The organism is Cupriavidus plantarum, from assembly GCF_905397285.1.
GTDB classification, from domain to species: Bacteria; Pseudomonadota; Gammaproteobacteria; order Burkholderiales; family Burkholderiaceae; genus Cupriavidus; species Cupriavidus plantarum.
This window is the reverse complement of the sequence record NZ_CAJPUX010000001.1, coordinates 1,602,285-1,717,627: the sequence shown is the minus strand read 5'-3', so window position 1 is coordinate 1,717,627 and position 115,343 is coordinate 1,602,285. Positions and strand designations below refer to the sequence as shown.

The window sequence follows — 115,343 nt, the reverse complement described above, 5'->3', positions numbered from 1 at the left end:
CGGCGTACATGCCGTTTCTGGCGCGCGGCGGCATCTTCGTGCCGTCGAACCGGCCGTTCCGTCTCGGCGAGCAGGTGTTCCTCGTGTTGTCGCTGCTGGATCGCCAGAAATTCCAGGTCGCGGGCGAGGTCGCGTGGATCACGCCGGCCGGCACGCCGCTGAAGACGCCCGGTGTCGGCGTGCATCTGCCGGACGACGACAATGGCCGCAACCTCAAGCGCGCGGTCGAGGAGATCCTCGGCAAGGCCATCGAGTCGGGGCGGCCGACGCAGACGCTGTAGCGCGTGTGTCGGTATGTAAGACGTCACATCAAGTTCGAACGATAAGTTTCGATTTTATATGAGTATTTCAGGATTTACGCTGCGCCTTGCACAGCGCGACGATCTGCCCGGCATCGTGGCGATCTACAACAGCACGGTGCCGTCGCGCATGGTGACCGCGGATACCGAGCCGGTGTCGGTGGCCTCCCGCGAAGCGTGGTTCGACGCCCATCTGCCGGAACGTCGCCCGCTATGGGTGTGCGAAGATGCCGAGGGCCGCATGGCCGGATGGATCAGCTTTTCCGATTTCTATGGCCGCCCCGCCTATGGCGCCACCGCCGAGGTATCGATCTACCTTGACGCGTCCCGCCGCGGGCAGGGGCTGGGCCGTTATCTGCTGGAACAGTCCATCGCCCATGCGCCCAGGCTGGGGGTCAGCACGCTGCTGGGCTTCATCTTCGGCCATAACGAGCCGAGCCTGCGCCTGTTTGCCCGCTATGGCTTCGAGCGCTGGGGTTCGCTGCCGAACGTGGCCGTGCTCGACGGTGTCGAGCGTGACCTGATTATCGTGGGCCGCCGGCTTGCGAACAACGCCTGACCGCTCGCACCATGTTCGTCGATTCCCACTGCCATATCGATTTCCCCGACTTCGCCGAGCGCGTGCCGCAGTTGCTCGACAACATGCGCGACAACCAGGTCACGCATGCGCTCTGCATCTCGGTGACGCTCGAGGATTTTCCGCGCGTGCTGGCGCTGGCCGAGCGCTATCCCAACCTGTATGCGTCGGTGGGCGTGCACCCAGATCACGAGGAGGGCGAGGATCCGACGCTCGAGCGGCTGGTCACGCTGTCCAACCATCCGCGGGTGGTCGGCACCGGGGAGACCGGGCTGGACTACTACCGCCTCAACGGCCGCAGCATCGACGACATGGAGTGGCAGCGCGAACGGTTCCGCACGCATATCCGCGCCGCGCGCCACACCCGCAAGCCGCTGATCATCCATACGCGTTCGTCGGCCGACGACACGCTGCGGGTGATGCGCGACGAGGATGCGGGAGAGGTCGGCGGCGTGATGCACTGCTTCACCGAGACCTGGGACGTCGCCCGCCAGTCGCTGGACGAGGGGTTTCATATCTCGTTTTCTGGCATCGTCACCTTCAAGAGCGCCGCGGACCTGCAGGAGACCGCGCGCAAGGTCCCGCTGGATCGCATGCTCATCGAGACCGATTCGCCTTATCTGGCCCCCGTGCCGTACCGTGGCAAGACCAACGAGCCGGCATGGGTCCGCCATGTCGGCGAATTCATCGCCAAACTGCGCGGCATACCGGTCGAGCAGTTGGCCGAGCAGACGACAGAAAATTTCTTCAATCTATTCAAGCATATAGACAGGAATGCTCATGTTTGAAGTGAAGTTCATTCGCCATGGACTGGCGATCGCCGCGCTGACGCTCGCCGCGGGATGTGCGGTAGCCACGCCGGCCTCCGACATGCGCAAGGCGGTGGAATTCGACGACGCGAACACAGTCACCAAGCTCCTGTCGCGCGGGGTGGATCCGAACCTCGTGGACGATCGCGGCAATCCGATGCTCGTGGTGGCGCTGCGCGAGAAGTCGAAGAAAGCGGCCGCGGCGCTGATCAAGGCGAAGAACATCGACTTCGACAAGACCAACCCGGCGGGCGAGAACGCGCTGATGATGGCCGCGCTGCAGGGCGACCTCGACTCGATCAAGCTGATGGTGGATGGGCAGGATGCCGAGATCAACAAGAAGGGCTGGGCGCCGCTGCACTACGCGGCGACCACGGGCCAGAACGAGGTAGTCAAATACCTCGTCGACCATGCGGCCTATATCGACGCGGAAAGCCCGAATGGCACCACGCCGCTGATGATGGCCGCGCGCGGCGGTCATATCGAAACCGTCAAGCTATTGCTGGACGAGGGCGCGGACATGCGCCTGAAGAACCAGCAGGGCATGAACGTGATCGACTTCGCGCTGCTGTACAACCAGAAAGAGATCGCCGACGGTCTGCGCTCGCGGTGGGTCAAGCTCTACAGCAGCGAGCCGCCGGCTCCGGTCAAGCCAGCGGCGCCCAAGCAGTAAGCGGCTAATACGCGGTTTATACGTCGTCGGCCAGGCGGACGCCGGTGAATTGCCAGCGTTGGTGTGGATAGAAGAAGTTGCGGTAGGTCGCGCGGATATGGGACTCGGGCGTGACGCACGACCCGCCGCGCAGCACCATCTGGCTGCTCATGAATTTGCCGTTGTACTCGCCGACCGCGCCCGCGCTCGGGCGGAAGCCCGGGTACGGCAGGTAGGCGCTCGCCGTCCATTCCCATACGTCGCCAAACATCTGGCGCAGCACGCCCGACGTACTCTGGCGGTCCGGCAGCGGCCGCAGCGCGTGGCCCTCGATGAAGTTGCCCGTGGGCGGCAGATTGCGCGCCGCGTGTTCCCACTCGGCTTCCGTCGGCAGCCGGCGTTCCGCCCAGCGCGCGAACGCGTCGGCCTCGAAAAAGCTCACATGCGTGACGGGGCTGTCCGGATCCACGGGCTGCATGCCGTGCAGCGTCATCTGCCACCACGTGCCTTCCCGTTCTTCCCAGTATTCCGGCGCCTGGATGCGTTGGTCGCAGACCCAGCGCCAGCCATCGGACAGCCATAGCCCCGCGCTCTGGTAGCCGCCGTCTTCGATGAACTCGAACCACTGGCGGTTGCTGACCGGATGCGAACTCAACTGGTACGGCTGCAGCAGCACGTTGTGGCGCGGGCCTTCGCAATCGAAGGCGAAGCCTTCGCCGCCGTGGCCGATCGCGACCACGCCGCCGGTGAAGCGTATCCACTCGGGCGCCGGGCGCGGATCGGCGATGACCTGCGCCGGTACGGGCGGCGCGTACGCGGGCCGCAGCGGGTTTTGCGCGAACAGGTGGAGGATGTCCGTCAGCAGCAGTTCCTGATGCTGCTGCTCGTGATGGAGGCCCAGCGTGATGAGCGCGGCCTCCTCGTCGGTCTGGGCATTCGCGAGCAGGGCGAGCATGCCCTCATCGACGGCCTCGCGGTAGGCGAGGATCTCGTCGAGCGATGGCCGCGTCAGCAGCCCGCGCTTCGGGCGCGGATGCCGCGCGCCGACGGCCTCGTAATACGAATTGAACAGAAAGCGGTACTGCGGATCCACGGGCTCGTAGTCCGGGATGCGCGCGGCCAGCACGAATTCCTCGAAGAACCAGGTCGTATGGGCCAGATGCCATTTGGCGGGGCTCGCATCGTCCATGGACTGCACGGTCGCGTCGGCATCCGAGAGATCGGCCACGAGCGCCTCGGTGGCCGCGCGCACATGCCGGTACTGCGCGGGCAGTGCGGGTTCCTGGGGAGGGTGGTGGGGATTGCGGTGAGCGGTGGGGTGAGCAGAAACGGCCGCGGCAGGCAGCAGGGCTGAGGTCATGCAGGCTCCCGGGTTTCGGACTGGATTCCGAACCATCATAGTCTCGAACCCGCGCGGCGGCGAGCGCCCGGGGACCGGCTATCGGTGTAGGAGGATGCTGACGAGGTGCGCCCGGCATGAAGCCGGGCGCGATGCGCGGCGCCTCGGGAGGGAGAACGCCGCGCGCGGGGAGCGGCGCGCCGGAGACGAACAGACAGCGGCGCGGAGGACTCGGGGGAACGATCAGGCGGCGGCGCGGGTAGCGTCGTTCAGCGCGGCGATGGCCGTGCGGGCGGCGCTCAGGCCGGCTTCGCGAGCCTCATTGCCCATGGCCAGGCCGTGTGCGCGGACGACGGTGACTTCCGGCACGCCGAGGAATCGCAGCACGGCATCCAGCGTGATTTCGTGCAGGTCGAGCGCGTTCGGGTCCTGACGGACGCCGCCGCGCGACGACACGACGATCGCCCGCTTGGCCTTGGCCAGGCCCACGGGACCCGTTTCGGTGTAGCGGAACGTGCGGCCAGCCTGCGCCACGCGGTCGATCCAGGCCTTGAGCTGGCTCGGGATGCCGAAGTTGTATTGCGGAGCGCCGATCACGATCACGTCGGCAGCCAGAAACTCCGCGAGCCACGTTTCGGTGCGCTCGAGTTCGGCTTGCTGCGCGGCGGTCAGGCCATCCTTCGGGCCGCCGAGCACCGGCAGCAGATCGTGCGTCAGGTGGGCGGGCGCGTCCTGGTCCAGGTCGCGCACTGTCACGGTCGCGCCGGGGTTCTTGGCAACGAGGTCGGCCACCACGCTGGCGGTCAGGCCGCGGGATACGGAGTTGTCGCCCAGTACGCTCGAATCGATTTGGAGGATGTTCATGTCGTCACTCACATCAAAAGGTTGGATGACCGAAAGATAGCCATTGCCCATTGGTAGCGGTAGTGAGGCAAAATGGAAATTATCGTTCTACCAGCGCAACAACGCCCCCCATGCAAGATCTCAACGACCTGTACCTGTTTGCCCAGGTGGTGCAGCACGGTAGTTTTTCCGGTGCCAGCCGCGCGACGGGCGTGCCTAAATCGCGCCTGAGCCGCCGTATCGCGCAACTCGAGAAAGACCTCGGCGTGCAGCTGTTGCGCCGGACGACGCGTCAGGTGCGCGTCACGCCACTTGGTGAGGCATTCTTCGAGCGCTGCCGCGCGATGCTGGCGGAGGCGGAAGCCGCCCGGGAGATCGTCGCGATGGCACGCGAGCAGCCCTGCGGCCGCCTGCATGTGACCTGTCCCGTGGTCATCGCGCAGGTGATCCTCGCCCCGGCGATCGGCGGATTCATGAAGGCGAATCCGGGTATCACGCTGGAAATCGAGGCGACCAACCGCCGCGTCGATGTCATTGGCGAGAACATCGATCTGGCGCTGCGCGTGCGGGACGTGCTCGAGGACTCGAGCCTTGCCGTACGCACGTTCGGCAAGAGCCAGCTGATGCTCGTGGCATCGCCCGCGCTGCTCGACAGCATCGGGCGGCCCCGGACGCCGCAGGCGTTGGAAGGCATGCCCGGCGTGGGGCAGAAGCCGCATGAAGGGAAGCATGAGTGGGCGCTGTTCGGCAAGGGCGGCCAGTCGGTGCATGTGGCGTACGAGCCCAGGCTGATCAGCGACGAATTTGCGCTGCTGCGGGAGGCTTGCCTGGCCGGCATGGGCGTGGCAATGCTGCCGCGCATGTACTGCCGGGACGAGATCGCGCGCGGGGATCTCGAGGTGCTGCTGCCGGAATGGGACCTGCCGATGGGGGTGCTGCACGCGGTGTTCCCTTCCCGCAAGGGGGTGACGCACGCGCTGCGGCTGTTCCTCGATTTCCTCGGCGAGATCCTGCCCGAGAATGCCGAGCGCTTCGGCATGTTCAGCGTGCCGCCGCCGCCGGGGATGCATCGCGCCGTGTTGCCCGCGGAGATGCCTCGAGAGGTGCCGGCCGAATGGAACGCGCCGCCGGAATGACGCGCGGGGCGTCCATCCATTGTGCGGTCGTTCGGTCGGCGGTGCGCTGCAATCGTTCGTTGTCGCAATCTTTCGTGGCGGCATCGTGCGTGCGCCCCGGCGCCGCGCGTTAGGATGGTGCGCCTGAGCCTTTACCTTCACGCCACCGCGCACTAAGGTACTTGTGCGAACCGCCCAAGTGGGCGATGACGCACGGCAGTCTTCTTTCACGCGGCACTTGTCTGCTCACGCTAAAGAGGGGGAATGACGATGGCTCGAACGCAAGGTAGTCAGGATCTGGGCAAGGCGCTGCTGCGCATCGTGCTGGGGGTTCTGATCCTGCTGCACGGGATCTCCAAGCTGATGGCAGGACCGGGGTTCGTGATCAAGGTGGTCACGCAGGCGGGTTTGCCGGAGTTCGTGGCCTACCTGGTCTACATTGGCGAGGTACTCGCGCCGTTGCTGCTGATCGTCGGGTTGTGGACGCGGCTGGCGGCGCTCATCGTCGCGGTGAACATGCTGGCGGCGTTGGCGCTCGTGCATGCGCAGCAGCTTGGCCAGATGGCCGATACGGGCGGATGGGCGCTGGAGCTGCAGGGCATGTACCTGGCAGCCGCGCTCGCGGTGGCGTTGCTCGGTGCCGGACGCTTCAGCATGGGTGGCATCGACGGTAAATGGAACTAAAGGATTCTCAACCACCGCTCTGACTGGAGTGCCCATCATGCTTGCGCGACTGCCTGCCCGTCCGTTTGCCCGTCCGTTTGCTTATCCTTTTGCCTGCCTGACCGCCTCCCTCCTGCTCGCGGGCTGCGCCACCGGCCCCGACATCCGCACGGACTTCAATCCGGCCACCAACTTCTCGGCATATCGCACGTTCGGATTCGTCGCGCGGCCGGGGACCGACCGGCAGGGCTACGAGAGCCTGACCACCCAGTATCTGAAGGCCGCCGTGCAGCGGCAGATGACGGAGCGCGGATACCAGTACACGCAGCAGTCGCCCGATTTGCTCGTGAATTTCAATGCGCGGCTGCGCCAGCGCATCGTCAGCGATCCGGCGCCGCTGCCGCCGCCGGGGTATATCGGGTATTACGGATACCGGGGCGGGCTGTATGGGCCGTGGCCGGGGTATGGCTTCTATAGCGATACCTACACGTATACCGAGGGCACGCTGAACATCGACCTCGTCGATGCGCGGAAGAACCAGCTCGTATGGGAAGGCATCGCGCGCGGCGCGGCGGACGAGGCCGATCCGCAGGCGAATCCGCAGGGGATCGACAAGGTCGTGGCGCAGATCTTCGCCAGGTATCCATTCCGCGCGGGGCAGTAACCTGAGCCGCTGGGTTTCCGCTTTCGGCTACGCGAGCGCGCGCGCCAGAAACGCGTCGCGCGCGAGCGGGCGCGACCATAGATAGCCCTGGCCGAGATGGCAGCCCAGCGCCAGCAGCGCGGCGCGCTGCGCTTCCGTCTCGATGCCCTCGGCGATGCATTCGAGGCCGAGGTCCAGCGCGAGCCGGATGATATTGCGGCAGATCACGGCACGCTGGCTGTTCCCATTCACACTGGAGACGAACGAGCGGTCGAGCTTGATCTGCGTGAAGGGCAGGTCGGCCAGCAGCTTGAGCGTGGCGATGCCCACGCCGAAGTCGTCGATGGCCACGCCGTAGCCCATCACGCGCAGGCGGTTCAGCGCGACGGATAGCGCGACGGTATCCGCCACCGGGAACCCCTCCGTCAGTTCCACCGTCAGCAGTCTTCGCGGCAGGCCCGCCGTGGCGACCATGTGCTCGAAGCGGTCGAGCACGCCCGGGCGGCATAGCGTCTGGGCGGATGCGTTGATGCCTAACGGGATGTCGACCCCGGCGGCCGTCAGCTGCTGTTGCACGGACAGGCAGCGTTCGGTGGCGAGGAAGAGGATGGGATCGGCGGCGTCCAGCGCTTCGAGCCGCGGGATGAACACGTCCGGGGGAACGCGGCCGAGCGTGGGATGGTGCCATCGGCATAGCGCTTCGGCGCCGGCGATGCGGCCGGTGGCGATGTCGAACTGCGGTTGCCATTCGATGTCGAAATGGCCGGCGCCGGTGTCGGCGGCCTCCGTGACGCTGTCCGCAACGCGCATGGCCAGCACCGCGGCGAGGATGGCGGCGTCGTCCGGTGCGGCGGGTTTGGGTGTGCTGTCGTGCCGCGGCGGGTCTTTGTGACGGACGATGGCGTCGTCGATGACGGGCACGAGGGCGTCCCGTTCCAGCGGTTTGTGCAGGGCGTGCACGCGCGGGAAGCCGAGCGCGAGCACGAGGTCGCGGTGCGAGTCGAGGATGTCGTCGGGCAGGGCGGTGAGCCATCCCCATACGGGTGGCGGACCGGCGAGCGCGTTGATGCCGCGGCGGCCGAGTTCGGCCACCAGTTCGGGGCCGTTCGCGACGGGCATCTCGATATCGCACAGCACGGCGTCGAAGGCGGTGGCCGCGAGACGGTCGGCGGCTTCGAGGCCATTGGCCGCGAAGTCGATTTGCGCGATGCCGAGCGCGCGCAGCTGATCGGCGGCGACCGTTCGCTGGAACGGATCGTCATCGACCACGAGGATGCGCAGTTCGGCGGCGACGGGAGGCATGGGCGGCAGGGGAGGGGAGCTGCATTCGATAGTACTCCATGGTTTTACGCCCATCGGTCAGAGGCGGCGATTGACGTCTCGGTGGATTTTGGTTGCAAACTCGTCGCAATCAACGCGGGCTTGCGCGGCACTTAACCGCTACAATCGCTGCCCGTAGTTTTAACGTGAATGGCGAACATGGGTTTGGGCTGGTTCGGATTGTCGACCTTGTGGATCGCGCCGCTCGTGTGGCGACTGGCGCTGCGCGTGCTTGCGCGCGAGCGTCCTTTTTTTCGTCCGCCGTTTGGCCGCGGCACGCTGCGTGTGTGGCTCGGTACCGCGATCGTGCTTTGTGCGAGCAGCGCGCTGGAGGCGCTGACCGGCGGCGATAGCGAAGGCGCGCTCGCGGGTGGCGGCGTGGGTCATGCGCTGGGTGGGATGGCGACGAACCTGCTTGGGTGGACGGCATCGCTGCTGATGATGCTGGCGGTGCTGGTGCTTGCGGCACCGATGGTGTTTGGCGAGACGTGGACCAGCCTGTTGCTGCTGCGCAAGCCCCGGGTGGCGGACGACGATGGCGATGCGGGGGGCGAGCGGAACGATATGTACCGCAGCGCGCGGCATGAGGCGCGGGAGAAGGCAGGCCGGCGCGTTCGCGGGGAGGCACGGGTTGCTGGCGGGGTTGGCGCCGGGGTTGGCGCCGGGGTTGGCGCAGGTACCACCGCGCAAGCGGTAGCGGCTTCCGTGGCGGGGTCCATGGCGGGGTCTTCCTCGGCGCGCGCGGCCGATTTCGCTGGCTCGACGGTGTCGTCGGGCTGGACGCCCGAGGTGGGTGGAGCGACGCGCCACAAGGGAATCGAAGCGGTCTCCGCGCGCAAGCAACCGGCCTGGCAGCCGCCGCCGCGGACGCGGCAGTCGCCGCCGCAGCCGGGGGAGATCTGGATTCAGCATGCGGGGCCGGCGGAGGCCGTCAAGACCAGGCCGTCTTCCGCCAGCGCGCCGGCGATGGCTTCGGCGGCGATGGCCTCGGCGCGGGCATCTGCCGCGACTTCGCTCGCGGGTCGCCCTTCTGCGTCGCCTGCTTCGCCTGCAGCGCCGGCTGCGCGCACGCCCACGGCTACCGCCGTGCCGGCGGCCCGCGGTTCGGCGATCACTGCGGCGGCCACTGCGGCGGCCACGACTGCGCCGGCACGCGCTGCGGCGGCCACTACCGGGCTGGCGGCCACTACCGGGCTTGCGGCAGGCGCTTCGGCGGCGACGACGGCACGCGTGTCGGCGATGGCGGCGCCTGCCGTAGCAGGGCGGGTTGCTGCGAGTGCCGCGACGTCCGCTGTTACGACCGGCGCGACTAGTGCGACCACTGCGACCACTGCGACCACTGCGACCACTGCGACCACTGCGGCCGCTGCTGCCGCATCCCGCGGCACGGTAATCAGCACTCCGTTCCGCAACCCGCAACTCGGCCTGCCGGCACGGATCACGACGCTACCGGGCGCACAACCGCGGGCGGCGGCCCCGGCGAGCCCTGGGCAACCCGCGACAACCACGGCGCCTGAAGCGGCGAGGCAGGCCGCGACAACGGCCGCGCCCGAAGCCGCGCGGCAGTATGCGACAACCGTCGCGCCCCAAGACGCGACGCAGGCCGCTCCCGCAGCGAGGCAGGCCGCGACAACGGCCGCGCCCGAAGCCGCGCGGCAGTATGCGACAACCGTCGCGCCCCAAGGCGCGACGCAGGCCGCTCCCGCAGCGGGGCAGGCCGCGACAACCGCCGCGTCCCAAGACGCGACGCAGGTCGCGACGCAGGTCGCGACAACGGGCGCGCCCGCGGCCTCGGCGCAGGCTAAGGCAGGCGCGGGGCTGGAGGCGGCGATGAACGCTGCGGCAACCGTTGTGCCCGAACTCGCGACGCAGGCCGCGCCGGGCGCTGTGCCCGCATCCGCGCAGGTCGCGGGGAGCGCCGCGCTGGCGGATGCGACTCCGGCGGCGGCCGTAGGGTCGGATGGCGGCACGCAGGGGATCGTAGCGGCGGCACCTGCGGCCGAGGTGCCAGCGCACGCGATGCATGACGCACCGACGCAGGCGGTTGCGACCGGGAAGCCCGAGGCTTCGGGGATCGCAACGGCTGGGGCTTCGACCGCCGTGCCCGACACCGGTGGTGCGGCGTCGCGAGCGGCAACCGCCATGGCGACGTTGGACCACGCTGCGCGCGCGGCGGAAGTCGCGCCACTGTCCGCCGCCGAGGCCGTGCTGCCGCCCATCGATGCGTCCGCAGTGCGAGACGCAATTCCGGACGCAACGGATGCCGCCGGGGACACCATTGCCTTCGACGCCCTGCGTCAGGAGGCCCTCGACCTCCTGACCGAACTCCGCGCCCTCGCCGCGCGAACCGGCGCGCGGCAGGTCGTGTGCGCTGACCCGGGCGTCGCGGGGGCGACCGAAGCCACAGTGGCCGAGCCAGCGGTGACAGTCGAGGCTTCCGCTGCGCCGGGCGTGGCCGAGCCCGCTGCGACGGCGGTCGCGCGCGCGCAGCCTCCGGTGGCACAGGGTGCGCCGGGCGACGCTGGCCCGGCCACGGTGGCCGAGGCTTCCGCTGCGCCGGGCGTGGTCGAGCCCGCTGCGACGGCGGTCGCGCTTGCGGAGCCGCCGGTGGCACCGGCTGCGCCGAGTGATGTGGCGCTGGCCACGGTAGCGGAGGCTTCCGCTGCGCCAGGCGACGCTGCGCTGGCCATGGTGGCCGAGGCTACCGAGCCGAGCGTGGTCGAGGCCAACGTCGCCGTGACCCGCTTCCCCGAGGCGGGCGGAGCGGCGCGCATGGCAGGTGGTGGCGAGGCGGCGGCGGCCGCGGTGCAGGATGCGGTGACGCAGCTCGCCGCTAGCGAAGCCGCGTTCGACCGCACCGCGTCGCCGGAAGCCGACGACGCCGCAGCGGTCGATGCCAACACCCTCGTGGAAGCTGCCCGGGTCGACGCCAACGCCCTCACGGAGGCCGCCCGGGTCGACGCCAACGCCCTGACGGAGGCCGCCCGGGTCGATGCCAACGCCCTCGACGAAGCCGCCCCGGTCGATGCCAACTCGTTGACGGAAGCCCCTCCGGTCGATGCGAATGCGCTCGTGCTATCCGCCCCGGCCGATGCCAACGCCCTCGTGGAAGCCGCCGCGGCCGCAGCGAAGCCGAGGATCGTGGTGCCGGCGGTCGTGGGCAATACCGTCTCGCTCGCGCCGCCGCCAGCTCCCCGTCCCCCGGTGGACTATCGCCTCCCGGGCGACACCCTGCTGGAACCGCAGGACGAACACATGCATCAGGTCTCCGAAGCCGACCTGCAGCAAACCAGCGAACTCATCGCCCAACGGCTCGCGGAGTTCAAGGTGCCGGTGTCGGTTGTCGGCGCCAGCGCCGGCCCCGTCATCACGCGATTCGAAGTGGACCCTGCCGTCGGCGTCCGAGGCGCGCAGGTGGTCGGGCTGATGAAGGATCTCGCCCGCGCCCTCGGCGTGACGTCGATTCGCGTGGTCGAGACCATCCCCGGCAAGACCTGCATGGGTCTGGAGTTGCCGAACGCCCGGCGCCAGATGATCCGGATCTCGGAGATCGTCAACGGCGAAGCGTTCCAGCAGCACGCCTCGCGGCTCGTCCTCGCAATGGGGAAGGACATCACCGGCAACCCGGTGGTCACCGACCTCGCCCGCGCACCGCACCTGCTGGTCGCCGGCACCACGGGCTCGGGCAAGTCGGTGGCAGTGAACGCCATGATCCTATCGATGCTGTACAAGGCCACGCCAGAAGACGTGCGCATGATCATGATCGACCCGAAGATGCTGGAACTGTCCGTGTACGAGGGCATCCCGCATCTGCTCGCGCCCGTCGTGACGGACATGAAGCAGGCCGCCCACGCGTTGAACTGGTGCGTCGGCGAAATGGAAAAGCGCTATCGCCTGATGTCCGCGCTCGGTGTGCGCAACCTCGCCGGCTACAACCAGAAGATCCGCACCGCGCAGGCCGCCGGCCGCAAAGTCCCGAACCCGTTCTCGCTGACCCCGGACGAGCCGGAACCGCTGTCCACGCTGCCCCTGATCGTGGTGGTGATCGACGAGCTCGCCGACCTGATGATGGTCGCCGGCAAGAAGATCGAAGAACTCATCGCGCGGCTGGCGCAAAAGGCCCGTGCCGCCGGCATCCACCTGATCCTCGCGACGCAGCGCCCTTCGGTCGACGTGATCACCGGCCTGATCAAGGCCAACATCCCCACCCGCGTGGCCTTCCAGGTTTCGTCGAAGATCGACTCGCGCACGATTCTCGACCAGATGGGCGCGGAGAGCCTGCTGGGGCAGGGCGACATGCTGTTCCTGCCCCCGGGCACCGGCTATCCGCAACGCGTGCATGGCGCGTTCGTCGCGGATGAAGAAGTGCATCGCGTGGTCGAACACTGGAAGCAGTTCGGTGAGCCCGACTACGACGAAGCCATTCTCGCGGGCGATACGCCCGAGGGCGGCGCCTCCGACCTGTTCGGCGACGGCGGCGGCGACGCCGAGTCCGACCCGCTCTACGACGAAGCCGTATCGTTCGTGGTGACGTCGCGCAGAGCATCGATCTCCGCGGTGCAGCGCCAGTTGCGCATCGGGTACAACCGCTCCGCGCGCCTGCTCGAACAGATGGAGGTCGCGGGACTGGTCTCGCCAATGGGCCGCAACGGGGCGCGAGAAGTCATCGCACCCGGCGGCGGAGACTAGCCGCGATGCGACGCCTGGCGCTGCTGCTCGTGGCGGCCCTGATCGGCCTGAGCATGCATGGCGCCATGGCGCAATCGGCCGACAGCGGTACGCTGCGCATCGGATCGAAACGCTTCACCGAGTCGTACATCCTTGGCGAGGTGCTCGTGCAGACCGCGCGCACGCAGGGCGACGCGCGGCACCTGCCGGGGCTCGGCAACACCGCGATCGTGTTCGAGGCGCTCAAGGCCGGAAGCATCGACCTCTATCCGGACTACACGGGCACGCTGGCCAACGAGCTGTTGCGCTTACCGCCCGGATTGCCTGCCGGCGGCGAACTCGATGCGATCAACGCCGCGCTGGCCCCGATGGGTCTCGGCGCGGCCATTCTCTTCGGTTTCCAGAACACGTACGCGATCGCCGTTTCCGACAAGACGGACACCGCGGGCACGGCAATACGCTCGTTGTCCGACCTTGCCGGTCAACCGCGCCTGCGGCTTGGCCTCTCGCACGAATTCCTCGGCCGCGCCGATGGCTGGCCCGGCCTCGCGCAGCGCTACCGCCTGCCGCAACAGCCAATCGGCCTCGATCATGGCGTCGCCTACGAGGCGCTGGCGCAAGGCCAGGTCGATGCGATCGACATCTACTCGACAGACGCCAAGATCCACAAGTACAAGCTGCGCGTGCTGACGGACCCGCTGCATTATTTCCCGCCTTACGACGCGCTGGTGGTGTACCGCCTTGACGTGCCGCGCCGCTACCCGGCGATGTGGCGCGCGCTCGAAGGTCTGGCGGGCAGGATCCACGCGGACCAGATGATCGACATGAACGCCGCCGCGGAAATCGATGGCGAGTCGTTTGCCGCGGTGGCGCGGGATTTTCTGGCTGGGCGCATCGGCCGCATCGACAAGACGTCCGGCGCGCCGGGCGAGTCGGCGCCGCCCGCGGGCGAACTGCCGCGCGTGGGCGAATTGCGTGGGGACCTCGCGCGCACGCTGTTTAGCGCCGACACGTGGCGCCTCACGCAGCGCCATCTGGCGTTGGTATTCGGCGCCGTCGGCGCGGCCATCGCTATCGGCGTGCCGCTGGGCATTGTCGCCGACCGCAGGCGGCGTCTGGGCCAGGGCGTGCTGGCGCTCGTCAGCGTCCTGCAAACGATTCCCTCGCTCGCGCTGCTCGCGATCCTGATCCCGTTACTGGGACGCATCGGCGTATGGCCCGCGATGGTCGCGCTGTTTCTCTACGCATTGCTGCCCATCGTACGCAATACGCACACGGGCCTCGGGCAGGTGTCCCCCGGCATGCGCGCCGCGGCGAGCGCGCTGGGGTTCCGTGCGCTGCAGGTGCTGCGGTACGTCGAACTGCCATTGGCGATGCCCGTGATCCTCGCGGGAGTGAAGACCGCCGCGGTGATCAGCGTGGGCACGGCGACGATCGCCGCGTTCGTCGGAGCGGGCGGGTATGGCGAGCGCATCGCCACGGGACTCGCGCTCAATGACCATGTGCAACTGCTGGCCGGCGCGGTGCCGGCCGCGGTCATGGCGCTCGTCATCGAGTGGGGCTTCGGCGCCTTCGAGGCACGCCGGCAACGACGCACGGCGAGGCAATAACCCGCGCTGACGTCGTGCATGGGTAGCGCTTTGCCGCGCTTCGGGATAAGCTCGCGTTCGTAGCTCATTAGAAGAAATACCGAGACGTTGAATGCGCGATCGCTACAGTCCCCTCCATACATGATCCATACATCGACCATGGGCGCCACGGCCCCGTGTGGCCTCGACCGAGGGCGGTTCTCGACGGCGCCCGGCCTTCCGATCGCGCTGCGGATAGCGCTCCTGATTGCGCTCCCGATTGCGCTCCTGATAGCACTGGCCTTTACGAGTGTGGCGCGCGCGGCGGCGCCCGCAGACCAGATCGAACGCGGCCGGTATCTCGCGCGGATCGCCAACTGCGCGGCGTGCCATACCAACACGGGCGGCGCGCCAATGGCCGGCGGCCTGCCGTTGCGCACGGGCGCTGGCACCGTCTACTCGACGAACATCACGCCGGACCCGGACACCGGTATCGGCAACTACTCGCTCCAGGACTTCGATCGTGCCGTGCGGCATGGGGTGGCGCGCGGCGGCAAGCGGCTGTATCCGGCCATGCCCTATACGTCGTACGCGCGCATGACGCAGGACGACGTCGCGGCGCTGTACGCGTACCTGCGCGCGGAGGTCAAGCCGGTGCGGCAGGCGGACACCCCCGCCGCGATGCGATGGCCGTATAGCCAGCGTTGGTTGCTCACGGTGTGGAACTGGCTGTATCTCGACGACAAGCCCGTGCGCGAGGATGCCGCGAAAGGCGTCGCGTGGAATCGGGGCGCGTATCTCGTGCGGGCGGTCGCGCATTGCAGCGCGTGCCATACGCCGCGAGGCATGCTCTACGGGGAAAGAGGCGATGACGAGCGCAGCCGGCATTTTCTTTCCGGGGCCATCGTGGAAGGGTGGTCGGCGACGAACCTGACGGGCGACCAGCTCACGGGTCTGGGCGCATGGTCGAAGGCCGAGCTTGCCGAATATCTGCGCACGGGGCGCAATGCGCATGCGACATCGTTCGGACCGATGTCGACGGTCATCTCCACGTCGACGCAGTACATGGCCGATGCCGATCTCGATGCGGTAGCCACTTACCTGAAGGCGCTGCCTGGCGCGCGAGGCGAGAACACGCCGTTCCGCTATGACGGCGCGGTGTCCGCCGAGCTCGAGCGGGGGCGGTTCGATCGCGTCGGGGCGCGGCAGTATGCGCAGTTCTGCATGCCCTGCCATGGGGCCGGAGGCAAGGGCTTCGCGCGGGTGTTTCCGCCGCTCGCGGGCAATCCGACGGTGGCCGATCCCGACCCGTCTTCGCTGATCAATCTGCTGCTCGATGGCGCGGTGACGGCGCGCGTGAGCACGGCGCCGACCGACTATCACATGCCGGGGTATGGCTGGACCATGGACGACCAGGAGCTCGCCAACGTGCTGACGTTCATCCGCGGGAGCTGGGGCAATCGCGCGGCACCGGTGACGGAGTCGGCGGTGTCCGCGCGGCGTTCGGCGATGGGGATGCGGGCGGCTACGGCCGCGCACGCACGATAGCCACAGGACAAGGCCACAAGAGAAGAGGCAGACGGCGTCATGACCATTACGCGCAGGGATTTTCTGAACGGAACCGCGCTCACGATCGCGGCGGGGCTCGGGCCGGCGGCGCTGTTACGGGCGGCCGATGCGGATGCGGCAACCGCGGCGTATCCGCCGGCGCTGACGGGACTGCGTGGCAACCATGCGGGGACCTTTACGCTCGCGCACAGCCTTGCCCGCGAAGGCGCGGCCTATCCGACGGTGCTGGCTCAGGAGGCGTATGACCTCGTTGTCGTGGGCGGCGGCCTGAGCGGTCTGGCCGCGGCCTGGTTCTATCGCCGCAAGTTCGGCCCGAAGGCGCGCATCCTGATTCTCGACAATCACGACGATTTCGGCGGGCATGCCAAGCGCAACGAGTTCACGGTACGGGGACGCAAGCTCGTGACGTATGGCGGGAGCGCGGACATGCCCGCCAGCGCGGCGGGCAATGCAGCGGTGCGGACGTTGCTCGGCGGGCTGGGGCTGGACGCCACGCGCGCGCCGGCGCTGGCGCAGACGCCATTCGCCGCGCTTGGCATGGGGCGCGCGGTGTTTTTCGATGCGGACCATTTCGGGCAGGACCGCTTCGTCCCGGGCGACCCGTTCGCGGCGCTGATCGACGCGCGTGTTGGCACGCCGCCCGGTGGCGGCACCGCCCGCCCCGCGCTCGACACGATCCGCGCGCATCTGGACGCCGCCCCGCTCGGTGCGGCGGATCGCGCGGCGTTGCTGCGGCTGGCGGGGGCGGATGGCGGCATCGCCGGCGCTGCCACGCGCACCGCGGACGCGGCAGGCGCGGCAAGCCCCGGGCTCGCGAGCGGGGCGGTTGACTATCTCGCCGGTATGGCCCCGGCCGACCGCGCGGCGTACCTCGCGCGTACGCGCTACGCGACCTTCCTTCGCGAGCGGGCCGGGGTAGGACTCGGCGGCCTGCGGTTCCTGCGTAGCCGCAGCAACGACGCCTATGCCCTGGATGCCGACGGCATCTCGGTCGCCGAGGCGATCTCCATCGGGTTGCCGGCCGGTGCCGGCATGCCCGCGCCCGCGCTCGACCAACGCTTGGGCAAGTCCCCCGCCTCACGCCTGTGGTTCCCCGATGGCAACGCCTCGCTCGCGCGGCTGCTGGTCCGCGACCTCGTGCCCGGTGTGGCCTCGTCGGCGGGCAAGCCCGAAGACATTGGGCGCGCGGCGTTCGACGCTTCTTTTGACTATGGCCGGCTCGACCGCGAGGGCAACGCGGTGCGCATACGGCTCGAGGCCACCGCGATCGCCGTGGAGCCCGATACGCGCATCACGCGCGTCACGTATGGCTGGCGCGGCAACCTGCATCGCGTGGAAGCCCAGCACGTGGTGCTCGCGGGCTACAACATGATGATCCCGTTTATCTTCCCCTCGCTGCCAGCGCCGCAGAAGGAAGCCCTGCGCGCCGAGGTCAAGGCGCCGATGATCTACACCAAGGTCGCGCTGGACCACTGGCGCGCGTTCGCCGCGCTCAAGGCGTGGCGCATCCACGCGCCGGCGATGGCCTACACCGACCTGTGGCTGGAGCGGCCCGTGGCGGGCAGCCTATCGGCGGCCGCCACGCCCGACGACCCGGCCGTGCTGCATATGCTCTATGTCCCGACGGTACCCGACAGCGGCATGAGCGTACGGGAACGGTTTCGTGCCGGCCGCGCGCTGTTGCTCGGCACGCCCTACGACGACCTCGAACGCGGCATCCGCGCGCAACTGGATCGAATGCTAGGCCCGGCCGGCTTCGCCTCGCGCGACGTGGTGCGCGGGATCACGGTCAATCGATGGGCACATGGCTATAGTTATATGTCGGGCACGCTATCGCCGGACGACGCCGCGTTGCAGACGGCGCTGGCCCAGGCAGGAAAGGGCCTCGGTAACGTGCGCATCGCGAATAGCGACAGCGCGGGCAGCCCATCGCTGACCGCGGCCGTGGAGCAAGCCTGGCGCGCCGTGGACGGCCTGGCCGCCATCGGCTGAGGGGAAAGCAGGGAAAGAAGGCGCCGCGCCGTTGCGAGGGGGCGGAGGGGGCGGGAAAAACGCGCAGCGCCGGAATGTCGGCGTTACTGATGCCGGGTCGCGAACTTCTGGAGGAGGCGTCCGAATTCCGCGAACTCGTTTTCGGAAAAGCTCTTCAGCCGTTCATTGAGTACCTCTGGCGCGATCTCGGGAATCTGCTCCGCCACGGATTTTCCTTTTTCGGTCAATACGAGGTTGACCACGCGCCGGTCGTCGATGCTGCGGCTGCGCGCGAGGAGACCTTTCTCTTCGAGCTTGTCCAGCATGCGCGTCATCAGGCCGCTGTCGATGCCCAGCATCTTGCTGATTTCGAATGGCGTGGAGGCGGACCCCCGCATCAGCGTCATGAGAATGCCCATTTGCTGGCCATTGATGTCAAGTGGGCGCAATGCGCAGTCCATTTCCATCAGGAGGCAATTACGGGCCTTGTTTAAGTGAAAGCCAATGCTCTGAGTGAGCAGAAAATTATCCCTGTTGTAGTGCTTCACGGCGTCATCCCCTATAGTCAAAGGCGGATTTTTCTCTGATCGACCTCGTATAAAGGGGTGGGTCGCTATATCAGGTTGTGACGGATCGGTTCGCGCGGCTGACCGCTAAACCTTGTCCCGCTTGACGAGTGCATCCGCGAGGGCATCGTCACGACTATTTTGATCGTGACTCTAAGAAAAGTGAATTAAATTTTATTATCATACGTATTAAAAATCACTCAAGTGCATATTTGTGACTGTTTTCCAATTCCCCCGATCGGGTGAATAATCAGCATAACTTGTTTGGACATAAGAGTATTAGTTTATGGGAGCATGTCCATCGATGCGATAATGAGTGATGAGTATTAAGGGAAAACCCGCGTGCCTGATATTCCGAACTGCGAAATATCCGATCACGCGGGCCAGCGCGGGGCGGGTCAGATGGCCGGCGCGGGGGGGAAGTCCAGCGTCGTGTCGTTCACGCGGTTGATCATGTTCGTGAACAGGATAGCGCTGATGGCCTGGATGGCTTCCACGATCTGGCGGTCGTCATAGCCGGCCGCCTTCACGCGTTCCACCGCCGCCGCCGGCAAGGTGCCACGCGTCGTCACGATCTCCAGCGCGAAGCGGACCAGCGCATCGATCTTCGCATCGTCGGGGAAGCTGCCCCGGCGCAATTGCTGCGTCTGCTCGACCGTGTAACCGGACATCTTGCCGGTCAGCGTGTGCGCGGCCAGGCAATAGTCACAGCCGCTGGCTTCGCTGACGGACAGGTTGATGGCCTCCTGCTCGCGGGCGGACAGCTTGCCTTGCTTGAGCAGCTGCCCCGTGGCCAGCGCATTGGCCAGCACGGCGGGAGCATTGGCGCCGATCGCGTTATAGGCATTCGGTACCTTGCCGACGGCCTTCTTGATGGCGCCGAACAGTTCAGCGGTCTGGCCGGTAGCGTCGTTGACGGCAATCGAATTGAGGCGGGACATGATGAATTCTCCTGGTTTCGTTACGGTAGTTGCGTCGGTTGCGCGTTGGTTTGTGTGCCGCGCTTCCATGACTTCATCTTACGTACGCAGCTGATGGGCATGAGTTAGAATCGGCGCAACTTTTTGCTCGATCGTCTCACCGCGTCTTTTCTCGCATGGATACCCTCAGCGATTTCGTTCGTTTGCTCGACCCGTCCGGCACCGTCGACCTGCAGTGCCGCGTGGCGGGCGCCTGGTCCGCGCATAACGAGCAGGCGGCGCCCGGGCACGTGCCCTATCACGTGATCCTCGATGGCAAGGCCGAGCTCACCGTGGGCAAGGAACGCGTGCGGCTGGTGGCTGGCGACGTGCTGCTGTTCCCGCATGGCGCCGCCCATACGATGCGGGCGATGCATCGCGGCGCGCGGCGTGCGCCAACGCTCAATTTCAACGGGGTCGTGACGGAGGTGCGCGTCGAGGGCGCGGCCGAGCCGCTCAACATCCTGTGTGGCACGTTCATACTCAGTCCGTCGTCCACGCTGCTGCTGCGCACGCTGCCCGAGTACCTGCACGTGCCGACCGCGTCGGCGGCGGAACGCGAGCATGCCGGCAATGGCGAGGCTGGCTGGCTGCGCGGGCTGATCGGCATGATGCATGCGGAGGCCGACACGCCGCGCCCCGGCAGCGCGGCGATCGTGGCCGACCTGTCCACCGCGCTGTTCACGGTGCTGATGCGTACGATCATGTCGCGCGGCGGCGTGGCGCACAGTCTGTTCGCGCTGATGGGCGACGCGCGCCTGGCGCCGGCCATCGAGGCGATCGTGCGCGCGCCCGAGCTGGCCTGGACGCTGGAGGACATCGCGGCCGCGTGCAATATGTCCCGCGCCACGCTCGCGAGGCATTTCTCGCAGGTGGGCGGTATCACGCCGCTTGAACTGGTGACGACGTTGCGCATGGAGCGGGCGGCGCGGCTGTTGCGCGAAGGCAACCTTTCGGCGGCCGCGGTGGCCGAACAATGCGGCTATGCCTCGCAGGCGGCTTTCGGCAGGCTTTTCGCGCAGCATTTCGGCGTGGCGCCGGGCGCGTTCCGGCGCGCCGAGCGCGACCGCCGCGCGGCGGCGGCGGGCGCCGTCTGAGCGGCAAGCGGCGCGGTCGCCACTCCGCGTGTCAGCGGGCGTCTGCTGGCAGCGCCCGATCGGGCGGTATAACCTTCAGGGACGTGTTGTTTCGTGGTCTTTCGTCATCGGAGGGAGATACCCATGGCGGCCCGTTCCATCGCATCGCTGTCGATCAGTTTCGGCCTGGTTTCGATTCCGGTGAAGGTCTATTCGGCCACCGAAAGCAAATCGGCCGTCGGCTTCAACCTGCTGCACAAGGGCTGTGGCTCGCGGCTGAGGCAGCAATACATCTGCCTCAAGGAAGGCGTGGTCGTCGATCGCGCGGACATGGTCAAGGGCTACGAGTTCGAGAAAGACCGCTATGTCACGTTCACCCCCGAAGAGCTCGACGCCCTCGAGGAGGCGGCGCAGCAGACGATCGACATCATCGCGTTCATGCCCATCGGGGCGATCGATCCGATCTACTACGACAAGGCGTACTACCTGGGTCCCGACAAGCGCGGCGGCAAGCCTTACAACCTGCTGGCCGAGGCCATGCGCGAGAGCGGGACATGCGCGCTGGCCAAGTGGTCGTGGAAGGGCAAGCAGTACATGGTGCAGATTCGCGTGGGCGAGGACGGGCTGATCCTCCAGCAGCTGCTCTATGCGGACGAGGTGCGGTCGATGGCGGACCTGCACGTCGAACGCGCCGACGTGCAGCCGGCCGAGCTGGCCCTTGCGCAGCAGTTGATCGAGCAGAACTCGGTCGAGGGCTACGATGCGGCGGCCTACGTCGATGAGGAGAAGCAGCGCATCCTTGAACAGATCGACAAGAAGATCGCGGGCAAGAAGATTACCGTCGCGGCCGAGACGCCGGCCCCGGCGGGCGGTGAGGTCATCGACCTGATGGAGGCGTTGCGCAAGAGTATCGGCGCCAACAAGCGTCAGCCCGCGGCCAGGTCGACGGGGAAGGCCGCCAAAGCCGGGCCAGCCGGGCCAGCCGAGCCAGCGGAGGCGTCGGAGAAGGCTGCCGCGCCGCGCAAGACCGCGAAGCGCGCCGTGGCCCCGGCACCGGCCGCCGCGCCAAAACGTGCCGCACGCCGATAGCGCGCGCGACGGCGACCGCTCATGACAAGGGAGAACTGACCCGGCAATGGATGCCTACTCGATGCGCGACGTCCAGGCGCTGCTCGGCATTTCGCGCACGGTCGTCACGGCGTTGATCGCGGCCGGCGTGGTGGCGCCGCGCCGTGGGCCGCGTCGCGAGTATCGCTTTACATTCCAGGACGTGGTGCTGTTGCGTACCGCGCAATCGCTGCGCGCATCGCATGTGCCCACGCGCCATATCACGCGCTCGCTGCGCCGATTGCAGGAACTCGGCCAGCAGGGGCGTCCGCCGACCGGCCTGCGCGTAGCCGCGGCGGGGCGCGACGTCACCGTGCGCGACCGGCAGGGACAGTGGCAGGTCGACACCGGCCAGTTCGTGCTGGACTTCGACGCGAGGCAGGAACGATCGCAGGCGGGCGAAGGCAAGGTGCTCGTGCTGGAACGATCGGGCGCGCGCGACGAAGGCGTTGCGTATGGCCCGGCGGGACGGTCGCCGGGGGCGCCGCACGGCTTGCCACGCGGTTTGCCGCGAGGCGCGGGGCACGATCCGGCATCGGGGAGTTGCGCGCCGCCTGATATCGCCGAGCTCGCCGGCGCCGACAGGCTCGACCCCGCGAGCGAATTCGCGCGAGGCGTCGAACTGGAGGAACACGCGCCCGACGAGGCGCGTGTGGCCTATGCGCGCGCCATCGCCTCCGACCCTGCCTTTCCCGATGCCTATCTGAACCTCGGCTGCCTGCTTTGCGACGGCGGCTGCTTCGAGGAAGCGATCCTGCTTTATCGCGCGGCGCTGCAGCGGCTGCCCGATCATCCCGTGCTGCATTTCAATCTCGGTGTGGCGCTCGAAGACGCCGGCGCGCCGCGCGACGCACTCGCGAGTTATCACGCGTGCATCGACCTCGCGCCCGATTTCGCCGATGCGCACTACAACGCCGCGCGCCTGCACGAGGCGCTCGGCGATCCCCACCGCGCGATCCGCCATTACAACCAGTACCGCAAGCTCGAACCGGCCATATAGCCGCGCGTTTCTCGCATTGTTGGCAAAAATGTTGCGTTGTAGGACGCAAGCGGACATCCGCGCCGCGCGGGCATGCCCAGAATCGGCCAAGGGAGACTGACTGGGGCAAGACTGCTGCGGAGGGCGCGATTGTTCAGGACATGGCGGGATGTTCTCGGGGGCGGATGGACGCCGTCCCCCGCCACACTGCTGCTATGGCTCGCGGTTTGCACGGTGTCGACATCGGCGGCGCTTTGGGCAGGCGCGCGCGTCACGGACGACGTGATCGCGAAGCGCGAGCGGGCGATCGCCTCCGATGTCGTGGTCGCCATTACGCGCATGATAGGCGTCGTGGAGACACACGGCAGGCGCAGGATGGATGGGCTGATCGGCCAGTCATGCGCCGCCATCGGGGACGCCCTCACCGAACGCCAGAGTTACATCCCCTATTTGCGCGCGGCCGCCACGGTCGCCGATGGCGTGGCGTACTGCTCGTCCACGCGCGGCAGCATTCGCGTGCCGCTCAGCTGGTATTTCGGCAAGAGCTTCGAGAAGGGCGGCACCGCGGCGGGCGGGCGCCGCATCGCGCTCGTGGGACGCACGCCGTTCCGCGATGCCGCGCCGACGCTCGTGCTGTTCGAGCCCACCGACCCCTCCGATGCGAGCCGCGGCATCCTGTACCTGATCGAAGGCGTCTACGTCGTCGATGCATTGGCGCACGGCCAGGGGTTCGGCGCGGGCGTGGTGGCGCTGACGGTTGGCAACGCGTCCATCTACCAGGATGGAACATTTCAGGACGGCCCGTTTCGCGAAGGACCGGCCCCGCCGGGCTACGGCACGCGCGCGACGTCCGCGCGATTTCCCATCACGGTGGCCGCCGTGGCGGACCCCGGGTTCGTGGCGGCCACGTCGCGCAAGTATGGGCTGATGTTCGGTGCCATCGGCCTGCTGGCCGGGCTGTTGCTCCTGACGATATTCCTGATCGTGGCGGCGCCGCGCCGCCTGCTGCTGCAAGCCGTCAGGCAGGGCCTGAAGCGCGACCAGTTCTTCGTCGTCTACCAGCCGATCGTCTCCGTCCGCACTCGGCAGCGCGTCGGAGTGGAAGCGCTGTTGCGCTGGCGGCATCCGCGCTGGGGCATGATCCCGCCGGGGTCGTATATCGAGACCGTGGAGTCGACGCCGCTGATCGCCGATATCACGCGCTTCGTGATGCGGCGTGTGGTCGAGGATGTGGAACGCTACCGGCCAGCGATGCCCATGCACATCGCCGTCAACGTGCCGCCGCTGAACCTGCGGCGCCGTGGCTTCGAGGCGGAGGCCGCCGCATTGCAGGGGCGCATGCCGGACGGCGCGGCGCTGGTGCTCGAGATCACGGAGCGGCATCTGCTCGCCGATCGCGGACAGGCGATGGAAGCGTTCGACCGCCTGCGGCGCGCGGGCATCCGGCTATCGGTCGACGACTTCGGCACGCGCAACAGCAATCTCGACCTGATTCGGAGCTTTCCGTTCGACTACCTGAAGATCGACAGCCAGTTCACACAGTCCGTGGATGACGATGCCAAGGCGCTGCTCGCGAGCATCGTCGCGATGGCGCATCATTTCCGGCTGGTGGTGGTCGCGGAGGGTATCGAGACAGAGGCCCAGCATGCGTTGCTGGCGGAGATCGGCGTCGATTGCGCGCAGGGCTATCTGTATCAGCGGCCCGCCAGCGCCGAGGCGGTGCTCGGTGCCGGCGGCGCGGCGCACGCGGAGCAGGACGCCGAGCCCGCGCTCACGGTGCATTAGTGCATGCGGGCACCGAGCGCGCCTCAGCCCATTGCGCTTTGCGCGAGCAGCACCACGTTCAGCAGCACGATGGCACCGGCGGCCGACCATGCGGCCACCAACGCACCACCGCGCACGCGCCATTCGCCCATCAACTCGCGGCTGGCACCGAATGTCACGAGCGGAATCACCGCGAGCGGCAGGGACAGGCTCAGCACCACCTGGCTGGCCACGAGCAGTTCGGCCGATCCGTGCTCGCCGAACACGCCCACGGCAGCCAGTGCGGGCACGATGGCCACGGCCCGCGTGAGCACCGCACGGCGGAGGCGCGACATGCGGAGGTTCAGAAAGCCTTCCATCACGGCCTGTCCGGCCAGCGTTCCCGTCACCGTCGAATTGAGACCGCAGGCAAGCAGCGCCACGGCGAACAACAGGCTCGCGAGATCCGAGTGGAGCAGCGGATCGAGCAGGCGGTGCGCATCGGCGAGGTCGCTGACTTCCGTCAGCCCGTTGGCGTGGAACACCGCCGCGGCAACGATGAGCAACGCCGCGTTGATCAGGAATGCGAAGCCGAGCGAGCCGAACGTATCGAGGTTCACGCCGCGCAGGACTTCGCGCATCTCGGTCTTGCGGGCGGCGCTCAGCTGGGCGCGCATCTCGGTCGTGACGTCGGGCGCGGAGTCGGCGGGCTCGGCAACCGGCGCATACCGGCGGACAAGCGCCGAATGCAGGTAGAGGTTGTGCGGCATCACGGTGGCGCCGACGATGCCCGCGGCAAGCCACAGCATCCCGGCATTGCGCACGATTTCCGGCGAAGGCTTGAGGCCGCCGAGGACATCGCGCCATTCCGGCTGCGCGAGCGCAAGCTGGGCGACGAAGCAGAGCGCGACGATCAGGATCAGCGCCGCCACGAGGCCCTCGAGCGTGCGGCGGCCTTCGCGCTGGAAGGCCATGATGGCCACGGTGGCCACGGCCGCCATGAGCACGCCGACCCAGAGGTTCACGCCGAGCAGCAACTGCAACGCGACGGCGCTGCCGACGATCTCGGCAACATCGCACGCGATGATCGCGATCTCGCTCGCGATCCAGAGCACGATGCTGGTCTTGCGCGAGAACCGTTCGCGGCTCAGTTGGGCGAGGTCACGGCCGGTGACCACGCCGATGCGCGCGGCAATCCACTGGAGCAGCATCGCGACGATGCTCGATGCCGCAATCACGAACAGGAGCTGGTACCCATAACTCGCGCCGCCGGCAATGGCCGTGGCCCAGTTGCCCGGATCCATGTAGCCGACGGCCACCAGCGCGCCCGCGCCCAGAAAGGCGAGCCGCGAGCGCGGTTGCGCGCGGGGCGGCAGGGCGGCGGTATCGAGGGTCGGCGGCATGATCGGGTTTCCGTTGTGCGGGTGAGCGGTCGGTGACGGTGTCACCCATGCAATACATTTTGTACACCCGCTGGCCGAAAGGCCAATTGGTAATCCCTAATCGCGCAATTGAGAATCGTTATTATTTAGCTATCGATGTGATGCACTTGCAACTTCAGGCGCTTTCGCCCGGAGGCGAAGGCGCTTCACGCCGCGTAACGATGAGACTACGGCTCAGACTACGCCTGCCGCTTCATTGCGGCGAGCATTTTTTCCGGAAGGAACGGCACGGACCGCAGCCTTGCCCCCGTGGCGGCGAACACCGCGTTGGAGATGGCGGCGGGAATGGTGGCGGGCGCCATTTCTCCCGCGCCCCAGGGCGGGGCTTCGGGTCGGTCGATGAGGCTGATGTGAATGTCCGGCACGTCCGGGAAACGCAGGATCGGATAGGTGTTCCAATCGACCGACGTGATCTTGCGCGTATCGAACTTGAGCTCCTCCATCAGCACGCGGCTGATGGTCTGGATGATGCCGCCCTCGATCTGGTTGCGCGTGCCGTCCGGATTGATGAGCTGCCCGCAGTCGTGGCTGCACCAGACGTCGGTCACCCGGATGGCACCAGTTTTGCGATTAACCGCCAACTCCAGCACGGTGGCCACATAGGTGCGGTCGTTGTCGTATCGAACGAATGCCATCCCGCGTCCACGTACGACGTCACGGGGGTCCCCCTTCCTGCGAATGGCCCTGGCGGTGTGCGCGTTCCACTTCGACAGTCGCGCCACGTCCTCCAGCACGGCGCGGGCGCGCGGGTCGGGGAGGTAGTCGAGCCGCCATTGCAGCGGATCGGCCCCGGCCGCCATGGCGAGTTCGTCGAAGAAGGCCTCGTTGGCGAACGCGTTCTGCAGCCGCCCGGGCGAGCGCAGATGCGCGGTCCGGAACGCGCTGTCCGTCATGCGATTCACCTTCGTGCTGACGTTGGGCAGCGTGTACAGGATGTCCGCGTTCTTCGAGATATTGCCGGTGACATAGGCGGGGCGATTGATGCCAGACGTGATCGTGGCCAGGAGCGGAAATTCGGCGATCGATCCCTTCTGCGCGGCGGCATAGAACTCGGACTGCCAGGCGACGGGGCGCTGCCGCGCGTCGAGGCCACCCTTGAGGTCGATCACGGTCGGCGGGCTCTTGGGATCCCAGCCGTGCTCGTCCGCGCGCATCCATTGCACGCGCACGGGCGCGCCCGCGAGTTGCGAGACCAGCGCCGCGTCGGCCGAACAATCCTCGTGCCCGTTGCGGCCATAGCAACCCGCACCGTCGAGGTAGATCAGCCGGACCTTCGCCTTCTCCACGCCGAGCGTCAGCGCGATCTCGCCTTGCAGCGAATGCGTCGACTGGGCCGCCGACCAGATCGTGCACTGGCCGTCGCGGAACTCGGCGACCGCGCAGGCCGGCCCGATAGAGCCGTGCGTGTTCGGCGGAAACTCGTAGGTGGCCTCGACGCGTTTGCTGGCGCTGGCGAGCGCGCCCGCGGCATCGCCCTTGCTGGCGGGCGTCTCGACGCTCGCGACGGGCAGGGCGCGCCAGTAGCGATAGAGTTCTGCCTGTTCGGGGAAGTGCGCCGGGTCGTCCCATTGGACCTTGAGCGCGCGGGCGGCCTTGATCGCGCCCCACTCGGTGGGACTCAGCACCGCAAGGAAGTCCTGTTTCCGGACGACGCGCACACCGGGCATGCCGGCGACCGACGACTCGTCGACGCTCACCAGTTTCGCGCCGGGACCGGCGGGACGGATCACGCGCGCATGGAGCATTTGGGGCAGGCGGAAGTCCTGCATGTACGTAAACGTGCCAGTGACCTTGCCGGGAATATCGACGCGCGCCACGCTCTTGCCGACGATGCCATGTCTGGCCGGGTCCTTGAGTGGCACCTTGGGGTCGAGCGCGACCTCGATCGGCTTGCCCGCAAGCAGTTCGCCATAGCTCACGCGATGGGCATTGTCCGCGGTGGCGATGATGCCGTCCCGCACGCTCAGGGCGGCGGGTTCCACCTCCCACTGCGTGGCGGCGCGCGAGACGAGCGCACGACGGGCGCTGGCGGCCGCGCGCCGCAGCGTGCCGCCGCCGTCCTGGATCGTGAGGCTGCCCGCGGTCTGGCCCTGATCGAGCGTCAGCAGCGTATCGCCCATGACGAGGTCCACCTGCGTGAAGGCGACGTCGAGTTCTTCGGCCACCATCTGCGCGAGCGCTGTGCGCGCGCCGGTGCCGAGGTCGACCTTGCCGCTGAACACGGTGACGCGGCCGTTGGGCGCGATAGCGAGCCACGCGTCAACGTCGCCCTTCGCCGCGGAGGCGCGCGTGACGGTTTGACCGGCGGCATCGACCGCGGTCACGGACTGGGCGAGCGCCGGATTGGCGGTAACGAGCAGGGAGGCCGGCAGCGAGAACGAGACCAGCAGGCCGCCGCTCTGCTTGAGGAAGGCGCGACGATCCATGTCAGGCCTCCTTCGACGGGTTACCCGACGCGCGCTTGACGGCGCGGATGATGCGCGCGTGCGTGCCGCAGCGGCACAGGTTGCCCGCCAGCGCATCGCGGATCTGCGCCTCCGACGGCTTCGGGTTCTGCTGCAGCAGCCCCACCGACGTCATCACCATGCCGTTGATACAGTAGCCGCACTGTACGGCCTGTTCATCGATAAAGGCCTTCTGCACCGGATGCGGCTGCTCGGGCGTGCCGAGGCCTTCCAGCGTCGTGATGCGCGCGTTGCCGACCGAGGCGATGGGCAGCACGCAGGACCGTGTCGCGGTGCCGTTGAACAGCACGGTGCACGCGCCGCATTGGCCGAGCCCGCAGCCGAATTTGGGGCCATGCAGGCCGAGGTTGTCGCGGAGCGCATAGAGCAGGGGCGTATCGCTATCGACGTCAACGGTCTGCATCTTGCCGTTGACCTGCAACTGGTACGTGGGCATGGGGTCTCTCATCTTGTCGTTATGGCGCGGGAGGGCGCAGAGTCGAATCTAGGCCAATGCGCGCGCGCCGAATAGTTTCAATTCCGTATATTGGAAATCTCTTCCGCCGGACCGGTTTTTTCTTCCTACACTGTGCGCACCCGACAACAGCGGTGCCTGCCAACCACATGCGTATTGCTATTCCCGACGATTACCAGGACTGCGTCCGCGGCCTCGACTGCTACGCGCGGCTGGCCGATCATGAGGTCACCGTCTTCCACGACAACGTCAGGGACGTAGACGCGCTGGCGGCGCGCTTCGCCGATGCAGATGCCATCGTGCTGACGCGCGAGCGTACGGTCATCACGGCCGCGTTGCTGGACCGCCTGCCGCGGCTGCGGCTGATTAGCCAGACGGGCAAGGTTGCTGGCCATGTCGACCTGCGCGCATGCACCGAGCGGGGCATCGCGGTCGCGGAAGGCAGCGGCTCGGGCGCGGCCACGGCCGAGCTGACGTGGGCATTGATGCTGGCCAGCCGGCGTTACCTCGTCAACGAGGTCAATCGCCTCCGCGGCGGACAGTGGCAGGGCCACCTGGGTCAGCAGCTGCGGGGCCAGCGTCTCGGCGTCTGGAGCTATGGCCGCATTGGCAAACAGGTGGCGGGCTTCGGCAAGGCCTTCGGCATGAAGGTATGGGTATGGGGTCGCGAGGGCTCGCTTGCCGATGCGCGCAACGATGGCTTCGAAGCGGCGCCGTCGCGGGACGCGTTCTTTGCCGAGAGCGACATCGTGAGCCTGCATATCCGGCTCAATCGTGAGACCGAGGGCATCGTCGGCGCGGGGGATCTCGCGCGCATGAAACCGAGCGCGTTGCTCGTGAATACGAGTCGTGCCGAACTGGTTGCGCCGGGTGCGCTGGTAACGGCGCTGCGGGCGGGGCGGCCGGGATTTGCGGCGGTCGATGCGTTCGAGCGCGAGCCCATACTCGGCGCGGACGATCCGTTGCTCAGGCTCGACAACGCCTTGTGCACCCCGCATATCGGCTTTGTCGAGCGCGACAACTACGAGGCATATTTCGGCGGGGCCTTCGACAATATCAACAGTTTCTTTGCCGGGATGCCGGCGAACCTCGCCAATCCGGAGGTGCTATCGCGGCTCCGACGCTGAACCCTTTTTTGCGACTGCGACGCTGAACCCTTTTTTCGGCTGCGACGCTGAGCCGTTTTTTCTCCCCGAACACTCCTTGGGACGTCCGCGCGCAACCCGCGCGGCCGTCCTATTTTTTTGTCCGCATCGTACCGATTGATTCCATCAAACGGAATTAATGGGGTGTCCCGAAAGCACGATTTGCTTACCCTGATCGCATAACGACAGGAGACACCTCAATGCATGCCTACACCGCCCGCGCGGCCTCCGCCGCGCTCGCCACCTGCCTGATGCTGGCCGCGTCGTTCGCGCCTGCGGCCACCGGCACCTTCCCCGACAAACCGCTGCGGCTCGTCGTGCCGTTCTCGCCCGGCGGCGGCACGGACCTCGTGGCGCGCGCGGTGAGCCTTGGCATGGCGCAGGTGCTCGGCCAGCCAGTGGTCGTCGATAACAAGCCCGGCGGCGGCACGATCATCGGCACCGACAACGTGGCCAAGAGCGCGCCCGATGGCTACACGCTCGTCATCGCCACGTTCGCGCATGCGGTCAACCCAAGCCTGCAGCCGAAGCTCCCGTACGACACCGACAAGGCATTCGCGCCGGTGGTCATGCTGGGCCGTTCCCCGAACGTGCTCGTCGTGCGGGCGGAGAGCCCGTACAAGACCGTGCAGGACGTGGTTCAGGCCGCGAAGAAGCAGCCGGGCAAGTTGTCCTTTGCTTCGCAAGGGCCGGGCACGTCGGCACATCTTGCGGGGGAACTGTTCAAGAGCCTCGCGAAGGTCGACCTCACGCATATCCCGTACAAGGGCGCGGGCCCCGCGATCACCGATCTGCTCGGCGGTCAGGTGGACCTGATGTTCGCCACCGCGTCGGCGGTCGGCAATCTGCTGGAGGGCGGCAAGCTGCGCGCGCTCGGTGTGACGACCGCGGCCCGGTCGACGAGCGCGGATCTGGCGAAGGTGCCGACGATTGCCGAGAGCGGGGTGCCGGGCTATGTCGCCGAGAGCTGGTACGGGCTGTTCGTGCCGGCGGGGACGCCCGCACCGGTCATTGCGAAGCTCAACGCGGCGGCGACCAAGGCAGCCAATTCCGAGGCGTTTCGCAAGCGCGCGGAGGCCGAGGGGCTGACGATCGCTACCGGTACGCCCGAGGACTTTGCGCGCTATGTGCGTGGCGAAGAGGCGCGCTGGGGCAAGGTCGTCAAGGACGCACACATTTCGCTGAATTGACCTCACCCCCTGACACCAGAATATTTCCGAGACAAGCTCACGTACCGCTATGAACGAATACACCCTGATCCAGCTCGCCGTACACGACGGCATCGCCATCCTCACCCTGAATCGCCCCGAAAAACGCAACGCCATCAGCGACGACATGCGCACCGAGCTGATCCATGCGCTCGAGCGCATCACGGCGGATCGCAAGATTCGTGCGCTGGTGCTGACGGGCAGCGGCAAGGGCTTCTGCGCGGGTGGCGACGTCGCCGGCATGCAGAAGCGCATGGACGCGCCGCCGGGCGAGGTCGGTTTCAACGGCTGGACGCGGCAGCAGCGCGTGCATCATTCCGTCGGGCTGCTGCATGACATGCCCAAGCCCGTGATCGCGGCGGTGAATGGCGGGGCCAACGGGCTTGGCGCCGATATGGCGATGGCCTGCGACTTCGTGATCGCCTCGGAGGCGGCCAGCTTCACGTGGTCCTATATCCATCGCGGCCTGATTCCCGATGGCGGCGGCATGTATTTCCTGCCGCGGCGAACGGGGCTGTCGAAAGCCAAGGAACTGATCTTCAGCGGGCGCAAGGTCGATGCCGCGGAAGCGTTGCAACTCGGTATCGCGGACCGTTTGAGCGCATCGGCCGACACGCTGCTGAAGGAAGCCGTCGCGTGGGCCGCCGAGTTGTCGCAGGGTTCCGCCACCGCGCTCGCGCTCGGCAAGACGATCCTCAACCAGTCGTTCGAACTCACCGCCGATCAGGTGTTCGGGCAGGGGAGTCAGGCGCAGGGCATCTGCTACACGAGTGCCGAGCACCGGGCTTCGGTCGAGGCGTTTCTGTTGAAGGCCGCTGCCGCGGCCGCGGCGAAGGGGTAAGGCAATGGTCTCGCAAGCAATGACCTCGAACGTCATCTCGCGCCTCGTCCGCCCGCGCAGCGTGGCCGTGATCGGCGCCTCCGCCGACCCGGCCAAGACGGCCGGCCGGCCCGTCTCGTACCTTACCCGCCATGGCTTCGATGGCGCGATCTATCCGGTGAACCCAAAGGTGGAAACCATCGACGGCCTCCGCTGCTACGCGGATATCGCCTCGCTGCCCGAAGTCCCCGACGTCGGCATCGTACTGCTGGGGGCCGAGCGCGCGCACCTGGCCGTGCGCGAGCTGGCGCAGCGGGGCACCGGGGCCGCCATCGTACTGGCCAGCGGGTACACCGAGACCGGCGAGACCGGCGCCCGGAGACAGGCCGAACTGCTCGAAGCGGCAGGGAACATGCGCCTGCTGGGGCCAAACACGATCGGCCTCGTCAACGTGACCGACGGCATTCCGCTCTCCGCGAGCGGCGCGCTCGAAATGGAAGGCTTCCCCGCGGGGAACATCGGCGTCGTCTCGCAAAGCGGGGGCATCCTCGGCGCGCTGCTGTCGCGCGCGGCCGCACGCGGTATCGGTCTGTCCAAGCTCGTGTCGACGAGCAACGAGGTAGATCTCGACCTCGCGGACTTCGTCGACTACCTCGCCGACGATCCCGCCACGCACGTCATCGCGCTATACGTGGAAAGTGTCCGCCATCCGGCGAAGTTCCGCGCCGCCGCGCTCAAGGCGGCCGCCGCGGGCAAGCCCGTGGTTGCATTCAAGATCGGCCGCTCGGAAGCGGGCGCGCGGGCCGCGGTATCGCATACGGGCGCCATGGCCGGGGCCGATCGCATGTACGACGCGCTGTTCAGACAGGTTGGCGTGATCCGCGCGCAGACGTTCGCCGACCTCATCGATATCCCCGCCGCGCTCGCCACCGCGCGTACCCTGCGCGGCAATCGCGTTGCGGTGCTGACGTCCACCGGCGGCGCTGGCACGCTGGTCTCCGATGCCCTCGGCGTCTCGGGCTTCGAAACGCCAGCGCCCGATGCGGACACCGCGGCACGCCTGCGCGCGCTGCAGAAAGGCGACCATGCCGCGCTCGACCGCAACCCGATCGACGTGACGCTGGCAGGGTTGCAGCCCGACCTGCTGCGCGGCGCCATCCGCGCGCTGCTCGCGAGCCCGAGCTACGACGCGGTGACGATCATCGTCGGCTCGTCGGCGCTGGCGATGCCGGAACTCATGGCCGATGCGATCCACGACTGCCTGCCCGAGAGCGACAAGCCCGTGCTGGCCTACGTGAGCCCGCATGCGCCGCATGTCGCCGCGGTGCTCAACCAGCGCGGCGTGCCCGCGTTCAGCGCCCCGGAGAGCTGCGCGGTGGCGTTCGAAGCGATGCTCGCGGCGAGTCGCCTGAGCGCGGTACACGAGACACCCGCTTCGGCATTGCCCGCGGTGGAGACCGGTGACGTGCCCGCGGGCTCGCTCGACGAGGCGGCGGCCAAGCAGTTGTTCTCGCGCTTCGGCGTCCCCGTCGTACGCGAAGCGGTGGCGACGACGGCGGAGGAAGCCGTCGCGGCGGCCAGGTCGTTCGGCGATCGCGTCGTCCTCAAGATCCTGTCCTCCGCCATCACCCACAAGAGCGACGTGGGCGGCGTCGCGGTCGGCGTCGCGCCGGAAGCCTTGCCCGAACGCATGACGCGCATGCGGGAGGACGTACGCAGGCACACGGGCAGCGCGCCCGAGCGCTTCCTGGTGCAGGAGATGGTGCAGGCCGGCGTCGAGCTCATCCTCGGCACGCACCGCGACGCGCTGGGCACCGCGATCCTGCTTGGCATGGGCGGCGTGACCGCCGAATTGTTCCAGGACACGACGATCCGGTTACTGCCCGAAAATGGCGGCTTGTCACGCGAGACCGCCGCGGCGATGATTCGCGAGTTGAAGACGTGGCCGCTGCTGGATGGCTATCGCGGCCGGCCAAAAGCCGACATCGAAGCGCTGGCGGATGCTATTGTCGCGTTCTCGAACATGGCGGCGTCGTTGGGCGCGCGCCTCGTCGAAGCAGAAATCAATCCGGTCTTCGTGCTGCCCGCCGGCCAGGGCGTGCGCGCGGCAGACGGTGTCGTGGTCATGGTTGCATAGCGGAGCAGACGAATGGGAGTGTCCTCGGAGGAGGCAGCAAAGCGGGCGGAAGCGCAGGCGGACAGGAGTTCGACGGTACGCGCGAACATCGCGGAGGAAGGCCGTGCGATCGACGGCGGCGCCGAAGCCGCGGCGGTGGTGGATCGGCTCGCGTCGCAGTCCCGCTATTTCCTCACCGATGCCGACGGCACGCAGATGGTATGGCGGCGGTTCGGCGAAGGCCCGGCCGTGCTGCTCGTGCATGGCGGCCATGGCAACTGGCTGCACTGGGTGCGCAATATCGAGGCACTGGCCGCGCACCATACGGTCTGGGTGCCCGACATGCCTGGCTACGGCGAGTCGGGCGACCCGACGGGGCCGGAACTTTCGCAACTCGTCGCGGCCATCGCGGCCGGGTACGCGCAGTTGCCAGACCCGGGTCCGATCGACGTGGTCGGCTTCTCGTTCGGCGGCCTGACGTCCGCGCACCTGGCGAGCGTATTACCGCGTGTGCGCCGCCTCGCGCTGCTCGGCCCCGGCGGCCATGCGGGGCCGCGCCGGCAGCAGCGCGCGCTTGTCGACTGGCGCGCGGCGCCCGATGCCGGGGCGCTGGCCGCGGCCATGCGCCACAACGTCGAGGCCTTCATGATCTCCAACCCGGAAGCCATCGACGCGCTGGCGTTGCTCGCCTACACCGATGCCTGCCGCCATACGCGCTTCCGCAGCAAGCATATCTCGCGCGCGGGCGGGCTCGCCGAGGCGCTGGACCGGTTCCGCGGCCCCTCGCTGCTGATATGGGGAGAGGATGACGTCACGGCCGATCCCGACAGCGCGCTGGCGCGCCTCGTCGATGGGCGTCCGCGCCGCGAAGGGGTGATCGTGCCCGAGGCCGGCCATTGGGTCCAGTACGAATCCTTCGCATCGATCAATGCCATACTGCTGGACTGGTTCGAGCATTGACGGAGGTCGCACGTGGATTCGCAGGAAGCGCGCATCCGTGCCCGGGGGCGCCCCGCGAGCACGCAGGCCAACCGCTCGCTCGAGCGGGGCATCGAAATCCTGCGCGCGTTTCGTCCCGGGTCCGAGATCCTTGGCAACGGCGAGCTCGCTGAACGCACGGGCCTCGCGCGCTCGACGGTCAGCCGGCTGACCCAGAGCCTCGTCGATACGGGCTTCCTGCAATACGACGCCACGCTTCGCGCGTACCGGCTTGGCGCGCCCGTGCTCAGCCTCGCGCATGCGATGCGCACGGGTTCCACGCTGCTGCAGGTGGCCGCGCCGCTGATGCGCGATCTGGCGCAGGCCGAGCACCTCAACGTCGGCCTCGCGCTCGCCGATCGCGACGAGATGGTCTATCTGGAGTCGATCCGTTATGGCCGCCGCACCTCGCTGCGCAACGTCGCGGCGGGGCAGCGCGTGCCGATGGCCCTGACGTCGCTGGGCCGTGCGTGGCTCGCCGCGGCGCCGGACGACGAACGGGAAGGGTTGATGCGGCAATTCGCGCGCCGCTTTGCCACGCACTGGGCGTCGCTACACGCGGAGATCGATGCGTCGATCGCGCAGGTGCGCGCGCATGGCTGGTGTATCGCAAGCTGGCAGCCCGAGGTGATGGCAATCTCGACGCCGATGCGCGTCGGGCATTATCCGGTGCACGTGCTCAACGTCAGTCTCTCGACGAAGGCGTCTATCGACGAGGCGGCGAAAGAGCTGGCGCCGCATCTGATGCGACTGGCGGGCGATATCGACGCCGCCTTTGCCAACCTGCAGGCATGACGAGCCCGGGGGCCTGACCCCGCGGCGCACCTTCCTGGGGGCGAACCGCGGGGCAGGGCCGGGGTACCACATACGACCTGCGACCCCTCCTACTTCTCTCTCCTGCTCCTCCCTCCTTGTTCGCTCAATGGCTGATCATCCACGGCCGGCCGGCCGCGTTGCCCTTGACCGCATCGGCGCGCGTGCCGGCTCCCGCATCCGCGCGCCCGGCAAGCTTCACCGACGAACAGCAGCCACAGCCCGCGCCATGATGCCGTGACTCGCGCGGCGCATGCGCGCTACGCTCGTTGGTCGCATGCGCCGCGCGCGAGGCCGCTGGCATGCTCGCAAACGCCGGCGCGGCAACGAGCGCGCGAGGCGAGGCGGCCCCGCACGACGGACAGGTGCAAGGATCGTCTCGGCGCGAGATCGAGCGCAGCACCGCGAAATCACCGCAGTCGGCACAACGGTAGTCATAGGTGGGCATGGCGGCTCCGTGCTTTGTGACGATGTTCAGAGGTCCGGCGACAACGGCAGATCGACCCCACCCGTGATCATTTTCGTCGGCCCCGACGCGCTCGGGCGGATATCGAAGTCGAAGATCTGCGTCGGCAGCCACAGCGTGGCGCATGCGTTCGGGATATCGACGACGCCGCTGATATGCCCCTGCACGGGCGCCGTGCCGAGAATCGAGTACGCCTGCGCCTTCGAGTAGCCGAACTTCGTCATGTATTCGATGGCATTCAGGCACGCCTGGCGATAGGCGACATGCACATCGAGGTAGTGCTGCTTGCCGGCCTCGTCGACCGAGATGCCTTCGAAGATCAGGTAGTCGTTGTACTGCGGCGTGATGGGGCTCGGCTTGAAGATGGGGTTCTTGATGCCGTACTTGGCCATGCCGCCCTTGATCAGCGTCACGCGCATATGGACCCAGCCGGCCATCTCGATCGCGCCGCAGAACGTGATTTCGCCATCGCCCTGCGAGAAGTGCAGGTCGCCGACCGAGAGGCCCGCGCCATCGACATACACGGGGAAGTAGACCTTGGCGCCGCGCGACAGGTCCTTGATGTCGCAGTTGCCGCCATGCTCGCGCGGCGGCACGGTACGCGCGCCCGTGGCCGCGGCGGCATCGCGTGCCTCGCCCTGCAGCTTGCCCATATGCGCGGTGGCCGCGAACGGCGGGTTGGCCAGCGGCGGGACGCGGTCCGGCTCGGTCGCGATGAAGTCCATCTCCCGCTTGTTCCACGTCTCGAGCATCGCCTTGTCCGGCAGGCAGCCGATCAGGCCCGGGTGGATCAGGCCCGCGAAGTTCACGCCGGGGATATGGCGCGACGAGGTGAACATGCCATGGAAGTCCCAGATCGACTTCTGGGCCTGCGGGAAGTGGTCGGTCAGGAAGCCGCCGCCGTTCTTCTTCGAGAAGAAGCCGTTGAAGCCCCAGAGGCTGTCTTGCTTCGCGCCGATGTCGAGCAGATCGACGACGAGCAGGTCGCCGGGCTCCGCGCCTTCCACGCCGACCGGGCCGGACAGGAAGTGGACGGTGCTGAGGTCGACGTCGCGCACGTCGTCGGCCGAGTCGTTGTTCTTGATATAGCCGCCGGTCCAGTCATACGTCTCGAGGATGAAATCGTCGCCCGGCTTGACCCAGCAGGCCATCGGGATATCCGGATGCCAGCGGTTGTGGACGTTGGGGTTCTCGTAGGGCGATTCGGCCAGGTCGACCTTGATCAGGGTGTCCGTCATGACATGCCTCCTTGGAAAGATAAAAGAAATCAGACCGACAAGAGCTGCCGGATGTGATCGTGGTCGGTGCCGTTGCGCTGTGTTTCGTGCACGAAGCGGCCGCCCTCGATGACGAACAGGCGGTCCGCCACGTCCAGCGCGAAGCTGAGCACCTGCTCGGAGAACACGATCGTGATGTCGCGCGTGCGGCGAATCTCGTTGAGCGCGCGCGCGATGTCCTTGATGATCGACGGCTGGATGCCTTCGGTCGGCTCGTCGAGCAGCAGCACCTTGGGGTTCGACACCAGCGCTCGGGCGATCGCCAGCTGTTGCTGCTGCCCGCCGGACAGGTTGCCGCCCTTGCGGCGGCGCATCTCGAACAGCACGGGGAACATGGCGAAGATCTCGTCGGGAATGCGGCGGCTCGTACCTTGTTCCATGCCGGTGAGGATGTTCTCCTCGACGGTCAGGTGCGAGAAGATCATGCGGCCCTGCGGCACATAGCCGAGACCGGCGCGCACGCGGCGGTAGCTCTCGTCGTGCGCCACGTCGCGGCCATCGACGCAGACCTGGCCCGAACGCACGGGCAGCATGCCGATCATCGCCTTGAACAGCGTGGTCTTGCCCATGCCGTTGCGGCCCATGATGGCGACCGTCTCGCCCTGCGCGGCGGCGAACGAAATGCCGTGGAGGGCCTCGCTCTGTCCGTAGTTGACGACAACGTTGTCGACGCTCAGCATGATTTCTCCTCGGTGGCCCGGCTCAATGGCCAAGATAAACGTCGATGACGCGCGGGTCGTTCTGCACCTGATCCATCGAGCCCTCGGCCAGAATCTTTCCCTGATGCATGACGGTGACCTTGTCGGCGATCTCGCGCACGAAGTCCATGTCGTGCTCGATGACAATCACGGCGCGGCCGCGGCTGATGCGCTTGAGCAGCTCGGCCGTCTGCTCGCGCTCGCGCACGCTCATGCCCGCGATCGGTTCGTCGAGCATCAGCAGTTGCGGCTCCTGCATCAGCAGCATGCCGATCTCCAGCCATTGCTTCTGGCCGTGCGACAGTTGCGCGGCCTCGCGTTCGAGCGCTTCCGACAGGCCAATCTCCGCGGCCACGTCCGACACGCGCTGGCGTACCTCGGCATCGGTCTTGAAGGCGAGGGCGCCGAACACCCCGCGTCCGCGCGGAAACGACACCGCCAGGTTCTGGAACACGCTGAGGTTCTCGTAGATCGAGGGCGTCTGGAACTTGCGGCCGATGCCGGCACGCACGATCTGGTATTCGGGCAGTCCCGTCATCTCGCGATTGACGAACTTGATGCTGCCGCCGGTCGCGCGCGTCTTGCCGCAGACGAGGTCGAGCAGCGTCGTCTTGCCGGCGCCGTTCGGGCCGATGATGACGCGCAGTTCGTCGCGATCGACGTACAGCGTGAGCTTGTCGATCGCCTTGAAGCCGTCGAAGGAGACCGTGAGATCTTCCACGGCCAGCATGAAGTCGGTATTGCTCATGGTCGCTCCTGTGACGTTGTGCGGTGGCGATCAGGCTGCCTTGCCGGGCACGCCTTCGGCAGGGGTGGCCGCGTCCCCGGCCGGCTTGCGGCGCACGTATTTGCTGTAGAGTCCCGCCAGTCCGTCCGGGAAGGCCACAACGACGCCGATGAACAGCGCGGCCATCAGGAACAGCCACAGGTCCGGAAAGCTTTCGGAGAAGTAGGTCTTGCCCGCGTTGACGAGCAGCGTGCCCCATACCGCGCCGACCAGGCTCATGCGGCCGCCGACCGCGGCAAAGATCACCATCTCGATCGACGGCACGATGCCGACGAACGACGGCGACATGAACCCGACCTGCAGCGTGAACATCGCGCCGCCGATCGCGGCCAATGCGGCGGCCAGGCAGAACACGAATACCTTGAACATCGCCACGTCGTAGCCGGAGAAGCGCACGCGATCCTCCTTGTCGCGCATCGCCAGCAACAGCACGCCGAGCTTGGTTACCTGCACCCAGCGGCACAGCGCGATGACGGCGAACAACAGCACCACGTTGACGAAGTACAGGATCAGGCGGGCACTGTCGGTGCGGATATCCCAGCCGAGCATGGTCTTGAGGTCGGTGATGCCGTTGACGCCGCCCGTATAACCTTGCTGGCCGATGATCAGCACGGACAGGATCAGCGCGATGGCCTGCGTGATGATGGCGAAGTACACGCCACCGACGCGGCGGCGGAACATCGCGAACGAGACGATGAAGGCGAGGGCCATCGGCACGACGATCACGCCGATCAGCGCCACGGGCAGATGGCGGAACGGCTCCCACCACCAGGGCAGCGCGGTGAGCTGGTTCCAGTCCATGAAGTCGGGGATGCCCGGCGTCGACTGGATCGCCGTGCTCTTGGGGTCGGATGCCTCGAGCTTGAGGAACATCGCCATGGCATAGCCGCCGAGGCCGAAGAAGACGCCCTGGCCCAGACTCAGCACGCCGCCGTAGCCCCACAGCATGACGAGACCGACCGCCACGAATGCGTAGCTCAGGTATTTGCCGACAAGGTTGAGCCGGAAGATATCCAGCGAAAGCGGCATCACGACCAGCAGCACGAGGGCCAGCAGCGCGTAGCCGCTCCAGCTGGAGCCGGCAACGGCGCGTAGCTTTGCGGGCAGGGTTGTCGGAATGGGCATGAAGAGCTCCGGTGGAAACGTGTGTCAGCGACGGATATCAGCGACGGACGGCGGGGGCAAACAGTCCCTGCGGCCGAATCATCAGAATCGTCACGATGAGCAGCAGCGTGGTGACACGCGCCATCGACCCCGTCATGAAGAACTCGGTAATCGATTGCGTCTGCGCAATCCCGAATGCCGAGGCAACCGTGCCGGCAAGACTTGCCGCGCCGCCAAACGTGACGACGAGGAACGAATCGACGATGTAGAGTGCGCCGCTGGTAGGCCCGGTAGAACCGATGGTGGTGAATGCCGCGCCGGCCACGCCCGCGATCCCGCAGCCAATCGCGAACGTCACGCGATCCGTGCGCTTCGTATTGATGCCCGCGGCGTTGGCCATGGGACGGTTTAGCGTGGTGGCCCGCACGCGCAGGCCCCAGCGGGAGCGGTACAGCGCGAGCCACACGAGACCGGCGACGCCAAGCGTCAGGGCCATCACGAACAGGCCATTGATGGGGATGTCGAGGCCTTCTGCCGGGGCCCACGAGCCCATCAGCCAGTCGGGCAGCGTCGGACTGACTTCCTTCGGCCCGAACGTCGAGCGGAACACCTGCTGCATGCCGAGCGAGAGGCCCCAGGTGGCTAGCAGTGTGTCCAGCGGACGCTTGTACAGATGCCGGATCAGCGCCCACTCGGCGAGCCATCCGGCAAGGAAGGCCAGCACGAATGCGACCGCGATCGCGAGCGGAAAGTAGTAGGGCATCCACGACGGGGCGAGGCGCTCCGTCATCGTGGATGCGAGGAAGATCGTATAGGCGCCGATCGTCATGAACTCGCCGTGGGCCATGTTGATGACGCCCATCTGGCCGAAGATGATGGCCAGGCCCAGTGCCATCAGCAGCAGGACCGAGAACAGGCTCAGGCCTGCAAAGCCCTGCATCAGGCCGATGTTCAGCATGTCGGACAAGTTCATGACGTATGACTCCGCGCGTGGTTGATCTCTTTGCTGCGCCCTTCGGGCTCTTGCCTGGCCCTTATTGGTAGCCCTTCGGGAACGGGTTCGGCGGAATCAGGTCCGGCGACTCGGCCACCACCTTGAATTGCCCGTCGAGCTGGGCGAGGCCCACGCGCGTCTTGCTCCACAGGTGATGGTTCGGATCGACCTTGACGTAGCCTTCCGGCGCGGTCTTGAGCTCGAGACCCGGCGACGCGGCCACGACCTTGTCCACGTCGAAGCTGCCGGCCTTTTCCACGGCCGCTTTCCACAGCCAGGGGCCAAGGTAGCCGGCCTGCGTCACATCGCCGATCACGGACTTGGCGCCGTACTTCGCCTTGAACGCATCGACGAACTTCTTGTTGTTCGCGTTATCGAGCGACTGGAAGTACTTCATCGCCGCGTAGAAGCCCGCGATGTTTTCGCCGCCGATGCCGAGCACTTCGTCTTCGGTCACGGAGATCGTCAGCAGGAACTGCTTGTCCGCCGTGATGCCGGCCGCCTTCAGCTGCTTGTAGAACGCCACGTTTGAGCCGCCCACGACGATCGCGTAGATGCAGTCCGGCTTGGCCACCTTGATCTTGTTGATCAGCGAGTTGAAGTTGGTATGGCCGAGCGGGTAGTATTCCTCGCCGACCACCTTGTTCTTCTGGAAATTCTCGATGTGCTTGCGCGCGATCTTGTTCGACGTGCGCGGCCAGATGTAGTCCGAGCCGATGAGGAAGAAGCTCTTGGCGTTCTTCTGTTTCGCCGCCCAGTCCAGGCCCCAGATGATCTGCTGCGTGGCTTCCTGACCCGTGTAGATGACGTTCTTCGACTGCTCGAGGCCTTCATAGAAGGTCGGGTAGTAGAGCAGGCCGTTTTCCTTCTCGAACACCGGCAGCACGGCCTTGCGCGAGGCGGAGGTCCAGCAACCGAACACGGCGGCGACGCGGTCGTTCACCAGCAGCTTCTTCGACTTCTCGGCGAAGGTCGGCCAGTCGGAGGCGCCGTCTTCCTTGATCACCTTGATCTTGCGGCCCAGCACGCCGCCGGCGGCGTTGATCTGATCGATGGCGAGTTGTTCGGCCTGGATGGAACCGGTTTCCGAGATGGCCATCGTGCCGGTGGCCGAGTGCAGCTGACCCACGGTGACTTCGGTATCGGTGACCGCCAGCTTGGTCGTGTTGGCCGTGGCGGTGGGGATGTTGGCACCGTGAGCGAGGCCCGCCACGCCCGCCATACCCGCGATGGGCAACGACGCGACACCTTGCATCAGTCGCCGCCGCTGCAGCGAAACCCCATCGCCATCGGCGAGGGAAGGGGACCCGGAATATTTTTTGTCACGCATGATCGACGCTCCTTGGCAGCGAGGTGTTGGATGGGCGGTGTCAGGTACTGCGGTGTGATGGGGCGGATCATGCGGCGCGGCGGATACGCATGCCTATACGTCATTCAACGTACGGAGGGGGAGCGTGCCGGCGGGCGGGGAGAGGGCACACAACTTGCATTCCTGAGCCGGTCCACTTTCCCGCCCAGCCCGCCCATGTCGAGCGCCACCCAGCCCGTCCAGCGCATCAGCAAGATCCGCCGCGACTACAACCGGTGGGTGGCCGACGAAACGCTGGAGGACTATGCGCTGCGGTTTGCACCAAGGTCGTTCCGCAAATGGAGCGCGTTCCGGGTCTCGAATACCGCTTTTGGTGCAGTCGCATTCCTCGCGCTGGAAGCCATCGGCGCGGCGATCACCCTCAGTTATGGCTTCACCAATGCCATGTGGGCCATCGGCGTCGTCAGCCTCGTCATCTTCCTGACGGGCCTGCCGATCTCGTATTACGCCGCCCGCCATGGCCTCGACATGGACCTGCTGGCCAGAGGCGCGGGCTTCGGCTACCTCGGCTCGACCATCACCTCGCTGATCTACGCCAGCTTCACGTTTATCTTCTTCGCGCTGGAAGCCGCGATCATGGCGCAGGCCTTCGAGCTGCTGTTCGGGATGCCAAGACCCATCGGCTACCTGCTGTCAGCCATCGTGGTCATTCCGCTCGTGATGCATGGCGTGACCCTGTTGTCGCGCATCCAGGTCTGGACGCAACCGCTCTGGCTGGTGCTGCTGGTGTTGCCGTACGCCCTGATTCTCTGGCGCGAGCCGCATCTCTATAGCGACTTCCTCTCGCTGAACGGCCGGCTCGCCGACGGCGACGGCTTCTCGTGGCACGCGTTCGGCGCGGCGGCCACCGTGGCGGCGGCGCTCATCGCGCAGATCGGCGAGCAGGTCGACTTCCTGCGGTTCATGCCGCCGCTGACCAGGCGCAATCGCATCCGCTGGTGGAGCGCGCTGATCATGGCCGGCCCCGGATGGATCCTCCTGGGCGCGGCAAAGATGGCCGGCGGGGCGTTCCTCGCATTCGTCGTGCTGCAGGCCGAACTCCCGCTGGCGCACGCGCTCGAACCCACGCAGATGTACCTCGTGGGCTTCACCCGCGCATTAGGCTCCAACTCTCCCGTATGGCTCGCCGTCGTGCTGACGGGTGTCTTCGTGCTGGTCTCGCAGACCAAGATCAACATTACCAATGCGTACGCCGGCTCGCTCGCCTGGTCGAACGTGTTCGCCAGACTCACCCACAGCCACCCCGGCCGCGTCGTCTGGCTCGCGTTCAACGTGCTGATCGCGGTCATGCTCATGGCGATGGGCGTCTTCGAGGCGCTCGAGCAGGTGCTCGCGCTCTATGCGCACCTCGCGGTCGCATGGGTCGGCGCGATCTGCGGCGACCTCGTCCTCAGCAAGCCACTGGGCCTGTCACCGCGAGACATCGAGTTCCGGCGCGCATACCTGTTCGACATCAATCCCTCGGGGTTCGGCGCGATGATGATCGCCTCCGCGCTGTCGATGCTCGTGCATCTCGGCGCGTTCGGCGATACGCTGCGGCCCGCCTCGGTCGCGGTGGGGCTCGTGCTGGCGATCGGGTTGCCGCCGCTGATCGCATGGGCCACGCAAAGCCGCTACTTCATCGCGCGCACGCCGGTGGACTTCGGCGCGCGCCATGCGGTAATCCGCTGCGCCATCTGCCGCAATCCTTTCGAACGCGAGGATGTGGCCGCATGCCCCGCGTATCGCGGCCCGATCTGCTCGCTGTGTTGCACGCTCGACGCGCGTTGCGGCGATCGCTGCAAGCCCGGGGCCAGCGCGCCCGAGCAGATCGCCACGGCGCTCACACGCGTGCTGCCTGCCGGCACGCCGCCCGTCATGGCACGGCGGCTCGGGCAGTTCTGTCTGGTACTGCTGGGGATGGTGTTCGCGTTCGGCACGCTGTTGTGGCTGCTCTATACGCAGGAGCAACTGTCGAGCCCGCTCGTGGCCGCATTGCCGCGCGGCGGGCTGTTCCTCAAGATCGGCGCCGGGCTGATGCTGTTCTCCGCGGTGGCGGCATGGTGGCTTGTGCTGGCCAACGAGAGTCGTTCGGTGGCGCAGGAGGAATCCGAGCGTCAGAACATGCTGCTGCAGAAGGAAATCGACGCGCACCGGCAGACCGATGCGTTGCTGCAGAGCGCGAAGGAGGTTGCCGAAAAGGCGAACCAGGCGAAGAGCCGCTTCATCACGGGCATGAGTCACGAGATGCGCGCGGGGCTCAATTCGATTCTTGGGTATTCGCAGCTGTTGCTGCGGGCGCCGACGTTGCCACCGGTGTGCCGCGAGGATGTCCGCACGATCGGCCGCGCTGGGGAGCATTTGTCCAGCCTCGTCGACGGGTTGCTGGAGTTGTCGCGCATCGAGGCGGGGAAGCTGCGGCTGGAACAGGAGGCCGTCGGGCTCGAAGGGCTGTTCGACGATCTCGTGCGCATGTTCCGTCCGCTTGCCGCGGCACGGGGGCTGGCTTTCCACTATCGCGTGAGCGGCACGCTGCCGTCGCATGTGCATGGGGATTCCAAGCGGCTGCGGCAGATCGTCATCAATCTTGTCAGCAATGCCATCAAGTTCACCGAGCAGGGGGCTGTCACGCTGAGCGTGCGGCATCAGCGCGAGCTGGCGACGATCTCGGTGGAAGACACGGGTCCGGGCATCTCGGCCGAGGATCAGGCGCGTATCTTCGACCCATTCGAGCGAGGCACGCCGCATGACGATCGCGAAGGCATCGGTCTTGGACTGGCCATCGTGCGGTTGCTGGCCGACCTGATGGGCGGGGAGATTCGCGTGCGGAGCGCGCCGGGAGAGGGCAGCGAGTTCTCCGTGCGGCTCTATCTGCCGACGGTTTCCGCTTCCGCGCCGAAGCCTTCCGCGGTGCAACGCGTGCCGTTGCCCGACGATGCGCGCGTGCTGGTGGTCGATGATCGCGCCGCGCATCGGGCGGTATTGCGGGGCTTCCTCGGGCCGTTGGGATTGACCGTGCACGAGGTGGGTGTCGGGGCCGAGGTATTGCCAGCGGTGCGCCGCGTGCGGCCGCATCTCGTGCTGCTGGATCTGAACCTTCCCGATGCGTCGGGCTGGGACCTGTGCAGGCATCTGCGCGCGCTGCCCGACGCACCGCGCGTGGTGATCGTCTCCGCCAACGCGCACGAGAATACCGAGGAGGCGCGCGCCACGCATGGTTACTTCGGCTTCGTGAGCAAGCCCGTGCGCGAGACGGAACTGCTCGACACGGTCCGCCGCGCCCTGACGACGGCCGCGCCGGCGTCATCGGCGGCAAAACCGGCAGCCGTCGCGCGCAAGGCCGGGCGGGGCCACGGCACGGCGTCACCCAGCGACATCCGCCTCACGGCGGGCGCCACGTCATATCCCGACGCCGAACTCCTGCGCGAACTCCTGCAAATGGGCGCCACCGGCCGCCTGCGCGCGGTCGAGGCGCAATTGACCGAAATGGCCGAGAACGGCGGCGCGCTCGCGGCGTGGGCGTCGCGGATGCTCACGCTGGCGCGGACCGATGGCCATGCTCTCAACGTTTCCCTAGGCGAGGCTCTTCATGCGACCCGATCCTGAAACCCGTGTACTGGTGGTGGACGACAACCCGGATGCCCGCGGCTTCCTGACCCGCGCGCTCGGCAGCGAGGCGATGCTCGTGCATGCCGCGGCCGATGGCAACGCCGCGCTCGATGCGCTGATGCATTTCGCGCCGGACGCGGTGCTGCTCGACGTTGACATGCCCGGCATGGACGGCTTTGCCACATGCGAGCGCATCATGGACCGGCATGGCGACCTGGCGGTGATCTTCATGACGGGCCTCGGCGACACCGGCCATATCGTGAGGGGCTTCGAGGTCGGCGCGTGCGACTACGTCACCAAGCCGGTGGAAATCGCCGAGGTCGTCGCCAGAGTCCGCTCCCACGCCAGCAAGGCGCGCCTGGCCCGCAGCGCGCGAGAAGCGATATTCGGCAGCACGGTCCCCATGCTGGCCGCGGCCGGCGGCCGTATCGCATGGATCAACGGCAGCGCGGTGGCATTGCTGGAGGCCGTAGGCTGGCCGCCGTGCAAGGCCAACGACCCGCTCCCGGCGGGCCTGTCCACGGCGCTGGCGGACACGGGCGCGCCATGGCACGGGCTACGCCTGCGCCCACTGACGGCGGACACCGCCGACGTCGTCGTCGTGGAGCTCGCCCGCGCGGATCTGCCCACCCGTGCCACCGAAGCCTCTTCCCTGACGCCCCGGGAGGCGGAGGTGATGCTATGGGTCGCCCGCGGCAAAACCAACCGCGACGTGGCGGAAATCCTCGGCATGAGCCCGCGCACGGTGAACAAGCACCTGGAGCACGTGTACGAGAAGCTCGGCGTGGAGACGAGAACCGCGGCGGTGGCCGCGGCGCAGCGGTGTTTGATGGCGAGTTAAGGGGCGAGTTAAGGGCCGACCGCTCAGGAAGGCCGCCCCGCCAGCTTCAGCCCCGACGACCCGCATCCGCACGTCGCGCTATGCATATGCGCGCCGCCACCATCGAGCGAGCCGGCCGATGTTCCTCCCAGCGAAGGTGCCGCCACGATGGCGCGGGGGGACGCCGTGCCGCAGATTGGGCACTCGCACAGCGTGTCGCGTTCCGAGATGCGGCGCATGCGGGCGAAGTCGCCGCAGTCGGGGCAGCAGTAGTCGTATGTGGGCATGGCGCATCCGTTTTGAAAAGACACCCCTAGCTTAAATCAGTCTGCCCCCGGCTTGTCGATTTCGCCATGGCGATTTCGGAAAGACACGACGATGTCGGCCACGGGCCCGACCCGTACCATGGCCCCTATAATCGCCGGCATGGAGACGAACCTCGAAAAGCGCTTTGGCTTCCTCGTGGCCGATGTCGGGCGGTTGACCGGCAAGCGGTTCGACGACCTCGCGCGCGCGTCGCTCGACCTGACGCGCGCCCAGTGCCGCGCGCTGGCCTACCTTTCGCACTACGGGGAAATCAATCAGGTACGGTTGGCGGACCTGATGGAGGTGGCGCCCATCTCCGCGGGCAGGCTGCTGGACCGCATGGAAGACGGCGGCTGGATCGCTAGGCGGCCCAACCCGGACGACCGTCGCGAGCGCATGGTGCGCATGACGGACAAGGCCGCGCAAGCCCTCGACCGCGCCAGGCGCGTCGGCGACGCGATCGCGGCCGAGGCGCTGCAGGGCTTCACGCCGCAGGAAGCCGACCAGCTGATGGCCATGCTCCAGCGCGTCCGTGGCAATCTTGTGGGAATCGTCGATCGTTGAAAGATGAGTGGGCTGACATCGAAGACGCCTCGTCTGCATGAAAGGCATGCCATGTCCAGAATGCTTGCTTTCACGACTGCCGCGCTACGCTCGACGACGATTGCGACGACACGCGTGACTACGATCCTTTCCCGATCAATCCCACCCCGGGTTCAGACTTTCCGGATTGGCCAGCCGCTCGCCACGATCGAGCGTGGCAATCGCGTCCATCTCCGCCGCGGACAACGTCAGCCGCGCCGCCGCGAGATTGGCCTCGAGGTTCGCGCGCCGGGTCGAAGACGGAATCACCGCATAACCCTGCTGCATCAGCCAGGCCAGCGACACCTGCGCGGGCGTAGCCTGATGGTCTGCGGCAATGCGCTTGAGCACGATGTCATCCATGACCTTGCCGTACGCCAGCGGCATATAGGCGGTCAGATGGAGCCCTTGCTCGCGCATGAACGCGGCAAGCTTGCGGTTCTGCAGGAACGGATGCACTTCCACCTGATTGGTGGCAATGGCGTCCTTGCCGACGACGTCGATGGCCTGCTTCAGCAGCGCGATCGGAAAGTTCGACACGCCGATCTCGCGCGTCAGGCCGGCCTCGCGCACAGCCGCCAGCGCTTCCATGTACTCGGGCAGCGGCACCGCCTGCTTCGGTGAAGGCCAGTGGATCAACAGCAGGTCGACCTTGTCGGTCCGCAGCTTCTCGAGGCTGGCCTCGAGGCTCGGGCGCAACGCATCGCGGCCAAGGTTGTCGGTCCAGATCTTGGTGGTCACATAGATCGCGTCGCGCGGCACGCCGCTCTCCGCGATGGCCTTGCCGACCTCGGCTTCATTGCCGTAGATCTGCGCGGTGTCGATGTGGCGATAGCCGACGTCGAGGCCCGTCAGGACCGAATCGATGACCTGCTGGTCCTTGAGGCGGAACGTGCCGAGACCGAATTGAGGCATACGCATGGAGAGCTCCAAAGGATGACGTTTGACGATGCCGCACACTTTGGTCGCAAACGCCATGCGGAAAAAGCATCTGATTCGAATAAGATAGTTGACTAATACTCAAGAATCACCCCGCTTACCGCATGAAACTCACCCTCGAAGAACTCGCCGCCTTCGTGACCGTGGTCGACCGTGGCTCGATCACCGCCGCCGCGGACTCGCTCGACCAGACGGTCTCCGGCATCAGCCGCGCGCTGTCGCGGCTCGAAGAAAAGCTCGAGACCACGCTGCTGCGCCGGACGACCCGGCGGCTGGAGTTGACGGAAGAGGGGCAGGCCATGCTGGCCCACGCGCGCGAGATCCTCGCCGCCACGGAATTGGCCGAGGAACAGATGGCCATGCGCCGCCAGCAGCCCGCCGGCCGCCTGCGCGTCAACGCCGCGTCGCCGTTCATGATTCACGTGATCGTGCCCCTCGTCGGCGCGTTCCGCGCCTGCTATCCCGATATCGAACTCGAACTGAACACCAACGACCAGATCATCGACCTGCTCGAGCAACGCACCGACGTGGCCATCCGCATCGGCGTGCTGCGGGACTCCACGCTCCATGCGCGCCCGCTCGGCACGAGCCAGATCCGCGTGCTTGCGAGTCCGGCCTACCTGAAGCAGCATGGCCGCCCCAAGGCGGTGGCCGACCTGGCGAACCACACGCTGATCGGCTTCAACCAGCCCGAGCATCTGAACCGCTGGCCTCTGCGGGGCGGCAACGACGACGGGGTGCCGATTACACCGCAAATCTGCGCGTCGAGCGGAGAGACCGTCCGGCATCTGGCGCTGGCCGGGCAGGGCATCGCCTGCCTGTCGGACTTCATGACCGAGACCGACCGCCGCGCGGGCGACCTCGTGCAGGTACTGATGCGCGAGCATATCGAGGTCCGGCAGTCGATCCACGCGGTCTACTATCTGAATACCCAGTTGTCGGCGCGCATCTCGGTGTTCCTGGACTTCCTGTCGCGCCATCTGGGCAGTGGTCAGGGCGGGGCGGGCGCGATCAAGCGGAAACCCTGATCGACTGGTATACTTTCCGGTTTTTCTGCGGGCAGGTATGACTTACGCCGTCAAGGAAATCTTCTACACGTTGCAGGGCGAGGGCGCGAATGCGGGCCGCGCGGCAGTGTTCTGCCGTTTTGCGGGCTGCAACCTCTGGACCGGCCGCGAGGAAGATCGTGCGCGCGCGGTCTGCCAGTTCTGCGACACGGACTTCGTCGGCACCGACGGCACGCGCGGCGGCAAGTACCGCACGGCGGACGAGCTGGCCGACATCGTCGCGTCCGAATGGCCGCAGGGCGCCGATGCCGCGGGCGGCAAGCCGCTCGTGGTATGCACCGGCGGCGAGCCGCTGCTGCAGCTCGACAAGCCGCTGATCGACGCGCTGCACGCGCGCGGCTTCGAGATCGCGATCGAGACCAACGGCACGATCGCGGTGCCGGACGGCATCGACTGGATCTGCGTGAGCCCGAAGATGGGTTCGGAACTCGTCGTCACGAAGGGCGACGAACTCAAAGTCGTCATTCCGCAGCAGGGTCAGGACTTCGCGGCATACGAGCAGCTCGATTTCCGCTATTTCATGGTGCAGGCCATGGATGGTCCACTGGCACGGCAGAATACGGCTGCCGCGGTCGATTTCTGCCAGCGCCATCCGCGCTGGCGCCTGTCGCTGCAGACTCACAAGCTGCTGGGCATTCGCTGATCCATGACGAAACAAGTCTCCATCACCCGCCGGCTCGAATTCGATGCCGGCCACCGCATTCCGAGCCATGGCGGCCACTGCCGCAACATCCATGGTCATCGCTATCGCCTGGACCTGACGCTGTCCGGCGAGGTGCTGCACCTCGAGGGCGCGCCGGACGACGGCATGATCCTGGACTTCGGCGATATCAAGTCGCTGGCCAACGAGCACCTGGTCAACAAGTGGGACCATGCGTTCCTCATCTATCGGGGCGACACCGCGCTGTTGAATTTCCTGCAGACGATGGACAACCACAAGACCGTGGTCATCGAGTCGATCCCGACGGTCGAGAACCTCGCGCAGGAAGCGTTCGACATCCTCGCGCCCGTGTTCCGCAACTGCTTTGGCCACCAGCTGCAGCTGACGCGCCTCGTGCTGTTCGAAACGCCGAACTGCTGGGCCGAAGTCAGCGCGCCCGTGCAACTGCCCGCGCAGGACTGATGACCGCCCACGCCACACCTTCTTTTGCCGACGCCGCCGCGCGCGACCGCCATTACATGGCCGCCGCGCTCGAGGAAGCGCGCCTCGCCGAGGCCGCCGGGGAAGTGCCCGTGGGGGCCGTGGTGGTGTGGAACGACGAGATCATCGCGCGCGGGCACAACCTGCCGATCCGCTCGGTGGACCCGTCCGCGCATGCCGAAATGCAGGCGCTGCGCGCGGCGGCGCGCGTGCTGGGCAACTACCGCATGCCCGAGTGCGAGCTGTATGTCACGCTGGAGCCGTGCGCGATGTGCAGCGGCGCGATCCTCCATGCCCGGCTGCGTCACGTGGTGTTTGGCGCGACCGATCCCAAGACCGGCGCGGCGGGCAGCGTGGTGGACCTGTTCGCGCAGGCGAGCCTCAATCACCAGACCACGGTCACGCGCGGCGTGATGGCCGATGCGTGCGGCCAGATGCTGCGGGACTTCTTTGGCGCAAGGCGCCGCGCGCGGAAGGACGCCCAGAAGGCCGCCTCCGTCCCTGACACCGATGCCGACGCATGAGCCAAGCCGCATGAGCCAAGCCGATACCGCCGTACGCCTCATCGCCCCGTCCGGCTATCCGCACGACGACGCCACCGCCGCGCGCGGACTGGCGTGGCTGGCGCGGCATGGGTATCGCGTGACGAACCCCGAGGTGCTGGCCCGCCGGCACCATCGCTTTGCGGGCACCGACGACGAGCGGCTCGCGGACCTGCATGCGATCGGCAAGGACGCCGGCACGGGCGGCCAGCACGAACTCGCGCTGGCGGTGCGCGGTGGCTACGGCATGGCCCGGCTCCTCGATCGCATCGACTTTGCGCGGATCGCCGCGCAGGCGAGCGCGACGCAGCCCATCATCGTCGGTCATAGCGACTTCACCGCCTTCCATCTGGCGTATCTCGCGGCAACGGGCGGCATCAGCTTCGCGGGGCCGATGCTGCTGGCCGACTTCGGTGCGGAGACCGTCGATCCGTTCATGTGGACGCATTTCGAAGGCGTGCTGCGCGATCCGGCATACCGCATCGACGTGGCCGCGCCGCAGCCGGCAGGGCGTCCATTCACGGGCACGATCGAGGGCACGCTCTGGGGCGGCAACCTCGCGATGATCGGCACGCTGCTCGGCACGCGGCACCTGCCGCGCGTGGAGGGCGGCATCCTGTTCCTCGAGGACGTCAACGAGCCTCCATACCGCGTCGAGCGCCTGCTGCTGCAACTGGAGCAGGCGGGCGTGCTCGCCTCGCAGCGCGCGATCGTGCTGGGCGATTTCTCCAACTATCGCACCACGGACTACGACAACGGCTACGACATGGACACGGTCTTCGCGTACATGCAGGACCGGCTGCCGATTCCGCTGGTCACTGGCCTGCCGTTCGGCCATTGCGCCCGCAAGCTGACGCTGCCGGTGGGGACTCCGGCGCGCCTGACCGCGCGTGCCGGCGGCTTCACGCTGGCATTGTCCGGGTATCCGGTCCTCTAGCGGCCACCGGCCCGCCCGCCGCGCCTTCCGGTTGGGGAACCGATGGGGAAGCGAAGGCGGGTTGGTGGTAAAATCCTCGTTTCTCTTCGCCCCGGCGCCCATTCTCGGGCGCACCGCCGCTGATGGCCGGGGGGGCTGGCGCTGCCGCGCCCTGCCGTACCACATCCACACAAGGTTCCTGACGTGCTTTCTACCGCAAACATCACCATGCAGTTTGGCCCCAAGCCATTGTTCGAGAATATCTCGGTCAAGTTCGGCGAAGGCAACCGCTACGGCCTGATCGGCGCGAACGGCTGTGGCAAGTCCACGTTCATGAAGATCCTTGGCGGCGACCTCGAGCCGTCGGCGGGTACCGTCATGCTCGAGCCCGGCGTACGCCTGGGCAAGCTGCGCCAGGACCAGTTCGCGTATGAGGACATGCGCGTGCTCGACGTCGTGATGATGGGCCACACCGAGATGTGGGCGGCGGCGCAGGAGCGCGACGCGATCTACGCGAACCCGGAAGCGACCGACGACGACTACATGAAGGCCGCGGACCTCGAGGCCAAGTACGCCGAGTACGACGGCTATACGGCCGAAGCGCGCGCCGGCGAACTGCTGCTGGGTGTGGGCATTCCGACGGACCAGCACCAGGGCCCGATGAGCGAGATCGCGCCGGGCTGGAAGCTGCGCGTGCTGCTGGCGCAGGCACTGTTCTCGAACCCGGACGTGCTGCTGCTCGACGAACCGACCAACAACCTGGACATCAACACGATCCGCTGGCTCGAGGACGTGCTCAACGAGCGCAACTCGACGATGATCATCATCTCCCACGATCGACACTTCCTGAACTCCGTGTGCACGCACATGGCGGACATGGACTACGGCACGCTGAAGGTCTACCCGGGCAACTACGACGACTACATGGAAGCCTCCATGCAGGCGCGTGAGCGTCAGGTGGCGGCCAACGCGCGCGCCAAGGACCGCATCACGGAACTGCAGGATTTCGTGCGCCGCTTCTCGGCCAACAAGTCGAAGGCGCGCCAGGCGACCTCGCGTCTCAAGCAGATCGACAAGATCAAGGTCGAGGATATCAAGCCGTCCTCGCGCCAGAACCCGTTCATCCGCTTCGAGTTCGAGAAGAAGCTGCACAACCTCGCCGTGGAAGTCGAGGGCGTGACCAAGTCGTATGACCGCAAGATCCTGAACAACCTGTCGATGGCCATCCAGGCCGGCGAGCGCGTGGCGATCATCGGCGAGAATGGCGCGGGCAAGACCACGCTGCTCCGTACCCTGCTGAACGGCGCGGTGAAGGGCGGCGTTCCCGCGGAACGCGGCACGGTCAAGTGGGCGGAGAACGCCAACGTCGGCTACATGCCGCAGGACACGTACGAAGAATTCCCGGACGACCGTGACCTGATGGACTGGATGAGCCAGTGGACGCAGGCTGGCGACGACGACCAGTCGCTGCGCGGTACGCTGGGCCGCCTGCTGTTCTCGGCCGACGATATCAAGAAGTCCGTCAAGGTGCTGTCCGGCGGCGAGAAGGGCCGCATGATCTGGGGCAAGCTGATGCTCGGCCGCCATAACGTGATGGCGCTCGACGAGCCGACCAACCACATGGACATGGAGTCGATCGAGTCGCTGCAGATCGCGCTGGACAAGTACCCCGGTACGCTGATCTTCGTCTCGCACGATCGCGAGTTCGTCAGCGGCCTGGCCACCCGCGTGATCGAAGTCCGCACCGATGGCACGCTGACCGACTACCTCGGCACGTACGACGAATACCTGCAGTCGCAGGGCATCGACGGCTGACGACGGCCGTGCGTCATAGCGCGTCGTGTGGCGCGGGCGTAGCGGCAGATCCTTCGCGCCTGTCCTGCCCGATATAGAGCAGCATCGTCGCGCCATGGCCCTGCGCATGCCGAACGAATCGATAGATGGCATGCGCGGCGGCCCCGCGTGCGGTTTCGCGCCGATACTCGGCGGGCATTAGCGGCAGCCGCGGGAACATGTTGCGGGCGGGGACAGCCATTGAATGGATCTCGGCGACGCCGGGTGCAAACCTGCCAATCGAACCATACAGCACGGCCTGTACCAGATTGCCGGTACGGACGATCACGAAGGCATGTCGCTCCGGTCCCAATGCCGATGGCGTGCGGGCTGCCTCTCGCACGTGAGCGATGGCATCCCGTGCGGTGGCCGCCAGCGCACGGATGCCTTCCGGCAACGCTGCGTCCCGATAGGGCTGGAACGGTGCGAGCCGCCAGCCGTCGAGAACTTCCACGATTTGACCGAGCCCCGCGTGTCCGCCGCCTGGCACATTGACGAGTTCCGCGGTACTGGTGTCGAGGATCTGGTACGTGAACACCGCCGCAGCGTCGGGTTGCCAGCCCGGCCCATCGTCGCCGACGCGCCAGTGCAGCAGAGGACCCGGCGCGGGCCAGCTCGGGCGAAGATCCCACCCGTAGACACCGATCGATGCGGGACTATCCACGTCCATGCGAACAACCGGTGGTGGGCCGTACGAGAATAGCGCGTCGGTGTGCGAAGCAACGGAAGGGATATACCGGTCGGCGGCGCTCTCGAGGCCGAGCGCGCCAACGGCGGAGATGGGTTGCCGCATGCGCGGATCGCTTGCGGGCGTGATGGTCACGTAGGGAACCGGCCCGTCGTCCGGATGCAGCGCGCCATGGACCGCGTCGATGAAGGCCTGTTGCAATTCGGGCGCAAGGTCCTCGTAAAGCAGGTCGTTGGCGCGGGCGCGTTGCACCAGCTGGTCGAACCTCCGCGCGAGCCACGTGTAACCTGGCGCGGTCCAGTTGTGCCGGGTGATCTGCCCATAGAGCGCGAGTATCCACGCGAGACGCCGCGCGCAGTGCGTCAGTGGCTGATCGACGCCACGCGCCAGGCGATCGGGCGCGCTGGGGTTCGCCGCCGTGCAGGCGTCTGCCATGTCCGGCCGCTCGGCGGACGTGACAACGGGCGCGGCGCACGGCGCGTCGAGAAAGAGGAGCGACGCCGCGAGTTGGCCCGCCGCGCAAGGCATCGCGCTTACGGCACCGTTCGAGGTGTCATGCGCCAGCGCGTGGCCGGCCGCCAGCGCGAACAGTACCGGAAGAACACGGTGCGAGACAGGCAGGCGGGTACGCGGCATGGGCGGCTGGCGAGTGGCAGGGAGATGCCACACCGTACGCTTGCCGCGCGCCGCGGGCTATCGCAACGCCTCCAATTTTGGGAGAAGGGTCCAACGAGCGGAGCGGATCGTGCGGATCTAACGCACGACCGCCAGCACGCCGCGTTGCGCCAGCAGCGCGTCGAGTTCGGCGATGATCACGTGCGCGGTGATTTCGCCCTTGGCCTTGTGCAACGCCGCGCCAAGCATATCGCGAAGCGCGGCAAGCTCGACCAGCGTCGCGGCCTTCTCGACCTTCACCTGCAGCACATAGCCCCGAAGGCCAAGATGCTGGCCGATGACGTCGGTGTAGAAGCGATACACCTCCCGATACCCATCGCCGCCGGCTACGTCGGCGCGTGAGGCCGCCGTCGAATCCTGTGCGATGGCAGGCACGGCGGGCGCGTCCGGCGCGGCATCCCGCAGGGACGCGGTGTCCCCGGCTGGCGCGATGAGTCCCAGCGCAAGCAGGGTGTCGAGCGCCTCCTGCCCCAGGCCCATCCCCGCTACCTGCTCGAGCACCGCCGACTCGCTCCGTTCCCCGTTCACGATCAGCAGCAGCGCGCGCAGCTTGTGATCGAGTTTGCGCGCGCGCGTGCGAATCTCTTCCTGTCCCGCTTCCGTCTTGTGATACACCGGGTTGACCATGTCCCGCTCCTTTGTATTTTTGTTCCCGCATGATCGCATCGCCCGCGCGGGCCCGGCCCTCCCGGTTTGCCCACCCCCTCGAAAGTGGGATGTCTCAAACGGGCCTACAATGGCGCTTACGCCGCAAACTGACACACGCTGCGCGATAAAACCATTGCAACGCCAATTCACCTCCAAGGAGAACTGTGGCCATGCAGCAACGAGACAAGCTTTTCATCAACGGCAATTGGGTCGCACCGCACGCCTCCGGACAGATCGAGGTCATCCAGTCGAGCGACGAATCCGTGATGGGCACGATTCCCGAGGGCCATGCGCGCGATGCCGAGGATGCGATTGCCGCCGCGCGCGCCGCCTTTGACGGCTGGGCCGCGACGCCGGTGGCCGTCCGCGTGGGGTATCTGCGCAAGATCGCGGAAGGACTGAAGGACCGTACCGAGGAACTCGCGACGCTGATCGCGCGCGAGGTCGGCATGCCGCTGAAGCTCGCGCGCGCGATCCAGGTGGGCGGGCCGGTCTATAACTGGGGCCAGGCCGCCAGGCTACTCGAGCAGTTCGAGTTCGAGTCGCAGGTCGGCAATTCGCTGGTCGTGCGCGAACCCGTGGGCGTCGTGGCCGCGATCACGCCATGGAATTTTCCGCTCAACCAGATCACGCTGAAGGTCGCGCCCGCGCTGGCCGCGGGTTGCACGGTCGTGCTCAAGCCGTCGGAAGTCGCGCCGCTCAATGCGTTCGTGCTGGCCGAGGTCATCGAGGCTGCCGGGCTGCCGCCCGGCGTGTTCAACCTCGTGACCGGATATGGACCTGTCGTCGGCGAGGTGCTGGCCAGCCACCCCGAAGTCGACATGGTGTCGTTTACCGGATCGACGCGCGCGGGCAAGCGCGTATCGGAACTTGCCGCGCAGTCGGTCAAGCGTGTGGCGCTGGAGCTCGGCGGCAAGTCCGCCTCGGTGATCCTTGACGATGCAGATTTTGCGCAAGCCGTGAAGGGCACCGTCAACGCGTGTTTCCTGAACTCGGGACAGACCTGCTCTGCGCACACGCGCATGCTCGTACCGCGCGCGCGGTACGACGAGGTGCGTGAACTCGCGCGCAAGGCCGTGGCCGGCTTCACGGTGGGCGATCCGCTCACGGACTCGGCGAAGCTCGGGCCGCTGGTGTCCGCCGCACAGAAGCAGCGCGTGGTCAGCTATATCCATCGCGGCATCGACGAGGGCGCCGAACTCGTGGCGGGCGGTCCGGAGAATCCCGATGGCCTCGACCGCGGCTTCTACGTACGCCCGACCGTGCTCGGGAACGTCGATCCAAAGGCGACGGTGGCGCAGGAAGAGATCTTCGGGCCCGTGCTCTCCATCATCTGCTACGACTCGGAGGACGATGCGGTGCGCATCGCCAACGACAGCATCTATGGCCTCGGCGGCGGCGTATGGTCGGGCGACGAGGACCGCGCGCTGCGCGTGGCGCGTCGCCTGCGCACGGGGCAGGTCGATATCAACGGCGGTCCGTTCAACATGAACGCGCCCTTCGGCGGCTTCAAACAGTCCGGCAACGGCCGCGAGGGCGGTGTGTACGGCATCGAGGAATTTCTCGAGTACAAGGCCTTGCAGCGCAGGCAGCAGTAGCCAGCGGCCGCATGGTGCCGCGCGCCGCGAGGCGGCACCACAGGCGCCTTCGCCATCTTCCCCGTGACCGTGGCGCGGATGGCCCACGAATTTGATGGATAATCCGGCATCCTCCACGACAAGGACATCCCATGCGCTGGATCAAACGGCTGACCTGGTGGCTCGTGTCGCTGCTGGTGATTGCTGTGACCGCGTCGATCGGTGGCTATGCGTGGTACCGGCAAGCGTCGCAACCCGATACCGCCGGCACGCTGCAGCTGGCGGGGTTGCGCGACCGCGTGGTGATCGTGCGGGACCGCAACGCGGTGCCGCGCATCGAGGCAAGCAACGCGCTGGATGCCTACTACGCGCTCGGCTTCGCGCATGCGCAGGATCGCCTCTGGCAGATGCAGATGAACAAGCGCATCGTCGCCGGACGCGTGGCCGAACTCGTCGGAGAGAAGGGCCTCGATACCGACCGCTTCCTGCGCACGCTCGGCGTGCGGCGCAATGCCGAGGCCATCGTGGCGCAGGCATCGCCCGAGACGCGCGCGATTCTTCAGGCCTATGCGGACGGCGTCAACGCATATATCGATACGCGGCGCGGCCCGCTGCCGCCTGAATTCCTCATCCTGCGCGCGCAGCCCGAGCATTGGGAGCCGGCCGACACCATTGGCTGGCAAACCATGATGGCGTGGGACCTCGGCGGCAACTGGACGCAGGAGGTGCTGCGGATGGGGCTCGCCCAGCAGCTGTCTACCGCGCGCATCGCCGAGATCCTCGCGCCGTACCCCGGCGACGCGCCCCTGCGCACGATGGACTATGCCGCGCTCTATCGGCAGCTCGCGCCGATGGCGACGGCGATGGCCCAGGTCGTGCAACGTGCGCCGGCGGGGTATGTCGAGGGCATGGGATCGAACAACTGGGTCGTGTCCGGCGCGCATACGCGCTCTGGCAAGCCGCTGCTGGCCAACGATCCGCATCTTGGATTGCAGGCGCCCGCACTGTGGTACTTCGCGCGCCTGCAGGCGCCGGGCCTCGATGTCACGGGGGCCACGTTGCCGGGCGCGCCGATTGTTGTGCTCGGGCACAACCGGCGCATCGCGTGGGGCTTCACCAATACCGCGCCCGACGTGCAGGACCTGTATATCGAGCGGCTGCGTCCCGGTGAGACCGGCCAATACCAGACGCCCGACGGCTGGGCCACCTTCCAGACGCGCACGGAAATCCTCCACGTCAAGGACGCGCCCGATGTCACGATGACGGTGCGGACGACGCGGCATGGTCCCGTGATATCCGACGTGGTCGCACCGCTCGCGACCGCCGCCAAACCGCTTGGCGCGCAGTATGTCGTGGCATTCCAGTGGACGGCATTGCGGCCGGACGATCGCACCTTCGAGGCAAGCTACAAGCTGGGGCTCGCGACGAACTGGGAGACCTTCGTCGCGGCGCTGCATAACTTCCATGCGCCCCAGCAGAACATCGTGTACGCCGACGTGGATGGCAACATCGGCTTCATCGCGCCGGGGCGCGTGCCGGTGCGCCGCGCGGACAACGACCTCATGGGGCTCGCGCCCGCGCCCGGATGGGATGCCCGCTACGACTGGCAGGGCTTCGTGCCGTTCGACGCGCTGCCGCGCAGTTTCAATCCGCCGGAGGGCATGATCGTCACGGCGAACCAGAAGATCGTAGGCAAGGACTATCCGTACTTCCTCACGAGCGAGTGGACCGTGCCGTATCGCTACGACCGCATTCGCGCGCTGCTCGGTGACACCCAGCGTCATACCATGGACAGCTTTGCCGCGATCCAGCGTGACGTGGTGTCGCTGGCCGTGCGCGAGGCCTTACCGCTGCTGCTCGCCGCGCCCGTCGCCAGCGACACACGCGTGCCCGCGCGCGAGCGCGCGTTGCTGGACGCGCTGCGCAAGTGGGATGGCAACATGCTGGCCAGCCGCAGCGAGCCGCTGGTGGTGACCGCATGGCTGCGCGAACTGTCGCGGCTGATGTTTCAGGACAAGGTCGGCGAGGCGCAATTCCAGCGCTTGTGGGAGCAGCGCAACGTGCAGCAGCCGATGATGAACGCGCTGCGCGACCCAGCGGGTCTCGGCGCGTACTGGTGCGACAGTACGCAGACGGCCGAGCGCGAGACCTGCGCCGCGACGATCGGCCTCGCATGGACGCGCGCGATCGCCGATCTCGACGCGCGCTACGGCGCCGACACCGCCAAATGGAACTGGGGCCATGCGCATACCGCGCGCGCCGAGCACAAGCCGTTCGGCAAGGTGCCGTATCTGTCGAGCCTGTTCAATGTCCGCGTGCCGACCGGTGGCGACACGTACACGATCGACGTGGGCCGCCACAGCCTGCGCGACGAGCAGGCGCCATTCGAGAGCACGCATGCGGCGAGCCTGCGTGCGATCTACGATCTGTCGGACCTGTCCGCGTCGCGATTCATGAGTTCGACGGGACAGTCGGGCAATGCGCTGTCGCCGCACTATCGGGACTGGACCGACAAGTGGGCCGCGGTGCAGTCGATCGTGATCGGAGGCCGCGCGCGGCCGCCCGGCGGGGAGGCATTCGAAACGCTCGTGCTGCGGCCAAAGGACGGGCAGCCGTGATCACGCAGCAGATTGCGTGAAACAGAAGGGATACAAGGCCGTGGCACCATCGACGCGGTGGACAATTTGATGGGGAGTCTTGCATGCGTACCGACGTGATTCAGCACGTGGCATTCGAACATCCTGGCGTCATCGGCGACGTGCTGCGGTCGCGTGGCCATACGCTGCGCGTATTTCAGGCCGGCGTCGACGATCTGTCACCGATCGCGCGCGATCCGGCCGATCTGCTGCTCGTGCTGGGCGGGCCCATCGGCGTGTATGAGTCGGACATCTATCCGTGGCTCGATGCGGAGGTGGCGGTCATTGCCGAACGCCTGAAGGCCGGTGGTGCGGTGATCGGCGTGTGCCTGGGGGCGCAACTGATCGCGCGCGCCTCGGGCGCCAGGGTCTATCCGGGGACGCGCGAGATCGGCTGGGCGCCGATCGTACCGACGGACGCGGGCAAGGCAGCGCCGCTGGCTGCGCTCGCGCGGGCGGACTGGCAGGTGCTGCACTGGCATGGCGATACGTTCGATCTGCCCGAAGGCGCGACGCTGCTGGCCTCGACCGAGGCCGTCAAACATCAGGCGTATGCGATCGGCGATCGCGTGCTGGCGCTACAGTTCCACCCGGAGGTGCGTGCGGGCGATATCGAAACCTGGCTCATCGGCCATACGGTCGAACTGGGCAGGGCGGGTATCGATCCGCGCACGATTCGCGCGCGGACACGAGAGATTGGCGAGCCGGTGGCGGCGGCGGGCGCGGCGATGTTCGCAAGCTGGCTGGAGCGGGCGGGGCTCTGACCGCCTCGCACTCAGTGCTTCGGTGCCTGCGTCCCCCAGCGTTAAGCCCTCACCCCTTGGTTCTGACGAACCGGCGGGCAGTGCCTTCGGCGGTGATGCGGGCCCAGATGACCTGCTTTTCCTCGTCGCTGAAGAAGACCCAGTTGCTGACCTCGCTGGCCGTGCGGCCACAACCCTGACAAATCTCGTCGAACAGCGTCGAACAGATGCCAATGCAGGGACTGTCCGGACGGTCAGGCGCAAGCCCCGGGGCCTCGTCCTGCGGATAGGCGGTACCAGGGAGGGGGGCGGTGGTGGATGGGTCTGCGGACATCGGGCGTATCGGGTGACAACAGTCCCGCATTATACGGGCTTGGCACCGGTGGCTTCCCCGCATCCATCCCGCCGACATGGGATGAATCGAGCCATCGCGGACAATACGCGTCATGGATCATGGCTGGCCGCCTGCGCGGGCAAGCCCCCTTGCGGAGAAGGGGGCTTGCCCCGCGGGGGTCAGTACTTCCAGAAGATCTGCTGCAGCGCCTTCGAATCGTTGGTACGCGTCAACGCCAAGGCCATCAGGATGCGCGCCTTCTGCGGCAGCTGGTCGTCGGTGACGATCCAGTCGTACTTGTCGTCGGGCTGCTCGCCGTTGCGGATGACGACACCGCTGCCCGTGCGCGATGCACGGACGATCTGCACGCCCTTGGCGCGCGCGGCCTTGAGCGGTTCGACCATGTAGTCGCCGACGCTGCCGTTGCCCGTGGCCGCATAGACGATCGCCTTCGCCCCATTTTTCACCGCGGCATCGATGCTCGCGGGATTGACGTTGCCATAGGCGTAGACCACCGCCACTTCCGGCAGGCTGTCGATGCGGTCGATGTCGAACTCGGTCTGCGTGGTGTGCGGGCGCGCGGGAATGCGGTAGTACAGCGTGCGGCCTTCCACCACGTAGCCAAGCGGGCCGAACGGCGAGCGGAACGTCTCGGTCTTGAACGTGTTGCTCTTGGTCACGTCGCGGCCGGTCTGGATCTCGTCGTTGAGCACGACCAGCGTGCCCTTGCCGCGTGAGGCGGGGTTCGAGGCGACGAGCACCGCGTCGTACAGGTTCAACGCGCCATCGGCGCCGAGCGCGGTGCCGGGACGCATCGAGCCGACTACCACCACGGGCTTGTCGCTCTTGAGCGTGAGGTTCAGGAAGTACGCCGTCTCTTCGATCGTGTCGGTACCGTGCGTGATCACGATGCCGTCGACGTCGGGCTGCTTGAGCAGTTCGGACACGCGCTTGCCGAGTTTGAGCAGGCGCTCGTTATTGAAGCTCTCGGAGCCGATCTGGAAGATCTGCTCGCCCTTGACGTTGGCCACCTTCGAGACCTCGGGCACCGAGGCGATGATCTTGTCCACCGGCACGACGGCGGATTGATACGCCGCCGTGTTGGTGGCGGAGGCGCCCGCGCCGGCGATGGTGCCGCCGGTGCCGATGATGACGATGTTCGCCTTGCGGGCTTCGGCGGCGGTGCCCGCCTGCGGCGCGGGTTGGGCCGACGGTGCGAGCTGGGCATGGGCGGTAGCGGTCAGCAGCGATGCGGATACCAGTGCGGCGGACAATAGCGTTGCGCGGATCTTGCGGTTCATGTTCCCCTCCTTTGTGAGCGGCGGCCCGCGCTCTCGTGAAGCGCACGGCCACCGATTTATTGGAGCCAGAACTATAGCGGATATGCCGCGGCGACTCCATGCCTGTCGACCGCCGCGCGTCATTCCAGATCGGCGAGGTCGAGGCGCAGGGTGGTGATAAAGCCGGCCGAATGCGGGCACGTCCGCCTGTGGCTGACAGGGGGGAACGGCGTCAGCCGAAATGGACGGGGCGACCGCGCGGGCACCCCGACGGAACCTCGCGGGTCCCTGAAAAGCAGGCTCAGAACGCGTCGCCCGGCACGCGGATCCACCCCTCCATCAACACGCGCGCGCTGCGGCTCATGATCGCCTTTGTCACGACCCACTCGCCCTCGACGCGCTTCGCCTCGGCACCGACCCGCAGCGTGCCGGAAGGATGGCCGAAGCGCACCGCCTCGCGTTCCCCGCCACCCGCGGCGAGGTTCACCAGCGTGCCGGGAATGCTGGCCGCGGTGCCGATCGCCACGGCGGCGGTGCCCATCATCGCATGATGGAGCACGCCCATCGACAACGCGCGCACGAGCAGGTCGACATCGCCCGCTTCCACGGTCTTGCCGCTGGACGCCGTGTAGGTCGCCGGCCTGGCCACGAACGCCACCTTCGGCGTGTGCTGGCGCGTCTTTGCCTCGGACGCGTCCTGGATCAGGCCCATGCGCAACGCCCCCGCCGTGCGGATGGCCTCGAACATCGCCAGCGCCTTGGGGTCGCTATTGATGTCGCGCTGGAGTTCGGTGCCCCGGTAGCCGATGGCCTCGGCCTCGACGAAGATCGTGGGGATCCCCGCATTGATCATCGTCGCCTTGAGCGTGCCGACGCCGGGCACCTCGAGGTCGTCGACCACGTTGCCCGTCGGGAACATCGAACCACCGCCCGCGTCGGGTTCGTCCGCGGCCGGGTCCATGAACTCGAGCTGCACTTCGGCGGCCGGGAAGGTCACGCCATCGAGCTCGAAGTCGCCAGTTTCCTGCACCTGGCCGTCGGTGATCGGCACGTGCGAAACGATGGTCTTGCCAATGTTCGCCTGCCAGATGCGCACGGTCGCCGTGCCGTTGCGCGGGATACGTTCCGCTTCGATAAAGCCATTGCTGATCGCGAACGGGCCGACCGCCGCGGACAGGTTGCCGCAGTTGCCGCTCCAGTCCACGAACGGCGAGTCGATCGAGACTTGTCCGAACAGGTAATCGACATCGTGATCGGGCCGCGTGCTCTTCGAGATGATCACCGTCTTGCTCGTGCTCGACGTTGCGCCGCCCATGCCGTCAATCTGCTTGGCATAGGGGTCGGGACTGCCGATCACGCGCAGCAGCAGCTTGTCGCGTGCGGCGCCGGGGACCTGCGCGCGCTCGGGCAGGTCCTGCAGGCGGAAGAACACACCCTTGCTGGTGCCGCCACGCAAATAGGTGGCGGGAATCTTGATTTGCGGTGCGTGTGCCATGTTGCGTCCTTGTTTTTTTGCCCCGGTCAGGCGGCCTGCGCCGATTCCAGGAAGTCCTGCGCGAAGCGTTGCAGCACGCCGCCCGCTTCGTAGATCGAGACTTCCTCGGCGGTGTCGAGGCGGCACTGCACGGGCACTTCCAGCTGTTCGCCATTCCTGCGATGGATCACGAGCGTGAGTTCCGCCCGCGGCTTGCGCTCGCCGATGACGTCGAACGTCTCCGTGCCGTCGATGCCGAGCGTCGTGCGATTCGTGCCGGGCTTGAACTCCAGCGGCAGCACGCCCATGCCGACGAGGTTGGTGCGATGGATACGCTCGAAACCTTCGGCGACGATCGCTTCCACCCCCGCGAGCCGCACGCCCTTGGCCGCCCAGTCGCGCGACGAGCCCTGACCATAGTCGGCCCCGGCGATGATGATCAGCGGCTGCTTGCGCTCCATGTAGGTCTCGATGGCCTCCCACATGCGCGTGACCTTGCCCTCGGGCTCGATGCGCGCCAGCGATCCAGCCTTGACCTGTCCGTCCACCACGACCATCTCGTTCTTCAGCGTCGGGTTGGCGAACGTGGCCCGCTGCGCGGTGAGGTGATCGCCGCGGTGCGTCGCGTACGAGTTGAAGTCCTCTTCCGGCAGGCCCATTTTGGCGAGGTACTCGCCGGCCGCGCTGTTCAGCAGAATGGCGTTCGACGGCGACAGATGGTCCGTCGTGATGTTGTCGCCGAGCACCGCGAGCGGCCGCATGCCGCGCAGCGTTCGTTCGCCGGCCAGCGCGCCTTCCCAATATGGCGGACGGCGGATATAGGTGCTCTGCGGACGCCAGTCGTACAGCGGATCGGCCGTCTCGCCGTTGTCCACGGTCAGCGCGAACATCGGCTCGTACACGGCGCGGAACTGCGACGGTTTGACGCTCTGCGCGACGATCGCATCGATCTCTTCGTCGCTCGGCCAGATGTCCTTGAGCGTCACCGGCTTGCCGTCCGCATCATGACCGAGCACATCGCGCTCGATGTCGAAGCGGATCGTGCCGGCAATCGCATAGGCCACCACGAGCGGCGGCGAGGCAAGGAACGCCTGCTTCGCGTAGGGGTGGATGCGGCCGTCGAAGTTGCGGTTGCCGGACAGCACGGCCGTCGCATAGAGGTCGCGGTCGATGATCTCTTTCTGGATGGCCGGATCGAGCGCGCCCGACATGCCGTTGCAGGTGGTGCAGGCAAATGCCACGATGCCGAAGCCAAGCTTCTCCAGTTCGGGCAGCAGGTTTGACGCTTCGAGGTAGAGCTCGACAGCCTTGGAGCCCGGCGCGAGCGACGACTTGACCCACGGCTTGCGCGTGAGACCACGCGCGTTGGCATTGCGCGCCAGCAGCGCGGCCGCGATCACGTTGCGCGGATTGCTGGTGTTCGTGCAGCTCGTGATGGCCGCGATGATCACCGCGCCATCCGGCATCTGACCCGGCACTTCCTCCCACTGGCCCGCGATGCCGCGCGCGGCAAGGTCGGACGTCGGCAGGCGCTTGTGCGGGTTCGACGGGCCGGCCATGTTGCGCACGACGGTCGATAGATCGAAATGCAGCGTGCGCTCGTACTGGGCGTTGGCGAGGCTGTCCGCCCACAGGCCGGCGGTCTTCGCATAGGTCTCGACCAGCGCGACCTGCTCGTCGGTGCGCCCCGTGAGCCTGAGGTAGTCGATGGTCTGGCCGTCGATGAAGAACATCGCGGCCGTGGCGCCGTATTCGGGCGCCATGTTCGAGATCGTCGCGCGATCGCCGAGCGTCAGACTGCTCGCGCCTTCGCCGCGGAATTCGAGGTACGCGCCGACGACCTTTTCCTTGCGCAGGAATTCGGTCAGGGCCAGCACGATATCGGTGGCGGTGATGCCGGGCTGGCGGCGGCCCGTCAGTTCCACGCCGACAATGTCCGGCAGCCGAATCCAGGACGCGCGGCCGAGCATCACGTTCTCCGCTTCCAGGCCGCCCACGCCGATGGCGATCACGCCGAGCGCATCGACGTGCGGCGTGTGGCTGTCCGTGCCGACGCAGGTATCGGGATACGCCACGCCGTGATCGGCGTGAATCACGGGCGACATCTTCTCCAGATTGATCTGGTGCATGATGCCGTTGCCCGGCGGGATCACGTCGACGTTGCGGAACGCCTTCTTGGTCCAGTTGATGAAGTCGAAGCGGTCTTCATTGCGGCGATCCTCGATGGCCCGGTTCTTCGCGAACGCATCGGGGTCGTAGCCGCCGCACTCGACGGCCAGCGAGTGGTCTACGATCAGCTGCGTCGGCACCACGGGATTGACGAGCGAGGGGTCGCCGCCGGCATCGGCGATGGCATCGCGCAGGCCGGCCAGATCGACGAGGGCGGTCTGGCCCAGAATGTCGTGGCACACCACGCGCGCGGGGAACCACGGAAAGTCGAGGTCGCGCTTGCGGTCGATGATCTGGCGCAGCGACGCGGTCAGCGTGGCGGGGTCGCAGCGGCGCACAAGGTTCTCGGCCAGTACGCGCGAGGTGTAGGGCAGCCTGTCATAGGCACCGGGCTCGATGGCCTCGACCGCGGCGCGCGTGTCGAAGTAATCGAGCGTGGTGCCCGGGAGGCGCTTGCGGTAGGCAGTATTCATGGCTATGGGGTGATTATCGTCCGGCCGGGCCCGCGCAAGGCAGGCCCGGCGCTCGGTTCAACGCTTTTCTATCGGCACGAACTTCAGGTTCTCGGGACCCGTGTAGTTGGCGCTGGGACGAATGATCTTGTTGTCGATGCGTTGCTCGATGATGTGCGCGGCCCAGCCCGACGTGCGGGCAATCACGAACAGCGGCGTGAACATCGCGGTCGGCACGCCCATCATGTGGTAGCTCACCGCGCTGAACCAGTCGAGGTTCGGGAACATCTTCTTGGCGTCCCACATCACGGTTTCCAGGCGCTCCGCGATGTTGAACATCTTCATCGAACCCGCGTCCTTCGACAGCTTGCGCGCGACTTCCTTGATGACCTGGTTGCGCGGGTCGGCGATGGTGTACACCGGGTGACCAAAACCGATGACCACTTCCTTGTTCTCCACGCGGCGGCGGATGTCGGCCTCGGCTTCGTCAGGCGTGTCGTAGCGCTTCTGCACTTCGAACGCCACTTCGTTTGCGCCGCCATGCTTCGGGCCGCGCAGCGCGCCGATCGCGCCGGCGATCGACGAGTACATGTCCGAGCCCGTGCCGGCAATCACGCGCGCGGCGAACGTCGACGCGTTGAACTCGTGCTCCGCGTACAGGATCAGCGAGGTCTGCATCGCGCGCTCCCACAACTTGGACGGCGTCTTGCCGTGGAACAGCGTGAGGAAGTGGCCAGCGATGGTCTCGTCGTCCGTTTCCACTTCGACGCGGCGCCCGTTGTGGCTGTAGTGGTACCAGTACAGCAGCATCGAACCGAGGCTGGCCATCAGGCGGTCCGCGATATCGCGCGCGCCCGGGGCGTTGTGGTCGTCCTTCTCCGGCAGCACGGTGCCGAGCACGGACACGCCCGTGCGCATCACGTCCATCGGATGCGCGCTCGCGGGGACCCACTCCAGCGCGGCCTTGACGTTCGCGGGCAGGCCGCGCAGCGACTTCAGCTTCGTCTTGTACGCGGCCAGTTCGGCCTTGTTCGGCAGCTTGCCGTGGACCAGCAGGTGCGCGATTTCCTCGAACTCGCAAGTGTCCGCGATGTCGAGGATGTCGTAGCCGCGATAGTGGAGGTCATTGCCGCTGCGGCCCACCGTGCAGAGCGCGGTGTTGCCAGCCGCCACGCCGGACAGGGCGACGGATTTCTTGGGCTTGGGCGTGGCGAGCGGTTGTGCTTCGGACATAGGGGTCTCCTGGGTTGTGCTGGGGGTAGGGCGCTCTGTTGGCGCGGTGGATTCCGCGGATTGGACCGGCCTGGCGGCAGCGGGGCGGCGGGCCATCAGCGACCCTTGCCCTTGGCGAACAGCGCGTCCAGCTTCTGTTCGTAGTCATGGTAGCCGATGCGTTCGTACAGTTCCTGACGGGTCTGCATCGTATCGACGACGTTCTTTTGCGTGCCGTCGCGGCGGATGGCCTCGAAGACATTCTCGGCGGCCTTGTTCATCGCGCGGAACGCGGAAAGCGGGTACAGCACCATCGACACGCCGACCGAGGCGAGCTCGTCGCGCGTGAAATAGGGCGTCGAACCGAATTCGGTGATGTTGGCGAGGACGGGTACCTTCACGGCGTCCACGAAGCGGCGGTACATGTCGAGGTCGGTCATGGCCTCGGGGAAGATCGCGTCGGCGCCGGCTTCCACGCAGGCGACCGCGCGGGCGAGCGCGGCATCGAAACCTTCGACGGCGAGCGCGTCGGTGCGGGCCATGATCACGAAGTTCTCGTCGGTGCGCGCATCGACGGCGGCCTTGACGCGGTCAACCATCTCGTCCTGCGTGACGATCTCCTTGTTGGGGCGGTGGCCGCATCGCTTGGCGCCGACCTGGTCCTCGATGTGCATCGCGGCCGCGCCGAACTTGATCAGCGAGCGCGTGGTGCGGGCGACGTTGAAGGCCGACGACCCGAAGCCCGTATCGACGTCCACCAGCAGGGGCAGGTCGCACACGTCGGTAATGCGGCGGATATCGGTAAGCACGTCGTCGAGGTTCGAGATGCCCAGGTCGGGCATGCCGAGCGAGCCGGCCGCGACGCCGCCGCCGGACAGGTAGATCGTGCGATAGCCGGACCGCTTGGCCAGCAGCGCGTGATTGGCGTTGATCGTTCCCGGGATCTGCAGCGGGTGTTCATCGGCGAGTGCCTGGCGGAAGCGGGCACCGGCGGAGCGGGCGAGATCGGCGGCGGAAAAGGTCATGGGTAGTCGGGTCGCGTTGGTTTAGCTTGTTCTGTAGCGCAAGGGATGTGCCATGATCGGATGGTTTTTCGAACGCTCGTGCGAGCGGCCATGGAACCTTCGACAATTCAACGGGTTATCGGGGAAACTTAAGCGCTTCTCTCCGCTTTCGTGCCAAGCTTATAGCACTTGGCGGCGCCCGATATTTCACGTTTGCAATGCGCGTGCATTTCAAATTTGAAATTCACTGCAAGCGAGCGCAGAATTCCAATATACGCCCGCCATCCTTCCGCTTCCATGACAGCACCGCAGACCTCGCCGGCGGCGCCGGCCCCGGCCGCCCCCCGGCCCCGCATCTGGACCGTCGGCATCAGCCGCCTGACCCGCGCGTTCGCGGAGTTGATCCCGTCTTACACCGCGCAGGCCGAATTCCGCATCCTCGACAAAGGCTACGACGCCGCGGCGAGCGCGATTGCGCGCGACGGGCGCGTCGATGTCGTCGTCGCGGGCGGTTCCAATGGCGCCTACCTGCGGCAGCACGTGGATGTGCCGGTGGTGCTCGTCAAGGTCACGGGCTTCGACGTCATGAGCGCGCTGGCGACGGCGCGGCGCATCTCGCCGAAGGTCGCGCTGGTCACGCATGCGTCCACTTATGCGGAGGTCGATGAGTTTTTACGTGCGTTTTCGCTGACCGTTGCCACATACACGTACCTGACCGAGGACGATGCAACGGCCCGCGTGCGGGCGCTCAGGGAGGAGGGCGTGCGCGTCGTCGTCGGTCCCGGGATGGTGACGGATCTGGCTGAGCGTTATGGGCTCGTCGGAGTGTTTCTGTATTCGGGCAATGCGGTGCGGCTGGCGCTGGAAGACGCGATCGAGGCCGCGCGGCTGCGGCGGATAGAGTCGGCGCGGCGCGATTACGTGAACACGATTCTTGCGCATCTGAACGAAGGGGTGGCGGCCGTGGACGTGGAGGGGCGCATCCAGTCGTTCAATCCCGCGATGGAACGGTTTCTCGGCACGACGGCGGCGGCCGCGGCGGGGCGCAAACTCGCGGCATTGGCGCCGGGGCTCGGGCTCGATAGCGTGATGCAGAGCGGCACGCAGGAACTGGAAGCCATTCATCGGCTCGGGGATCGGATGGTCGTCGTGAACCGGATTCCGATCGTCGGCGAGGCCGGGACGACCGGGGCGGTGCTGACGATTCAGGATGCCAATGCGATCCATCGGGCCGATCGCAACCTGCGGTCGCGTAGCCGGGCGCGGCGGGCGGGGGTGCGATACACGCTCGACGATCTTGCCGGCGCCTCGGCGGCCATGACGGACCTGCGGGCGCTGGCGCGGCGGTATGCGGCGGTCGATTCGACAGTGTTGATCGGTGGCGAGAGCGGTACGGGCAAGGAGGTGCTGGCGCAGGGCATGCACGACGCGAGTCCGCGGCGGGCGTTTCCTTTCGTGGCCGTGAACTGCGCGGCGTTTCCCGAGACGCTGCTGGAGAGCGAGTTGTTCGGCTACGAGGAGGGCGCCTTCACCGGGGCGCGTCGTGGCGGGCGCGCGGGGTTGTTCGAGTCGGCGCACAACGGCACGCTGTTTCTCGACGAGGTGGGCGACATGCCGCCGGCCTTGCAGACGCGGTTGCTGCGCGTGCTGCAGGAAAAGCAGGTGCTGCCGATCGGTGGGCTGGAAGCGATTCCGGTCAACGTGCGCGTCATCGCCGCGACCCATCGCGATCTGGCCGCACTCGTCCGGGAAGGGTCGTTTCGGCAGGATCTATACTACCGGCTCAATATCCTGCGCATCGACATGCCGCCATTGCGCGAGCGCGCGCAGGATCTGCCCGATCTGGCCGAGCTCCTGTTCCGGCGGGCGCAGGAGCGGCTGTCGATTGCCCGGCCGATGCCGCTGCCGGCGCCCGTGCGCAAGCGGCTGGCCGACTATGCGTGGCCGGGCAACATCCGCGAACTGGAGAACGTGACCGAACGCATCGCGGTGATGATCGCGGGGCGCAAGCTCGATGGGGCGGCGTTACTGCGGGACTTGCAGGCCGCGGTCCCGGAACTGTTCGCGCCGCCGGCGGGGGTGCCGGATGCCGGCGAGCCGGTGGCCGGCGGCCCGGGAGGCGCCCCTGAGGTAGCCGCGCCGGCCATCGCGGATGCCAACCGCTCGCTGGCCGGCGTAGCGCGCGCGAGTCAGGCTGCGCACATCCGCCGCGTGCTAGCCGAATGCAACGGCGACCGCGCGGCGGCGTGCCATCTGCTCGGCATCAGCGCGACGACGTTGTGGCGGCGGCTCAAGGAGGCGGACGGCCGCTGAGGCCGCATGGCATCCCGGCGCAGGAAACATCAGGGAAACTCGCGCTCGGGAATGCTGACGTTGCGCGCCTTGCCCTCGACGCTGTACAGCGTGAGGATGTTCTTGGCAAAGCTGGTCCCCGTGGCCTCCTGAATCTCCTTCAGGTCGAAGCGCTCGGAGCGGAAGATCTCGCCGGTGTCGAGGCTGCGGTAGCGCACGTCGTAGCTGCCGGGGGCGATATTCTCCATCGTGAACGAGGTCCCGCTTCGCACGTAGCTCGTCCGCACAGGCAACGGCCGCGTGGTATCGAGCGCGACGAGTTTCAGGAACACATCGAACTTGTTGCGCGTATTGTCGATGGTCACCATCGACAGGCCGTCGGTATTGAGCACGGGATACCCGGGCACGTAGCCCGAGCGCTCGGGCCAGGGCTCGCCCTTGGGCGTGAGGCTCGGGCGGATATAGCGCGTCTCCTCACGCGTGGAGATGATGCTCGATGTGATCGCCGCCGCCACCGCTGCCGTCGCTGCGGTCGATCCCTTCGCCGGCGCGGCGGCGGGTGCGGACGCGGCCGCCACCGGCGAAGACGCTTCCGTGGCGGCATTGGCCGCCGGCGTATCGAGACTCGCCCCCAGACTGGTCCCTGGAGTCCAGTCGCTCAGCAGCACCACGATCGCCGTGGCCGCGAGCGAATAGACGAGCACGGACCACGACCGCCCCGACAGCCGCGCGGGCTGGAAACCGTCCTCGCGTATCGGGCGGTCCTCGCGGCGGCTGTCGCGCTCCCGGTCGCGGTCCTCCGCGCGCTGTCGCTCGCGGCGTTCCTGACTGGCCCGCTCGGCCCGCCGCTGCTGCTCGGCCTCATGCTCCCGGCGTTCGCGCTCGCGGCGCTCCTTCTCCCGCTCCCGTTCCTTCTCGGCCTTCGCCCGCTCCGCCTTCTCTGCCTCCGCTTTCGCTGCCTCCGCTTTGCGCGTCCGCTCCCGCGCGGTCTGCGCCTGCTGGGCGGTCTGGGCGGTCTGGGCGGTCTGCGCCTGCGGCCGAGCCTGCGGTCGCGGCGGCACGCCCCCGGCACCCCCCGGCGTGGGACGCGCGCCAGCGGGGCGGCGTCCACGCTGGGCCTCTAGCTTCTCCTGCGTCACGATCCAGCGGTCGTGTTCCTCACGCTTGACGGGGTCGCTCAGCACTTCGTAGGCGGCGTTGATCAACCGCATGATGCGGTTGGCCTCGTCGCCGTCCGCATGACGGTCCGGATGGTACTTCTGGCTCAGCGACTTGTACGCGGCGCGAATGACCTCGAACGGCGCGTCACGGGAAACCTTGAGGTTGTCGTAATGGGTGTGCATCAACAGGGGGCGGCAAGACCGGGAGTGGGCCGCACGTATTAACGGCAGGCCAGCCGAATTTTCAAGTGTCGCCGTTCCTGAAGCGGATGGGAAGTCGCCCGATGTGGGGAAGCAGACGCTCGCGCGCGTCAGCTGGGCAGCCGTCCAAGCGCCGTCTTCAGCCGGTCTGCCCCCGCGCGGATGCCGTCCGTGCCGATGCCTCCGTAGCCGAACAGCAGCCCCGGCCGCGACCGCGACGCGACATACATCCCCGAGATGCCGTACACCCCCACGCCGGCCGCCGCCGCGCGCGCGATGACCATGGCTTCCGCGCCGGGGTCCGCGCCGCGGACCTCCGCGACGAGGTGAATGCCGGCGGACGACGGCAGCGGCGTCAGCCACGGCGACAGTTCGTGCTGGAGCGCATGTCGCAGCAGCGCGCGCCGCGCCGCGTACTCCTTGTGCATGCGCCGCAGGTGCTTGGCGAAGTAACCGTCGAGCATGAACTTGGCCAGCGCCGTCTGCGTCATCGTGCAGCTGTGCCGGTCGCCAATCTGCTTGGCCCGGCGCGTGGCCGCGCCGAGCGGGGCGGGCGGAATCACGTAGCCGACGCGAAGTTCGGGAAAGATCGTCTTGGAGAACGTGCCGACGTAGGCGACCACGCCGGCCTGGTCCAGACTCTTGAGCGATTCGACGGGGCGTCCCTCGAACCGGAATTCGCCATCGTAGTCGTCCTCGACGATCAGCGCGCCATGACGCTGCGCCCAGTCCAGCAGCGCGAGCCGCCGCTCCAGACTCATCGGCATGCCTAGCGGAAACTGGTGCGACGGCGTCACGTAGACAATGCGCGCTTCCGCCGGCAGCCGGTCCACGACGATGCCATCCCCATCGACAGGTACAGGCACCACGGTCGCGCCGGCGGCGAGCAGGCTCGTCCGGGCCGGCGGATATCCCGGGTCTTCCACCGCGACCACGTCCCCGGGCCGCAGCGCCACGCGCGCCAGCAGGTCGATGGCCTGCTGCGCGCCCTGCGTCACGATCACGTCCTGCCAGTTGCAGACCACCGCGCGGCTGAACGCGAGATAGCGCGAGACCGCGAGCCGCAGGTCCTGCTCGCCGGCCGGATCGCGGTAGCCGCCCGGCGCGCGCGCCAGCACGCGCAACGCGTGGCTGACGCAGCGTCGCCACTGGTCGAACGGGAACAGGGCCTTGTCCGTGACGCCGCCCAGGAAGTCGAACTCGGGCGGCCGGTCGCGCGACGGCATGGGCAGCGCGTCGGGCAACGACTCCCACAGTTCCACCGGGGGGCGCAGCATCGCCGCGCGTGGCGGCCGCGGCGCCAGCCGGGTCATCTCTTCGGCGACGAACGTGCCATCTCCGGCGCGGGAGCGCAGGTATCCCTCCGCGATCAGGCGCTCGAATACGTCGAGCGTGGTCTTGCGGGAGACGCCGAGCTGCGTCGCGAGTTCGCGCGTGGAGGGCAGCCGCTCGCCGGGCGCGAGGCGGCCATCGATGACGCCGGCCCGCAACTGCCGGTAGATCTGTCCGGCCAGTCCCTGGCGGCCGTGAATCGTCAGGTGCACGTTCATGGAGAGGAGGGGTTGTAGTGGTGACGCCGCACAGCCGGCTTGATTTTAGGAACCGCCTGCTGGGACGCCAAGCCGATTCTATAAAAGATGCATTACAAGTGCAACTTTAATCGAAGCGCTCGCCGGCGGCGTTCGGAGGCGTCGAGCGGCTGTTGGGTGGTCACCTGAAAATCGTACGAAATGGCTATGTGTTGCTGTCCAGTCACTGTCGTAAATTCCGACATGTCGGGCCTGCCCGCCCGGCGCGGCACGCGCCTGCCCGTGACAGCGCCCCATCGTCGCCATTGCCATGAATACCATTGCCATCCTGCTGTCGGCCTTTTTGCTGTCGGTGTTCGCACTGCTGGCATTCATCTGGGCCATGCAACGCGGCCTGTTCGATACCTCGCCGGACGCCGCGCGCGTGATCTTTTCCGAAGGGGAGGCCGGTCACCCTGAAGATCCGTCCGCCCCTGACGGCGGCCATGGCATCGCCGATCCGTCGCGCGATGCGGCCGACCGATCTTCCGCGCCCGTCGTGTTCCTGTTCCTGTGTTGCGCGATGGTCTGGCTGGTCGTCGCCTCCGCGGCCGGGCTCACCGCCTCGATCAAGCTGCACGAGCCGGACCTGTTCGCCTCGGTGCCGTGGCTCTCTTTCGGGCGCATCCGCACCATTCACCTGAACGCGGTAGCCTACGGCTGGGCGCCGATGGCGGGCCTTGGCATCGCCTTGTTCCTTCTGCCGCGCCTGCTCAAGACGCCGCTGGTGGGCGGGCGATGGGCGCTGCTTGGCGCGGCGCTCTGGAATGCCGCGCTGATCGCGGGCATCGGCAGCATCGGCGCCGGGATTTCCGATGGTCTCGAATGGCTCGAGATTCCCTGGCAGGTCGATCTGCTGTTCGTCGCGGGCGGCGCGCTGGTTGGCATTCCACTGGTGCTCACGCTCGTCAATCGCACGGTCAGCCACCTGTACGTCTCCGTCTGGTACATGGGCTGCGCGCTGTTCTGGTTTCCCGTGCTGTTCCTCGTGGCCAATTTCCCGGGGCTCCATTTCGGGGTCGAGCAGGCGACCATGAACTGGTGGTTCGGTCACAACGTGCTGGGCCTGTTCTACACGCCGCTCGCGCTGGCCTCCATCTACTATTGCCTGCCCAAGATCATCGGCCAGCCCGTGCGGTCGTATGGCATGTCGCTGCTCGGGTTCTGGGCGCTCGCCTTCTTCTACGGGCAGGTCGGCGGCCACCACCTCGTCGGCGGACCCGTGCCCGGGTGGCTCGTCACGTTGTCGATCGTGCAGAGCATGATGATGCTGATCCCGGTCATCGCATTCTCGATCAACCTGCATCAGACGCTGAAGGGCAATTTCCACCGGCTCATCGACTCGCCGACGCTGCGTTTCGTGACCTTCGGCAGCATGATGTACACGCTGAGTTCGGCGCAGGGTTCCTTCGAGGCATTGCGCGCGGTCAACCGTGTCACGCACTTTACGCACTACACCGTCGCGCATGCCCACCTCGGGCTCTATGCTTTCGTGAGCTTTGCGTTCTTCGGCGCGATCTATTTCATCCTGCCACGCGTGATCGGCCGCGAGTGGCCGTACCGCTGGATGATCTACTGCCACTTCTGGCTCGCGGCCGGTGGGATTGGCGTCTACTTCGTCGGCCTGTCCATCGGCGGCTGGTATCAGGGGCTGGCCATGCTCGATGCGTCGCGGCCGTTCATGGATTCCGTGACGCTGACCATGCCTTACCTCAAGGCCCGGTCGGTCGGCGGCGCGATGATGCTCGTCAGCCATCTGTTCTTCGCCGCCAATTTCGTCAGCGCGGTATTCGGGCTCGGGCCCAATCGCCAGCGTCCAGCTCTGTTCCACCAGGGCCGCGAGGGCCGCAATCCGCCGCAGGGAGCCTGAACCGTGAACAATGAAAGCGCCCTTCTGGCCGGGGGCATGACCATGCTGGCGCTGGCGACGAGCGCGCTGGTCGTGATTCCGTATCTCCAGCTCAAGGACATCAAGCCAACCGAAGGCATCAAGCCCTATACCGCCGCGCAGCTGCGCGGACGCGAGGTGTATATCGCCAACGGCTGCATCTACTGCCATTCGCAGCAGCCGCGTGACAGCGGCTTTGCACCGGACAGCAAGCGGGGATGGGGCCGCGTATCGGTGGCGGGCGACTACTACTACGACAACCCGCACCTGCTGGGCACGATGCGGACGGGGCCGGACCTCATGAACATCGGTGTGCGGCAGCCCAGCGCGGACTGGCACCTTGGACATCTGTACCAGCCGCGTGCTTATGTCAGTGGCAGCATCATGCCCAGCTACCCGTACCTGTTCGACGTGAAGGATGCCGCCGAGCCGGGCGACAAGCCCGTGACGCTGCCGCCCGGCTATGCCCCGCCCAACAAGGTCGTGGTGGCCAGGGCGGAGGCACTCGATCTCGTGGCCTATCTGCAGTCGCTGAACCGGACCGGAGCGGTATTGCCCGCGCCGGATGGCAATACGTCGGCGAAGCCGGACAAATAAGCACTGAAATCAGCACGGAGCCACGGAGATGGATGACCGAACGGAACAGGGCGGACGGGCACAGCGGCAGGCCGCGGCGGCGCGGGCGCGCGAAAACGTCGAGCCGCACGAGGGGCGCGGGCCGATTCCCCGGAACGTGCTCGCGCTCATTGCGGGACTGATCGCCTTTGGTGCGGTCTATATCCTGACGTCGCCGATCAACGCGCCCTCGGGGCTGGGCGACGAACGGACGACGGCGGATCTCGTCGGCAAGCCCCAGCCACCCGGCGGCGCCGTCGACGGGGCGGCGGTGTTCCAGAGCCGCTGCGTGGCTTGCCATCAGGCTACGGGCATGGGACTGCCCGGGGTGTTTCCCCCGTTGGCCGCCTCCGAATGGGTCAATGGCAAGGACAGCAAGCTGGCGGCCATCGTCTTGCGCGGGGTGACGGGCAAGCTGACCGTCAAGGGCACGGCTTACAACGGGGCGATGCCCGCGTTCGCGGATCAGCTCGGCGATGCCGAACTGGCGGCCGTGCTGACGCATGTGCGCAGCCAATGGGGCAATGCCTCGCCGCCGGTCACGGCGGAAACCGTGGCGGCGGTTCGGGCCGAGACCGCCGCGATGACGGCGCCGTTCGATGGCGATGCGGCGCTTGGCGGACCCGGTGGCTAGCGGGACGGCACCTGGGATGCGTGCCGGGGCGCGATCGCGCTGGCCGGGCGTGGTGCTGTGGCTCGCGCTCGCTGCGAGCGCTCTGGGGATCCATGGGTTGACCGACGGATGGCGGGCATGGACGCTGGACCAGCGGCGGGAGCACCGGATTGCCGCCGGGACGTTGCGCCTGCCGGCCCTGATGGTGCGGGATCAGGCGGGCCGCGGGGTGCGCTGGTTTGGCGGCGATGCCGGGCGCGCGGGTGGCGATGCTTTGGCGGGGCCGGATGCCGTCTACCTCGTCGATTTCATCTACACGCGCTGCATGACGGTCTGCCGCGCGCTCGGCGCGGCGTTCACGCAATTGCAGGCGCGCATCGAGGCCGACGGCCTGTCGGGGCGGATCGGCCTGCGGTCGCTATCTTTCGATCCGCGCGACGAGATCGCGGACCTCGCGGGCTATGCGGGCGAGCACCGGGCGCGGTTGCCCGACTGGGCGGTGGCCGCCGCCGTCGATCCCGCGGCCATGCACGCACTGCTGCGCGATGCCGATGTCATCGCCATTCCGGACGGTTTTGGCGGGTTCGCGCATAACGGCGGGCTCCACGTCGTCGACGCGCGCGGCCACGTGCTGGGGGCGTTTCCGCTCGAGCGGTACGAGGATGCCTACGCGCTCGCGCGTGCCACGATCGCCGGCGCACCGGGCTGGGCGCCGTGATGCATTGGCGCGTTCCATGGGGGGCGTCATGGCGGGCGTCATGGGCGTCGTGGCCTGCCGCCGCCAGCCTGCTCGCGCTGCCGCCCCTCCGCGCGGTGCTCGAAGGGTCGATGGCATTGCAGATGCTCGTCCTCCTGCCTGCGGTCTTCGCGCTCGGCTACACGCTCCCCCGCATGCTTCCCTCTCGCGCGCGAGGCAGGCTGGCCGCCGCGATGCGGCCCGCCGCGCTGTCGCTGCTGATCGTCGCCACGGTCGGCTACGCGGCGTGGATGCTTCCGATCGCCATAGACCTGACCCGTCTCCATGCAAGCGTCAATCTCGCCAAATACGCCACCGTGACGGTGGCCGGCACGGCTGCGTACTTCGCTGGCCGGGTAAGCCCGTGGCCGCTGGTGTTGTTCTTCGGCGGCAACATGGTCTGGATGGGCCTGACCGTCGGTATGCTGTTTCTGGATGCCGAGACGCGGCTGTGTGCCAGCTACCTGCTCGGCGACCAGCGCGTGGCCGGCGCTGGGCTGATCGCATGGTCCGCGGCATTGGGGGGATGGCTGCTGGCGTGGGTGGGCCGGCGCGCTAACCGCTCAGGCCGCCCTAAAGAGTTGCAGCAATCTGCCGTTAATGCCAGCGACGTGGGATCGCATTGATGGCAGAGCGTCGCGGCAGGCGTGCCGCCAGGCGCCGGCGCCCGCGCAGGGTGGGAGCCCATCGACGCTTCCTCTCCGGGATCGCGAAAGATATCGCGCCCATCTCAAAGGGCTAATTGCATGCTGAGAAGAATCAAGGCGGAGCAGCTGCAGGTCGGAATGTTCGTTGCCAGGCTCGGCGGACCCTGGATCAACCATCCGTTCTGGCGCTCTCGCTTCCTCGTCTCGAGCGACGAGCAGGTCGAGCAGATTCAGGCCGCCAATGTCCAGGATGTCTGGATCGACATCCTGAAGGGCCGCAATTTGCCCACGCCCGCCACGCCGGATGCGATGGAAGCGGACATGTCCGACGATGCGGAGACCGGGTTCGAAGACGAACTCGAGCGCGCGCGCGAGCTCATCAAGTCCGCGCGGCAGCTGGTCGGAAGCATGTTCAGCGATGTTCGGATGGGACGCGCGCTGGAAAGCCAGGGCGCGCTGTTGCTCGTCGACTCGGCCTCCAACTCCCTGACGCGCCATTCGCAGGCGCTGATCGCGTTGTCGCGGCTGAAGGAAAAGGACGACTATTCGTATCTGCACGCGTTTTCGGTTTGCGTGCTGATGATTGCCGTCGGGCGGACGCTCAAGCTGCCCGATGGGGAAGTGCGGGAGCTCGGGATCGCGGGGCTCATGCACGATATCGGCAAGCTCACGCTGCCGGAGTCGATCCTGCAGAAGGGCTCCGACCTGACGCCTCGCGAGGAAGAGGCCATGCGGCGGCATCCGTCGGCGGGATACCGGATCCTGAACGAGGCGCGGCTCTATACCAATATTCCGCTCGACGTCTGCGTGCACCACCACGAACGCGTGGATGGCCGCGGCTACCCGTTCGGCCTCGTCGAGCACGAGATCAGCGTGCACGCGAAGATCGCTTCCATTTGCGATACGTACGACACGCTGACCTCCGCGAGGCCGGGCCACTTGCCGTGGTCGCCCGCGCGGGCGATGGAATACATCGCGGTCCGTGTGGACACGCTGTTCGACCGCCGGGTGTTCAAGGCGTTTACGCGCACGGTTGGGATTTATCCGATTGGCACGGTATTGCGTCTGCGCTCGAACCGGCTGGCGGTGGTCTGCGGCCAAAACGAAAACGAACCGCTACGGCCGCGGGTGATGGCGTTCTACTCGGTATCGGAGTCCGTCGCGCAACCGCCCCAGTTGATCGACCTCACGCAGAGTGACGAGACGGTGGTGGCGTTCGAGGATGCGAGGCAGTGGGGGTATTCGGATGAGCAGTTGATGGCGATGTATGCGCCGCATGGGTGAGTTGGACCCTCTCCCCGCAGGAGAGGGGTCTCCGCCGTATCAAGCCACCCGAGAAGCCACGCGAGGTTTGACCCGGCTTGCGGCATCCTTGGCGCGGGAACGGGCGGTATCCACGTCCTCGGCATACGCCAACGCCACCCCCATCCGACGCTTGGTAAAGCTCTCCGGCTTGCCGAACAGCCGTACTTCCGTCTGCGGCACAGACAGCGCGTCCGCCACGCCGTCGAACACCACGCCGGTGGCATCCACGCCGCCATAGATCACCGCACTGGCCCCCGGGCTCTTCAGCGCCGTGCTGACCGGCAGCCCGAGAATCGCCCGTGCATGCAGTTCGAATTCGTTCTGCCACTGCGTGATCATCGTGACCATGCCTGTGTCGTGCGGCCGCGGGCTGACTTCGCTGAACCAGACTTGTTCGCCCTTGACGAACAGCTCGACCCCGAACAGCCCCTGACCGCCAAGATTGGCCGTCACCTCGCGCGCGATATGCTGCGCGGTTTGCAGCGCCTTCGGGTGCATCGGATGCGGCTGCCAGCTTTCCACATAGTCGCCGCTGACCTGCACATGGCCGATCGGTTCACAAAAATGCGTCTCCACGTCGCCCGCGGCGCCCTTGGCCCGCACCGTCAGCAGCGTGATCTCGTAATCGAAATCGATGAACCCCTCGACGATGATGCGGCCATGGCTCACGCGACCGCCAGCCATCGCATAGTCCCACGCGGCCTTGACGTCCGCCGGACCGTCGATCTTGCTCTGGCCCTTGCCCGAGCTGCTCATCACCGGCTTGACCACGCACGGATAACCGATGCCGCCATCGATCGCGGCCTGCAATTCTTCCAGCGAGTCGCAGAACTTGTACGGGCTCGTCGGCAGGCCCAGCGTTTCCGCAGCCAGCCGGCGGATTCCCTCGCGATCCATGGTCAGCCGCGCGGCGCGCGCGGTCGGGATCACGCGGACGACACCAGCGGCCTCCAGCGCCTCGAGCGTCGGCGTGGCGATCGCCTCGATCTCCGGCACCACGAGATCCGGCCGCTCGGCCTCGATCAGCGCGCGCAGCGCGTCGCCATCGGTCATGGCGATCGTGCGCGCATGATGGGCAACCTGCTGTCCGGGGGCATTCTCGTAACGATCCACCGCAATCGTCTCGACACCGAGCCGCTGCAGCGCGATCAGCACCTCCTTGCCGAGCTCGCCCGAGCCGAGCAGCATGACTTTGGTGGCCGAGGGGGAGAGGGGGGTTCCGAGGGTGGTCATGGGCGTGTACGGGGGCAGCGAATGAAAAGCGGCATTGTAACCCTCAGCGAGGATCGCCCTTCCTGTTGTCCGCTCTCGCTTTCTGCAACATCTCATACAACTGCTGCGCCGCCGGCGACAACGACCGCCCGCGGCGGCGGATCAGTCCGACGGTGCGGGTGACGGTAGGCTCCACCAGCGGCACGCTCTTCAGCGTCGGATGCTTCCCGGGCGGCATCGCCAGCCGGGGCACCGCCGCCACGCCGAGTCCAGCCTCCACCAGGCTCACTAGCGTGGAAACGTGCCGCACCTCGCAATACCACTGCGGCCGCACGGGCACATCCGTCAGCGCGAGGTCCAGCAGCATGCGGTTGCCGCTCGCCTTGCCCACGGTCATGTAGTCATACTGCCCAAGCTCCGACCACGTCACCTTGCGCTTCCGCGCCAGCGGATGATCCGGCGGGCAGGCCACGACGAACGGCTCCTTGAGCACAGGCTCGAACTCGACATCGGGCTCCTGCGTCCCGATGTAGTTCAGGCCGAAATCCGCCTCGTTCCGCACGACCATGTTGAGCACCTCGTTCGCGCCCTCGTCGATCAGCCGCACGACGATGCGCGGATAGCGCGCGTGGTACTGCCGCAGCACGGCGGGCAGGAAATAGCGCACCGCCGACGGCACGCAGGCCACGGTCACCTCGCCCGTGATACGCGTCGCCACATCGCGGATGCCGAGCAGCGATTCCTCCAGCCCATTGAGCAGCTCGCGCGCCTTGCGCGAAAACTCGCGGCCCACCGCCGTCATTTCCACCGACCGCGTCGTGCGATCGAACAACCGGACGCCCAGCGCATCCTCCAGCTTCTCGATGCGCCGCGACAGCGCCGGCTGCGACAGATGCAATTCCGCGGCGGCAGCGCGAAAGCTGCTCAGTTCCGCCACCGCCACGAATGCCCGCAAATCCGAAAGATTGAAATTCATGCAAACCTTGCATCAATCGTGAGAAAAGTTGCAATTCACAGTTTAGCACCGCGCGAGGATGATACGGACTCGCAGGAACGATCCAAGAACACCCAGCGCCCGGCCTTCCGCGGCGCAATGGAGGAGACATGAACCCGACCCGCCGGACTTTGCTCAAGGCCAGCGCGATGCTGCTCGCCGTCCCGGGGCTTGCCGAGGCGCAAGACCCGTTTCCCAACAAGCCGCTGCGCTACGTGGTGCCCGTGTCCGCGGGCGGCGGCTCCGACCTCATCGGCCGCACGGTCGCGGACCGCTGGGGCCGCGCGCTGGGCCAGTCGATGGTCGTGGAGAACCAGGCGGGCGGCGGTGGCGTCATCGCCTGCCAGATGACGTCGAAGGCCAGCCCCGACGGCTACACCGTCATGCAGGGCTATGTCGCCACGCACGGTACGAATCCCGCCACGCGCAAGGTTCCCTACGACCCCGTCAAGGACTTCACGCCGATCGGCATGATCGGCGCCACGCCAAACGTGCTGGTCATCGGCGCCAACGTGCCCGCGAACAACCTGAACGAGTTCATCGATTACGTCCGCAAGCATCCGGGCGCGGTCAACTACGGCTCGGCCGGCCCCGGATCGCTGACCCACCTGACGATGGAACTGTTCGCGCAGCAGGTGAAGGCGCAGATGACCCACGCGGCGTATCGCGGCATTGCCCCGGCCTTCAACGATCTGATTGGGGGCCAGACGCAGGCCATGTTCCCGGGGTTGTCGGCCGCGCTGCCGCATATCCGCTCGGGCCGCGTGAAGCCGCTCGCCGTCACCGGCAGCGCGCGCCATCCGTTGCTCAAGGATACGCCGACGCTCGACGAGGCCGGGCTCAAGGGTTTCGACGCCATGCAATGGTACGGCGTGGTCGGCCCGGCCGGCATCCCGCCGGACATCGTCGCCAGGCTCAATGGCACGCTCAACACCGTACTCAAGAGCCCGGACCTCGCGGAGAAGCTGTCGTCGGAGGCGCTGCAGCCGCAGCCGATGTCGCCGGACCAGTTCCGCCGCTATATCGCCGATGAAGTCGCGCGCTGGGGCAAGCTCGCCCGCGACCGCGGCATTCATCTCGACACCTGACAATCCCCCGACTCATCAAGGAAACGCTTTATGGCCCGCAATACCCACGTCGCCGCCGACCACAACGCCCCGGCGGTCACCCGCATTCTCGGCAAATATGTCGCCACCCATCCGTCGCGCGGCTGGAGCGATGCCGTCGATCACGAAGCGCATCGCACGTTCATGAACTGGCTCGGTTGCGCGGTCGGCGCAGCGCGGCACGAATCCGCCGAGGCGGCGCTCGCCGCGGTGGCCGAACTACAGCCCGCGGCGCAGGCCACGGTGCTGGGCCGCACGGAGAAGGTCGACATGGCCAGCGCCGCGCTGGTCAACGGCATCACATCGCATACGTTCGACTTCGACGACACGCATCTGAAGACGATCATCCATCCGGCTGGCCCGGTGGCCTCCGCCGTCCTCGCGCTTGCCGAGCATACGGGCGCGAGCGGCCGTGCGGTGATCGACGCGGTGGTGCTCGGCATCGACGTCGCGTGCCGTGTGGGCAATGCCATGTACCCGGACCACTATGACCGTGGCTGGCATATCACGGGATCCACCGGCATGCTCGGGGCGGCGGCCGCATGCTCGCGTCTGATGGGCCTGAACGAAGAACAGACCACGATGGCGCTCGGCATCGCCGCCTCGCAGCCGGTGGGCCTGCGCGAGCAGTTCGGCACGATGACCAAGCCGTTTCATCCGGGCGGCGCGGCCCGCGCCGGGCTGATGTCGGCGCTGCTGGCGAAGCATGGCTTTACGTCGAGCGCGAAGGCATTGGAAGCGCCGCGTGGCTTCATGCAGGTGATCTCGGCCAAGTCCGACTGGAACGAAATCACGGACGAGCTGGGCACGCGCTTCGAGATCTCGTTCAATACGTACAAGCCGTTTGCGTGCGGCATCGTGATTCATCCGAGCATCGATGCGTGTGTGCAGTTGCGCGAGCAGGGTGTGACACCGGAGAACGTCGAGCGCATCGAACTGACCGTGCATCCGCTGGTGCTCGAACTCACGGGCAAGAAGGAGCCGACCGACGGGCTGCTGGCCAAGTTCAGCGTGTATCACGGTTGCGCGGCGGGGCTGATTTTCGGTCGTGCGGCGGAGGAAGAATTCTCGGACCATATCGTCACGCGCGACGACGTGGTGGCACTGCGCCGCAAGGTCGTCGCCACGGCCGATGGCAATGTCGATGAGGCAGCCGCGCTGGTCAGGGCGGTGCTCAAGGATGGGCGCGAGATCGACGTGCGGGTGGATCACGCGATCGGTTCGTTGCAACGTCCGATGACCGACGCCAACCTCGACGCCAAGTTCCATTCGCTGGCCGACCCGATCCTTGGCGAAGCGCGTGTGCGCGAGCTGATTGGCGCCTGCTGGCAGCTTGGGGAGGCCGCTGACGTGCGCACGATCACCGCGCTGGCGCGCCCCTGATCATGGGCCGTCTACGGATTGTCGTACTGGGCGATTACGAGCGAGCGCTGACGCGTCTCGCCGACTGGTCTTCGATCTCCGCGCGGGCCGAGGTCGCTTTCCATCACGCGCCCGTGCGCGGGGACGCGCTGGCGGAGGCGCTGCGGGACGCCGAGGTACTGGTGCTCGTGCGCGACCGCACGCCGCTCGATGCGCGTACGCTGGCGTTGGCGGAGCGGCTCCGGTTCGTTGTGTTTACCGGCACGCGCAACACCACGCTCGACCTCGAGGCGCTGAAGGCGCGCGGAATTCCGGTGGCCAACACGGAGTGGGGGCCTTCGAAGGAGAGCACGTGCGAGATGACGTGGTCGCTGATTCTCGCGGCCGCGCGTCAGCTCGAGGCACAGATGGCGACGATGCGCGACGGCGGGTGGCGGCCTGCTGAAAGCCTCCCCCTGCCGGGTGTCTTGTCAGGCGAGCGGCTCGGGCTGATCGGTCTCGGCGAAATCGGCAAGCGGGTGGCGCGCGTGGGCAAGGCGTTCGGGATGGACGTCGTGATGTGGAGCCCCCGGATGACGCCGGAACGGGCCGCGGAGGAGGGCGTGACGGCGGTGAGCCTGGAGGCGCTGCTGTCTACGTCGCGGGTGGTGAGCCTGCATCTGGTGCCGACGTCCGCGACGACGCGGCTCATCGATGCCGAACGTCTGGCGTTGATGCGGCCGGATGCCATCCTGGTCAACACGTCACGGTCGGCGCTTGTCGACATGGCGGCGTTGCCCGCCGCGCTGGACCGTGGGCGGCCGGCTGTGGCGGCATTGGACGTGTTCGACGTGGAACCCGTGCCGGCGGCTGACCCGCTGCGACAGCGGCGGGATCTGGTGGTGACTCCGCATATGGGTTTCGTGAGCGAGCCGGTGTTTGGAACGTTCGCGAGGGGGGTGGTGAGCGCGTTGGAGGCATGGCTCGGGTGAGTGCGAACGATCCACACTAGCCAGCAGCCGCCAACCCCCACAACGCTCCATCTTCCACCGCCACCCCATCCACCGCCAGCTTCCGCAAATGCGCGAGGAGCGACCGCTGCGCGACGGGATGCATGCGTTCCGGCACGTCGTCGTACACGCTGGCCAGCACCGTGGCAATATCCGCGGGCCCGAGCGAACGGAGAGCGTTCACGACCTTCGCCTCCCGTTGCTGCCGATGCCGGATCAGCAAGCGGATCGCATCGTGCGGCCGGGGCATCAGGAACCCGTGCCCCGGCGCGATCCACTCGAGGTCTTCGTCCAGCAGCGCATGCAGGCTGCGGAGATACGCGTGCATGTCGCCGTCGGGCGGATTGATGACCACCGTCGAGCCCTGCATCACGTGGTCTCCCGTGAACAGCAGCTTCTCCTGCTCCAGCAGAAAGCAAAGATGGTTCGACGCGTGTCCCGGCGTATGGACGACGCGCAGGGTCACCTCGGGCCCGAGCTCGAGGCGTTCTCCATGCTCCGGCGCCCGGTCCGGCGCGAACGTCTGATCCTGACGATCGGGCACGGACGTCGTGCGGCCAAGCACCGTGGCACCGGTAGCCTCGCGCAACCGCACCGTCGCGGGCGAATGGTCGAGGTGCGTATGCGTGACCAGAATCCAGCGAATCGGGCCCGGCGCCGCGGCAAGTACGGCCTCGACGTGCGCGGCATCGTCCGGACCCGGGTCGAGCACCGCCCATGCACCGTCCGCCGCCGCAATCAGATAGGTGTTGGTCCCCGGCCCAGTCATCGCGTTGCCATTGTTGGCCGTCACACGAATCACGCGATCCGACAGCCGCACAGGCACATCCGCTTCCAGCGCATATCGCCCAAGCAATGCCCCATCGGGATCGATGCGCCCGATCTCCGCATACGGCGCTTCCTCGGGCATCACCGGACGCACACCCTTCGGCCCATTCGCCAGCCGAGGCATGACCCGCACGATGGTCCCTTGCTCGCGCGCATACCCAATGCAGGCGTCCACGGTGCGGAAGTGCGAGATCGACTGCAGCATCTTGCGCGTGACGTTGACGAACGACATCCCGCTGGACGCGTCGAGCGCCTCCGCCGGGCGGATCCAGCGGTGGTCGACGGCCTCTACGCCATCGTGCGTGGCCGTCTGTCCCGGGGGCACATGCGCCAGGAAGAAGCGCGTATCGAAACGCTTCGGCAATCCCGGTGGTGTGAGCCAGTGGCTCACGTAGACCAGCCGATCCACCGCGATGCGCAGGTTCAGCGACTCGCACACATGCGTGAGGCCCTTGCCACCGTAACGCGCCGCATCGCGCAGGGCATCGAGCGTTGCGGCATCGAGCGCATCGAGCTTGATCAGCGGCGCGGTGCCCGCCGGGGCTGCCGCGTCGTGGGCAAACAGCAGGCCCGCTTCCTCGAAGGCCTCGCGAATCGCGCACAGGTAATAGTCGAGCCCGCCCGACGGCACCTCCAGCCGCGCATTGGCCCCGTCCTCGTCGAGCCCCACGCAAAAGGGATGCAGCGCGCCATCCTGCGGATCGAGCGTGCCGCCTGGAAAGACCCACGCGCCGCTGCTGCGATCGTCGCTGCGTTCGGGCCGCTGCATCAGCAGGACTTCCATGCCACGCGGACCATCGCGGAGCACCAGTACGCTGGCGGCGTGCCGCAGGGCCTTGGAGGCGGACGGTGACGCGGTAGACGGGGAGGAGGACATGAGGGCGGCCGGCGGCGGAAAATAGTTGCCAGTGTAGCGGTTTGCCGCGCCGCCCGAACCTAGCGGTGCAACATGAGGCAGGCGTCGGACTTCCACCGCAGAAGGTCAGCCCGGAAGGTCAGCCCAGAAGCTCAGCCCAGAAGGTCAGCCGCCAAACAGATCCTGCTGCCCGGTGAGGAGGGTATCGAAATCATCGCCAAGAAAAGGCAGGATGGCATCGGCCACGGGCTGCAGCTGCTTCTGAACGTAATGCGCATAATCGATCGGCGAACGGCGTGCTTCCATCGGCTCCGGCCCCGCCACGGTCATGACGTAGCGGATCCACCCGCCATGCTGATACTGGCGAGGACGCCCGAGGCTCTCGTTGTACTCGTCCGCCATGCGCGCCGCTCGTACGTGCGGCGGCACATTACGCTGATAGTCGTCCAGCTGCCGCCGTAACCGCTTGCGATACACAAGCTGGTCATCGAGCTCGCCGGCGAGGGTCCGCCGCACCGTCTCGCGCACATACTCCTGATAGGGCTGCCGATCGAAGATTCGCTGGTACAGCGTCTGCTGGAATTGCTGCGCGAGCGGCGACCAGTCCGTCCGAACGGTCTCGAGCCCCTTGAATACGACATCGGCCGACCCATCGGCACGCAGTACCTGTCCCGCATACCGCTTCTTGCTGCCAAGGTCGGTGCCGCGAATCGTCGGCATGAGGAACCGCCGGAAATGCGTCTCGAACTGGAGCTCCAGCGCGCTGGCAATGCCGAAGGTGCGCTGGAGATGATCGCGCCACCACTGGTTGACGTGCGCGACCAACGCCTTGCCGATGGCACCGGCCTCGGCCTCGTCACGCGCGCGCCGCAGCCACACGAACGTGGAATCCGTATCGCCATAGATCACGTCATATCCCTGCGCCTCGATCAACGCCCGTGTCTGCCGCATGATCTCGTGCCCGCGCAGGGTGATGGAAGACGCAAGCCGCGGATCGAAGAAGCGGCACCCGCTGGACCCGAGCACGCCATAGAACGCGTTCATGATGATCTTGAGCGCCTGCGATAACGGCTTGTTGCCTTCGCGCTTGGCGGCCTCGCGCCCCTGCCACACGCGCTCGACGATGGCGGGCAGGCAATGCGTCGTGCGCGAGAAGAACGCGCCGCGATAGCCGGGAATCGACGCCTCGGGGTTCGGAGCCGCCATGCCCTCCACGAGCCCGATGGGATCGATCAGGAACGTGCGGATGATGGACGGGTACAGGCTCTTGTAGTCGAGCACGAGCACGGACTCGTACAGCCCCGGACGCGAGTCCATGACGAAGCCGCCGGGGCTGGCTTCCGGTTCGCGCGACCCAAGGTTGGGCGCGACATAGCCCTGCCGATGCATGAGCGGCATATACAGATGCGTGAAGGCCGCCACCGATCCGCCGCTGCGGTCGGCGGGCAGGCCCGTCACGCTCGCGCGTTCGAGCAGAAACCGCAGCAACTCCGTCTTCTCGAAGATGCGCGTAACGAGCACGCAGTCCTGGAGGTTGTAGCGGGCCAGGGCAGGCTTGTCCTCGGCGAACATGCGATCGATCTCGTCCATGCGATCGTACGGCGTGCCGATGGCCTTGCCTTCGCCAAGCAGTGTCTGCGCAACCGACTCGAGCGCGAACGAGGGAAAGCTCCATGTGGCGGAGCGCAGCGCCTCGATGCCATCGATGATCAGACGTCCCGCCGCGGCGGCGAAGTAATGCTGCTCGCGATTGCCATGCTCGCGCCATTCCATCTCCGCACCGCCGCGCCCCAGCCGCAACGGCACCCCGAGCTTGCGCGCATGCTCCTGCAGCACGCGCAGGTCGAACTGCACAAGGTTCCAGCCGATGATGGCATCGGGATCGTGCCGGGCCATCCACTGGTTCAGCGCGTCGAGCATCGCCGCGCGCGTGTCGCAATACTCGAGCGCGAAGTCTGCGTCGGGAGCGGGGGTGTCCGTTGTTCGTCCATTCGGGGGGCCGAGCATATAGACCTGCCGCTGCCCGCAGCCTTCCAGCGCGATGGAGTACAGGTCGCCGAACGACGTGGTCTCGATATCGAGCGAGACGAGCCGCAGCGGCGGCCGGTAGTCGGGCGCGGGCTTGAGCACCGCGTCGCGCAGCACGCCGTCCCCGTCGTCCCGGCCATCGAAGACAACCGGCGCGGTGATGAAGCGCTCCATCAGATAGCGCTCGGGGGGACGGATATCGGCCTCGTAGACCTCGACGCCCGCCTGCTGCAGCCGCTTCTCGAGCTTGATCAGATGCCGATGCTGGTGGACGTACAGGCCCAGCACCGGTTGCCGGTCGAAATCGCGCAACTGCAACGGCCGTAGTTCCGCGCCGCGCTCGTCGCGCAGCACGGTCTCGGCGAGCGCGCGCTGCGACGCGGGAATGAAGGCGGTGGAAGTCTGGCTGGGCAGCCGCACGAGGCGCGGCCCGTCATCGGTCGCCAGCCAGATGTCGACCTCGGTCCCCGCCGCGGTATCGCGCCAGTGCCGCGTCAGGATGAAACCCTGCTGTACTGCCAAGCCGTCAGCGCCGTCAGCGCGTTGCGTCGACCAGCAGTGCCGCCGACAGTTTGCGGATACGACGATCGACGAAGTAGCCGCCGCCCTCGACGTAGCGCAGGAAATGCCGGCCACAGATCGTGCAGCCCCAGACATCGCAGCGGTTGGCGGGATAAAAGCGCGGCGCGATCGGCGCCTCGGGCGACCAGAACTGCGTGCGGTCCGGGTGATATTCGTCGAACGTCAGTTCGTCTTCGTCGGCCTCCCGCAATGTGCCGACTTCCTTGAGCTGTTCTTCCGGGAAGGACACGGGCTGGCTTTCCCATGCCGTGGAGAGCGACTTCACGCATCCGCAGTCCGTCGTGACGGCATCGGAAGCGCGCGCGAGGGCGAGCAGGGCGGGATAATCGAGCAGGGTGGACTGGGACATGGGGGCCGCCGGGGGGTGCCCCCCGGCATGATTCAAACGGCAAAGACCGAAAGGATACCCCTTTAATCCACCGTTGCGCCCGATGCCTTGACCGCGGCGCCCCACTTGGTAATGTCCGTCGCGATGAACTGCTGGAACTGCTGCGGCTTCATCACCATCGGCTCCACGCCGAGGCCGGCCAGCTGCGCCTTGACGTCGGGGGAAGCCAGAATCGCCTGCACCTCGGCGTTCATGCGGTCGGTGATGTCCTTCGGCAGTCCGGCCGGGCCGAGCAGGCCGTACCACGGCTGCGCGTCGAAGCCCTTGATGCCGCTTTCCGCGAGCGTCGGCACGTCCGGCAGCGCCTGCGACCGCTGCGCGCCCGTGACGGCGAGCACCTTGAGGTTGCCGGCCTTGACCTGCTGCATGATCGGCAGCGGATTCTCGAAGGCCAGCGGCACCTGGCCGCCCACGAGGTCGTTCAGCAGCGGGCCCGAGCCCTTGTACGGAATGTGCTGGATCTTGGTCTTGGCGGCCACGTTGAACATCTCGCCGATGATGTGCTGCGGCGTGCCGGAGCCGGCCGAGCCGAACGACAGCTTGCCGTCCTTGCCCTTGGCAATGATGTCGTTCAGCGAGGTCAGGCCCGACTTGGCGTTGACGGCCACGACGAAGCTCGTGCGCGCGAGCGGCGACACGGCGGTGAAGTCCGCGTCGGGGCGGTAGTTGAGCTTGGGATACAGCGCGCCCGCGATCACGATCGGGCCGCTGGCCGCGAGCAGGAAGGTATAACCATCCGGCTTGGACTTGCCCACGTACGCGGTGCCGATATTGCCGCCGGCTCCGGCGCGGTTCTCGACGACCACGGGCTGGCCGAGCTTTTCGCCGAGGCGCGAGGACAGCAGGCGCGCGAGCACATCCGTGGTGCCGCCCGGCGCGTAGGGCGAGACCAGCACGATCGGCTTGCTGGGCCAGGCTTCCTGGGCCTGCGCGGCGGGGGCGGTTATCAATGCGGCGGTCGCGGCAATCGCGCCCATCGCCAGCAGCGCGGTCGCGCCGCGTCGGGTCATGACTTTCATTACTGCGTCTCCATCCACCTGGTTGTTATGAGCTAAGCCACGCCATTCTACGCGCGCGGTTCGCGGCGTCTCTCCCGCAAAACCCGCAAGAGCATTTAGCGTTTTCGCTACATGTCTGCAAATGTCTGCATGCGTATCCATTATTGACATCAGACAACCACCACAATGCTGATGCGAACCATTATCATATGCGTTTGCAACACCATTTCAGGTACCTCTTCAGCATGACCCAGGCCATCACGGTCCGCTACCGCCTCGCGGTGGCGTCTCGCGCGCTGGCCGCCATTTTTGGCGGCTATGGACTGGCGGCTTTGTCCGCCGGGTGTTTCTCCCTGGCGCTGATTCGCTGGCTCGGCATGCCGCGTTCGGAAGCCGTGGTCACGGCCACGCTGCTCGCGTTCGTCTGGTATGTGCTCGCGGTGATCTGGGTGTTCGCCACGCGCAACGCATGGCGCGCGTGGGCGGGCCTCGCGGTACCGTGCGCGATCTTCGCGCTGGGCTGGTGGGCGATGGGAGGGCAGGCATGACCGAACTCGGAAAACCGCTGGGCCTCCGCCAGTCGATGTCGTGGCTCCACACGTGGTCGGGCCTGCTCGTCTGCTGGGTGCTGTTCCTCGTCTACTGCTGCGGCACCGCCGCGTACTTCAAGGAAGAGATCACCGTCTGGATGCGTCCGGACTGGCACGCGAAACTGTCCGCGCCCGTGAGCGCCGAGCAGGCGACCGAGAACGCGGTGGCTTATCTCAAAAAGAACGCCCCCGACGCCGAACGCTGGTTCATCCAGCTGCCGACGGACCGCCGTCCCATCCTGTCGATGTTCTGGACGCGCAAGCCAAAGGAGGGCGAGAAGGCGACGCCCGCGCGCGACCGCCTCGAGCGGCGCAATCTGGACCCGGCCACGGGCGAACCGCTGGCCGGCGCGCGGGAGACGCGCGGCGGCGAATTCCTGTACCGGCTGCACTTCGACCTGCACTACATGCCCGTGCAATGGGCGCGCTGGATCGTGGGCGTCTGCACGATGTTCATGCTGGTGGCGATCATCAGCGGCATCATCACGCACCGGCGCATCTTCGCGGACTTCTTCACGTTCCGCGCGCGCAAGGGACAGCGGTCGTGGCTGGATGGCCATAACGTCGCCGCCGTGCTGGCGCTGCCGTTCCATCTGATGATCACGTACACCGGCATCGTCACGCTGCTGTTCATGTACATGCCGTTCGGCATCCAGGCCGCCTACAAGGACAACGACAAGGCATTCTTCACCGACCTCGGCTTCCGCGACCGGCAGGTGAAGGCGTCGGGCATCGAAGCCCCGATGGCGCCGATCGGGCCCATGGTGAAGCAGGCCATCGCGCACTGGGACGGCACGCAACCGGCGCGCATCTCGATCGAGCGTCCGAACGACGCGAGCGCAAAGGTCGCCGTGTTGCGCGACTCGGGTCGCAGCATGAATTCGCAGGCGCCGACGGTCGTGTTCGATGGCGTTACCGGCAGGCAGGTGGGCGTCCTCAACGAGGACCCCAAGGCCGCCAACCAGACGCGTGGCGTGATGGTCGGCCTGCATATCGCCAGCTTCGCGCCGTACGCCATGCGCTGGCTGTTCTTCGTATCGGGTCTCGCGGGTTGCCTGATGGTGGCGACCGGGGCGCTGCTGTGGGCGGTCAAGACGCGCCAGCATCATGCGAAGCGGATCGCGCAGGCGGGGCGCACGCCTTTCGGACTGCGGCTGGTCGAGGCGCTGAACATTGGCGCTATCGCCGGTGTGCCGCTGGCGATGGCGACGTACTTCTGGGCCAACCGCCTGTTGCCGGCCGACATGGCGCAGCGGGCCGATATGGAAGCGCGGGCCTTCTTCATCGCCTGGGCCGTCGTGGCGATCGTCGGGCAGGTACGTCCGACACGCGGGACGTGGCGCGTACTGTTGTGGGCCGCCGCCGCGATGTTCGCGGCGCTGCCGGTGCTCGACATGCTGACCACGCCAGCCTCGCTCGGCCAGCTGCCGCTGCCAGTCTATGCCTTCGACGGCGTCGTATGCCTGCTTGGCGCGGGCTTTGCGCTGGCGGCCTGGCTCGTGGGTCGGAAGAAGGCGGCGGGCAAGCAAGGCGCGAAGCAGGCCCCCGGGCCTGCATCCGCTGCGACGACGCATGCCGCGCGCGCGTCGGGAGAACTGCGGGCTGGGGAGTTGCGTGCGGGAGAGCTACGGGCGGGAGAACTGCGATGAGCGCCGCGCTGCTGGCTTCCACTATCGCGGGTTTCGGCTTCACGCTGGGCGGCTTCTCGTGGCTCGGCCTGACGATTGACCGCCATCACGCCGATATCCACGGCCGGGGCACCGAGCCCTCGCGCGAGCAGGTCGTGCGTCTGCGGCTGCTGGGCTACCTCGCCCTCGCGCTGGCCCTGACCGCATGCGTCATGGCCCAGGGCTGGGCATTCGGGCTCCTTTATTGGATCGGCATCCTGTCCGTCTGCGCGTGGGTGTCGGTAGCCACCTTCTCCTGCGCGCCACACGTGACCCGCCGCATCGCGCGCGCGGCGGCCGCCATCGCCGTCATCGCGCTCGCTGCCGCGCTGAGCGCTGGAGTCCCCGCCGCATAGCCAACGATGCGCCGCCCATGACGCGGAGCCACACCAGACCACCAACGGCGTCATTCGCCGCGCGCGGCGCGCCGCGGGGGAGGGGGAGACGCGTTTGACCAGCATCCATCAGAACAGAGAAATCGATACCGGGAGCATCACCTTGTCGTACGCCACATTCACGCCCTCGAAGACCCGTCCGCGTCTGCGCCATCTTGTTGCCGCGCTCGCCGCGGCGGGCACACTGCCGACCCTTGCCCTCGCGCAGGAAGCGACGGCCCCCACTTCCCCCGCGCAGCAGCCGTCCGCGGCCGCGCAGACCACGCTGCCGGCGGTAACCGTGCGTGCCGATGCCGGTACCGATACGCTGCCGCCGCCCTACGCGGGTGGGCAGGTGGCACGCGGGGCGCGCATCGGCGTGCTCGGCAACCAGGACTTCATGGACGTGCCATTCAGCGTCACGTCGTACACGGCCGAGCAGATCCAGAACCAGCAGGCCCGCACGGTCGGCCAGGTGCTGGCGGACGATCCCGCGATTCGCGTGAGTTCGGGCTTCGGCAACTTTTCGGAAACGTTCATCGTGCGCGGCTTCACGCTGACGTCCGATGACATCAGCTACAACGGTCTCTACGGTATTGCGCCGCGCCAGGTGGCCTCGACCGAAGGCCTCGAGCGCGTCGAAGTGTTCCGGGGCGCCAATGCGTTCCTCAACGGCGTGTCGCCGGGCGGCAGCAGCGTGGGCGGCTCGATCAACCTCGTGCCGAAGTACGCGACGTCCGCGCCGATCACGCAGGGCACCATCGACTACACGAGCGATGGCCAGGCCGGCGCGCATATCGACGTGGGCCGCCGTTTCGGCGAGAAAAAGCAGTTCGGCGTGCGCGTCAATGCGATGGCGCGCGGCGGCGATACGGCGGTCGACAACGAGAGCCGTCAGCAGCGCCTGTTCACGCTGGGCATGGATTACCAGGGCGACAATTTCCGCGTCAATGCGGACTTCGGCTACCAGAAGCAGCGCATCTATCAGGGCCGCAGCACCATCACGCTGAACGGCACGGCGCTGCCGCCAGTCCCGAATGCGTCCACGAACTTCGCGCAGCAGTGGACCAATTCCTCGCTGGAAGACATCTACGGCACGATTCGCGCGGAGTACGACTTCGCGAAGGACTGGACGGCATACGCCGCGTTCGGCGGGCATCAGACCAACGAGTTCGGCACGTATAGCGGCGCCACGGTCGGCAACACGGGCTTCGGTACCGCGACCCGCCTGACGGTGCCCTTCGAGCAGACCACCTACAGCGGCGAGTTCGGCGTACGCGGCCGCTTCATGACGGGCGTGGTCAGCCATACGGTCAACGCCAGCTGGTCGGGGCTCGAGCAACGGCGCGGCACCGCGTTCCAGAGCTCCGCGAGCTTCGCCACCAACCTGTACAACGCGCCATCGGTCGCCTATCCGGCAGCGCCGACAACGGGCAACATGGATGACCCGTTCACCACGCAGCGCGTCAACCTCAACGGCGTCTCGGTGTCGGACACGCTGGGCTTCCTGAACGATCGCGTGCTGTTCACGGCCGGCGTGCGCCAGCAGGTGATCAACGTGCGCGGTTACGCGACCGCCACCGGCGCGCTGACCACGGCGTACAGTGAATCGGCAACGTCGCCGATGTTCGGCCTCGTGGTCAAGCCGCTGCAGAACCTGTCCGTGTACTACAACTACATCCAGGGCCTCGCGCAGGGTCCGACCGCGGGCAACACCGCGGTCAACCGTGGCGAGGTGTTCCCGCCGGCCAAGTCGAAGCAGCATGAGGCGGGCGTGAAGTACGATGCCGGCAAGTTCGGCACGACGCTGGCGTTCTTCCAGATCGAGCAGCCGATCGGCACCACGTCCACCACCACGAACGTCTTCGGCCTGCAGGACCTGCGCAACCGTGGCGTGGAGTGGAGCATCTTCGGCGAACCGCTGCGCGGGCTGCGGCTGCTGGCGGGCGCATCGTATATCGACTCGGCGTACCAGAACACGGGCAATCCGGCGACCGAAGGCAAGAAGGGCGTGGGCGTGCCGATCTACACGGCCACGGCGAGCGCGGAATACGACCTGCCGTTCCTGCCGGGGTCGACCGTGACGGGCCGGTTCATCCAGACTGGCCGCCAGAACGCGAATCCGCAGAACACGATCTCGCTGCCGTCGTGGAACCGCATCGACCTCGGCGCGCGCTACACGTTCAAGGCTTCGCAGGTTCGGTACACGTTGCGTGCGTTCGTCGAGAACGTGGCCAACAAGGACTACTGGTCGGGCGTCTCGACGTCGAACAACGTGCTGACTATTGGCAATCCTCGCACGTTCAAGGTCTCCATGACCGTGGACTACTGATACGCGACGACATAAAAAACCCGGCGATGCCGGGTTTTTTAATGAACGCGTGCGACGTGATCAGTCGATTTTCGCGCCGGAAGTCTTGATAACCTGCCCCCAGCGCTTCTGCTCGCTCAGGATCGTGGCGGTGAAGGCATCGGGCCCCTGCCATGCCGCCTCCGCCCCTTGCTGCTCGAACTTTGCCTTGGTGTCCGGATCCGCCAGCACCGTTCGCAGGGCGCCGGACAGCTTCTCCACGATGTCCTTCGGCGTGCCAGCCGGCGCGAGCACGCCATAGAAACCGACCACCTCGAAACCCTTGAGGCCGGCTTCCTCCATCGTCGGCACATCCGGCAGCGCCGGCGAGCGCGTGTGCGAGGTCACGGCGAGCGCGCGGACCTTGCCGGACTTGATGAACTGCGTGAACAGCGGAATCGAGTCCGCCATCATCTGCGCCTGACCGCCCATGACGTCCGTCAGCGCGGGCGCGCTGCCCTTGTACGGAATATGGACGATGAACGTCCCCGACGCCTGCTTGAACATCTCGGGCATCAAGTGCGAGATGCCGCCGTTGCCACCCGACGCGTAGTTGAGCTTGCCCGGATTGGCCTTGGCATAGGCGATGAACTCCTTCAGATTTTTCGCCGGCACGTTGTTGTTGACCACCATGACCAGCGGAATCAGCGCGGTGCGGGCCACCGGCGCGAAGTCCTTCGGCATGCTGTACGGCAGCTTCGGGTACAGCGAGTTGTTGATGGACATCTGTCCCGTGTTGGCGATCAGCAGCGTGTAACCGTCCGCCGGCGATTTGGCGACGTTGTCCGAGCCGATATTACCGGCCGCGCCCGCCTTGTAGTCGAGCACCACGGTCTGGCCCAGGATCGGCTGGAGCTTCTCCGCGAGAATGCGGGCATGCGTATCGACGGGGCCGCCCGGCGGAAAGCCGACGACCATGCGGATCGGCTTATCGGGGTAAGCGGCCCGTGCCGTGGCGGGCAGCAACGTGCCGAGCGTCGCGAGGGTGCCGATGGCCAATGCGGGCAGGGCGGCGAGGATCTTTCGGCGATGGCGATGCTGGCGGGCGCGATGCGTCGCGCGGGAAGGCGTCATGGTGTGCTCCTCTGGTTGTCGCCTCGCTCTGCGGCGAGGGTTGCGCGTATTGTGACGTTTTTATGACAGTATGGCGAGTGCCCGACGCAGAACGCGTGCGTGGAGTACTCTTGGTGCCTGCCGTTTGCCAACTTGGGCTGCAACTTCCCTTTGCCAACATCGGACACCGCATGTCTCACGCACACATTTCTCCCGTCACCCCTCCCGCCACCGCGCTCGCCGAGATCCCCCTCATCCCGCGCGTCGAACTCTTCGGCAACCCCGTGCGCGCCGGCGCGCGCATCAGCCCCGATGGCCGCTATCTCTCGTGGAGCGCGCTCGAGGCCGGCGTGATGAACCTGTGGGTCGCGCCCCGCGACAACCCCGCGCGTGCCAGGGTCCTGACCCACGACCGCGTACGCGGCGTCTATACCAGCTGGTGGTCGTACGATGGCGCGCATCTGCTCTACGTGCAGGACGTCGGCGGCGACGAGAACTACCACGTCTATGCGGTCTCGCCCACGGGCGGCGAAGCGCGCGACCTGACGCCGTTCCCTGGCGTGCGCGCATCGGTGGCCGCGCTGAGCCACAAGCCCGCGCTGCGCGGCAAGGCGCTGCTGAGCCTGAACCATCGCGACGCGCGCTACCACGACCTCTATCTGGCCGATATCGCCACGGGAGACCTCACGCTCCTGCAGGAGAACCCCGGTTACGCGGGCTTTCTGACAGATGACGATTTCCGTGTGCTGCTCGCCGTGGAAACCCTCGACGACGGCGGTGCCCGCTATCTGAAGCCGACGCCGGAAGGCTGGCAGCCCTGGCTGTCCGTCTCGGCCGACGATGCGCGCACCACGCACGCCTCGCATGTCGACGTCACAGGCACCACGCTGTATCTCTACGACAGCCGTGGCCGCGATACGGCGGCGCTGGTTTCGATTCCGCTCGCGGCGGAGTCCGGCGACACGGCCGTGCCGACCGTCATCGCCGAGGATGCCCGTGCCGACATTGGCGGTGCGTTGCTCGATGCGTTCACGTACGAGCCGCTCGCCTATAGCGTCGAACACGAGCGCCGCACGTTCGTCGTGCTCGCGGAGCGCCTGCGCGAGGACGTCGCATTACTCGACAGCAAGCTCGGCGGCGCCGACGGCGAGTGGGGACTGGCGAGCCGCAGCGAGGATGACCGCTACTGGATCATCGGCGCCGCGTCGGATCGCGTGCCCGGCGCCGCGTGGCTGTTCGACCGCCAGACGCGCACGCTGGAGCGGCTGTACGTGACGCGGCCCACGCTGCTCGATCACAAGCTCGCGCGCATGCAATCGACCACGATCCGGTCGCGCGACGGGCTCGACCTCGTCACGTACGTCACCATTCCCGTCCATGCCGATGCGAGCCTGGGCGAGGGCGGCCAGCCGCTGACAAGCCATGCGCCGGTGCCCACGGTACTGCTCGTCCACGGCGGCCCATGGGCGCGCGACTCATTCGGGTTCAATCCGCTCGACCAATGGCTGGCCAATCGCGGCTACGCGGTGCTGTCCGTCAATTTCCGCGGATCGACAGGATTCGGCAAGCGATTCCTCAGCGCTTCGGACCTCGAGTGGGGCGCGAAGATGGACGACGACCTGAGCGACGCCGTCGATTGGGCGATCGCGCAGGGCATCGCGGATCCGAAGCGAGTAGCCATCATGGGCTGGAGCTACGGCGGTTATGCGACGCTATGGGCAATGACGCGCCATGCCGACCGCTATGCGTGCGGCGTCGACGTCGTCGGCCCATCGAACCTGGAGACGCTGCTGGCGAGCATTCCGCCGTATTGGGAGAGCTTCCGCGCGACGCTGTACCGAGCGGTGGGCAATCCCGACACCGAAGCAGGCAAGGCGCTGCTCAAGGAGCGCTCGCCGCTGAGCCACGCCTCGCGGATCGCAAAGCCGTTGCTGATCGGTCAGGGCGCTAACGACCCGCGCGTGAAGGAGGCCGAGTCCACGCAGATGATCGACGCCTTGCGCGCGAAGGGGATTCCGTTCACCTACGTGGTGTTTCCCGACGAAGGGCACGGCTTTCTGCGACCGGCGAACTCGATTCGGTTCAATACGATCATCGAGACCTTCCTCGCCACGCATCTCGGCGGCCGCGCCGAGCCGTCGCATCCGGCGGAGATCGAGGGCAATACAGCGGTGATCGAGTCGGTCGAGAAGTACTAGCCGTCTTGATTTACGCGGTGCATCACGCTGGCGCGCGCACCTTGTACTGGGCCGCGGCCGCCAGCGCGTCCTCGACGAACGGCATCGTCAGCGGATTCGCGATGTCCTTGTGAAACGCGATCCATAGTTCGAGCGCGGGCACGTCCTTGCCCGAGATCTTGCGGAACACCACACCCGGCACATGCTGGGCCGCGGCCGATGCCGGAATCACCGCGATGGCGATGCCCGCCGTCACCAGCGCCATCATTGCGTGATACCGCGCGCCATCGTGAATCCGTAGCGGCACGACGTTGTGCTCGGCCAGCCAGCCAAGCATCAAATCGTGGGCGTATTGCCCATGTCGCCGCTCGAGCGTGGCCAGGCTTTCGCCATGCAGGTCGCGCACGCCGACGCTGCGCTGCGTCGCCAGGCGATGTCCCTCGGGCACGGCCAGCACATGCGTCTCCCGCATCAGGCGCCGTGCCTGCAACCGGGCATCCGTGATCGGCGGCCGCAGGATTGCCACATCGAGTTCGTTGCGCAGCAACGCCTGCAGCATCGCCTCCGAACTCACCTCCCGCAACGAATACAGCGCGCCCGGCATCCGTGCCGCGAATCGCCGCAGCATGTTGGGCACGAGCGCGATCGCCGAGATCGCCGTCAGGCCGATAGACAGGTGTCCGACATCGTCGCCGCGCCCCGCCTGCACGACCATCTGCCGCGCGCGATGCTCGATATCGAACAGCTTCTCCGCCTGCGCGCGCAGTACCGCGCCGGCGGGTGTCAACCGCACGCTGCGCTTGGTGCGCTCGAACAACGGCGTGCCGAGTTGCGCCTCCAGCTGCTTGATCTGCAGGCTTAGCGGCGGCTGAGTCATGTTGAGACGGCGCGCGGCGCGCGTGAAGCTCAGTTCGTCGGCGAGCACGAGAAAGGACGTCAGGACACGGAATTCCAGCGGGCTGTACATATACAGAGCCTGTATAAATCTCATACAAAAGTAATATTGGAAATATAATCCATCCCTCGGGAAAATGTCTCCACCGGCCAACCCTTTGTCAGGGCATCCCATACGGCCGGACCCATCACGACGCGAGACAGACGCGAGACATGACCATCCAGCACCCGATCGATAACCGACTGCCGGCCATGCTGCGCAGCGGTAACCCGTTGCGCGGGATTTTCAGCGCGCTCCCCAGCCCTGCGATCGTCGAAATGTGCGGCTATGCCGGCTTCGACTTCGTCATCATCGACAACGAGCACGGCGCGGCCGATCTCGAAACCACCGAGCACATGCTGCGCGCCGCGCGCGCCAGTGGCATCGTGCCCGTGGTGCGCTGCTTCATCGAAGACATCCCCCGCGTGCTCGACATGGGCGCGAGCGCCGTGCAGATTCCGATGGTGGAAACCGCCGACGATGCGCGCGAGCTCGTGCGCCGCGTGCGGTATCCGGGCAAGGGCCAGCGTGGCAGCGCCTTCAGCGGGCGCGCGGCGGGCTATGGCGCGTTTCCGGGCGCATCGCATACGTCGCGCAGCAACGAGGGCATCGCGCTGATCGCGATGATCGAGTCGCCCGAAGGCGTCGCGAATGCGGAAGCGATCGCGGCAGTGGAGGGGATCGATGCGGTGTTCGTTGGCCCCAACGACCTGTCCCATGCGATGGGTTTTGGCAGCGACTGGAAGCGACCCGAGGTGGCCGCCGCCATCGAGCAGGCGCTGCGCGCCGTCGATCGCGCGGGCAAGTGCCCGGGCGTGCTGGCACTGACCGCGGAGGACGAGCAGCGCTATCGCCCGATGGGCGCGCGGTACTTCGCGACGGTGGCCACGAGCCTCATCACGACGGCATTCCGGCAGGCCGCTACGGCGGGACGGGCCGGCGGGGAGCTCTCGTACTAGCCCGCGCGACAACATAAAACGACATAGGAGACGATAGTGAAGAGACTCAACAGCGTGGCCGCCACCGCGGCGCTCGCCATGGCCGCCGCATGCCTTGTGCCCGTCATGGTTCACGCGGCCGACCCATGGCCAACGAAACCGATCAAGTACGTCGTCCCGTTCTCGCCCGGCGGCGTGTCCGACGCCACCGCGCGCATCGTGGCGGAGGGATTGTCGCAACGGCTCGGCCAGCCCGTGGTCATCGACAACAAGCCAGGCGTGTCGGGCATCCTCGGTACGCAGGCCGTGGCGCGCGCGGAGCCGGACGGCTACACGATCATGGGCGGCACGATCACGACGCATGCGGTCAATCCATTCTTCTACAAGAAGCTTGGCTATGATCCCGTCAAGGACTTCATCCCCGTCAACCTTGTCGGGACGGTGAGCAACGTGCTTGTCGTGGCCAACGACAGCAAGTACCAGTCCGTCGATCAGATCATCGCCGCCCTCAAGGCCAAGCCCGGTGGCCTGACGTTCGGCACGGCGGGGCCGGGGAGTTCGCAGCAGTTGTCCGGCCAGCTGTTCCAGAGCATTACGGGCACGCAGTTGCAGCAGATCTCGTACAAGGGTGGCGCGGCCGCCATGACGGACCTGATCGGCGGCCAGATCGACCTGGTGTTCGAAACGGTGGCGGCCGCCAAACCGATGCTCGACGGCAAGCGCGTGCGCGCGCTGGGCGTAACGTCGACGCATGTGCTGCCGAGCCTGCCCGATGTGAAGCCGCTCGCGGAGCAGGGCATCAAGGGTTTCGAGATGCAGTCGTGGCAGGGCGTCTTCGCGCCGGCGGGCACGCCGCGGCCGATTGTCGACAAGCTCGGCAAGGAGATCGCCGCGGTGGTGGCATCGCCGGCGGTGCAGCAGCGTCTGCGCACGCTAGGCGTGGAGCCCGAAGGCAAGACGACGGAAGCGTTCTCGACGTTCCAGCGTGCCGAGGTCTCGAAATGGGGCAAGGTGATTCAGGCTGCGGGCGTGGTCCCGGAATAAGCGGCAAGGCAGACGCCTGACCGTACCCTGCGGCGCCTGAACCGGACCATATCGCACTGTTTTTGGGCGCCGGCGCCCGCTCTGTGTCGGGCCCAACGACCGATGCGCGCTTCCCCTACAATGTCCGGCGACTGGTCCTTTCAGGGGAACGACGCATGTCCGTACGGCTCGCGATCTTCGACTTCGACGGCACGCTTGCCGATACCTACCCGCTGTTCTCGGAGGTGCTCAACGGCCTCGCGCGCAAGCACGGCTTCCGCGAGGTGTCCGAGGCCGAACGGCCCGGGCTGCGACGGCTCAGCGCCCAGGACGTACTCCGGGAATTGCAGCTGCCGCTGTGGAAGGTGCCGGCCGTGATGACCGACTACCGCGCGATCATGCAGTCACGTATCGCCGAGGTCCGGCTATTTCCCGGCATCGAGGAAGTCCTGCACCAGATGCTCGATGCGCGCGTGGACGTCGCCGTCGCCACGTCGAACTCCGCCCTCAACGTGCAGTCCGTGCTCGGCGCGCCGCTGATGGACCGCTTCCTCGCGGTGGAATGCGGCGCGGCGCTGTTCGGCAAGGCGCATCGGCTCAAGCGCGTGGTCAAGACCACGCAGGTCGCCAAGGACCAGATCATCTATATCGGCGACGAAATCCGCGATGCGGTCGCGGCCGCCCGGGCGGGCGTATCGTTTGGGGCGGTCGCGTGGGGCTACACGGACCTGGATGCGCTGCTGTCGTCCAGTCCGCGCAAGGTGTTCCGGCGCTCGGCGGACATGCTGACGCTGTCGGCGAATGCCGCGGCGCCGACGTGACACCATCGATGGGCCAAAACGACGACAAGGGAATGCAGGCCTGCCGGCCGATGCATTCCCCTGTCAGTCAGGCGGACCGATTCAGCGCGCCGGTTCAGCACGCCACTACTGGCGCTGAACTACAGGCGCTGAACTACAGGCACTGATTGATCGCGCTCGACGCGGACGTGTCGCTGCCGCGGAAGCCGATCCACGAGCCCGGACCCTGCGCCGACTTGCGAACCACGGCCGCGGAGCCATTCGGCGGCTGTTGGCCCGGCACGTAGACGTCGAAGGCCTGATCGTTGGCGAGCATGTACTGCATCATCACCGTCTGGTTGCTGCTGTTGGCCCATTGCTGGCCAATGCACTGCGCGGCGGCCTTCGGCGCGAGCTTGCTTTCGCCAACGGCGGTGGTGGCGCGCGACGGCGGCGGGGTGTAGGGAGAAGCGGCGCAGCCTGCGAGCGCTGCCACGGCGATGGCGAAGATGAATGGCGTCTTCATGTTCTTTCCTCCATATCGGATCGCGGGGGGCACCGTCCGTGTCCTGCCTCGTGGGCAAGCGTCCTTTGCAAGTCGTGTGCAAGACGGGACGGTGCGCTGAAGAACGGGTGCGGGCGATTTCCCGCCCCCGTACAACTCATGAGTCTATGTAGCAGACACGTGTCTGACGTCACCCGAGCGGCTGACCGTCACGTCAGTGTTTGTCTGAAATCGTTGACTGACCGCAGTCACGCCGGTGCGCGCAGCGCGAGGTTCAGCTGGTCGACGACCACCGCCCAGTCGGCATCTTCGACGAGCTCGTCGCGCAGCAGGGCCGATTGGGCGGGCGTCCAGAAGGGCGCATCCCACAAGTCCATCTTTTCCGGCAACGGGGCGTGCTTCGCGATAAAGGCACGGATGTCGGGCTCTTCGGAAGGCAGCCCAAGCTGCGCGAACAGTTCCGAGAACTGGTGAAACGGCTGCTCCATGACGCCTCCTGAATATTATTTGGCCGGCTTGGCCTTCTTCGCGTATTCGAATTCCGGCAACGCCTTCACCGCGTCCTTGGTTGCGCCCGGCAGCACGATCTTGTCGCCCGACAGGTCGAATTGCGTCACGGGAATGGCCACGTCATGGCGGCCCACGCCCACGAACCCGCCCGCGCCGATGATGGCGAAAGACACGGCGCGATTCGGCGCGACGATCAGATCGACGACGTTACCGACCTTGTCGTTGTTCTCGTTATAGACGGGTTTTCCGAGAATCTGCTTTTTCACACTCGCGCCCTGGATGACGACACGCAGTTCTTCGACGGAGACGCCAAGCGAGGCCTGGCCGGCGACCTGAGCAAAGGCTTGCGGAGCAAGCGAGATGGAAGCGGCGGCGAGCGCCAGGGCGAGGGTACGTTTCATCATGACTCCCTAATATGTGTCGATGTTGTGGCGCGCGCGTGGCGCGGTTGTGTCTATTCATGCCTATGGCCGAGGTTCCTCCATACGGCGCCGCGCGATAAGTCGGCCTGATCTGATTCCCGTGTCAGCCAACGCCCGGCAAAGCGCACGCCATAAATCGACGCTGGCATCACTTTCCTGTCATGAACCCCCGGCATCATCGTCGCCCACAAGAGCACCGGGCGGTGCCGTGCATCAACGGGTCATCGAGAAATCAGAGCCAACAGGGAAGTACATGCGTTACAGCAAGAGCATCATCGCCGCCGCGGCCAGCGTGGTCGTGGCATTGGGTTTCTATGGCTGCGGTGGCAGCGACGACGCCCCAGCCACGCCAGCCAGTCCGTCTTCGCCCAGCCAGCCGTCCAACCCGACCAACCCGACCAACCCGACCACGCCGACCGACCCCGTCAAGCCGGCCGCCACGGGCCGCTGGACCACGGGCGATCTGCATATGCATACGATCGAGTCCGACGACGCGCAGAACAAGCTGTCCACGGTACTCGACCAGACGTTCGACAAGTTCGGCCTGGACTGGACCGCCATCACGAACCACCTGCGTACGTCCTCACGCGACCAGGATGGCGCGACGATCGCCGGCGGACCGCTGGCCTACTCGCAGGCCATGGCCACCTATGAGATTCCCGCGGTCAAGCAATTGCAGGCCAACGGCCGCTATGCCAACAAGCTGATCTTCTCGGCGTTCGAATGGGACATGCCGACGCATGACCATGTGAACGTGGGGATCTTCACGGGATCGCCGCTCGCGACGGCCACCAAGGCGGCCAACGAGTTCGAATACTTCTTCACGAACCGTAACGCGGCCCTGTTCGACCCCGTCGACGTCTCCGCATGGAGCGCAAAGGGCGCGCGCACGTTCAGCACGCACGCCGACGCGGTCAAGGCCTTTGCCTGGCTGCGCGACAACTATCCCGACACGAGCTACGCGCTGATCAACCATCCGTCGCGTAACGTCGGCATGTACACCGCCGCCAACTACCGCGAGTTCAACGATACCGCGCCGAACATCGCGTTCGGCGTGGAGGGCATGGTCGGCAACCAGATGGAACCTAACCGTGGCGGCTACACGGCGGCGTACGTCGACGCGAACCTCAAGAACCGCGTCTATGGCGGGGTGGATTACGTGGTCGCGCAGGTCGGCGGCATCTGGGACGCACTGCTCGGTGACGGCCGCCGCTTCTGGAACGTGGCGGACTCCGACCATCACTTCAAGGTAATCGGCTCGAACAGCAGCGGGTACTATCCCGGCGAATACGCCAAGACGTACGTGTGGCTCGAGAACAAGTACACGGGGGTGAAGGCCGTGCTCGAAGGCATGCGCTCGGGGAAGATGTTCTCGGTGTTCGGTGACCTCATCAACGCGCTGGACTTCAACGCGGCGAACGGCGCGAACAAGAGCGAGATGGGCGGGGAACTGAAGGTCAAGGCCGGCGAGACCGTGACCGTGACGATCCGCTTCAAGAGCCCGGACCGCAACAACTTCGAGTATCCGCTCGACAGCGGCATGAACGTCAACGTGCGGCCCACGGTAAACCACGTGGACCTGATCGCGGGCGACGTGACGCCGCGCGCCGCGGCGGGTACGGCCGACTACAGCAAGGAAACCAATGACTCGACGAAGGTGATCGCCACGTTCACGTCGACGGACTGGAAGCTCGATGCGGACGGCTACAACACCATGACGTTCACGTACAAGGCGACGAAGAGCCAATACTTCCGCCTGCGCGGGACCAACCTGGGCATGAACGTGCCCGGGGAGACGTCAAACGGCAATCCGCTGCCGGACCTGCAGACCAGCGTGACCGAGGACACGGCACGCTTCAACGCGATCAACGCGCGCAACTATAACGACCTGTGGTTCTATTCGAACCCGATCTTCGTGACGGTCGGCTCGTAATGGCAGGGGATGGCGCACCTGATGACACACCTGATGGCGCACCATCCCCATCGCCGGATCAATCGGTCAGGTCTTTCGGGAGCTTGCCGCCATTCCTGGCGAGCTCCTGCATGACGCGTTTGTGCAGCCACATGTTCATGGCGGCGGAATCGTTCGTGTCGCCGGTGTAGCCCAGTTCCTTCGCCAGCTCCTTGCGATGGTCGAGGCTGCTGTCGATGCCCAGCGCCTTGAGCAGATCGACGATCGACGTGCGCCAGTTCAATGGCTGTCCGGCTTCCTTCGCGGCCTTGTCCATGACCGCTTCCACATCGACCTGCGACAGCGGGGCGGGGGAGGCTGCGCCGGGTGTGCCCGATGCACCGCCGGTAGCGGGTTGGTTGCCGCCGGAGGGCGCTGTTGGTGCGGCGGTGGGTGCCGCCTGAGCGCCCGGTGCCGTGCTGGCGCCCGCTGTGGCCGTGCCACCCGTTGACGCACCTGTCTGCTGGCCACCGCGATGCAGCAGCTTGTTGAGGATGTCCTTGAAGATGCTCATGCCAATCTCCTGATCTTGTTAGAAATAACGGCTCACGACTTACGACTCACGCGGTTCGGACAAGGGCTCCGCCATCCGCCGATGCTGCTCCGCCAGCGTATCGGCAGGCGTCACGTTGGCAATCGCCGCACGCAGCTTGTTCTGCCAGCCCGTCACCACATCGCCATCGTTGCGCATCATCGCTTCGAACCCCTGACGCGCCACGTCGGCGGGATCGTCCTTCTTGCCCTGCGCCACGCGCGTATCGAGCATGTCGGCGCGTTCGAAGAACTCGGTTTCGGTCGCGCCGGGCATCAGGCACGTCACCGACACGCCCGAATCGCGCAGTTCATGCCGCAGCGCAAACGAAAGAGAATCGAGGAAGGACTTGGATGCGTTATAGACGGCCTGATAGGTGCCCGGCATCAACCCGGCGATGGAGCCTGTGATCAGGATCCTGCCCGAGCCCTGCATCCGCATGGCCCGCCCCACGTGATGCAATAGATAGACGGTTCCCGTCACGTTGGTCTCGATCACGCGGGCGATGTCCGAAAAATCCTGATCCAGGAAGGCATGCCCGAGGCCGCGGCCCGCGTTGGCGCATAGCACGCTGACCGGACGCCCGCGTATTGCGGCGATGAACTGATCCACGCCTGCGCGCGTGGAAAGGTCGGCCTCGACCGCCTCCACGGCAATCCCTTCTTCGCCAAGCGTCGTTGCCGCCGTGTGGATCTTTGGCTCGTCCGCGACGATCAGCAGGTCCATTCCAGCTCTCGCGCAGCACTCGGCGAGGTGATAGCCGATGCCGGACGAGGCACCGGTCACGAGCGCGAGCGGTCGGCTGCCGGCGGTATCCGTCGTGACGGGCGTCTCGGTAAAGGTGGCCGAGGGTGGTTGCGTCGTGCTCATGGCGTACTCCGGAGACGGAAAGACAGCGGGGAGCAGCAAGGTCCGTTCCACGCGCGCGGATAGCGTGGCGACGCGCGCTGAGGCGGCGCGACGTGCGGTGAAGCGGGCGCGATGTAAATCTGGTCGATAAAGTCGCTGCATTTTTGCGTTATCGCGTCGGCGGCATGACGACGAACGGGCGTGCCGCGGGCAAGGGCCGCGCATACGCCCCGAAAACGCACCGCTGGTCGCGCCGGGCACGGTCGATGCTGCCGCCAAGGGCACCGCTTCACCACCGGAGAACGACCATGAAAGCGCTGTGCTGGCACGGAAAACACGACATTCGCTGCGACACCGTCCCCGATCCGCGAATCGAACACCCCCGCGATGCGATCATCAAGACCACGAGCTGCGCGATCTGCGGCTCGGATCTTCACCTCTACAACGGCTTCATCCCCGGCATGGAAGACGGCGATGTGATGGGCCACGAGTTCATGGGAGAAGTGGTCGAGGTCGGCGCCGAGAACAAACGCCTGAAAGTCGGAGACCGCGTCGTCGTGCCGTTCACGATCATTTGCGGCGAATGCGACCAATGCCGTCGCGGCAATTTCTCGGTTTGCGAGCGCACGAACCGCAACAAGCCGACCGCCGACAAGGTGTTCGGCCACACGACCGCCGGACTGTTCGGCTACACGCACCTCACCGGCGGTTACGCGGGCGGGCAGGCCGAGTATGTGCGCGTGCCGTACGCCGACGTGGCTCCAGTAAAAATTCCCGAGGGCGTTAGCGACGAATCGGTGCTGTTTCTGGGGGATATCCTGCCGACGGGGTGGCAGGCCGCCGCGCAATGCGACATCCAGCCCGACGATGTGGTCGCGGTCTGGGGCTGCGGCCCGGTCGGTCAGTTCACGATACTGAGCGCGAAACTGCAGGGCGCGCAGCGGATCATCGCCATCGACCGCGTCCCGGAACGGCTCGCGCTCGCGGAGTCGCTAGGCGCGACGGTGATCAACTTCGATTCCGTCAACGTCGTCGAAGCGCTCAACGAACTGACTGCTGGCAAGGGCCCCGACAAATGCATCGACGCGGTGGGGTTGGAAGCGCATGCCACGGCTTCGCTCGACTCGGTCTACGACCGCATCAAGCAGGCGGTGATGGCCGAGTCCGACCGGCCACACGTGCTGCGAGAAATGATCTACGTGTGCCGTCCGGCGGGCATCCTGTCCATTCCAGGCGTGTACGGCGGCCTGGTCGACAAGATCCCGATGGGCGCCGTGATGAACAAGGCGTTGACGATCCGCACGGGCCAGACCCACGTCAACCGCTGGACCGATCACCTCCTCGAACGCATCCTCGCTGGCGACATCGATCCATCGTTCGTCATCACGCACCGCATCGGCATCGAACAAGGCCCCGAGATGTACAAGACCTTCCGGGAGAAGGAAGACGGCTGTATCAAGACCGTCATCAAGTTCTAGCCGCCGCCGGCAGCGGCTACCTCTGCTTACAGCGCGATATCCAGCACCTTCTTCACCACCCCAGGCGTTGCCATCGGGGTGGTCGAGGGCACCACGCCGTCGAGGCTCGGCGGGGCAATCGCAAGTTGCAGCGTTTCCGCGGTGGTTGCCCATTCGGTGGCCAGCAACTGCGGGTTCTCGTTGAGCTTCTTGCCGTAGCTGGGAACGATCTCGCGGATCTTCTGCTGCCATGCGGCCGTTTTCATCTGTTCCGGGAATACGCGCTCGAGCAGCGACAGCATGATCGCCGGCGATGTCGAACCGCCCGGAGACGCGCCCAGCAGCGCGGAGACCGATCGGTCGGCCGACACCACGACTTCGGTGCCGAGCTTCAGCACGCCACCTTTCTCGGGGTCGTTCTTGATGATCTGCACGCGCTGACCGGCTTCCCACAGGCGCCAGTCCTCGTCCTTCGCCTCGGGCATGTAATGGCGCAGGGCGGCCATCTTCTCTTCGCGCGACAGGGCGAGCTGCTGCGCGAGGTACTTCACCAGCGCGAACTCGTGCGCGCCGACCTGCAGCTGCGGAATGATGTTCGACGGCGTGGCCGCCTTTACCAGATCGAAGTACGAGCCGTTCTTCAGGAACTTGCTCGACCACGTGGCGAACGGCCCGAACAGGATCACCCGCTTGCCATCGAGCACGCGCGTGTCCAGGTGGGGCACCGACATCGGGGGCGAGCCCGTATCGGCAAGACCGTAGACCTTGGCCAGATGGCGCGAAGCGATCGCGGGGTTGTCGGTGACGAGGAATTCGCCGCCGACGGGGAAACCGCCGTACTGCTTCGCTTCGGGAATGCCGGACAGTTGCAGCAGCGGCAGCGCGGCACCGCCCGCGCCGATGAACACGTTCCGCGCATCCACCGTCTGGATCTTCGTGCCGTCGTTCACGTCGAAAGCGGAGACGCGCCACGTGCCATCGTCGTTGCGCGTGATCGAACGCACTTCATAGCCCGTGGTGACCTTCACGCCCGCCTTGCCGGTCAGGTGCCGGTAGAACTGCCGCGTAATCTCGCCGAGGTTGACGTCGGTACCGAGCGGCGAACGCGTGGCGGTCACCACCTCGTCGGGCTTGCGGCCTTCCATCATGATGGGGATCCACTCCGCGATCTTCGCGCGGTCGGTGGTCATCTCCATGCCGGCGAAAAGCGGAGAGGCCTTCAGCGCCTCGACGCGCTTGCGAATGAATTCGCGATTCGATTCGCCGAAGACGAGGTTCATGTGCGGCGTCGAGTTGATGAACTCGCGCGGATTGCCGAGCACGCCCTGACGCACCTGATGCGCCCAGAACTGGCGGGAGATCTGGAAGTTCTCGTTGATGTTGATCGCCTGCGTGATATGGACGTTTCCCTTGTCGTCCATCGGCGTGTAGTTCAGCTCGCAGAGCGCCGAATGTCCGGTGCCCGCGTTGTTCCAGCCGTTCGAGCTTTCTTCCGCGACCTTGTCGAGGCGCTCGAAGACTTCGCACGTCCAGTTCGGCTCCAGCTCCTTGAGATAGACGCCCAGGGTCGCGCTCATGATGCCGCCGCCGATCAGCAGCACATCGACCGTGCGATCGGCCTTTGCGGCGCGGTATTGACTGCCGAAGAAGTACGAATATCCGCCCCAGACGGCTGCGGCGCCGACAGCGGCTGCGAGGAATTTACGGCGGGTGAAAGGCTCGCGGCCGTGCGCCGGCTTGTTGTCCGATTGAGTCATTGGAGTCTGTCCAGGTAGCGTGCGGCACCGATTGCGACGGATGGAAGCTGTCGGGTGGACGCTGTCATAGGGGGCGTCGGCGGACGAAACGTCACACGCCGAGCGAAACGTCGATACGCGAGCGCGGATTGTAACCCACACTGACCGAAATATCAGGGAAAACCCTGATCACGACGCAGACTCCATGGCGAACAGCCGGTCCTGCTCGGCCGATAGACCTCACATCGGCCCCACATCGACCTCACATCGACCTCACATCGGCCTCACATCGGCGACCTATGGCCGCGCTCGAGCTGGACGATATCCGCCGCACGGATGCCGAGCGCCTGCGCGAACTGGTCATGGGTCAGCCCGTAACGCTCGCGTTCCGCGCGCATCATGCGGCCCAATTCGACGAGCGAACTCTGGCGCTCGTAAGCGGCGTGGACGTCGGGGTTCAATCGCGGCGTGGTGAGTGTGCGCATGCGGGCTCCGTGCTTGCAATGTTGCGTTGTCGATGGAGCCAGTCTCGTCTGGCGCGGCCACTCCCGCAATCGGCGCGCGTCCGACAGCGAAACGCCGTGGCGCTGTGTCGGCTTGTCCGATGGCACGCATTTCGCACCGCTGATGTCATGTCGCCTGTCATGTCGCACGCCATCTAGGCCGGATGTCGCATAGGCGCGCTTTGCGATGCGTCCGTACGCCTCACGCTCAGGTGGGCGAGGGCGGTTACGCGTGCAATTGTTACGCCGGCTTGTAATCGGGCCACGGTCGGCGCCGGTCGCGCCTTCCGACCAACCTAGAGACCATCCCCATGACAACAACCGTTGCAGACTTCATCCTCGAACGCCTCCGCGCCTGGGGCATCTCCCGCATGTACGGGTACCCCGGCGACGGTATCAACGGCATGCTCGGTGCGCTGGACCGCGCGCAGAAGTCGGGCCCCCGCCTGATCCAGGTCCGCCACGAGGAGAGCGCCGCGATGATGGCGTGCGCGCATGCCAAGTTCTCCGGCGAGATCGGTGTGTGCATGGCGACCTCGGGTCCCGGCGCCATCCACTTGCTCAACGGTCTCTATGACGCGAAGGCGGACCACCAGCCTGTGCTGTGCCTCGTCGGCCAGCAAAAGCTCGCGGCGCTGGGCGGCGATTATCAGCAGGAAGTCGACCTGATGTCGCTGTTCAAGGACGTCGCGCACGAGTACGTGCACATGGCGACGACGCCGGAGCAGGTGCGCCATCTGATCGATCGCGCGATACGCATCGCGCTGGATCAGCGAACGGTCACCTGCATCATCCTGCCCAACGACGTACAGGAGATGGAGGCCGTGCCCGCGCCGCCCGCGGAGCACGGCACGGTGCACAGCGGCGTGGGCTACGTGAAGCCGCGCGTTGTCCCCGATGCGCAGACCCTTGCGCGCGCCGCTGAGGTACTGAACGCGGGCAAGAAGGTCGCGATGCTGATCGGCGCCGGGGCGATGAGCGCCGCCGACGAGGTCATCGCCGTCGCGGAGCGGCTGGGCGCCGGGGTGGCCAAGGCGTTGCTGGGCAAGGCGGTCCTGCCCGACGATTTGCCCTATGTCACGGGCAGCATCGGCCTGCTCGGCACGCGCGCGAGCTGGCAGCTGATGAGCGAGTGCGACACGCTGCTGATGGTCGGCTCGTCGTTTCCGTACTCCGAATTCCTGCCGCAGGAAGGGCAGGCGCGTGGCGTGCAGATCGACCTCGACGGCCGCAAGCTGAGCCTGCGATATCCCATGGAAGTGCCGATGGTGGGCGATGCAAAGGAAACGCTCGCGGCGCTGTTGCCGCTGTTGGAGAAACGCACCGACTTCGCGTGGCGGGAGGAGGTCGAAGCGAACACCGAGCGCTGGTGGCGCGTACTGGAGCGGCGCGCCATGGACGACGCCGTGCCGATCAATCCGCAGCGCGTCTTCTGGGAGCTGTCCGCGCGGCTGCCGTCCAACGCGATCCTCTGCGCGGACTCTGGCACGGCCGCGACGTGGTATGCGCGCGATATCCGCATTCAGCGCGGCATGAAGGGTTCGCTGTCCGGCGGGCTGGCGACGATGGCCCCCGCATTGCCTTATGCGATCGCCGCGAAATTCTGCTTCCCGGACCGTCCGGCCTTCGCGCTGGAAGGCGATGGTGCGATGCAGATGAACGGCATCAACGAGCTGATCACGGTGGCCGCCCACTGGCGCGAGTGGGAAGATCCCCGGCTGATCGTGCTGGTCCTCAATAACGGCGACCTCAATATGGTCACGTGGGAACAACGCTCGCTGGGCGGAGACCCTCGCTTCGATACGTCGCAGACCGTGCCGTCGTTCGACTACGCGGCGTACGCGCGCATGCTCGGTCTCGAAGGTATCCGGGTGGAACGGCCCGCCGCCATCGGGGAGGTCTGGGACCATGCGCTCGCCGCCAGGAACCCGGTGGTCATCGACGTGCTGACGGACCCCGCGGTGCCGCCGATACCGCCTCATATGCCGACGCAAGCCGTGAAGAACTACGTCAAGGCGATGTTCAGCGGGGACTCCCAAAGCAGGGCCGTGCTACGCGCGACGGCACGCGAGATGTGGGCGGAGGTCGTGCCGGCGCAGCAGCCGAAGGAGGAGTAGGGCATGCAGGGACCCGTGCATGCGATCCTGTTGTATGGATTGGTGCCGCTATGGATCTTCGCGGGCGTCGGCGACTGGTGGTGCCATCGGCGCACCGCGATCGAACGCAATGCCGGGCTCAGGGAATCGATCATGCACAGCCTGATGATGATCGAGGTCGGCATCCCGGTGCTCATGGCGGTCTTTCTCGAGATCAACGCGCTGGTGCTGACCATCATGATGGCGGCGGCCATCGTGCATGCCGTGACGGCATGGATCGACGTCGCCTACGCCACGACGAAGCGGCCGGTGGTTCCGGTCGAGCAGCATATGCACAGCCTGCTTGAAGTCCTGCCGCTAGCCGCCATCGCATTGCTCGCGAGCGTGTACTGGGACCAGTTCCTGTCGATCTTCGGCGCGGGCCCGGCAAAGCCGGACTTCTCGCTATCGCTGAGGGCGACCCCGCTGCCACCGGGCGAGATCTTCGGTTTGCTGCTCGCCGTGGTGGCGTTCGTCATCGCACCCTACGCCGAGGAACTACTCCGCTGCGCCCGCCACCGGAAAGTCCCGCACCACCTCGGTTAGCGTGCCCGAGTTCATCTCGTAGAACAGGCCATAGAGCTTGACGTTCTTCGGCACTGCGGGACTTGCGCGCAGCAGTTTCACGTCATGCCGAATGGAATCCTCGTAGTGCCCGATCGCCAGACTGTCATGATCGAACAACCCGGCGATGTCCGCGTGATGATGGTCGTGAAACTCGCCGATCAGCGTCTCGGGCGTGAAGGCCGTCGCGCCGCAGAACGAGTGATGCACGACCACGACGTTCTGCACGCGGAACAAATAGTCCATCGTGGCGACGGATTGCAGCGCCGCCAGCGCTCTGCCGCCCGCATTGGACACGGCGAACAGCGTGCGCGTGTTGCCGATGCGGTTGCCGGCCTCGTCGAGGATGTTCTCGCCGGGATAGACTTCGTCGCCAAGATAGTTGGCCACTGCCTGCGGAATCTCCGAGGCGCGCGGATCGAAACAATGGATCACGATGGTCTTCATCGGGATGAACTGATTGAACCGCGCGGTGCTGTCCGGCGCGAACCACGATGCGTCGAACCACGGCTGCGTCCGGAATTCGTATTCGGAAAATCTGGTCATGCTTCTACTCCAGTCATTGATGGGGGATGAGCGTCCAACGCTCAGCTATCGAACGGCGCATGGTCGAGCAGATCGCACACGTCGGGAATCTGGCAGTCATGCACGTGGCGGCGGCCGATGTCGGCCAATCCGGTGCCGATCGCGGTGTGGGG

At 66.7% G+C, this 115,343-nt stretch carries 99 protein-coding genes (2 of these 99 cut by a window edge); 55 read left to right on the top strand and 44 right to left on the bottom strand.

The window, feature by feature from the left end; translation table 11 throughout:
* The 4 genes in view from KHP16_RS07865 to KHP16_RS07850 are tightly spaced (at most 58 nt apart) and all read left to right on the top strand, a layout consistent with a single transcriptional unit that may run on beyond the window.
* A protein-coding gene (locus KHP16_RS07865; protein ID WP_109580959.1) for a PilZ domain-containing protein crosses the window boundary here: on the top strand, positions 1-281 show its 3' portion. It extends 148 nt beyond the left edge of the window; the window shows 281 of its 429 coding nt (coding positions 149-429); the start codon falls outside the window, past its left edge; it ends in the stop codon at positions 279-281.
* Positions 282-339: 58 nt separating this feature from the next.
* Positions 340-858, top strand: a complete 519-nt coding sequence (locus tag KHP16_RS07860) for a GNAT family N-acetyltransferase (protein ID WP_109580960.1) — start codon at positions 340-342, stop codon at positions 856-858.
* An 11-nt stretch (positions 859-869) separates the two neighbouring features.
* Complete coding sequence (locus tag KHP16_RS07855; RefSeq protein WP_179593463.1) at positions 870-1,664, top strand: TatD family hydrolase; 795 nt, start codon at positions 870-872, stop codon at positions 1,662-1,664.
* Positions 1,657-2,358: an ankyrin repeat domain-containing protein gene (locus tag KHP16_RS07850; RefSeq protein ID WP_121491303.1), complete on the top strand. Its 702-nt coding sequence runs from the start codon at positions 1,657-1,659 to the stop codon at positions 2,356-2,358. Before KHP16_RS07855 ends, KHP16_RS07850 begins: the two co-directional genes overlap by 8 nt.
* A 16-nt stretch (positions 2,359-2,374) precedes the next feature.
* Here the strand turns inward: KHP16_RS07850 and egtB are convergent, their stop codons facing one another.
* Both egtB and KHP16_RS07840 read right to left on the bottom strand, forming a co-directional pair.
* On the bottom strand, positions 2,375-3,697 hold the full coding sequence (gene egtB, locus KHP16_RS07845; protein WP_115952370.1) for an ergothioneine biosynthesis protein EgtB: 1,323 nt from the start codon (positions 3,695-3,697) through the stop codon (positions 2,375-2,377).
* A gap of 222 nt (positions 3,698-3,919) precedes the next feature.
* Positions 3,920-4,540 (bottom strand): FMN-dependent NADH-azoreductase, encoded by a 621-nt coding sequence (locus KHP16_RS07840; protein ID WP_109582647.1) that lies wholly within the window; start codon positions 4,538-4,540, stop codon positions 3,920-3,922.
* A gap of 110 nt (positions 4,541-4,650) precedes the next feature.
* On the opposite strand from KHP16_RS07840, the gene KHP16_RS07835 reads away from it, so the two are divergent.
* From KHP16_RS07835 to KHP16_RS07825, 3 genes are all read left to right on the top strand, one after another.
* Positions 4,651-5,655, top strand: a complete 1,005-nt coding sequence (locus KHP16_RS07835) for a LysR substrate-binding domain-containing protein (RefSeq protein ID WP_109580964.1) — start codon at positions 4,651-4,653, stop codon at positions 5,653-5,655.
* A 249-nt stretch (positions 5,656-5,904) separates the two neighbouring features.
* A complete protein-coding gene (locus tag KHP16_RS07830; protein ID WP_115952884.1) occupies positions 5,905-6,318 on the top strand; it encodes a DoxX family protein in 414 nt (137 codons plus the stop codon).
* Between the two features lie 37 nt (positions 6,319-6,355).
* Positions 6,356-6,961 (top strand): DUF4136 domain-containing protein, encoded by a 606-nt coding sequence (locus KHP16_RS07825; RefSeq protein WP_109580966.1) that lies wholly within the window; start codon positions 6,356-6,358, stop codon positions 6,959-6,961.
* Between the two features lie 27 nt (positions 6,962-6,988).
* Here KHP16_RS07825 and KHP16_RS07820 read toward each other — a convergent pair whose 3' ends face one another.
* On the bottom strand, positions 6,989-8,242 hold the full coding sequence (locus KHP16_RS07820; RefSeq protein ID WP_115952369.1) for an EAL domain-containing response regulator: 1,254 nt from the start codon (positions 8,240-8,242) through the stop codon (positions 6,989-6,991).
* Positions 8,243-8,419: 177 nt separating this feature from the next.
* Here KHP16_RS07820 and KHP16_RS07815 point away from each other — a divergent pair, with 177 nt between their 5' ends.
* The 4 genes from KHP16_RS07815 (at position 8,420) to KHP16_RS07800 (ending at position 18,057) form a co-directional block, all read left to right on the top strand.
* Positions 8,420-12,949, top strand: a complete 4,530-nt coding sequence (locus tag KHP16_RS07815) for a DNA translocase FtsK 4TM domain-containing protein (protein WP_463054482.1) — start codon at positions 8,420-8,422, stop codon at positions 12,947-12,949.
* 5 nt (positions 12,950-12,954) lie between these two features.
* Positions 12,955-14,538, top strand: coding sequence for a glycine betaine ABC transporter substrate-binding protein (locus tag KHP16_RS07810; RefSeq protein WP_115952367.1), 1,584 nt, complete (start codon positions 12,955-12,957; stop codon positions 14,536-14,538).
* Between the two features lie 138 nt (positions 14,539-14,676).
* A complete protein-coding gene (locus KHP16_RS07805; protein WP_211959900.1) occupies positions 14,677-16,044 on the top strand; it encodes a cytochrome c in 1,368 nt (455 codons plus the stop codon).
* Between the two features lie 39 nt (positions 16,045-16,083).
* The gene (locus KHP16_RS07800; RefSeq protein ID WP_211959899.1) at positions 16,084-18,057 is read left to right on the top strand and encodes an NAD(P)-binding protein; all 1,974 of its coding nucleotides are present in this window, start codon (positions 16,084-16,086) and stop codon (positions 18,055-18,057) included.
* Positions 18,058-18,140: 83 nt separating this feature from the next.
* Here the strand turns inward: KHP16_RS07800 and KHP16_RS07795 are convergent, their stop codons facing one another.
* Positions 18,141-18,584 (bottom strand): MarR family winged helix-turn-helix transcriptional regulator, encoded by a 444-nt coding sequence (locus KHP16_RS07795; protein WP_109580972.1) that lies wholly within the window; start codon positions 18,582-18,584, stop codon positions 18,141-18,143.
* Positions 18,585-19,000: 416 nt separating this feature from the next.
* The gene (locus KHP16_RS07790) at positions 19,001-19,543 is read right to left on the bottom strand and encodes a carboxymuconolactone decarboxylase family protein (protein WP_208648205.1); all 543 of its coding nucleotides are present in this window, start codon (positions 19,541-19,543) and stop codon (positions 19,001-19,003) included.
* Between the two features lie 155 nt (positions 19,544-19,698).
* On the opposite strand from KHP16_RS07790, the gene KHP16_RS07785 reads away from it, so the two are divergent.
* The 4 genes from KHP16_RS07785 (at position 19,699) to KHP16_RS07770 (ending at position 24,508) form a co-directional block, all read left to right on the top strand.
* Positions 19,699-20,658: an AraC family transcriptional regulator gene (locus tag KHP16_RS07785; protein ID WP_211959898.1), complete on the top strand. Its 960-nt coding sequence runs from the start codon at positions 19,699-19,701 to the stop codon at positions 20,656-20,658.
* A 123-nt stretch (positions 20,659-20,781) separates the two neighbouring features.
* Positions 20,782-21,726, top strand: coding sequence for a non-homologous end joining protein Ku (ku, locus tag KHP16_RS07780; RefSeq protein ID WP_211959897.1), 945 nt, complete (start codon positions 20,782-20,784; stop codon positions 21,724-21,726).
* A gap of 46 nt (positions 21,727-21,772) precedes the next feature.
* On the top strand, positions 21,773-22,744 hold the full coding sequence (locus KHP16_RS07775) for a tetratricopeptide repeat protein (protein WP_109580975.1): 972 nt from the start codon (positions 21,773-21,775) through the stop codon (positions 22,742-22,744).
* Positions 22,745-22,873: 129 nt separating this feature from the next.
* Positions 22,874-24,508 (top strand): EAL domain-containing protein, encoded by a 1,635-nt coding sequence (locus KHP16_RS07770; protein WP_211959896.1) that lies wholly within the window; start codon positions 22,874-22,876, stop codon positions 24,506-24,508.
* A gap of 23 nt (positions 24,509-24,531) precedes the next feature.
* On the opposite strand, the gene KHP16_RS07765 is transcribed toward KHP16_RS07770, so the two are convergent.
* The 3 genes from KHP16_RS07765 to KHP16_RS07755 form a co-directional block, all read right to left on the bottom strand.
* Positions 24,532-25,869, bottom strand: coding sequence for an Nramp family divalent metal transporter (locus tag KHP16_RS07765; RefSeq protein WP_109580977.1), 1,338 nt, complete (start codon positions 25,867-25,869; stop codon positions 24,532-24,534).
* Between the two features lie 218 nt (positions 25,870-26,087).
* Positions 26,088-28,334 carry a xanthine dehydrogenase family protein molybdopterin-binding subunit gene (locus KHP16_RS07760; protein WP_211959895.1) on the bottom strand — a complete coding sequence of 749 codons (2,247 nt, stop codon included), beginning with the start codon at positions 28,332-28,334 and terminating at the stop codon, positions 26,088-26,090.
* Between the two features lies 1 nt (position 28,335).
* Complete coding sequence (locus tag KHP16_RS07755) at positions 28,336-28,809, bottom strand: (2Fe-2S)-binding protein (RefSeq protein WP_211959894.1); 474 nt, start codon at positions 28,807-28,809, stop codon at positions 28,336-28,338.
* 167 nt (positions 28,810-28,976) lie between these two features.
* Here KHP16_RS07755 and KHP16_RS07750 point away from each other — a divergent pair, with 167 nt between their 5' ends.
* From KHP16_RS07750 to KHP16_RS07725, 6 genes are all read left to right on the top strand, one after another.
* Entirely contained in the window at positions 28,977-29,954 is a 978-nt protein-coding gene (locus KHP16_RS07750) for a D-2-hydroxyacid dehydrogenase family protein (RefSeq protein ID WP_211959893.1), read from the top strand.
* A gap of 218 nt (positions 29,955-30,172) precedes the next feature.
* The gene (locus KHP16_RS07745; RefSeq protein ID WP_211959892.1) at positions 30,173-31,162 is read left to right on the top strand and encodes a tripartite tricarboxylate transporter substrate binding protein; all 990 of its coding nucleotides are present in this window, start codon (positions 30,173-30,175) and stop codon (positions 31,160-31,162) included.
* A 49-nt stretch (positions 31,163-31,211) separates the two neighbouring features.
* Positions 31,212-32,021: an enoyl-CoA hydratase/isomerase family protein gene (locus KHP16_RS07740; RefSeq protein WP_121490842.1), complete on the top strand. Its 810-nt coding sequence runs from the start codon at positions 31,212-31,214 to the stop codon at positions 32,019-32,021.
* A 4-nt stretch (positions 32,022-32,025) separates the two neighbouring features.
* Positions 32,026-34,137 (top strand): acetate--CoA ligase family protein, encoded by a 2,112-nt coding sequence (locus KHP16_RS07735; RefSeq protein WP_415831403.1) that lies wholly within the window; start codon positions 32,026-32,028, stop codon positions 34,135-34,137.
* Positions 34,138-34,149: 12 nt separating this feature from the next.
* On the top strand, positions 34,150-35,076 hold the full coding sequence (locus tag KHP16_RS07730; RefSeq protein ID WP_244835678.1) for an alpha/beta fold hydrolase: 927 nt from the start codon (positions 34,150-34,152) through the stop codon (positions 35,074-35,076).
* A 12-nt stretch (positions 35,077-35,088) separates the two neighbouring features.
* On the top strand, positions 35,089-35,889 hold the full coding sequence (locus KHP16_RS07725; RefSeq protein ID WP_109580984.1) for an IclR family transcriptional regulator: 801 nt from the start codon (positions 35,089-35,091) through the stop codon (positions 35,887-35,889).
* 124 nt (positions 35,890-36,013) lie between these two features.
* Here KHP16_RS07725 and KHP16_RS07720 read toward each other — a convergent pair whose 3' ends face one another.
* From KHP16_RS07720 to urtA, 7 genes are all read right to left on the bottom strand, one after another.
* Positions 36,014-36,355: an FmdB family zinc ribbon protein gene (locus KHP16_RS07720; RefSeq protein ID WP_109580985.1), complete on the bottom strand. Its 342-nt coding sequence runs from the start codon at positions 36,353-36,355 to the stop codon at positions 36,014-36,016.
* A gap of 26 nt (positions 36,356-36,381) precedes the next feature.
* A complete protein-coding gene (gene fmdA, locus KHP16_RS07715; RefSeq protein WP_109580986.1) occupies positions 36,382-37,611 on the bottom strand; it encodes a formamidase in 1,230 nt (409 codons plus the stop codon).
* A 29-nt stretch (positions 37,612-37,640) separates the two neighbouring features.
* Positions 37,641-38,330: an urea ABC transporter ATP-binding subunit UrtE gene (urtE, locus tag KHP16_RS07710; RefSeq protein WP_109580987.1), complete on the bottom strand. Its 690-nt coding sequence runs from the start codon at positions 38,328-38,330 to the stop codon at positions 37,641-37,643.
* A gap of 22 nt (positions 38,331-38,352) precedes the next feature.
* Complete coding sequence (gene urtD, locus KHP16_RS07705) at positions 38,353-39,096, bottom strand: urea ABC transporter ATP-binding protein UrtD (protein WP_109580988.1); 744 nt, start codon at positions 39,094-39,096, stop codon at positions 38,353-38,355.
* Between the two features lie 30 nt (positions 39,097-39,126).
* Entirely contained in the window at positions 39,127-40,260 is a 1,134-nt protein-coding gene (urtC, locus tag KHP16_RS07700) for an urea ABC transporter permease subunit UrtC (protein ID WP_109580989.1), read from the bottom strand.
* Positions 40,261-40,297: 37 nt separating this feature from the next.
* Positions 40,298-41,212, bottom strand: coding sequence for an urea ABC transporter permease subunit UrtB (gene urtB, locus KHP16_RS07695; protein ID WP_211959891.1), 915 nt, complete (start codon positions 41,210-41,212; stop codon positions 40,298-40,300).
* Positions 41,213-41,273: 61 nt separating this feature from the next.
* Positions 41,274-42,563, bottom strand: coding sequence for an urea ABC transporter substrate-binding protein (gene urtA / locus KHP16_RS07690; protein WP_109580991.1), 1,290 nt, complete (start codon positions 42,561-42,563; stop codon positions 41,274-41,276).
* Between the two features lie 195 nt (positions 42,564-42,758).
* Here urtA and KHP16_RS07685 point away from each other — a divergent pair, with 195 nt between their 5' ends.
* Both KHP16_RS07685 and KHP16_RS07680 read left to right on the top strand, forming a co-directional pair.
* Entirely contained in the window at positions 42,759-46,187 is a 3,429-nt protein-coding gene (locus tag KHP16_RS07685; protein WP_211959890.1) for a hybrid sensor histidine kinase/response regulator, read from the top strand.
* Positions 46,171-47,031, top strand: a complete 861-nt coding sequence (locus tag KHP16_RS07680) for a response regulator transcription factor (RefSeq protein ID WP_109580993.1) — start codon at positions 46,171-46,173, stop codon at positions 47,029-47,031. The genes KHP16_RS07685 and KHP16_RS07680 overlap by 17 nt, the downstream gene beginning before the upstream one ends.
* A gap of 23 nt (positions 47,032-47,054) precedes the next feature.
* Here KHP16_RS07680 and KHP16_RS07675 read toward each other — a convergent pair whose 3' ends face one another.
* Positions 47,055-47,297, bottom strand: a complete 243-nt coding sequence (locus KHP16_RS07675) for an FmdB family zinc ribbon protein (protein WP_211959889.1) — start codon at positions 47,295-47,297, stop codon at positions 47,055-47,057.
* Positions 47,298-47,436: 139 nt separating this feature from the next.
* Between KHP16_RS07675 and KHP16_RS07670 the strand changes: the two genes are divergently transcribed.
* The gene (locus tag KHP16_RS07670) at positions 47,437-47,880 is read left to right on the top strand and encodes a MarR family winged helix-turn-helix transcriptional regulator (protein WP_115952881.1); all 444 of its coding nucleotides are present in this window, start codon (positions 47,437-47,439) and stop codon (positions 47,878-47,880) included.
* A 135-nt stretch (positions 47,881-48,015) separates the two neighbouring features.
* On the opposite strand, the gene dkgB is transcribed toward KHP16_RS07670, so the two are convergent.
* Complete coding sequence (gene dkgB, locus KHP16_RS07665) at positions 48,016-48,819, bottom strand: 2,5-didehydrogluconate reductase DkgB (protein WP_109582650.1); 804 nt, start codon at positions 48,817-48,819, stop codon at positions 48,016-48,018.
* Between the two features lie 122 nt (positions 48,820-48,941).
* On the opposite strand from dkgB, the gene KHP16_RS07660 reads away from it, so the two are divergent.
* From KHP16_RS07660 to KHP16_RS07635, 6 genes are all read left to right on the top strand, one after another.
* The gene (locus tag KHP16_RS07660; RefSeq protein ID WP_109580996.1) at positions 48,942-49,865 is read left to right on the top strand and encodes a LysR substrate-binding domain-containing protein; all 924 of its coding nucleotides are present in this window, start codon (positions 48,942-48,944) and stop codon (positions 49,863-49,865) included.
* A 37-nt stretch (positions 49,866-49,902) separates the two neighbouring features.
* Complete coding sequence (gene queE, locus KHP16_RS07655; protein WP_109580997.1) at positions 49,903-50,547, top strand: 7-carboxy-7-deazaguanine synthase; 645 nt, start codon at positions 49,903-49,905, stop codon at positions 50,545-50,547.
* Positions 50,548-50,550: 3 nt separating this feature from the next.
* Positions 50,551-51,027, top strand: a complete 477-nt coding sequence (locus KHP16_RS07650) for a 6-pyruvoyl trahydropterin synthase family protein (protein WP_211959888.1) — start codon at positions 50,551-50,553, stop codon at positions 51,025-51,027.
* Positions 51,027-51,569, top strand: coding sequence for a tRNA adenosine(34) deaminase TadA (gene tadA, locus KHP16_RS07645; protein ID WP_179593481.1), 543 nt, complete (start codon positions 51,027-51,029; stop codon positions 51,567-51,569). Before KHP16_RS07650 ends, tadA begins: the two co-directional genes overlap by 1 nt.
* 10 nt (positions 51,570-51,579) lie before the next feature.
* Entirely contained in the window at positions 51,580-52,524 is a 945-nt protein-coding gene (gene ldcA / locus KHP16_RS07640) for a muramoyltetrapeptide carboxypeptidase (protein ID WP_121490848.1), read from the top strand.
* A 183-nt stretch (positions 52,525-52,707) separates the two neighbouring features.
* Entirely contained in the window at positions 52,708-54,318 is a 1,611-nt protein-coding gene (locus KHP16_RS07635) for an ABC-F family ATPase (protein ID WP_109581001.1), read from the top strand.
* A gap of 13 nt (positions 54,319-54,331) precedes the next feature.
* Here the strand turns inward: KHP16_RS07635 and KHP16_RS07630 are convergent, their stop codons facing one another.
* Both KHP16_RS07630 and KHP16_RS07625 read right to left on the bottom strand, forming a co-directional pair.
* Entirely contained in the window at positions 54,332-55,660 is a 1,329-nt protein-coding gene (locus KHP16_RS07630) for a hypothetical protein (protein WP_211959887.1), read from the bottom strand.
* 117 nt (positions 55,661-55,777) lie between these two features.
* Positions 55,778-56,326, bottom strand: a complete 549-nt coding sequence (locus tag KHP16_RS07625; protein WP_211959886.1) for a hypothetical protein — start codon at positions 56,324-56,326, stop codon at positions 55,778-55,780.
* A 191-nt stretch (positions 56,327-56,517) separates the two neighbouring features.
* On the opposite strand from KHP16_RS07625, the gene KHP16_RS07620 reads away from it, so the two are divergent.
* The 3 genes from KHP16_RS07620 (at position 56,518) to KHP16_RS07610 (ending at position 61,324) form a co-directional block, all read left to right on the top strand.
* Positions 56,518-57,945, top strand: a complete 1,428-nt coding sequence (locus tag KHP16_RS07620) for an aldehyde dehydrogenase family protein (protein WP_211959885.1) — start codon at positions 56,518-56,520, stop codon at positions 57,943-57,945.
* A 131-nt stretch (positions 57,946-58,076) separates the two neighbouring features.
* Complete coding sequence (locus tag KHP16_RS07615; RefSeq protein WP_211959884.1) at positions 58,077-60,542, top strand: penicillin acylase family protein; 2,466 nt, start codon at positions 58,077-58,079, stop codon at positions 60,540-60,542.
* Between the two features lie 83 nt (positions 60,543-60,625).
* On the top strand, positions 60,626-61,324 hold the full coding sequence (locus KHP16_RS07610; RefSeq protein WP_115952348.1) for a glutamine amidotransferase: 699 nt from the start codon (positions 60,626-60,628) through the stop codon (positions 61,322-61,324).
* A gap of 49 nt (positions 61,325-61,373) precedes the next feature.
* On the opposite strand, the gene KHP16_RS07605 is transcribed toward KHP16_RS07610, so the two are convergent.
* From KHP16_RS07605 to prpB, 6 genes are all read right to left on the bottom strand, one after another.
* A complete protein-coding gene (locus KHP16_RS07605) occupies positions 61,374-61,637 on the bottom strand; it encodes a DUF1289 domain-containing protein (RefSeq protein ID WP_109581007.1) in 264 nt (87 codons plus the stop codon).
* A 179-nt stretch (positions 61,638-61,816) separates the two neighbouring features.
* A complete protein-coding gene (locus KHP16_RS07600; protein ID WP_109581008.1) occupies positions 61,817-62,938 on the bottom strand; it encodes an asparaginase in 1,122 nt (373 codons plus the stop codon).
* Positions 62,939-63,218: 280 nt separating this feature from the next.
* Entirely contained in the window at positions 63,219-64,412 is a 1,194-nt protein-coding gene (prpF, locus tag KHP16_RS07595) for a 2-methylaconitate cis-trans isomerase PrpF (RefSeq protein ID WP_115952347.1), read from the bottom strand.
* A gap of 26 nt (positions 64,413-64,438) precedes the next feature.
* Positions 64,439-67,033, bottom strand: a complete 2,595-nt coding sequence (acnD, locus tag KHP16_RS07590) for a Fe/S-dependent 2-methylisocitrate dehydratase AcnD (protein WP_115952346.1) — start codon at positions 67,031-67,033, stop codon at positions 64,439-64,441.
* A 57-nt stretch (positions 67,034-67,090) separates the two neighbouring features.
* A complete protein-coding gene (prpC, locus tag KHP16_RS07585) occupies positions 67,091-68,245 on the bottom strand; it encodes a bifunctional 2-methylcitrate synthase/citrate synthase (RefSeq protein ID WP_211959883.1) in 1,155 nt (384 codons plus the stop codon).
* A gap of 95 nt (positions 68,246-68,340) precedes the next feature.
* Positions 68,341-69,249, bottom strand: a complete 909-nt coding sequence (gene prpB / locus KHP16_RS07580; protein WP_211959882.1) for a methylisocitrate lyase — start codon at positions 69,247-69,249, stop codon at positions 68,341-68,343.
* Between the two features lie 276 nt (positions 69,250-69,525).
* On the opposite strand from prpB, the gene prpR reads away from it, so the two are divergent.
* Positions 69,526-71,541 (top strand): propionate catabolism operon regulatory protein PrpR, encoded by a 2,016-nt coding sequence (prpR, locus tag KHP16_RS07575; protein ID WP_211959881.1) that lies wholly within the window; start codon positions 69,526-69,528, stop codon positions 71,539-71,541.
* A gap of 29 nt (positions 71,542-71,570) precedes the next feature.
* On the opposite strand, the gene KHP16_RS07570 is transcribed toward prpR, so the two are convergent.
* Together KHP16_RS07570 and pdxR are read right to left on the bottom strand one after the other, a co-directional pair.
* Positions 71,571-72,863, bottom strand: coding sequence for a J domain-containing protein (locus tag KHP16_RS07570; protein WP_121490857.1), 1,293 nt, complete (start codon positions 72,861-72,863; stop codon positions 71,571-71,573).
* A gap of 128 nt (positions 72,864-72,991) precedes the next feature.
* The gene (gene pdxR, locus KHP16_RS07565) at positions 72,992-74,431 is read right to left on the bottom strand and encodes a MocR-like pyridoxine biosynthesis transcription factor PdxR (RefSeq protein WP_211959880.1); all 1,440 of its coding nucleotides are present in this window, start codon (positions 74,429-74,431) and stop codon (positions 72,992-72,994) included.
* A 289-nt stretch (positions 74,432-74,720) separates the two neighbouring features.
* On the opposite strand from pdxR, the gene KHP16_RS07560 reads away from it, so the two are divergent.
* The 6 genes from KHP16_RS07560 to KHP16_RS07535 all read left to right on the top strand — a co-directional run bounded on the left by KHP16_RS07560 (position 74,721) and on the right by KHP16_RS07535 (position 80,232).
* On the top strand, positions 74,721-76,319 hold the full coding sequence (locus tag KHP16_RS07560; RefSeq protein WP_109581015.1) for a cbb3-type cytochrome c oxidase subunit I: 1,599 nt from the start codon (positions 74,721-74,723) through the stop codon (positions 76,317-76,319).
* A 3-nt stretch (positions 76,320-76,322) separates the two neighbouring features.
* Positions 76,323-76,934, top strand: coding sequence for a cbb3-type cytochrome c oxidase subunit II (locus tag KHP16_RS07555; RefSeq protein WP_179593488.1), 612 nt, complete (start codon positions 76,323-76,325; stop codon positions 76,932-76,934).
* A 28-nt stretch (positions 76,935-76,962) separates the two neighbouring features.
* Positions 76,963-77,586: a c-type cytochrome gene (locus tag KHP16_RS07550; RefSeq protein WP_109581016.1), complete on the top strand. Its 624-nt coding sequence runs from the start codon at positions 76,963-76,965 to the stop codon at positions 77,584-77,586.
* Between the two features lie 16 nt (positions 77,587-77,602).
* Positions 77,603-78,283, top strand: coding sequence for an SCO family protein (locus KHP16_RS07545; RefSeq protein ID WP_244835677.1), 681 nt, complete (start codon positions 77,603-77,605; stop codon positions 78,281-78,283).
* Positions 78,283-78,927, top strand: a complete 645-nt coding sequence (locus tag KHP16_RS07540; protein ID WP_183084703.1) for a hypothetical protein — start codon at positions 78,283-78,285, stop codon at positions 78,925-78,927. The genes KHP16_RS07545 and KHP16_RS07540 overlap by 1 nt, the downstream gene beginning before the upstream one ends.
* Before the next feature lie 120 nt (positions 78,928-79,047).
* Positions 79,048-80,232, top strand: a complete 1,185-nt coding sequence (locus KHP16_RS07535) for an HD-GYP domain-containing protein (RefSeq protein WP_109581018.1) — start codon at positions 79,048-79,050, stop codon at positions 80,230-80,232.
* Positions 80,233-80,271: 39 nt separating this feature from the next.
* Here KHP16_RS07535 and purT read toward each other — a convergent pair whose 3' ends face one another.
* Both purT and KHP16_RS07525 read right to left on the bottom strand, forming a co-directional pair.
* Positions 80,272-81,486, bottom strand: coding sequence for a formate-dependent phosphoribosylglycinamide formyltransferase (gene purT / locus KHP16_RS07530; RefSeq protein WP_179593490.1), 1,215 nt, complete (start codon positions 81,484-81,486; stop codon positions 80,272-80,274).
* Positions 81,487-81,529: 43 nt separating this feature from the next.
* Positions 81,530-82,441 carry a LysR family transcriptional regulator gene (locus KHP16_RS07525; protein WP_109581020.1) on the bottom strand — a complete coding sequence of 304 codons (912 nt, stop codon included), beginning with the start codon at positions 82,439-82,441 and terminating at the stop codon, positions 81,530-81,532.
* Between the two features lie 128 nt (positions 82,442-82,569).
* Between KHP16_RS07525 and KHP16_RS07520 the strand changes: the two genes are divergently transcribed.
* From KHP16_RS07520 to KHP16_RS07510, 3 genes are read left to right on the top strand one after another with little or no spacing between them, the layout of a single operon-like run.
* Positions 82,570-83,547 carry a Bug family tripartite tricarboxylate transporter substrate binding protein gene (locus tag KHP16_RS07520; protein WP_109581021.1) on the top strand — a complete coding sequence of 326 codons (978 nt, stop codon included), beginning with the start codon at positions 82,570-82,572 and terminating at the stop codon, positions 83,545-83,547.
* Between the two features lie 30 nt (positions 83,548-83,577).
* Positions 83,578-84,948: an MmgE/PrpD family protein gene (locus tag KHP16_RS07515; RefSeq protein ID WP_121490860.1), complete on the top strand. Its 1,371-nt coding sequence runs from the start codon at positions 83,578-83,580 to the stop codon at positions 84,946-84,948.
* 2 nt (positions 84,949-84,950) lie between these two features.
* Complete coding sequence (locus KHP16_RS07510) at positions 84,951-85,898, top strand: D-2-hydroxyacid dehydrogenase family protein (protein WP_211959878.1); 948 nt, start codon at positions 84,951-84,953, stop codon at positions 85,896-85,898.
* Positions 85,899-85,914: 16 nt separating this feature from the next.
* Here KHP16_RS07510 and KHP16_RS07505 read toward each other — a convergent pair whose 3' ends face one another.
* The 4 genes from KHP16_RS07505 to KHP16_RS07490 form a co-directional block, all read right to left on the bottom strand.
* Positions 85,915-87,621: an MBL fold metallo-hydrolase gene (locus KHP16_RS07505; RefSeq protein ID WP_179593492.1), complete on the bottom strand. Its 1,707-nt coding sequence runs from the start codon at positions 87,619-87,621 to the stop codon at positions 85,915-85,917.
* 144 nt (positions 87,622-87,765) lie between these two features.
* A complete protein-coding gene (locus KHP16_RS07500; protein WP_211959877.1) occupies positions 87,766-90,150 on the bottom strand; it encodes a DNA polymerase II in 2,385 nt (794 codons plus the stop codon).
* Positions 90,151-90,163: 13 nt separating this feature from the next.
* Positions 90,164-90,559 carry a hypothetical protein gene (locus KHP16_RS07495; RefSeq protein WP_211959876.1) on the bottom strand — a complete coding sequence of 132 codons (396 nt, stop codon included), beginning with the start codon at positions 90,557-90,559 and terminating at the stop codon, positions 90,164-90,166.
* Positions 90,560-90,621: 62 nt separating this feature from the next.
* On the bottom strand, positions 90,622-91,617 hold the full coding sequence (locus KHP16_RS07490; protein WP_244214448.1) for a Bug family tripartite tricarboxylate transporter substrate binding protein: 996 nt from the start codon (positions 91,615-91,617) through the stop codon (positions 90,622-90,624).
* A 224-nt stretch (positions 91,618-91,841) separates the two neighbouring features.
* Here KHP16_RS07490 and KHP16_RS07485 point away from each other — a divergent pair, with 224 nt between their 5' ends.
* From KHP16_RS07485 to KHP16_RS07470, 4 genes are all read left to right on the top strand, one after another.
* On the top strand, positions 91,842-92,144 hold the full coding sequence (locus tag KHP16_RS07485) for a DUF3649 domain-containing protein (RefSeq protein ID WP_179593495.1): 303 nt from the start codon (positions 91,842-91,844) through the stop codon (positions 92,142-92,144).
* Positions 92,141-93,835, top strand: a complete 1,695-nt coding sequence (locus KHP16_RS07480; RefSeq protein ID WP_211959875.1) for a PepSY-associated TM helix domain-containing protein — start codon at positions 92,141-92,143, stop codon at positions 93,833-93,835. The genes KHP16_RS07485 and KHP16_RS07480 overlap by 4 nt, the downstream gene beginning before the upstream one ends.
* A complete protein-coding gene (locus tag KHP16_RS07475; RefSeq protein ID WP_109581028.1) occupies positions 93,832-94,209 on the top strand; it encodes a DUF3325 domain-containing protein in 378 nt (125 codons plus the stop codon). Before KHP16_RS07480 ends, KHP16_RS07475 begins: the two co-directional genes overlap by 4 nt.
* A 142-nt stretch (positions 94,210-94,351) precedes the next feature.
* Positions 94,352-96,559, top strand: coding sequence for a TonB-dependent receptor (locus tag KHP16_RS07470; protein ID WP_179593497.1), 2,208 nt, complete (start codon positions 94,352-94,354; stop codon positions 96,557-96,559).
* Positions 96,560-96,619: 60 nt separating this feature from the next.
* Here KHP16_RS07470 and KHP16_RS07465 read toward each other — a convergent pair whose 3' ends face one another.
* Positions 96,620-97,651: a Bug family tripartite tricarboxylate transporter substrate binding protein gene (locus KHP16_RS07465; protein ID WP_109581029.1), complete on the bottom strand. Its 1,032-nt coding sequence runs from the start codon at positions 97,649-97,651 to the stop codon at positions 96,620-96,622.
* 170 nt (positions 97,652-97,821) lie between these two features.
* Between KHP16_RS07465 and KHP16_RS07460 the strand changes: the two genes are divergently transcribed.
* On the top strand, positions 97,822-99,828 hold the full coding sequence (locus KHP16_RS07460; protein ID WP_244835676.1) for a S9 family peptidase: 2,007 nt from the start codon (positions 97,822-97,824) through the stop codon (positions 99,826-99,828).
* A 22-nt stretch (positions 99,829-99,850) separates the two neighbouring features.
* Here the strand turns inward: KHP16_RS07460 and KHP16_RS07455 are convergent, their stop codons facing one another.
* Positions 99,851-100,774, bottom strand: coding sequence for a LysR substrate-binding domain-containing protein (locus tag KHP16_RS07455; protein ID WP_179593499.1), 924 nt, complete (start codon positions 100,772-100,774; stop codon positions 99,851-99,853).
* A gap of 140 nt (positions 100,775-100,914) precedes the next feature.
* On the opposite strand from KHP16_RS07455, the gene KHP16_RS07450 reads away from it, so the two are divergent.
* From KHP16_RS07450 to KHP16_RS07440, 3 genes are all read left to right on the top strand, one after another.
* Positions 100,915-101,700, top strand: coding sequence for an HpcH/HpaI aldolase family protein (locus KHP16_RS07450; protein WP_115952332.1), 786 nt, complete (start codon positions 100,915-100,917; stop codon positions 101,698-101,700).
* A gap of 36 nt (positions 101,701-101,736) precedes the next feature.
* Positions 101,737-102,723 carry a Bug family tripartite tricarboxylate transporter substrate binding protein gene (locus KHP16_RS07445; RefSeq protein ID WP_244835675.1) on the top strand — a complete coding sequence of 329 codons (987 nt, stop codon included), beginning with the start codon at positions 101,737-101,739 and terminating at the stop codon, positions 102,721-102,723.
* A 155-nt stretch (positions 102,724-102,878) separates the two neighbouring features.
* The gene (locus KHP16_RS07440) at positions 102,879-103,523 is read left to right on the top strand and encodes an HAD hydrolase-like protein (RefSeq protein ID WP_211959874.1); all 645 of its coding nucleotides are present in this window, start codon (positions 102,879-102,881) and stop codon (positions 103,521-103,523) included.
* A 133-nt stretch (positions 103,524-103,656) separates the two neighbouring features.
* Here KHP16_RS07440 and KHP16_RS07435 read toward each other — a convergent pair whose 3' ends face one another.
* The 3 genes from KHP16_RS07435 to KHP16_RS07425 form a co-directional block, all read right to left on the bottom strand.
* On the bottom strand, positions 103,657-104,007 hold the full coding sequence (locus KHP16_RS07435) for a hypothetical protein (protein WP_109581033.1): 351 nt from the start codon (positions 104,005-104,007) through the stop codon (positions 103,657-103,659).
* A gap of 227 nt (positions 104,008-104,234) precedes the next feature.
* Positions 104,235-104,474 (bottom strand): DUF2789 domain-containing protein, encoded by a 240-nt coding sequence (locus KHP16_RS07430; RefSeq protein ID WP_109581034.1) that lies wholly within the window; start codon positions 104,472-104,474, stop codon positions 104,235-104,237.
* Positions 104,475-104,489: 15 nt separating this feature from the next.
* Positions 104,490-104,897, bottom strand: coding sequence for a PRC-barrel domain-containing protein (locus KHP16_RS07425; RefSeq protein WP_109581035.1), 408 nt, complete (start codon positions 104,895-104,897; stop codon positions 104,490-104,492).
* Between the two features lie 274 nt (positions 104,898-105,171).
* Between KHP16_RS07425 and KHP16_RS07420 the strand changes: the two genes are divergently transcribed.
* Positions 105,172-106,851, top strand: a complete 1,680-nt coding sequence (locus KHP16_RS07420) for an S-layer protein (RefSeq protein WP_211959873.1) — start codon at positions 105,172-105,174, stop codon at positions 106,849-106,851.
* Between the two features lie 58 nt (positions 106,852-106,909).
* Here the strand turns inward: KHP16_RS07420 and KHP16_RS07415 are convergent, their stop codons facing one another.
* Both KHP16_RS07415 and KHP16_RS07410 read right to left on the bottom strand, forming a co-directional pair.
* Positions 106,910-107,383, bottom strand: coding sequence for a DUF3597 domain-containing protein (locus KHP16_RS07415; protein WP_121490871.1), 474 nt, complete (start codon positions 107,381-107,383; stop codon positions 106,910-106,912).
* A gap of 39 nt (positions 107,384-107,422) precedes the next feature.
* Positions 107,423-108,271 (bottom strand): SDR family NAD(P)-dependent oxidoreductase, encoded by an 849-nt coding sequence (locus KHP16_RS07410; protein WP_211959872.1) that lies wholly within the window; start codon positions 108,269-108,271, stop codon positions 107,423-107,425.
* A gap of 287 nt (positions 108,272-108,558) precedes the next feature.
* Here KHP16_RS07410 and KHP16_RS07405 point away from each other — a divergent pair, with 287 nt between their 5' ends.
* Positions 108,559-109,728, top strand: coding sequence for a zinc-dependent alcohol dehydrogenase (locus KHP16_RS07405; RefSeq protein ID WP_211959871.1), 1,170 nt, complete (start codon positions 108,559-108,561; stop codon positions 109,726-109,728).
* Positions 109,729-109,754: 26 nt separating this feature from the next.
* Here KHP16_RS07405 and mqo read toward each other — a convergent pair whose 3' ends face one another.
* Together mqo and KHP16_RS07395 are read right to left on the bottom strand one after the other, a co-directional pair.
* A complete protein-coding gene (gene mqo, locus KHP16_RS07400; RefSeq protein WP_211959870.1) occupies positions 109,755-111,464 on the bottom strand; it encodes a malate dehydrogenase (quinone) in 1,710 nt (569 codons plus the stop codon).
* 263 nt (positions 111,465-111,727) lie between these two features.
* A complete protein-coding gene (locus KHP16_RS07395) occupies positions 111,728-111,928 on the bottom strand; it encodes a helix-turn-helix domain-containing protein (RefSeq protein ID WP_115952328.1) in 201 nt (66 codons plus the stop codon).
* Positions 111,929-112,257: 329 nt separating this feature from the next.
* Here KHP16_RS07395 and KHP16_RS07390 point away from each other — a divergent pair, with 329 nt between their 5' ends.
* Together KHP16_RS07390 and KHP16_RS07385 are read left to right on the top strand one after the other, a co-directional pair.
* A complete protein-coding gene (locus KHP16_RS07390) occupies positions 112,258-114,063 on the top strand; it encodes a thiamine pyrophosphate-requiring protein (protein WP_211959869.1) in 1,806 nt (601 codons plus the stop codon).
* Positions 114,064-114,066: 3 nt separating this feature from the next.
* Positions 114,067-114,627: a diguanylate cyclase gene (locus KHP16_RS07385; RefSeq protein ID WP_211959868.1), complete on the top strand. Its 561-nt coding sequence runs from the start codon at positions 114,067-114,069 to the stop codon at positions 114,625-114,627.
* Here KHP16_RS07385 and KHP16_RS07380 read toward each other — a convergent pair.
* Positions 114,580-115,191: a carbonic anhydrase gene (locus KHP16_RS07380; protein WP_115952325.1), complete on the bottom strand. Its 612-nt coding sequence runs from the start codon at positions 115,189-115,191 to the stop codon at positions 114,580-114,582. The two genes, KHP16_RS07385 and KHP16_RS07380, sit on opposite strands and share 48 nt — an antisense overlap.
* 41 nt (positions 115,192-115,232) lie before the next feature.
* A protein-coding gene (locus tag KHP16_RS07375) for an HD domain-containing protein (RefSeq protein WP_109581045.1) crosses the window boundary here: on the bottom strand, positions 115,233-115,343 show its 3' end. Its footprint extends 531 nt past the window's final position; 111 of the gene's 642 nt are visible here — the last part of the coding sequence; its start codon lies beyond the right edge, outside the window; it ends in the stop codon at positions 115,233-115,235.

Bases quoted from the DNA above. Each gene is read 5' to 3' on its own strand.
- KHP16_RS07385 (WP_211959868.1), top strand. From the start codon at position 114,067: ATGCAGGGACCCGTGCATGCGATCCTGTTGTATGGATTGGTGCCGCTA.
- KHP16_RS07490 (WP_244214448.1), bottom strand. From the start codon at position 91,617: ATGAAAGTCATGACCCGACGCGGCGCGACCGCGCTGCTGGCGATGGGC.
- KHP16_RS07670 (WP_115952881.1), top strand. From the start codon at position 47,437: ATGGAGACGAACCTCGAAAAGCGCTTTGGCTTCCTCGTGGCCGATGTC.
- KHP16_RS07625 (WP_211959886.1), bottom strand. From the start codon at position 56,326: ATGGTCAACCCGGTGTATCACAAGACGGAAGCGGGACAGGAAGAGATT.
- urtC (WP_109580989.1), bottom strand. From the start codon at position 40,260: ATGCCCATTCCGACAACCCTGCCCGCAAAGCTACGCGCCGTTGCCGGC.
- KHP16_RS07600 (WP_109581008.1), bottom strand. From the start codon at position 62,938: ATGAACCGCAAGATCCGCGCAACGCTATTGTCCGCCGCACTGGTATCC.
- dkgB (WP_109582650.1), bottom strand. From the start codon at position 48,819: ATGCGTATGCCTCAATTCGGTCTCGGCACGTTCCGCCTCAAGGACCAG.
- KHP16_RS07480 (WP_211959875.1), top strand. From the start codon at position 92,141: ATGACCGAACTCGGAAAACCGCTGGGCCTCCGCCAGTCGATGTCGTGG.
- egtB (WP_115952370.1), bottom strand. From the start codon at position 3,697: ATGACCTCAGCCCTGCTGCCTGCCGCGGCCGTTTCTGCTCACCCCACC.
- KHP16_RS07440 (WP_211959874.1), top strand. From the start codon at position 102,879: ATGTCCGTACGGCTCGCGATCTTCGACTTCGACGGCACGCTTGCCGAT.
- KHP16_RS07675 (WP_211959889.1), bottom strand. From the start codon at position 47,297: ATGCCCACATACGACTACTGCTGCCCCGACTGCGGCGACTTCGCCCGC.
- KHP16_RS07620 (WP_211959885.1), top strand. From the start codon at position 56,518: ATGCAGCAACGAGACAAGCTTTTCATCAACGGCAATTGGGTCGCACCG.
- KHP16_RS07720 (WP_109580985.1), bottom strand. From the start codon at position 36,355: ATGCCCACCTATGACTACCGTTGTGCCGACTGCGGTGATTTCGCGGTG.
- KHP16_RS07805 (WP_211959900.1), top strand. From the start codon at position 14,677: ATGGGCGCCACGGCCCCGTGTGGCCTCGACCGAGGGCGGTTCTCGACG.
- KHP16_RS07570 (WP_121490857.1), bottom strand. From the start codon at position 72,863: ATGCACACCCATTACGACAACCTCAAGGTTTCCCGTGACGCGCCGTTC.
- KHP16_RS07395 (WP_115952328.1), bottom strand. From the start codon at position 111,928: ATGCGCACACTCACCACGCCGCGATTGAACCCCGACGTCCACGCCGCT.
- KHP16_RS07785 (WP_211959898.1), top strand. From the start codon at position 19,699: ATGGATACCCTCAGCGATTTCGTTCGTTTGCTCGACCCGTCCGGCACC.
- KHP16_RS07380 (WP_115952325.1), bottom strand. From the start codon at position 115,191: ATGACCAGATTTTCCGAATACGAATTCCGGACGCAGCCGTGGTTCGAC.
- KHP16_RS07520 (WP_109581021.1), top strand. From the start codon at position 82,570: ATGAACCCGACCCGCCGGACTTTGCTCAAGGCCAGCGCGATGCTGCTC.
- KHP16_RS07860 (WP_109580960.1), top strand. From the start codon at position 340: ATGAGTATTTCAGGATTTACGCTGCGCCTTGCACAGCGCGACGATCTG.
- KHP16_RS07495 (WP_211959876.1), bottom strand. From the start codon at position 90,559: ATGTCCCAGTCCACCCTGCTCGATTATCCCGCCCTGCTCGCCCTCGCG.
- KHP16_RS07685 (WP_211959890.1), top strand. From the start codon at position 42,759: ATGTCGAGCGCCACCCAGCCCGTCCAGCGCATCAGCAAGATCCGCCGC.
- KHP16_RS07550 (WP_109581016.1), top strand. From the start codon at position 76,963: ATGGATGACCGAACGGAACAGGGCGGACGGGCACAGCGGCAGGCCGCG.
- KHP16_RS07610 (WP_115952348.1), top strand. From the start codon at position 60,626: ATGCGTACCGACGTGATTCAGCACGTGGCATTCGAACATCCTGGCGTC.
- KHP16_RS07410 (WP_211959872.1), bottom strand. From the start codon at position 108,271: ATGAGCACGACGCAACCACCCTCGGCCACCTTTACCGAGACGCCCGTC.
- KHP16_RS07735 (WP_415831403.1), top strand. From the start codon at position 32,026: ATGGTCTCGCAAGCAATGACCTCGAACGTCATCTCGCGCCTCGTCCGC.
- KHP16_RS07485 (WP_179593495.1), top strand. From the start codon at position 91,842: ATGACCCAGGCCATCACGGTCCGCTACCGCCTCGCGGTGGCGTCTCGC.
- KHP16_RS07505 (WP_179593492.1), bottom strand. From the start codon at position 87,621: ATGTCCTCCTCCCCGTCTACCGCGTCACCGTCCGCCTCCAAGGCCCTG.
- KHP16_RS07390 (WP_211959869.1), top strand. From the start codon at position 112,258: ATGACAACAACCGTTGCAGACTTCATCCTCGAACGCCTCCGCGCCTGG.
- KHP16_RS07450 (WP_115952332.1), top strand. From the start codon at position 100,915: ATGACCATCCAGCACCCGATCGATAACCGACTGCCGGCCATGCTGCGC.
- KHP16_RS07840 (WP_109582647.1), bottom strand. From the start codon at position 4,540: ATGAACATCCTCCAAATCGATTCGAGCGTACTGGGCGACAACTCCGTA.
- KHP16_RS07540 (WP_183084703.1), top strand. From the start codon at position 78,283: ATGCATTGGCGCGTTCCATGGGGGGCGTCATGGCGGGCGTCATGGGCG.
- KHP16_RS07755 (WP_211959894.1), bottom strand. From the start codon at position 28,809: ATGCCCACGTACCAGTTGCAGGTCAACGGCAAGATGCAGACCGTTGAC.
- KHP16_RS07820 (WP_115952369.1), bottom strand. From the start codon at position 8,242: ATGCCTCCCGTCGCCGCCGAACTGCGCATCCTCGTGGTCGATGACGAT.
- KHP16_RS07515 (WP_121490860.1), top strand. From the start codon at position 83,578: ATGGCCCGCAATACCCACGTCGCCGCCGACCACAACGCCCCGGCGGTC.
- mqo (WP_211959870.1), bottom strand. From the start codon at position 111,464: ATGACTCAATCGGACAACAAGCCGGCGCACGGCCGCGAGCCTTTCACC.
- KHP16_RS07455 (WP_179593499.1), bottom strand. From the start codon at position 100,774: ATGTACAGCCCGCTGGAATTCCGTGTCCTGACGTCCTTTCTCGTGCTC.
- urtE (WP_109580987.1), bottom strand. From the start codon at position 38,330: ATGCTGAGCGTCGACAACGTTGTCGTCAACTACGGACAGAGCGAGGCC.
- KHP16_RS07825 (WP_109580966.1), top strand. From the start codon at position 6,356: ATGCTTGCGCGACTGCCTGCCCGTCCGTTTGCCCGTCCGTTTGCTTAT.
- KHP16_RS07560 (WP_109581015.1), top strand. From the start codon at position 74,721: ATGAATACCATTGCCATCCTGCTGTCGGCCTTTTTGCTGTCGGTGTTC.
- fmdA (WP_109580986.1), bottom strand. From the start codon at position 37,611: ATGACGGACACCCTGATCAAGGTCGACCTGGCCGAATCGCCCTACGAG.
- tadA (WP_179593481.1), top strand. From the start codon at position 51,027: ATGACCGCCCACGCCACACCTTCTTTTGCCGACGCCGCCGCGCGCGAC.
- KHP16_RS07790 (WP_208648205.1), bottom strand. From the start codon at position 19,543: ATGTCCCGCCTCAATTCGATTGCCGTCAACGACGCTACCGGCCAGACC.
- ku (WP_211959897.1), top strand. From the start codon at position 20,782: ATGGCGGCCCGTTCCATCGCATCGCTGTCGATCAGTTTCGGCCTGGTT.
- pdxR (WP_211959880.1), bottom strand. From the start codon at position 74,431: ATGAACGTGCACCTGACGATTCACGGCCGCCAGGGACTGGCCGGACAG.
- urtB (WP_211959891.1), bottom strand. From the start codon at position 41,212: ATGAACTTGTCCGACATGCTGAACATCGGCCTGATGCAGGGCTTTGCA.
- KHP16_RS07745 (WP_211959892.1), top strand. From the start codon at position 30,173: ATGCATGCCTACACCGCCCGCGCGGCCTCCGCCGCGCTCGCCACCTGC.
- KHP16_RS07435 (WP_109581033.1), bottom strand. From the start codon at position 104,007: ATGAAGACGCCATTCATCTTCGCCATCGCCGTGGCAGCGCTCGCAGGC.
- KHP16_RS07465 (WP_109581029.1), bottom strand. From the start codon at position 97,651: ATGACGCCTTCCCGCGCGACGCATCGCGCCCGCCAGCATCGCCATCGC.
- KHP16_RS07405 (WP_211959871.1), top strand. From the start codon at position 108,559: ATGAAAGCGCTGTGCTGGCACGGAAAACACGACATTCGCTGCGACACC.
- KHP16_RS07680 (WP_109580993.1), top strand. From the start codon at position 46,171: ATGCGACCCGATCCTGAAACCCGTGTACTGGTGGTGGACGACAACCCG.
- KHP16_RS07605 (WP_109581007.1), bottom strand. From the start codon at position 61,637: ATGTCCGCAGACCCATCCACCACCGCCCCCCTCCCTGGTACCGCCTAT.
- KHP16_RS07730 (WP_244835678.1), top strand. From the start codon at position 34,150: ATGGGAGTGTCCTCGGAGGAGGCAGCAAAGCGGGCGGAAGCGCAGGCG.
- KHP16_RS07765 (WP_109580977.1), bottom strand. From the start codon at position 25,869: ATGCCGCCGACCCTCGATACCGCCGCCCTGCCGCCCCGCGCGCAACCG.
- KHP16_RS07430 (WP_109581034.1), bottom strand. From the start codon at position 104,474: ATGGAGCAGCCGTTTCACCAGTTCTCGGAACTGTTCGCGCAGCTTGGG.
- KHP16_RS07835 (WP_109580964.1), top strand. From the start codon at position 4,651: ATGCAAGATCTCAACGACCTGTACCTGTTTGCCCAGGTGGTGCAGCAC.
- KHP16_RS07760 (WP_211959895.1), bottom strand. From the start codon at position 28,334: ATGGATCGTCGCGCCTTCCTCAAGCAGAGCGGCGGCCTGCTGGTCTCG.
- KHP16_RS07425 (WP_109581035.1), bottom strand. From the start codon at position 104,897: ATGAAACGTACCCTCGCCCTGGCGCTCGCCGCCGCTTCCATCTCGCTT.
- KHP16_RS07525 (WP_109581020.1), bottom strand. From the start codon at position 82,441: ATGAATTTCAATCTTTCGGATTTGCGGGCATTCGTGGCGGTGGCGGAA.
- urtA (WP_109580991.1), bottom strand. From the start codon at position 42,563: ATGCGTGACAAAAAATATTCCGGGTCCCCTTCCCTCGCCGATGGCGAT.
- KHP16_RS07850 (WP_121491303.1), top strand. From the start codon at position 1,657: ATGTTTGAAGTGAAGTTCATTCGCCATGGACTGGCGATCGCCGCGCTG.
- acnD (WP_115952346.1), bottom strand. From the start codon at position 67,033: ATGAATACTGCCTACCGCAAGCGCCTCCCGGGCACCACGCTCGATTAC.
- KHP16_RS07830 (WP_115952884.1), top strand. From the start codon at position 5,905: ATGGCTCGAACGCAAGGTAGTCAGGATCTGGGCAAGGCGCTGCTGCGC.
- KHP16_RS07810 (WP_115952367.1), top strand. From the start codon at position 12,955: ATGCGACGCCTGGCGCTGCTGCTCGTGGCGGCCCTGATCGGCCTGAGC.
- purT (WP_179593490.1), bottom strand. From the start codon at position 81,486: ATGACCACCCTCGGAACCCCCCTCTCCCCCTCGGCCACCAAAGTCATG.
- KHP16_RS07535 (WP_109581018.1), top strand. From the start codon at position 79,048: ATGCTGAGAAGAATCAAGGCGGAGCAGCTGCAGGTCGGAATGTTCGTT.
- KHP16_RS07855 (WP_179593463.1), top strand. From the start codon at position 870: ATGTTCGTCGATTCCCACTGCCATATCGATTTCCCCGACTTCGCCGAG.
- KHP16_RS07545 (WP_244835677.1), top strand. From the start codon at position 77,603: ATGCGTGCCGGGGCGCGATCGCGCTGGCCGGGCGTGGTGCTGTGGCTC.
- KHP16_RS07460 (WP_244835676.1), top strand. From the start codon at position 97,822: ATGTCTCACGCACACATTTCTCCCGTCACCCCTCCCGCCACCGCGCTC.
- KHP16_RS07510 (WP_211959878.1), top strand. From the start codon at position 84,951: ATGGGCCGTCTACGGATTGTCGTACTGGGCGATTACGAGCGAGCGCTG.
- KHP16_RS07815 (WP_463054482.1), top strand. From the start codon at position 8,420: ATGGGTTTGGGCTGGTTCGGATTGTCGACCTTGTGGATCGCGCCGCTC.
- prpC (WP_211959883.1), bottom strand. From the start codon at position 68,245: ATGTCCGAAGCACAACCGCTCGCCACGCCCAAGCCCAAGAAATCCGTC.
- KHP16_RS07750 (WP_211959893.1), top strand. From the start codon at position 28,977: ATGCGTATTGCTATTCCCGACGATTACCAGGACTGCGTCCGCGGCCTC.
- KHP16_RS07630 (WP_211959887.1), bottom strand. From the start codon at position 55,660: ATGCCGCGTACCCGCCTGCCTGTCTCGCACCGTGTTCTTCCGGTACTG.
- KHP16_RS07615 (WP_211959884.1), top strand. From the start codon at position 58,077: ATGCGCTGGATCAAACGGCTGACCTGGTGGCTCGTGTCGCTGCTGGTG.
- KHP16_RS07800 (WP_211959899.1), top strand. From the start codon at position 16,084: ATGACCATTACGCGCAGGGATTTTCTGAACGGAACCGCGCTCACGATC.
- prpR (WP_211959881.1), top strand. From the start codon at position 69,526: ATGACAGCACCGCAGACCTCGCCGGCGGCGCCGGCCCCGGCCGCCCCC.
- KHP16_RS07650 (WP_211959888.1), top strand. From the start codon at position 50,551: ATGACGAAACAAGTCTCCATCACCCGCCGGCTCGAATTCGATGCCGGC.
- prpF (WP_115952347.1), bottom strand. From the start codon at position 64,412: ATGGCACACGCACCGCAAATCAAGATTCCCGCCACCTATTTGCGTGGC.
- urtD (WP_109580988.1), bottom strand. From the start codon at position 39,096: ATGAGCAATACCGACTTCATGCTGGCCGTGGAAGATCTCACGGTCTCC.
- KHP16_RS07475 (WP_109581028.1), top strand. From the start codon at position 93,832: ATGAGCGCCGCGCTGCTGGCTTCCACTATCGCGGGTTTCGGCTTCACG.
- prpB (WP_211959882.1), bottom strand. From the start codon at position 69,249: ATGACCTTTTCCGCCGCCGATCTCGCCCGCTCCGCCGGTGCCCGCTTC.
- KHP16_RS07420 (WP_211959873.1), top strand. From the start codon at position 105,172: ATGCGTTACAGCAAGAGCATCATCGCCGCCGCGGCCAGCGTGGTCGTG.
- KHP16_RS07415 (WP_121490871.1), bottom strand. From the start codon at position 107,383: ATGAGCATCTTCAAGGACATCCTCAACAAGCTGCTGCATCGCGGTGGC.
- KHP16_RS07740 (WP_121490842.1), top strand. From the start codon at position 31,212: ATGAACGAATACACCCTGATCCAGCTCGCCGTACACGACGGCATCGCC.
- KHP16_RS07660 (WP_109580996.1), top strand. From the start codon at position 48,942: ATGAAACTCACCCTCGAAGAACTCGCCGCCTTCGTGACCGTGGTCGAC.
- queE (WP_109580997.1), top strand. From the start codon at position 49,903: ATGACTTACGCCGTCAAGGAAATCTTCTACACGTTGCAGGGCGAGGGC.
- ldcA (WP_121490848.1), top strand. From the start codon at position 51,580: ATGAGCCAAGCCGATACCGCCGTACGCCTCATCGCCCCGTCCGGCTAT.
- KHP16_RS07775 (WP_109580975.1), top strand. From the start codon at position 21,773: ATGGATGCCTACTCGATGCGCGACGTCCAGGCGCTGCTCGGCATTTCG.